At 60.1% G+C, this 115,343-nt stretch carries 95 protein-coding genes, 1 tRNA gene and 1 pseudogene (2 of these 97 cut by a window edge); 42 read left to right on the top strand and 55 right to left on the bottom strand.

The features are described from left to right. From yccS to betI, 9 genes are all read right to left on the bottom strand, one after another. Positions 1-676, bottom strand: the 5' end (the start) of a protein-coding gene (gene yccS, locus AACY18_RS05580; protein WP_339464482.1) for a YccS family putative transporter. 1,517 nt of this gene lie to the left of the window's left edge; 676 of the gene's 2,193 nt are visible here — the first part of the coding sequence; its start codon is at positions 674-676; its stop codon lies beyond the left edge, outside the window. 160 nt (positions 677-836) lie between these two features. After that, positions 837-2,015, bottom strand: coding sequence for an NAD(P)/FAD-dependent oxidoreductase (locus AACY18_RS05575; RefSeq protein ID WP_339430290.1), 1,179 nt, complete (start codon positions 2,013-2,015; stop codon positions 837-839). Between the two features lie 60 nt (positions 2,016-2,075). Further along, entirely contained in the window at positions 2,076-3,413 is a 1,338-nt protein-coding gene (gene dbpA / locus AACY18_RS05570) for an ATP-dependent RNA helicase DbpA (protein ID WP_339430497.1), read from the bottom strand. 128 nt (positions 3,414-3,541) lie between these two features. Beyond that, entirely contained in the window at positions 3,542-4,969 is a 1,428-nt protein-coding gene (gene mdtD / locus AACY18_RS05565; protein WP_339464481.1) for a multidrug transporter subunit MdtD, read from the bottom strand. A gap of 160 nt (positions 4,970-5,129) precedes the next feature. Further along, positions 5,130-6,467: a TldD/PmbA family protein gene (locus AACY18_RS05560; protein ID WP_339430288.1), complete on the bottom strand. Its 1,338-nt coding sequence runs from the start codon at positions 6,465-6,467 to the stop codon at positions 5,130-5,132. Next, complete coding sequence (locus tag AACY18_RS05555) at positions 6,467-7,909, bottom strand: TldD/PmbA family protein (protein ID WP_339430287.1); 1,443 nt, start codon at positions 7,907-7,909, stop codon at positions 6,467-6,469. The genes AACY18_RS05560 and AACY18_RS05555 overlap by 1 nt, the downstream gene beginning before the upstream one ends. Positions 7,910-8,204: 295 nt before the next feature. Then, positions 8,205-9,908, bottom strand: coding sequence for a choline dehydrogenase (betA, locus tag AACY18_RS05550; protein ID WP_339430286.1), 1,704 nt, complete (start codon positions 9,906-9,908; stop codon positions 8,205-8,207). Between the two features lie 152 nt (positions 9,909-10,060). Next, positions 10,061-11,533: a betaine-aldehyde dehydrogenase gene (gene betB, locus AACY18_RS05545; protein ID WP_339430285.1), complete on the bottom strand. Its 1,473-nt coding sequence runs from the start codon at positions 11,531-11,533 to the stop codon at positions 10,061-10,063. 108 nt (positions 11,534-11,641) lie between these two features. Continuing rightward, positions 11,642-12,235, bottom strand: coding sequence for a transcriptional regulator BetI (gene betI / locus AACY18_RS05540; protein ID WP_339430284.1), 594 nt, complete (start codon positions 12,233-12,235; stop codon positions 11,642-11,644). A gap of 484 nt (positions 12,236-12,719) precedes the next feature. Here betI and AACY18_RS05535 point away from each other — a divergent pair, with 484 nt between their 5' ends. Further along, positions 12,720-14,660 (top strand): BCCT family transporter, encoded by a 1,941-nt coding sequence (locus AACY18_RS05535; protein ID WP_339430496.1) that lies wholly within the window; start codon positions 12,720-12,722, stop codon positions 14,658-14,660. Between the two features lie 201 nt (positions 14,661-14,861). Here the strand turns inward: AACY18_RS05535 and choV are convergent, their stop codons facing one another. From choV to AACY18_RS05520, 3 genes are all read right to left on the bottom strand, one after another. Next, complete coding sequence (choV, locus tag AACY18_RS05530; protein WP_339464479.1) at positions 14,862-16,040, bottom strand: choline ABC transporter ATP-binding protein; 1,179 nt, start codon at positions 16,038-16,040, stop codon at positions 14,862-14,864. After that, on the bottom strand, positions 16,037-16,882 hold the full coding sequence (gene choW, locus AACY18_RS05525; RefSeq protein ID WP_221731183.1) for a choline ABC transporter permease subunit: 846 nt from the start codon (positions 16,880-16,882) through the stop codon (positions 16,037-16,039). The genes choV and choW overlap by 4 nt, the downstream gene beginning before the upstream one ends. 66 nt (positions 16,883-16,948) lie before the next feature. Beyond that, the gene (locus AACY18_RS05520) at positions 16,949-17,896 is read right to left on the bottom strand and encodes a choline ABC transporter substrate-binding protein (RefSeq protein WP_339430282.1); all 948 of its coding nucleotides are present in this window, start codon (positions 17,894-17,896) and stop codon (positions 16,949-16,951) included. 425 nt (positions 17,897-18,321) lie between these two features. Here AACY18_RS05520 and AACY18_RS05515 point away from each other — a divergent pair, with 425 nt between their 5' ends. Both AACY18_RS05515 and AACY18_RS05510 read left to right on the top strand, forming a co-directional pair. Next, the gene (locus AACY18_RS05515) at positions 18,322-19,698 is read left to right on the top strand and encodes an L-serine ammonia-lyase (RefSeq protein WP_221731181.1); all 1,377 of its coding nucleotides are present in this window, start codon (positions 18,322-18,324) and stop codon (positions 19,696-19,698) included. A 523-nt stretch (positions 19,699-20,221) separates the two neighbouring features. Continuing rightward, complete coding sequence (locus AACY18_RS05510) at positions 20,222-21,325, top strand: GlxA family transcriptional regulator (protein ID WP_221731180.1); 1,104 nt, start codon at positions 20,222-20,224, stop codon at positions 21,323-21,325. 112 nt (positions 21,326-21,437) lie between these two features. Here the strand turns inward: AACY18_RS05510 and AACY18_RS05505 are convergent, their stop codons facing one another. The 5 genes from AACY18_RS05505 to choX form a co-directional block, all read right to left on the bottom strand. After that, on the bottom strand, positions 21,438-21,701 hold the full coding sequence (locus AACY18_RS05505) for a hypothetical protein (RefSeq protein WP_339430280.1): 264 nt from the start codon (positions 21,699-21,701) through the stop codon (positions 21,438-21,440). 309 nt (positions 21,702-22,010) lie between these two features. Beyond that, positions 22,011-22,487: a thioesterase family protein gene (locus AACY18_RS05500; RefSeq protein ID WP_339430279.1), complete on the bottom strand. Its 477-nt coding sequence runs from the start codon at positions 22,485-22,487 to the stop codon at positions 22,011-22,013. 127 nt (positions 22,488-22,614) lie between these two features. Next, complete coding sequence (locus AACY18_RS05495) at positions 22,615-23,580, bottom strand: L-carnitine dehydrogenase (RefSeq protein ID WP_339430278.1); 966 nt, start codon at positions 23,578-23,580, stop codon at positions 22,615-22,617. 56 nt (positions 23,581-23,636) lie between these two features. Beyond that, positions 23,637-24,524 (bottom strand): 3-keto-5-aminohexanoate cleavage protein, encoded by an 888-nt coding sequence (locus AACY18_RS05490; RefSeq protein ID WP_339430277.1) that lies wholly within the window; start codon positions 24,522-24,524, stop codon positions 23,637-23,639. Positions 24,525-24,599: 75 nt separating this feature from the next. Further along, positions 24,600-25,544, bottom strand: a complete 945-nt coding sequence (gene choX, locus AACY18_RS05485; RefSeq protein ID WP_339430276.1) for a choline ABC transporter substrate-binding protein — start codon at positions 25,542-25,544, stop codon at positions 24,600-24,602. Positions 25,545-25,751: 207 nt separating this feature from the next. On the opposite strand from choX, the gene AACY18_RS05480 reads away from it, so the two are divergent. After that, on the top strand, positions 25,752-26,696 hold the full coding sequence (locus AACY18_RS05480) for a GlxA family transcriptional regulator (RefSeq protein WP_339464477.1): 945 nt from the start codon (positions 25,752-25,754) through the stop codon (positions 26,694-26,696). Between the two features lie 140 nt (positions 26,697-26,836). Here the strand turns inward: AACY18_RS05480 and AACY18_RS05475 are convergent, their stop codons facing one another. Next, entirely contained in the window at positions 26,837-27,253 is a 417-nt protein-coding gene (locus tag AACY18_RS05475; RefSeq protein WP_339464476.1) for a DUF3010 family protein, read from the bottom strand. A gap of 231 nt (positions 27,254-27,484) precedes the next feature. Here AACY18_RS05475 and AACY18_RS05470 point away from each other — a divergent pair, with 231 nt between their 5' ends. Further along, on the top strand, positions 27,485-28,456 hold the full coding sequence (locus tag AACY18_RS05470; RefSeq protein WP_339464475.1) for a tyrosinase family protein: 972 nt from the start codon (positions 27,485-27,487) through the stop codon (positions 28,454-28,456). Between the two features lie 100 nt (positions 28,457-28,556). Here the strand turns inward: AACY18_RS05470 and AACY18_RS05465 are convergent. Beyond that, a pseudogene (locus AACY18_RS05465) lies at positions 28,557-28,646 on the bottom strand (helix-turn-helix domain-containing protein); the annotation flags it as partial. 102 nt (positions 28,647-28,748) lie between these two features. Then, positions 28,749-29,150 carry a lysozyme inhibitor LprI family protein gene (locus tag AACY18_RS05460; protein WP_339464473.1) on the bottom strand — a complete coding sequence of 134 codons (402 nt, stop codon included), beginning with the start codon at positions 29,148-29,150 and terminating at the stop codon, positions 28,749-28,751. A 234-nt stretch (positions 29,151-29,384) separates the two neighbouring features. On the opposite strand from AACY18_RS05460, the gene AACY18_RS05455 reads away from it, so the two are divergent. The 6 genes from AACY18_RS05455 (at position 29,385) to etfB (ending at position 37,151) form a co-directional block, all read left to right on the top strand. Next, positions 29,385-30,362 (top strand): dipeptidase, encoded by a 978-nt coding sequence (locus AACY18_RS05455; protein ID WP_194935229.1) that lies wholly within the window; start codon positions 29,385-29,387, stop codon positions 30,360-30,362. 78 nt (positions 30,363-30,440) lie between these two features. Continuing rightward, positions 30,441-30,971, top strand: a complete 531-nt coding sequence (locus tag AACY18_RS05450) for a DUF5943 domain-containing protein (RefSeq protein WP_339464472.1) — start codon at positions 30,441-30,443, stop codon at positions 30,969-30,971. Between the two features lie 15 nt (positions 30,972-30,986). After that, positions 30,987-33,047 (top strand): dimethylglycine demethylation protein DgcA, encoded by a 2,061-nt coding sequence (gene dgcA / locus AACY18_RS05445; RefSeq protein WP_339464471.1) that lies wholly within the window; start codon positions 30,987-30,989, stop codon positions 33,045-33,047. Positions 33,048-33,201: 154 nt separating this feature from the next. Further along, a complete protein-coding gene (gene dgcB, locus AACY18_RS05440; RefSeq protein ID WP_339464470.1) occupies positions 33,202-35,151 on the top strand; it encodes a dimethylglycine demethylation protein DgcB in 1,950 nt (649 codons plus the stop codon). After that, positions 35,151-36,371 carry an electron transfer flavoprotein subunit alpha gene (etfA, locus tag AACY18_RS05435; RefSeq protein ID WP_339430270.1) on the top strand — a complete coding sequence of 407 codons (1,221 nt, stop codon included), beginning with the start codon at positions 35,151-35,153 and terminating at the stop codon, positions 36,369-36,371. Before dgcB ends, etfA begins: the two co-directional genes overlap by 1 nt. Positions 36,372-36,380: 9 nt before the next feature. Next, positions 36,381-37,151, top strand: coding sequence for an electron transfer flavoprotein subunit beta (gene etfB, locus AACY18_RS05430; protein ID WP_339430269.1), 771 nt, complete (start codon positions 36,381-36,383; stop codon positions 37,149-37,151). Positions 37,152-37,220: 69 nt separating this feature from the next. Here the strand turns inward: etfB and AACY18_RS05425 are convergent, their stop codons facing one another. Then, on the bottom strand, positions 37,221-37,493 hold the full coding sequence (locus AACY18_RS05425) for a hypothetical protein (protein ID WP_339464469.1): 273 nt from the start codon (positions 37,491-37,493) through the stop codon (positions 37,221-37,223). Positions 37,494-38,201: 708 nt separating this feature from the next. On the opposite strand from AACY18_RS05425, the gene AACY18_RS05420 reads away from it, so the two are divergent. From AACY18_RS05420 to AACY18_RS05410, 3 genes are all read left to right on the top strand, one after another. Continuing rightward, a complete protein-coding gene (locus AACY18_RS05420; RefSeq protein ID WP_339430267.1) occupies positions 38,202-41,654 on the top strand; it encodes a GMC family oxidoreductase N-terminal domain-containing protein in 3,453 nt (1,150 codons plus the stop codon). A gap of 164 nt (positions 41,655-41,818) precedes the next feature. After that, on the top strand, positions 41,819-43,687 hold the full coding sequence (locus AACY18_RS05415; protein WP_339464468.1) for a c-type cytochrome: 1,869 nt from the start codon (positions 41,819-41,821) through the stop codon (positions 43,685-43,687). 25 nt (positions 43,688-43,712) lie between these two features. Next, positions 43,713-44,957, top strand: a complete 1,245-nt coding sequence (locus tag AACY18_RS05410; RefSeq protein ID WP_339430265.1) for a metallophosphoesterase family protein — start codon at positions 43,713-43,715, stop codon at positions 44,955-44,957. Between the two features lie 103 nt (positions 44,958-45,060). Here the strand turns inward: AACY18_RS05410 and gbcA are convergent, their stop codons facing one another. Next, positions 45,061-46,356 carry a glycine-betaine demethylase subunit GbcA gene (gene gbcA, locus AACY18_RS05405; RefSeq protein ID WP_339430264.1) on the bottom strand — a complete coding sequence of 432 codons (1,296 nt, stop codon included), beginning with the start codon at positions 46,354-46,356 and terminating at the stop codon, positions 45,061-45,063. Positions 46,357-46,639: 283 nt separating this feature from the next. Between gbcA and gbcB the strand changes: the two genes are divergently transcribed. Then, positions 46,640-47,740: a glycine-betaine demethylase subunit GbcB gene (gene gbcB, locus AACY18_RS05400; protein ID WP_221731160.1), complete on the top strand. Its 1,101-nt coding sequence runs from the start codon at positions 46,640-46,642 to the stop codon at positions 47,738-47,740. A gap of 120 nt (positions 47,741-47,860) precedes the next feature. Here gbcB and AACY18_RS05390 read toward each other — a convergent pair whose 3' ends face one another. Both AACY18_RS05390 and AACY18_RS05385 read right to left on the bottom strand, forming a co-directional pair. Then, positions 47,861-48,685, bottom strand: coding sequence for an SDR family oxidoreductase (locus AACY18_RS05390; RefSeq protein WP_339464467.1), 825 nt, complete (start codon positions 48,683-48,685; stop codon positions 47,861-47,863). Between the two features lie 123 nt (positions 48,686-48,808). Then, entirely contained in the window at positions 48,809-49,849 is a 1,041-nt protein-coding gene (locus AACY18_RS05385; protein WP_339464465.1) for a threonine aldolase family protein, read from the bottom strand. 128 nt (positions 49,850-49,977) lie between these two features. On the opposite strand from AACY18_RS05385, the gene AACY18_RS05380 reads away from it, so the two are divergent. The 8 genes from AACY18_RS05380 (at position 49,978) to fdhA (ending at position 59,785) form a co-directional block, all read left to right on the top strand. After that, positions 49,978-50,688 carry a TraX family protein gene (locus AACY18_RS05380; RefSeq protein WP_339430261.1) on the top strand — a complete coding sequence of 237 codons (711 nt, stop codon included), beginning with the start codon at positions 49,978-49,980 and terminating at the stop codon, positions 50,686-50,688. A 187-nt stretch (positions 50,689-50,875) separates the two neighbouring features. Then, positions 50,876-52,129, top strand: a complete 1,254-nt coding sequence (locus AACY18_RS05375) for a serine hydroxymethyltransferase (protein ID WP_339430260.1) — start codon at positions 50,876-50,878, stop codon at positions 52,127-52,129. Between the two features lie 20 nt (positions 52,130-52,149). Next, positions 52,150-53,400 (top strand): sarcosine oxidase subunit beta, encoded by a 1,251-nt coding sequence (locus AACY18_RS05370; RefSeq protein ID WP_221731155.1) that lies wholly within the window; start codon positions 52,150-52,152, stop codon positions 53,398-53,400. A 14-nt stretch (positions 53,401-53,414) separates the two neighbouring features. After that, on the top strand, positions 53,415-53,744 hold the full coding sequence (locus tag AACY18_RS05365; RefSeq protein WP_339430259.1) for a sarcosine oxidase subunit delta: 330 nt from the start codon (positions 53,415-53,417) through the stop codon (positions 53,742-53,744). Then, positions 53,741-56,758, top strand: a complete 3,018-nt coding sequence (locus tag AACY18_RS05360) for a sarcosine oxidase subunit alpha (RefSeq protein WP_339464464.1) — start codon at positions 53,741-53,743, stop codon at positions 56,756-56,758. The genes AACY18_RS05365 and AACY18_RS05360 overlap by 4 nt, the downstream gene beginning before the upstream one ends. Positions 56,759-56,881: 123 nt before the next feature. Continuing rightward, on the top strand, positions 56,882-57,514 hold the full coding sequence (locus AACY18_RS05355) for a sarcosine oxidase subunit gamma (protein ID WP_339430257.1): 633 nt from the start codon (positions 56,882-56,884) through the stop codon (positions 57,512-57,514). Between the two features lie 11 nt (positions 57,515-57,525). Further along, entirely contained in the window at positions 57,526-58,383 is an 858-nt protein-coding gene (purU, locus tag AACY18_RS05350; RefSeq protein ID WP_339430256.1) for a formyltetrahydrofolate deformylase, read from the top strand. A gap of 202 nt (positions 58,384-58,585) precedes the next feature. Beyond that, positions 58,586-59,785 (top strand): formaldehyde dehydrogenase, glutathione-independent, encoded by a 1,200-nt coding sequence (fdhA, locus tag AACY18_RS05345; protein ID WP_093429915.1) that lies wholly within the window; start codon positions 58,586-58,588, stop codon positions 59,783-59,785. A gap of 51 nt (positions 59,786-59,836) precedes the next feature. Here fdhA and AACY18_RS05340 read toward each other — a convergent pair whose 3' ends face one another. The 4 genes from AACY18_RS05340 to AACY18_RS05325 all read right to left on the bottom strand — a co-directional run bounded on the left by AACY18_RS05340 (position 59,837) and on the right by AACY18_RS05325 (position 61,786). Beyond that, positions 59,837-60,052 carry a cold-shock protein gene (locus AACY18_RS05340; protein WP_339464463.1) on the bottom strand — a complete coding sequence of 72 codons (216 nt, stop codon included), beginning with the start codon at positions 60,050-60,052 and terminating at the stop codon, positions 59,837-59,839. 35 nt (positions 60,053-60,087) lie between these two features. After that, positions 60,088-60,309 (bottom strand): hypothetical protein, encoded by a 222-nt coding sequence (locus AACY18_RS05335; protein WP_339464462.1) that lies wholly within the window; start codon positions 60,307-60,309, stop codon positions 60,088-60,090. A gap of 170 nt (positions 60,310-60,479) precedes the next feature. Beyond that, complete coding sequence (locus AACY18_RS05330; protein WP_339464461.1) at positions 60,480-61,154, bottom strand: anti-sigma factor; 675 nt, start codon at positions 61,152-61,154, stop codon at positions 60,480-60,482. Then, positions 61,151-61,786, bottom strand: coding sequence for a sigma-70 family RNA polymerase sigma factor (locus AACY18_RS05325; RefSeq protein ID WP_339430253.1), 636 nt, complete (start codon positions 61,784-61,786; stop codon positions 61,151-61,153). Before AACY18_RS05325 ends, AACY18_RS05330 begins: the two co-directional genes overlap by 4 nt. A 148-nt stretch (positions 61,787-61,934) precedes the next feature. On the opposite strand from AACY18_RS05325, the gene AACY18_RS05320 reads away from it, so the two are divergent. Next, positions 61,935-62,492 (top strand): DUF2780 domain-containing protein, encoded by a 558-nt coding sequence (locus tag AACY18_RS05320; RefSeq protein ID WP_221731148.1) that lies wholly within the window; start codon positions 61,935-61,937, stop codon positions 62,490-62,492. Between the two features lies 1 nt (position 62,493). Here the strand turns inward: AACY18_RS05320 and AACY18_RS05315 are convergent, their stop codons facing one another. Next, the gene (locus AACY18_RS05315; RefSeq protein ID WP_339464460.1) at positions 62,494-63,381 is read right to left on the bottom strand and encodes an acyltransferase; all 888 of its coding nucleotides are present in this window, start codon (positions 63,379-63,381) and stop codon (positions 62,494-62,496) included. Between the two features lie 282 nt (positions 63,382-63,663). Between AACY18_RS05315 and rloA2 the strand changes: the two genes are divergently transcribed. The 4 genes from rloA2 (at position 63,664) to creD (ending at position 67,819) form a co-directional block, all read left to right on the top strand. Then, complete coding sequence (rloA2, locus tag AACY18_RS05310; RefSeq protein WP_221731146.1) at positions 63,664-64,167, top strand: retropepsin-like aspartic peptidase RloA2; 504 nt, start codon at positions 63,664-63,666, stop codon at positions 64,165-64,167. A 73-nt stretch (positions 64,168-64,240) separates the two neighbouring features. Then, positions 64,241-64,921, top strand: a complete 681-nt coding sequence (gene creB, locus AACY18_RS05305) for a two-component system response regulator CreB (RefSeq protein WP_339430251.1) — start codon at positions 64,241-64,243, stop codon at positions 64,919-64,921. Next, the gene (creC, locus tag AACY18_RS05300) at positions 64,921-66,339 is read left to right on the top strand and encodes a two-component system sensor histidine kinase CreC (protein WP_339430250.1); all 1,419 of its coding nucleotides are present in this window, start codon (positions 64,921-64,923) and stop codon (positions 66,337-66,339) included. The genes creB and creC overlap by 1 nt, the downstream gene beginning before the upstream one ends. 109 nt (positions 66,340-66,448) lie before the next feature. Beyond that, complete coding sequence (gene creD / locus AACY18_RS05295; RefSeq protein WP_339430249.1) at positions 66,449-67,819, top strand: cell envelope integrity protein CreD; 1,371 nt, start codon at positions 66,449-66,451, stop codon at positions 67,817-67,819. A 175-nt stretch (positions 67,820-67,994) separates the two neighbouring features. On the opposite strand, the gene AACY18_RS05290 is transcribed toward creD, so the two are convergent. The 3 genes from AACY18_RS05290 to AACY18_RS05280 form a co-directional block, all read right to left on the bottom strand. Further along, the gene (locus tag AACY18_RS05290) at positions 67,995-68,624 is read right to left on the bottom strand and encodes a glutathione S-transferase (protein ID WP_339464459.1); all 630 of its coding nucleotides are present in this window, start codon (positions 68,622-68,624) and stop codon (positions 67,995-67,997) included. Positions 68,625-68,709: 85 nt separating this feature from the next. Beyond that, complete coding sequence (locus tag AACY18_RS05285) at positions 68,710-69,417, bottom strand: 3'-5' exonuclease (RefSeq protein WP_339464458.1); 708 nt, start codon at positions 69,415-69,417, stop codon at positions 68,710-68,712. Continuing rightward, complete coding sequence (locus tag AACY18_RS05280; RefSeq protein ID WP_339464455.1) at positions 69,414-71,354, bottom strand: putative nucleotidyltransferase substrate binding domain-containing protein; 1,941 nt, start codon at positions 71,352-71,354, stop codon at positions 69,414-69,416. Before AACY18_RS05280 ends, AACY18_RS05285 begins: the two co-directional genes overlap by 4 nt. Positions 71,355-71,607: 253 nt before the next feature. Between AACY18_RS05280 and AACY18_RS05275 the strand changes: the two genes are divergently transcribed. Beyond that, positions 71,608-72,054: a response regulator gene (locus AACY18_RS05275; protein ID WP_339430245.1), complete on the top strand. Its 447-nt coding sequence runs from the start codon at positions 71,608-71,610 to the stop codon at positions 72,052-72,054. 117 nt (positions 72,055-72,171) lie between these two features. Here the strand turns inward: AACY18_RS05275 and AACY18_RS05270 are convergent, their stop codons facing one another. Beyond that, positions 72,172-74,349 (bottom strand): malate synthase G, encoded by a 2,178-nt coding sequence (locus AACY18_RS05270; protein ID WP_339430244.1) that lies wholly within the window; start codon positions 74,347-74,349, stop codon positions 72,172-72,174. Between the two features lie 453 nt (positions 74,350-74,802). Here AACY18_RS05270 and AACY18_RS05265 point away from each other — a divergent pair, with 453 nt between their 5' ends. Then, positions 74,803-75,321 (top strand): glycine cleavage system protein R, encoded by a 519-nt coding sequence (locus AACY18_RS05265; RefSeq protein WP_339430243.1) that lies wholly within the window; start codon positions 74,803-74,805, stop codon positions 75,319-75,321. Positions 75,322-75,544: 223 nt separating this feature from the next. On the opposite strand, the gene rarD is transcribed toward AACY18_RS05265, so the two are convergent. The 5 genes from rarD to AACY18_RS05240 all read right to left on the bottom strand — a co-directional run bounded on the left by rarD (position 75,545) and on the right by AACY18_RS05240 (position 81,383). After that, entirely contained in the window at positions 75,545-76,432 is an 888-nt protein-coding gene (gene rarD / locus AACY18_RS05260) for an EamA family transporter RarD (protein WP_339430242.1), read from the bottom strand. A 205-nt stretch (positions 76,433-76,637) separates the two neighbouring features. Continuing rightward, the gene (locus AACY18_RS05255) at positions 76,638-77,612 is read right to left on the bottom strand and encodes a serine/threonine protein kinase (RefSeq protein WP_339430241.1); all 975 of its coding nucleotides are present in this window, start codon (positions 77,610-77,612) and stop codon (positions 76,638-76,640) included. A 208-nt stretch (positions 77,613-77,820) separates the two neighbouring features. Continuing rightward, positions 77,821-79,722: a PhoX family protein gene (locus tag AACY18_RS05250; protein WP_339464453.1), complete on the bottom strand. Its 1,902-nt coding sequence runs from the start codon at positions 79,720-79,722 to the stop codon at positions 77,821-77,823. 70 nt (positions 79,723-79,792) lie between these two features. Then, the gene (locus AACY18_RS05245; RefSeq protein ID WP_339430239.1) at positions 79,793-80,557 is read right to left on the bottom strand and encodes a TOBE domain-containing protein; all 765 of its coding nucleotides are present in this window, start codon (positions 80,555-80,557) and stop codon (positions 79,793-79,795) included. A gap of 91 nt (positions 80,558-80,648) precedes the next feature. Continuing rightward, a complete protein-coding gene (locus AACY18_RS05240) occupies positions 80,649-81,383 on the bottom strand; it encodes a ComF family protein (protein ID WP_339464452.1) in 735 nt (244 codons plus the stop codon). 90 nt (positions 81,384-81,473) lie between these two features. Between AACY18_RS05240 and bioB the strand changes: the two genes are divergently transcribed. From bioB to AACY18_RS05190, 10 genes are all read left to right on the top strand, one after another. Further along, on the top strand, positions 81,474-82,529 hold the full coding sequence (bioB, locus tag AACY18_RS05235) for a biotin synthase BioB (protein ID WP_339430237.1): 1,056 nt from the start codon (positions 81,474-81,476) through the stop codon (positions 82,527-82,529). A 158-nt stretch (positions 82,530-82,687) separates the two neighbouring features. Continuing rightward, complete coding sequence (gene bioF, locus AACY18_RS05230) at positions 82,688-83,866, top strand: 8-amino-7-oxononanoate synthase (protein ID WP_339430236.1); 1,179 nt, start codon at positions 82,688-82,690, stop codon at positions 83,864-83,866. After that, positions 83,859-84,590, top strand: coding sequence for an alpha/beta fold hydrolase (locus AACY18_RS05225; protein WP_339464451.1), 732 nt, complete (start codon positions 83,859-83,861; stop codon positions 84,588-84,590). The genes bioF and AACY18_RS05225 overlap by 8 nt, the downstream gene beginning before the upstream one ends. Beyond that, a complete protein-coding gene (gene bioC, locus AACY18_RS05220; RefSeq protein ID WP_339464450.1) occupies positions 84,583-85,395 on the top strand; it encodes a malonyl-ACP O-methyltransferase BioC in 813 nt (270 codons plus the stop codon). The genes AACY18_RS05225 and bioC overlap by 8 nt, the downstream gene beginning before the upstream one ends. Next, on the top strand, positions 85,392-86,072 hold the full coding sequence (bioD, locus tag AACY18_RS05215) for a dethiobiotin synthase (protein WP_339464449.1): 681 nt from the start codon (positions 85,392-85,394) through the stop codon (positions 86,070-86,072). The genes bioC and bioD overlap by 4 nt, the downstream gene beginning before the upstream one ends. A gap of 108 nt (positions 86,073-86,180) precedes the next feature. Continuing rightward, positions 86,181-86,477 (top strand): pyrroloquinoline quinone biosynthesis protein PqqE, encoded by a 297-nt coding sequence (locus AACY18_RS05210; RefSeq protein WP_221731127.1) that lies wholly within the window; start codon positions 86,181-86,183, stop codon positions 86,475-86,477. Between the two features lie 276 nt (positions 86,478-86,753). Continuing rightward, on the top strand, positions 86,754-88,559 hold the full coding sequence (locus AACY18_RS05205; protein WP_339430232.1) for a phenylacyl-CoA dehydrogenase: 1,806 nt from the start codon (positions 86,754-86,756) through the stop codon (positions 88,557-88,559). 222 nt (positions 88,560-88,781) lie between these two features. Then, positions 88,782-90,071 (top strand): GGDEF domain-containing protein, encoded by a 1,290-nt coding sequence (locus tag AACY18_RS05200; RefSeq protein ID WP_339430231.1) that lies wholly within the window; start codon positions 88,782-88,784, stop codon positions 90,069-90,071. Positions 90,072-90,161: 90 nt separating this feature from the next. Continuing rightward, on the top strand, positions 90,162-91,958 hold the full coding sequence (locus AACY18_RS05195) for an acyl-CoA dehydrogenase C-terminal domain-containing protein (protein WP_339464448.1): 1,797 nt from the start codon (positions 90,162-90,164) through the stop codon (positions 91,956-91,958). 213 nt (positions 91,959-92,171) lie between these two features. After that, the gene (locus tag AACY18_RS05190) at positions 92,172-93,950 is read left to right on the top strand and encodes an acyl-CoA dehydrogenase C-terminal domain-containing protein (protein WP_339430229.1); all 1,779 of its coding nucleotides are present in this window, start codon (positions 92,172-92,174) and stop codon (positions 93,948-93,950) included. Positions 93,951-94,176: 226 nt separating this feature from the next. On the opposite strand, the gene AACY18_RS05185 is transcribed toward AACY18_RS05190, so the two are convergent. After that, a complete protein-coding gene (locus tag AACY18_RS05185) occupies positions 94,177-95,106 on the bottom strand; it encodes a LysR family transcriptional regulator (RefSeq protein WP_339464447.1) in 930 nt (309 codons plus the stop codon). 169 nt (positions 95,107-95,275) lie between these two features. Here AACY18_RS05185 and AACY18_RS05180 point away from each other — a divergent pair, with 169 nt between their 5' ends. Beyond that, the gene (locus AACY18_RS05180; RefSeq protein WP_339464446.1) at positions 95,276-96,544 is read left to right on the top strand and encodes an aspartate aminotransferase family protein; all 1,269 of its coding nucleotides are present in this window, start codon (positions 95,276-95,278) and stop codon (positions 96,542-96,544) included. A gap of 196 nt (positions 96,545-96,740) precedes the next feature. After that, on the top strand, positions 96,741-96,899 hold the full coding sequence (locus tag AACY18_RS05175; RefSeq protein WP_003228885.1) for a YqaE/Pmp3 family membrane protein: 159 nt from the start codon (positions 96,741-96,743) through the stop codon (positions 96,897-96,899). Between the two features lie 135 nt (positions 96,900-97,034). Here AACY18_RS05175 and AACY18_RS05170 read toward each other — a convergent pair whose 3' ends face one another. From AACY18_RS05170 to rpoD, 16 genes are all read right to left on the bottom strand, one after another. Then, positions 97,035-98,843, bottom strand: a complete 1,809-nt coding sequence (locus tag AACY18_RS05170; RefSeq protein ID WP_339464445.1) for an alpha/beta hydrolase family protein — start codon at positions 98,841-98,843, stop codon at positions 97,035-97,037. Continuing rightward, positions 98,809-99,945 carry a pyrroloquinoline quinone biosynthesis protein PqqE gene (pqqE, locus tag AACY18_RS05165; protein WP_445261949.1) on the bottom strand — a complete coding sequence of 379 codons (1,137 nt, stop codon included), beginning with the start codon at positions 99,943-99,945 and terminating at the stop codon, positions 98,809-98,811. The genes AACY18_RS05170 and pqqE overlap by 35 nt, the downstream gene beginning before the upstream one ends. Before the next feature lie 7 nt (positions 99,946-99,952). After that, positions 99,953-100,228, bottom strand: coding sequence for a pyrroloquinoline quinone biosynthesis peptide chaperone PqqD (gene pqqD / locus AACY18_RS05160; RefSeq protein WP_339464443.1), 276 nt, complete (start codon positions 100,226-100,228; stop codon positions 99,953-99,955). Further along, on the bottom strand, positions 100,225-100,977 hold the full coding sequence (gene pqqC, locus AACY18_RS05155; protein WP_100846463.1) for a pyrroloquinoline-quinone synthase PqqC: 753 nt from the start codon (positions 100,975-100,977) through the stop codon (positions 100,225-100,227). Before pqqC ends, pqqD begins: the two co-directional genes overlap by 4 nt. A gap of 128 nt (positions 100,978-101,105) precedes the next feature. Next, on the bottom strand, positions 101,106-102,017 hold the full coding sequence (gene pqqB, locus AACY18_RS05150; protein WP_339430224.1) for a pyrroloquinoline quinone biosynthesis protein PqqB: 912 nt from the start codon (positions 102,015-102,017) through the stop codon (positions 101,106-101,108). A gap of 81 nt (positions 102,018-102,098) precedes the next feature. Next, a complete protein-coding gene (gene pqqA / locus AACY18_RS05145; RefSeq protein WP_003422658.1) occupies positions 102,099-102,173 on the bottom strand; it encodes a pyrroloquinoline quinone precursor peptide PqqA in 75 nt (24 codons plus the stop codon). A gap of 163 nt (positions 102,174-102,336) precedes the next feature. Next, the gene (gene pqqF / locus AACY18_RS05140) at positions 102,337-104,751 is read right to left on the bottom strand and encodes a pyrroloquinoline quinone biosynthesis protein PqqF (RefSeq protein ID WP_339464442.1); all 2,415 of its coding nucleotides are present in this window, start codon (positions 104,749-104,751) and stop codon (positions 102,337-102,339) included. 38 nt (positions 104,752-104,789) lie between these two features. Next, positions 104,790-105,584, bottom strand: a complete 795-nt coding sequence (locus AACY18_RS05135; RefSeq protein WP_339430222.1) for a carbon-nitrogen hydrolase family protein — start codon at positions 105,582-105,584, stop codon at positions 104,790-104,792. A gap of 12 nt (positions 105,585-105,596) precedes the next feature. Further along, complete coding sequence (locus AACY18_RS05130) at positions 105,597-107,279, bottom strand: flavin monoamine oxidase family protein (RefSeq protein WP_339464440.1); 1,683 nt, start codon at positions 107,277-107,279, stop codon at positions 105,597-105,599. A gap of 204 nt (positions 107,280-107,483) precedes the next feature. After that, positions 107,484-107,945, bottom strand: coding sequence for an Lrp/AsnC family transcriptional regulator (locus tag AACY18_RS05125; RefSeq protein ID WP_007966501.1), 462 nt, complete (start codon positions 107,943-107,945; stop codon positions 107,484-107,486). 121 nt (positions 107,946-108,066) lie between these two features. Continuing rightward, complete coding sequence (locus AACY18_RS05120) at positions 108,067-108,876, bottom strand: DUF3037 domain-containing protein (RefSeq protein ID WP_339430220.1); 810 nt, start codon at positions 108,874-108,876, stop codon at positions 108,067-108,069. Beyond that, positions 108,873-109,616, bottom strand: coding sequence for a HipA family kinase (locus AACY18_RS05115; protein WP_339430219.1), 744 nt, complete (start codon positions 109,614-109,616; stop codon positions 108,873-108,875). The genes AACY18_RS05120 and AACY18_RS05115 overlap by 4 nt, the downstream gene beginning before the upstream one ends. A 156-nt stretch (positions 109,617-109,772) precedes the next feature. Beyond that, complete coding sequence (locus tag AACY18_RS05110; RefSeq protein ID WP_339464502.1) at positions 109,773-110,081, bottom strand: DUF3077 domain-containing protein; 309 nt, start codon at positions 110,079-110,081, stop codon at positions 109,773-109,775. 397 nt (positions 110,082-110,478) lie between these two features. Next, a tRNA-Ile gene (locus AACY18_RS05105) sits at positions 110,479-110,555 on the bottom strand. Positions 110,556-110,570: 15 nt separating this feature from the next. Further along, positions 110,571-114,317 (bottom strand): bifunctional diguanylate cyclase/phosphodiesterase, encoded by a 3,747-nt coding sequence (locus AACY18_RS05100; protein WP_339433293.1) that lies wholly within the window; start codon positions 114,315-114,317, stop codon positions 110,571-110,573. A 126-nt stretch (positions 114,318-114,443) separates the two neighbouring features. Then, a protein-coding gene (gene rpoD, locus AACY18_RS05095) for an RNA polymerase sigma factor RpoD (RefSeq protein ID WP_339433294.1) crosses the window boundary here: on the bottom strand, positions 114,444-115,343 show its end. 948 nt of this gene lie beyond the right edge of the window; 900 of the gene's 1,848 nt are visible here — the last part of the coding sequence; its start codon lies beyond the right edge, outside the window; its stop codon occupies positions 114,444-114,446.

Below are 115,343 nucleotides of genomic sequence, written 5' to 3'. Positions count from 1 at the left end.
TGGCGCTGTTCAGCGCAGCGACCACGCGACCATTTTGCCGTGCCAGTTCTAGCCGTCGTACTTCGACGTCCATCTGCCGGATCGGCTCGAACAGCGAGGATTTGAGTTTCAGGTAAAAGCCCAGTTCACGGAACAGTCGCGCCAGGCTTTGCTGCACGGGCTGATTGGAGAACAGCGCCTGCCACAACACCGACAGCAGGCCGTACCACGCGGCACCGGCCACCAGCAGCATGGGCTCGTGCCAGAAATCGATGACGGCGCCGCCGCGCTGGTCAACGCCGATCATCGTGTACACGGAAAGAATCAAGGTCGCCGAGGCAATCGCGCCATAACGCTCGCCGAGCGCACCGAGCATGGTCAGGCCGAAACTGGCCAGTGCCAGGGCAACGGCAAAGACGATGGGGTAGGGGAAGAGCAATTCAACCGACAGCGCGGCGACACTGAAACACACCAGCGTCACGGCGAGTGCGTTGAGACGGCCCTGCCAACTGTCGTCGGTTTCGGCCAGGGCGCTGGCGATGATCCCCAGGAACAACGGGATCAGCAGCCCCATTTCATCCTGATACCAACACAGCGCCATGCTGCCGGTCAGGGCGATGAACACCCGCACGCTATAGCTGAATTTATCCAGCGCCCACAGGCGCCGCAAAGACTGACGAAACGAGGTCGAGGACATGAAGTGCGAAGGCCTTCCGAGGCGATGCCGCTAAATTGAGCCAGTAATGACGTCGACGCAATGGCGCCGATCACATCTGACAGCAAAAAGTGTTCCTTTGAGCTCTACACATAACAACTGTGGGAGGGGGCTTGCTCCCACCGTTTTGATTTTTGCTGGATCAGACGTACTGCGCCGCCGCGTAACCCGAGGCCCAGGCCCACTGAAAATTGAAACCTCCCAAATGGCCGGTGACGTCGAGCACTTCACCGACGAAATACAGGCCGGGGCTTTTCAGCGATTCCATGGTTTTGGAGGAGACCTCACGGGTGTCGACACCCCCCAGCGTGACCTCGGCGGTGCGATATCCTTCAGTCCCCGCGGGCACGACTTTCCAGCTCCCCAGCTTGTCGGCGATTTCCGCCAGTTCGGCGTGGGTGTACTGCTTCATCGGTTTGGAGACGAACCAGTTGTCCGCCAGCAAATTGGCCATCTTCTTGGTGAAGATTTCACCCAGCAAGGTTTTCAACTCACTGTTCGGGCGCTCGGCCACTTGCTGTTGCAGCCAGGCAGCGGCGTCGTGATCGGGCAGCAGGTTGATCTCGACCACGTCGCCGGATTCCCAGAACGACGAGATCTGCAAGATCGCCGGGCCGCTGAGCCCTCGGTGAGTGAACAGGATGTTCTCGCGAAAGCTCTGATCGTTGCAGCTCACCAGACAATCCACCGACGTGCCGGACAGCTCGGTGCACAGTTCCTTGAGCTGATCGGTGATGGTGAACGGCACCAGGCCGGCGCGGGTCGGCAGCAGTTCATGGCCGAACTGTCTGGCCACCTGATAACCGAAACCGGTGGCGCCCAGTGTCGGGATCGACAGGCCGCCAGTGGCGATCACCAGCGATTGGCACTGGACTTGGCCCAGGGTGGTGTCGAGCAGGTAACCGCTCTCGACTTTCTCGATGGTCTGGATCGAGGTGTCGAGGTGCAACTCGACGCCCACCTGATCGCACTCGTCCAGCAGCATGCCGAGGATGTCACTGGACTTGTTATCGCAGAACAACTGGCCGAGTTTTTTCTCGTGGTACGGCACGGCGTGTTTGCCGACCATACCGATGAAATCCCACTGGGTATAACGCGCCAGTGCGGATTTGCAGAAGTGCGGGTTCTGCGAGAGGAAATTGCCTGGTTCGGTGTACATGTTGGTGAAATTGCAGCGGCCACCGCCCGACATCAGGATTTTCTTGCCGGGCTTGTTCGCGTGGTCGAGCAGCAATACCTGACGCCCACGCCCGGCGGCGGTCAGTGCACACATCAACCCAGCGGCGCCAGCGCCAATGATCACGACTTCGGTAGAGCGCAAAACGGTGTCCTCACAAAGAATTCAAAACTCACCGAAGACCAATATCGGGCAGCAGATCGGTTACAAAATGCGCACGCGCAACGAACGGCCCTTGATCTTGCCGTCGTTCAGACGCTGCAAGGCCTGCATGGCCACGGTACGTTCAACGGCCACATACGCCTGGAAGTCGAAGATCGCGATCTTGCCGACCTGAGCGCCCGGGATACCGGCGTCGCCGGTCAGTGCGCCAAGGATGTCGCCCGGGCGAACCTTGTCTTTACGGCCAGCGCCGATGCACAGGGTGGTCATCGGCGGCTGCAGCGGGGCGAGGCCCTGGGACTTGAGGTTGTCGACCTGATCCCAGTTCAGAGGGGATTTCTGCAATTGTTCGATGGCTTGGGCGCGATGCGCTTCGCCCGGTGCGACCAGGCTGATCGCAATGCCTTTCTCGCCCGCACGACCGGTACGGCCGACGCGGTGAATGTGGATTTCCGAATCACGGGCCAGTTCGACGTTGATCACCATGTCCAGCGCATCGATGTCCAGACCACGGGCGGCAACGTCGGTGGCGACCAGTACAGAAGTGCTGCGGTTGGCGAACATCGCCAGCACCTGATCACGATCACGCTGTTCCAGGTCACCGTGCAGGCCGACGGCGGAGATGCCTTTGGCGGTCAGGTGATCGACGGTTTCCTGCACCTGCTGCTTGGTGAAACAGAACGCCACGCAGGAGGCCGGACGGAAGTGGTGCAGGACTTTGGTCACCGCACTCATGCGATCTTCCGGGGAAATCTCGTAGAAACGTTGCTCGATCTGTGTGTCGTCGTGGAACGCTTGGGCTTTGACCGTTTGCGGGTCACGCATGAATTTCGAGGCCAGTTGCTTGATGCCCACCGGGTAAGTGGCGGAGAACAGCAGGGTCTGACGGCGCTCCGGGGTCTTGACGATGATGTCTTCGATGGCGTCGTAGAAGCCCATGTCGAGCATGCGGTCGGCTTCGTCGAGGATCAGCGTGTTCAGACCGTCAAGCACCAGCGAGCCTTTGCGCAGGTGCTGCTGGATGCGCCCCGGGGTGCCGACGATGATGTGCGCGCCGTGCTCCAGCGAAGCGATCTGCGGGCCGAACGACACGCCGCCGCACAGGGTCAGGACCTTGATGTTGTCTTCGGCACGGGCCAGACGACGGATTTCCTTGGCAACCTGATCGGCCAACTCGCGCGTCGGGCAAATCACCAGGGCCTGGCAACCGAAATAGCGCGGGTTGATCGGGTTGAGCAGGCCGATGCCGAACGCCGCGGTCTTGCCGCTGCCGGTCTTGGCCTGGGCGATCAGGTCCATCCCTTTGAGGATCACCGGCAAGCTCTGCGCCTGAATCGGCGTCATCTGGGCATAACCGAGTGATTCGAGGTTAGCCAGCATGGCGGCGGACAGCGGCAGAGTATTAAAAGCGGTGGCGATGGTGGTCACGGGACTGGCCTGCAAAACAAAATGTCGCGCAGTGTAGCAGCCCCATGCCACTTTCCTCGAAAGTTCTGGACGAACAGTGATTAATGTTCGATGTGTTCTTCCGGGTGTTTGGCGCGCCGGCCGGTTTCCTTCGAGAGTTGCGAGAAGATCGTAGCGGCAAGCATCGCCATGACGCCAACCGTCACGAAGGTCAACTGGAACGCCCCCAGAACGGTGTCCACGCCGTCATTTCCGGCCTCGGCGGTAAACCCGCCCAGCAAGGCCCCGGCACACGCCACCCCCAGGCTCAACGACAATTGCGCGACCACCGACAGCAAGCTGTTGCCACTGCTGGCGCTGGCGTCGTCGAGGTCGATCAGGGTCACGGTGTTCATCGCGGTGAATTGCAGCGAGTTGATCGCCCCGAGAATCGACAACTGACACAGCAGCAGCCAGTAAGGGGTCTGCTCGCTGACCAGGCCCATGCTTGCCAGCATGATCCCCAATGCCAGCGTGTTGCCAGTGAGCACGATGCGATAACCGAGGCGTTCGATCAGCGGTCGCGCCAGCCACTTGGCGAGCATTGCTGCGGCGGCCAGCGGCAGCATGCTCATCCCCGCTTGCGAGGGCGAATACCCCAGCGCCACTTGCAGCAGCAACGGCACCAGAAACGGCAGCGCGCCGCTGCCCAATCGCGCGAACAGATTGCCGAGAATGCCCACGGCAAAGGTGCGGGTCTTGAACAGTGATGGCGAGAACAAGGGGTTTTCGATGTGGCCTGCGCGTAACCAATAAGCAGCGAGACAAGCCATGCCGCCGAACAGCAGCAACATCACCCGCAGGTGCGGCAAGTGCAGTTCGCCCAGGCCTTCCATGGCGATGGTGATCAGGATCATCGCCGCGCCGAACAAGAGGAAACCCAGGCCATCGAAACGTGTTCGCTCAGTACCGCGCAAGTCGGGAATGAACTTCCATACGGCGTAACAGCCAATGGCACCGACCGGCAGGTTGATCAGGAAGATCCAGTGCCACGTCAGGTATTGCACCATCCAGCCGCCCATGGTCGGGCCGATCAGCGGGCCGAGCAGGCCGGGAATGGTGATAAACCCCATGATCCGCACCAGCTCCGAACGCGGGTAGGCACGCAGCACCACCAAGCGCCCGACCGGCAGCATCAGCGCACCGCCCAGGCCTTGAATCACCCGCGCCCCGACCAGCATGGTCAGGCTGCTCGATACCGCGCAGAGCAGCGAGCCGAAGCTGAACAGCAAGATCGCACCGAAGAAGATTTTCTTGGTGCCGAAACGGTCGGCGATCCAGCCTGAAGCCGGGATCAACAGCGCCACGGTGAGCATGTAGGCGATGATCACGCCTTGCATGCGTAACGGGTCCTCGGCCAGGTCGCGAGCCATGGCCGGCAACGCGGTGTTGAGGATGGTTCCGTCCAGGGACTGCATGAAGAAAGCGATAGCGACGACCCACGGCAACCAGCGTGTGGTGATGGCGTCGAGAGGCGGGCGGCTGGGCATGGAACCTCTTTGGAATTGGATTAATGCGAAACCAGCTTTTGTGTGAGCGGGCTTGCTCGCGAATGCGGTGTATCAGTCACCCTCAATATCGACTGACACATCGCCTTCGCGAGCAAGCCCGCTCCCACCGTAGATCTCCAGTGTTCTGGGGATCTTTGTCTTACAGGGTCAAAGTCAAACGGCTCACCAACGCCCCCGGCAACAACGCCGACGAGGTATTGCGCTGGCTGTACGTACTCGACGAGAGCAGCAACTCACGCTCGGCGGTCAATGCTTCGAGTTGCGAACCCAGCAGGTTGTAGGCGCTGTCGTCGAAACGCATGGTGCTGACCGGCGCCTGGATCTCGCCGTTCTCGACCCAGAAGGTCGCGAAGCGTGTCATGCCCGTCATGCGCGCCGCCGGTTGGTCCGAGAAGTTCAGGTACCACAGGTTGCTGATGTACAGCCCTGTGCCCAACTGCTTGAGGATTTGCGCTTGTGGCAGATCACCCGCCGCCATGTTCAGTGCACTCGGCGATTCGCCGCCACTGGCCCCGTTGGCGGTCAAACCGTATTCGGCCGCACTGCGCGAACCGACCAACTGATCACCCGCCTTGCCCTCGACAATCAGGCGCAGATCACTGCGCGGATAACCTTCGCCGGAAAACGCCGGGCTCAGCGAGTCGCTGACTTTTTCATCCAGTGACACCAGCGCACTGAACGCCTGATCGCCGACATACAGCTTTTGCAGCGGACTGCTCTTGCTGGCGATCGACTGCGCGGAGAACCCGCCCCAACTGAGCATGCCCATGATTTCTTCCAGCGCGGCCGGTGCCAGGTAGGCGCGGTACTGTCCCGGCGCCAAGGTGCGTATCGGACGGCCGAGAAACGCCAGTTGCTCGCGTGCCTGCTCAAAGCGTTTGGCGAAACCCTCACGGCTCCAGTCATGCCCGGCGTAGCTGGCCTTCACCGCTTCGCCATTCTCGTGGAACAGGCTGAAGTCGAAGTTGAAACTGTTCGCCTGGTGCCAGCCGAACGCGCCCGATGAGCTGGCGAAACCACGGCTGATGGGGCCGGCGGCATAGAAACCGACCAGGTCCAGGCCTTCGGCCGCGGCACAGATTTGTTCGACCACATGCTCGGTGTCCGGCAGCGGATGCTCCTGCACATGCGTGCTCTGCCAGCCGTTGTGGTTGAGCAGCAAGTACGGATCCTGCGGCAGCAGCGGCAGGGTGTCGCGCAGTTGTTGCAAGCCTTCGGCGAGGCGTTGCAGGTCGGCTTCCTGATCACCGGACAGGGTGATTTGCAGGTCGGCGTGACGGCCGTCATTGACCAGCTTCAGCCCGATGCTGGCCTGTTGCACTTGCCCGGCCTGACGCACCTTGGCGTGGTTGAAGCGGACAAACGCCGAGGATTCGGCGGCATAGCTGAGGGTGAACTGTTCCGGTTCGCGCACGCTGTCACGCAGCCAATTGACCATCACCTTGAAGGCGTCGGACTGATTCTTCGAAATGCTCATCAGGCGTCTCCCCCAAATACATCAATGTTGCTGAAAACGCAGGCCGGCGAGGCATGGCCGACGCGGATGACCTGGTTTGGTTCGCCCTTGCCGCAGTTCGGTGTGCCCAGCACCTTGACGGTGTTGGCGTCGCCGACGGCGCGCAGGCTCTTCCAGAAGTGCGCGGAAATCGCCCGGTAGTTGGGGTTTTTCACCACGCCTTTGAGTTCACCGTTTTCGATCAGTTGACCCCACTCACAGCCGAACTGGAATTTGTTGCGCGCATCGTCAATCGACCACGAACGGTTGGTGCTCATCAGAATGCCATGCTCGATGCCCGTGATCATTTGCTCAAGTGGCTGGTCGCCCGGCTCGATGTTGAGGTTGGCCATACGGTCGATCGGCGCGCGGTTCCAGCCGCAGGCGCGGCTGTTGGCGACACCGTCCAGGCCCGCGCGGTATTGCGACAGCGCACCGCCCAATGGGCGCAGCAACAGACCATCGCGAATCAGAAATTGCTTGCTCGCCTGGGTGCCGTCGTCGTCATGGCCGTAGCTGGCGAGCTCTTCGGGAATGCCCGGATCGAACGTCACGTTGAGCAGTTTTGAACCGTATTGCAGGCTGCCGAAGTCGCTCGCTTTGACGAAACTGGTGCCGGCGTAATTGCGCTCATCACCGAGGATGCGATCCAGTTCCAGCGGGTGGCCGATGGATTCGTGGATCTGCAACATCATCTGGTCGGGCATCAGCAGCAGGTCACGCGGGCCTTGCGGGGTGTTCGGTGCGAGCAGCAGTTGCAGCGCCTGATCGGCCACCTGTGGGCCGGCGCCGACCAGCCCGCAACGGCTGATCACGTCGGCGCCGCCCTGTTGGCCGAAGTTCTCGCGACCGAGGCTGCGAGTCTGGCTGTCGTTACCGTCGTAGGCGGTGACGTCCAGGCTTGGGTAGACGAAACGCTGGGCCTGGCGCAGTTCGGCGCCGGCGCTGCTCAGGTAGATCTGCTCGACGTGGGTGATGCCGATGCTCACTTCCCAATTCACCAGGCGCTCATCCTTTGGCACCGAGGCGGACTCCGCGCCGAGCAGCTCAAAGCAGTCGCTCAGGGACGGGAAGGGTTGTTCGAGATTGGGTGAAAAATAATCAGCGCGGTCGCTGGACACCGGTTGATCGCGCAGGTCGAGCAAGGCGTGGGGCTTGAGCCGCCGGGCTTGCTGTTCGGCGCGTTCAAGGGCGGCTTGCAGGCCTTGTTGCGACAGGTCGTTGGTCGCCGCATACGCTTCGACGCCATTGACGCGCACAGTGAGCATCGCCCCTTCGTCGCGGCTCAGGCTCGGCGGTTCGGCAACGTTCTTGCGCACCGACAGGTGCTGACCGGATTCGCGAACATACCGCAGGGAAAAAAAATCAGCGCCCGTGCGCAAGGCAGCGAAGCGCTGCTTGAGCTGGGGGTGGAAATCGAACATTCGGGAACCTCCTTGTTATGGAGTTGCGGTGCAGCGACGGTGGGGCAGGGGGTGAAACGGTTGCGCGAGGTCTAGAGTAGGCCGGCGTGGGGGTAGGATCAAGTGACGAGGGGGTGTAGGAGGAATTACTTGAAGTCGAGGGGTTTGCGTGGAATGTGAGGGCCCCTTCGCGAGCAAGCCCGATCCCACAGTAGGTCTCCAGTGAACACAAAATCTGTGAGCACTCAGGTCCGATGTGGGAGCGGGCTTGTCTCCGGGCGGCGTTCCGATGAAGGCCGCGCCTCGATATTACGTCTTACTGAGCAACAGGCGTGATATCACGCATCGGCTTGCCCTTAACCGGCGCATCGCCCGCTACATAGTAGGCGGCGGTGCTACGCGGCAATGGCTTGCGACCACGGATCTTGTCGGCGATTTTCTCGGCCATCATGATCGTCGGCGCGTTCAGGTTGCCAGTGGTGATGATCGGCATGATCGAGGCATCGACCACACGCAGGCTCTGCATGCCGTGCACGCGACCTTCGCCATCCACGACCGCCATGTCGTCGGTGCCCATCTTGCACGAGCAGGACGGGTGGAACGCGGTTTCGGCGTGTTCGCGGATGAACTTGTCCAGTTGCTCATCGGTTTGCACGTCGATGCCGGGGCTGATTTCGCGGCCACGGAAAGCGTCCAGTGCCGGCTGTTGCATGATTTCGCGGGTCAGGCGGATGCCGTCACGGAATTCCTGCCAGTCCTGCTCGGTGGCCATGTAGTTGAACAGGATGCTCGGGTGCTGGCGCGGGTCTTTCGACTTGGCCTGAACGCGACCACGGCTTGGCGAACGCATGGAACCCATGTGCGCCTGGAAACCGTGCTCTTTCACACCGTTGCTGCCGTTGTAGTTAATGGCGACCGGCAGGAAGTGGTACTGGATGTTTGGCCATTCGAATTCGGGACGCGAACGGATGAAACCGCCGGCCTCGAACTGGTTGCTGGCGCCGATGCCGGTGCCGTTGAACAGCCATTCGGCGCCGATGGCTGGCTGGTTGTACCAGAGCAGCGACGGGTACAGCGAAACCGGTTGGGTGCAAGCGTATTGCAGGTACAGCTCCAGGTGATCTTGCAGGTTCTCGCCCACGCCCGGCAAATCGTGTACGACCGGGATGTCGAGGCTTTCCAGCAGTTTCGCCGGGCCGACGCCGGAACGTTGCAGAATCTGCGGCGATGCGATGGCGCCGGAGCACAGCAGCACTTCTTTGCGCGCTTTGGCTTCAACGCGCTCTTCAGCGTCGCCCACCAGGTAACGCACACCAACGGCACGCTTGCCTTCGAACAGGATCTTGTCGGTCAGGGCGTGGGTGACGATGGTCAGGGTCGAACGCTTTTTCGCGGTGTCGAGGTAGCCTCGGGCGGTGGAAGCACGACGGCCGTTCGGCGTCACGGTGCGGTCCATCGGGCCGAAACCTTCCTGCTGGTAACCGTTCAAGTCTTCGGTGCGCGGGTAACCGGCCTGCACGCCTGCTTCAACCATGGCGTGGAACAGCGGGTTGTTGCCCGCCTTCGGCGTGGTCACGCTGACCGGGCCTTCGCCACCGTGGTAATCGTTCGGGCCGATGTCGCGGGTTTCGGCTTTGCGGAAGTACGGCAGGCAGTCGAGGTAGGTCCAGTCTTCCAGGCCCGGCAGTTTCGACCAGCCATCGTAGTCCATCGCGTTGCCACGGATGTAGCACATGCCGTTGATCAGCGAAGAACCGCCGAGGCCTTTGCCGCGACCGCATTCCATCCGGCGACCGTCCATGTGTGGCTCTGGATCGGTTTCGTACGCCCAGTTGTAGCGACGGCCTTGCAGCGGGAATGCCAGAGCGGCGGGCATTTGTGTACGGAAGTCGAAACGGTAGTCCGGGCCGCCCGCTTCGAGCAGCAGAACGGTGACGCCTTCGTCTTCAGTCAGACGGGTCGCCAGGGTGTTACCGGCCGAACCGGCACCGATGATGATGTAATCGAATTCTTGGGACATTGAATGCACCCTCTTTAGATGTGGTCAGGTCAGGCCTGACGAGTGCTTCGCACTCGACTCGCGGGCAAGCCCGCTCCCACCTTGGAATGGGGGCTCCTGTGGGAGCGGGTTTGCTCGCGAAGGCGGCCTCGCGAGCAATACAAGGCTCGGTCTTAGAACACCGAGACGTAATCGCCCAGCTCGACCTGTACCGATTTGATGCGAGTGAAGTTGTTCAGCGAGCTGATGCCATTCTCACGGCCCACGCCCGACTGCTTGTAACCGCCCACCGGCATTTTTGCGTCGGACTCGCCCCAGGCGTTGATCCAGCAGATACCGGCTTCCAGTTGATGAATCACGCGGTGAGCGCGGTTCAGGTCTTTGGTGACGATACCGGCGGCCAGGCCGAAGTCGGTGTCGTTGGCGCGGCGGATCACTTCTTCTTCGGTTTCGTAGGAGAGGATCGCCATGACCGGGCCAAAGATTTCTTCACGAACGATGGTCATGTCGTCGGTGCAGTCGGTGAACACGGTTGGGGCAACAAACGCGCCTTTGGCGAATTCGCCGTCGGTCAGACGCTCGCCGCCACACAGGACGCGGGCACCTTCTTCTTTGCCTTTGGCGATGTAGCTGAGCACGCTTTCCATGTGCGGGAAGCTGACCAGCGGGCCGAAGTTGGTGTTTTCGTCTTCCGGGTTGCCGATGCGGATGCGCGCCACGCGCTCAAGGATCTTGGCTTCGAAAGCGGCTTTGAGGTGGCTCGGTACGAACACACGAGTGCCGTTGGTGCAGACCTGACCGGAGCTGTAGAAGTTGGCCATCATCGCGGTGTCGGCAGCGCGATCGAGGTCGGCGTCGTCGCAGATGATCAGCGGCGACTTGCCGCCCAGTTCCATGGTCACGTCTTTGAGCGAGGATGCCGAAGCGCTGGCCATGACTTTTTTGCCAGTGTCAGTGCCGCCAGTGAACGAGATTTTCTCGATGCGCGGGTGCTCGGTCAGCCAGGTGCCGACTTCGCGGCCGCTGCCGGTCAGAACGTTGAACACACCGTTTGGCACGCCGGCTTCGGTGTAGATCTCGGCCAGTTTCAGGGTCGTCAGCGAGGTGACTTCGCTTGGCTTGAAGATCATCGCGTTACCGGCGGCCAGCGCTGGAGCGGATTTCCACAGCGCGATCTGGATCGGGTAGTTCCACGCACCGATACCGGCCACAACGCCCAGCGGCTCGCGACGGGTGTAGACGAAAGAAGTGTCACGCAGCGGGATCTGCTCGCCTTCGATGGCGGGTACCAAGCCTGCGTAGTATTCCAGCACGTCGGCGCCGGTGACGATGTCGACGTACTTGGTTTCGGAGAAGGCTTTACCAGTGTCCAGGGTTTCCAGTGCGGCCAGTTCATCGTTGCGCTCGCGCAGGATGTCGACGGCACGACGCAGGATGCGCGAACGCTCCATGGCGGTCATCGCGGCCCAGATTTTCTGGCCCTTTTCGGCGCTGACCACAGCGCGCTCGACGTCTTCCTTGGTCGCACGTTGCACTTGTGCGAGAACTTCGCCGTTAGCCGGGTTGATGGCTTCGAAGGTGGCATCGCTGCCGGCGTCGGAATACGCGCCATCGATGTAGAGTTTTTGCAGTTCGAAACGGGCCATAGTGTCCTCGCAAGTGCATTGGTGGTTGGCGTTGGTCACCGGGTGAGCCATGTAACTGAGGCATCGCTGGTCGGTGACAGTTCAGGGGCCGAGCGTTTTCTGTGTGCTCTAACTCACCTGCTTGGCCAATTGGATATCCATGTATTCGTAAGCGATCTGTTGCGCCTGCGCCGTGTCGAAAGCGTCTCCTGACAGCGCGCCGCGCAACCACAAACCGTCAATCAACGCTGCCAGTCCTCGCGCGGCACTGCGCGCTTCTTCGAGCGGCAACACACGGCGAAACTCGCAGCACAGGTTGGAATACAGACGGTGATCGTTGATCCGCTGCAACCTGTGCAAAGACGGCTGATGCATGCTGGTGGCCCAGAAGGCCAGCCAGGTTTTCATTGCCGGGCCATTGATCTGGCTGGCGTCGAAGTTGCCTTCGATGATCACCTGCAGATGCGCCCGAGGGCTGCTGTCTGTCAACGCCTGACGGCGTGCGGTGACGTTCTCGCTGAGGACGTTCATCAGATACCGCATCGTGGCGGCAATCAGGCCGTTCTTGTCCTGAAAGTAATGACTGATGATGCCATTCGAGACACCGGCCAAACGGGCGATCAGCGCAATGCTGGCGTCCCCCATTCCGACCTGATCGACCGCCTGCAATGTGGCTTCGATCAGTTGTTGGCGGCGGATGGGTTGCATACCGACCTTGGGCATCTTGCACATCTCCTTAGGCCTTCCGACGGGCGAATAACGCCTATCGGATTGAGGGCCAGTCTATTTTGTTTTGATTGAACGTTCAATCAACAAAGAATAAGATCTGCGACAATTCGTCGCTGCCTACAGATTTTTCCTACATGTAAGTGGCGATAAAACTGACATCCAAAAAAGCTCGAAACCTGCGCGGGGCATGGCGCGGTTCGCGGTTCGATGGACGTGTTGAAAGGGCAAGACGCTCAGGGCCAGGTTTCGGATGAACGTCCGGACTTTCGGCCACGAAAGCGATTCGCAACACCATTTCGGCAGGTTCGAGCTTTTTTCGGGGTGTCTTTATATCACCCGCCGGTCGGCTGCCAACTAACCGATTGGTCGGGTGCCGTGTTGCCTTGTGTTCTTCTCTCGCACTGCCTGGAGCATTTGTGCCATGAGTTCTGCCTCGCTTATAAAGACCCCGCCCGAGAAGGTGACGGTCAACGGTTGGGTGTTCTACACCTCTACCGCGTTGATTCTGTTGTTGACCGCCATTCTGATTATCGCCCCGCAAGAGGCCGGCAGACTGTTGGGTGTGGCTCAGGAGTGGTTGTCGCGCAGCTTCGGCTGGTACTACATGGTGGTGATCGCCGCTTACCTGGTGTTTGTGGTGGGCCTGGCGTTCTCCTCCTACGGAAAACTCAAACTGGGCAGCAAGGACGACACCCCGGATTTCAGTTACGGCGCCTGGGCGGGGATGCTGTTCTCGTCGGGTATCGGGATTTCGCTGCTGTATTTCGGCGCGTCCGAGCCGCTGGATCACTACTTCAATCCGCCGGAAGGCGTGGCCGCCACCAACATGGCGGCGCGTCAGGCGGTGCAACTGACGTTCCTGCACTGGGGCCTGCACGGCTGGGCGATCTATGCATTGGTCGGCTTGGCCGTGGCTTACTTTGCCTACCGTCATAACCAACCGCTGGCCCTGCGTTCGGCGCTGTATCCGCTGGTCGGCGAGCGTTGGGTCAAAGGCGCGGCCGGTCACGCGGTGGACGGCTTCGGCATGTTCGTGACCCTGCTGGGTCTGGTGACGAACCTGGGGATTGGTTCGCTGCAAGTGTCTTCGGGCCTTGAAAACCTGTTCGGCATGGAACACAGCAACACTAACCTGCTGATCGTGATCATCGTGATGAGCACGGTGGCGACGATCGCTGCCGTGTCCGGTGTGGAAAACGGTATCCGTCGTCTGTCCAACCTGAACATCGTGCTGTTCAGCGGTCTGCTGATTTTCGTCCTGCTGTTCGGCCCGACGTTGCACTTGCTCAACGGCTTTGTGCAGAACATCGGCGACTACCTCAACGGCGCGGTGCTGAAGACGTTCGACCTGTACGTCTATGAAGGCGACAGCGCCAAATCCGACCGCTGGTTGGGCCTGTGGACGCTGTTCTACTGGGCCTGGTGGATTTCCTGGGCGCCATTTGTAGGCATGTTCATCGCGCGTATCTCCCGTGGGCGTACCGTGCGTGAACTGGTAGCCGGCGTGCTTCTGATTCCGCTGGGCTTCACGCTGGCCTGGCTGTCGATCTTCGGCAACTCGGCGCTGGATCTGGTGATGAACCATGGGGCGGTTGAGCTTGGGAAGACGGCGCTGGAACAGCCGTCGATGGCGATCTATCAGTTGCTTGAGCACTATCCGGCGTCGAAAGTTGTCATCGGTGTGTCGATCTTCGTCGGCTTCGTGCTGTTCCTGACCCCGGCCGACTCTGGCGCGGTGATGATGGCCAACCTGTCCTGCAAGGGCGGCAACGTCGACGAAGATGCGCCCCACTGGCTGCGGATCTTCTGGTCGGTGGTGATCACCCTGGTGACCATCGGTTTGCTGTTCGCCGGTAACTTTGAAGCGATGCAAACGATGGTGGTGCTGGCCGGTCTGCCGTTCTCGGTGGTGCTGGTGTTCTTCATGTTCGGCCTGCACAAGGCAATGCGTCAGGACGTGCTGATCGAAGAGGAGCAAGCGCAACTGGCCGAACGTGGTCGTCGGGGTTTCAGTGAGCGTTTGACTCAGCTGGACCTGCAACCGAGCCAGTCGGTGGTGCAGCGTTTCATGGACAAGCAAGTCAGCCCGGCGCTGGAAAGCGCGGCTGCGCAAATGCGTGCTCAGGGGCTGGAAGTGCAAACGCTGCTGGGTAAATCCAAGCGCTGCATGGGCGTGCGCATCGAAATGGAAGAGAGCAACCCTTTCGTTTACGAAGTGAGTCTGGACGGTTACCTCGCAACCCCTGCCGAATCGGTGGCGTCTGAAGAGGCGCGTCAGCGTTTCTATCGCGCCGAGGTGTATCTGCAAAGCGGCAGCCAGGATTACGACCTGATGGGCTTCACGCAGGATCAGATCACGCGGGATGTGCTCGATCAGTTTGAAAGCCATCGGCAGCTCCTTGGCCGGGTGTACAGCTAAACGGCAAGTGGCGCGGTGTTTCTGTCTAAAGCACCGCGCCGCATCCTTCGCGAGCAAGCCGGCTCCCACATTGGCCTGCATTTTAACTGTGGAAGCGGGCTTGCTCGCGAAAAGGGCCATCAGCCACAACACGGTTTGACCTGACGCCCTGATAAACAAAAACGCCGCGATCCTCTCGCGGCGTTTTTGTGTCCGGGATTACTACCCCAGGTTCTTGCCCAGCAACGCGTGATACAACTCGCTGTCACCGAGAATCCCTACGACCTGATTGTTATCGTGCAGCACCAGTTTGTTGCCGGTCTGATAACGAATCTGCAAGGCGTCACGCATGCCGATGTTGGAGTCCACCAGCGTCGGTTTGCGCTCCAGCCCTTCAACCGCTTGTCCCGGTGCCCAGTTCTGCAGGTTGAGTGTCGAGCCGTTCTGCCGTGCGCCTTTGATGGTGTTGCCCTCGGCCAGGTCCAGCCAGGAGTCGTCGCCCGGGTCCAGGCACACCGAACCGTTGATGCGTTTGCAGTTATCCAGGGTGCGCATCAGGCTGCGCCCGCACAGCACGTTGAGCGGATTGGTGTGCGCCACGAAGGTACGCACATAGTCATCCGCCGGGTTCAGCACGATCTCTTCCGGCACGCTGTACTGGACGATGCGACCGTCCTTCATGATCGCGATGCGGCTGCCCAGTTTCAGCGCCTCGTCGAGGTCGTGGCTGACGAAGACGATGGTCTTGTTCAACTTGCGTTGCAGTTCCAGCAGTTCATCCTGCAGGCCTTGGCGGATCAGCGGGTCGAGTGCCGAAAACGGTTCGTCCATCAGCAGAATGTCGGCGTCCATCGCCAGTGCACGAGCAAGGCCGACGCGCTGCTGCATGCCGCCGGAGAGTTCGTCAGGCCTCTTGTTGCGCCATTGGGCCAGACCTACCAGTTCGAGCTTCTCGTCAACCAGCTTCCTGCGTTCCTTTTCCGGTCGGCCCTGCATTTCCAGACCAAAGCTGATGTTCTCGCGAACCGTCAGCCACGGCATCAGTGCGAACTTCTGGAACACCATGGCGATGCGTTTGGTACGCATCATTTTCAGTTCGGCGGGGGTGCAGGATGCGATATCGATCTGACGGTTTTCGTGCTCGACGAACAGCTTGCCGCGGCTCACGGTGTTGAGGCCGTTGATGCAACGCAGCAGGCTCGACTTGCCAGAGCCGGACAGGCCCATCAGCACGCAGATTTCGCCTTTGTTGATGTCGAGGCTGGCCTTTTCCACGCCGACGATCTGCCCGGTCTTTTTCAGGATCTCGTTGCGGGTCATGCCCTCATCCAGCAGCTTGAGTGCCTCGCGCGGGTCCTTGGAGAAAATTACGTCGACGTCTTCGAAGCGAATGATGCTCATGCGTCACCCCCTGCTTTGGCTTCGGGCTGTTTGCAGATACGGTCGAGCATGATCGCCAGCAGTACGATCGCCAGGCCTGCTTCGAAGCCCAGGGCGATATCAGCAGTGTTCAGTGCGTTGACCACCGGTTTGCCGAGTCCGTCGGCGCCTACCAGTGCAGCGATCACCACCATCGACAGCGACAGCATGATGCACTGGGTGATGCCGGCCGCGATGCTCGGCATGGCGTGAGGCAGTTCAATCCGTGAAAGCAGTTGGCGACGCGAGCAGCCGAAGGCTTTGCCGGCGTCCATCAGTTCTTGCGGGACATCGCGGATGCCCAGGTAAGTCAGGCGGATCGGCGCTGCGATGGCGAACACCACCGTGGAGATCAGGCCCGGCACCACGCCCAGCCCGAAGAGGGTCAGGGTAGGAATGAGGTAAACGAAGGTGGGTACGGTCTGCATCAGATCGAGAACCGGACGCATCAATGTGTAGAACATCGGTTTGTGCGCGGCGACGATGCCCAACGGCACGCCGATGACCACGCAAACCAGGGTCGCGAACATGACCTGGGCGAGGGTTTCCATGGTTTCCTGCCAGTACCCCAGATTGAGGATCAGCAGGAAGGATGCAATCACAAAAGCAGTCAGTCCCCATTTGCGCTGGATGAAATGGGCGAGTACGGCGATGAGGCCGATCAAGACAAAAGGGTTGAACCAGGTGAGCGCAAACGTCACGCCGTGGATCATCGTTTCCAGTGTCACGGCGATTGCGTCGAATGTATTGGCGCCGTGGTCGGTCAACCATTCAACGAAACCCGCGATGTACTGGCCTAAAGGTATTTTCTGATCAATCAGCATGGTAGTGAACGTCCGCATGCAAGGAATAAACAGTCCGGGCGAGCGCACTCGCCCGGCATAAGGCGATTACTGCGCGAGCTTGGCTTTCACGGCCGCAAGGCCTGGTTTACCGTCAATGGTGGTCACGCCAGCGAGCCAGGTATCGAGTATCTGTGGATTTTTCTTCAGCCAGGCTTTGGCTGCTGCTTCGGGCTTCATCTTGTCATCGAGAACATTGCCCATCAGCTCACTTTCCATGTCGACGGTGAACTCCAGGTTCTTCAGCAACTGGCCGACATTGCTGCACTCTTCGACATAGCCCTTGCGGGTGTTGGTGGCCACGGTGGCGGCGCCGAAATCCGGGCCGAAGAAGTCATCGCCCCCGGTCAGGTATTGAATATGGAAGCGTTTGTTCATCGGGTGGGGTGCCCAGCCCAGGAATACGACCGCGGTGTCACGTCTCTGGGCGCGATCGACCTGCGACAGCATCCCCGCTTCGCTGGATTCCACGATTTTGAAGCCGGCGTCTTTCAGGCCGAAAGCGTTTTTGTCGATCATGCTCTGGATCAGACGGTTACCGTCGTTGCCTGGCTCGATGCCGTAGATCTTGCCGTCGAGTTCTTTCTTGAATTTGGCGATGTCGGCAAAGTCATGCAGACCTTTGTCGTACAGGGCTTGCGGCACGGCGAGGGTGTATTTGGCGCCCTTGAGGTTGGTGCGCACGACGTCCACGGTACCGGCATCGCGGTAGGCCTTGATGTCGTTTTCCATGGTCGGCATCCAGTTGCCGAGGAAAATGTCCATGTTCTTGCCGTCGGCCAGGGACTTGTAGGTCACCGGTACGGAAATCATGGTGGTCTTGGTTTTGTACCCCAGTGCGTCGAGTACGACGCTGGTGGTGGCGGTTGTCACGGTGATATCGGTCCAGCCGACATCGGAGAAGTTGACGGTGCTGCATTGTTCCGGTTCTGAAGCCTGGGCCAGAAGAGGAAGACTGAGCATGGCGGCCAACAACAACGAGGGGGAACCTTTCATGGGGGGACTCCTGAGTGTTTTTTGGGCGGTGTTCCGACGGGATACCCGCACTTATGAATGTTGCGGTCGGTAGGTGCGTGAAACGTGTTCTGACACGCAGCCTTGCAATCAAGTCGTAAATGATCATGTACCAGTGCATATCGGACGCCTACAGGTAGGGTCGCATCCAGTACAGGCGTGGTCGCATCTAGTGTCGGTAACGTCGCTTACAGCTTTTTTCCACCCATTGACGGCTCCCTGGGCCACCAAAAAGCGAGTGGATAGAGCCTCACCGACACACGGCGTTAGTGGACAAGACTACGTCGGTGTCAGACGTCAACCTTACGGCAAAAACCGGAAGATGTGCGAATTCCGGCGTCAAGCGTAGTTGCTGCGCCGCCCGGCGCAGCCGTGTCGGGACGTGTTTGAACTTGAGATATTCGCCCATGGCAATCAGCGTTTTCGACCTGTTTAAAATCGGCATTGGCCCTTCCAGTTCCCATACTGTGGGCCCGATGCGCGCCGCTGCTCTGTTCGTGCAAAGCCTGCGAGAAAAGGCCCTGCTCGATGACGTTCGGCGTGTCGAAGTTCAGCTTTATGGATCGCTGTCGGCCACGGGTATCGGCCATGGCAGCGACAACGCGGTGATCATGGGATTGATGGGCGAATGGCCTGATGCAATCGATCCCGCACAGATTGGCCCGCGCATCCAGGCGCTACGCGAAACCGATACGCTCTTGCTGGACGGTCGCCTGACGGTACCCTTTGTCTGGGCCCGGGACATGCGTCTGATCGAGGAGAACCTGCCTTTCCACCCCAACGCCATGACGCTGATCGCCGAAGGTGATGGCGCTACCCTGCATCGCGACACCTATTACTCGGTCGGTGGCGGCTTTGTCGTGGATGAGGCGCAAGCCTGCAGCGGTGTGGTGGATCTGGATCGCACCGAACTGCCCTATGACTTCTCCAGTGCCGTGGAGTTGTTGGCGCTGTGCAAGCAACACAACTTGCGCGTCGCCGACTTGATGATGGCCAACGAAAAGGTCTGGCGCAGCGAAGAGGAAATCCGCGCCGGGCTGATGAAACTCTGGCGAGCGATGCAAGATTGCGTCGAGCAAGGCCTCAAGCACGAAGGCATCCTGCCTGGTGGGTTGAATGTGCGTCGGCGTGCGGCGAAGTTGCATCGCAGCCTGCAGGAATTGAACAAGCCCAACGTGATCGGCTCGACGCTGAGCGCGATGGAGTGGGTCAACCTGTTCGCCCTTGCCGTGAATGAAGAGAACGCGGCGGGCGGGCGGATGGTCACGGCGCCGACCAACGGTGCGGCGGGGATCATTCCGGCGGTGCTGCACTACTTTATGAAGTTCAGCGAAGCGGTCACCGACGCCAACGTGGTCGACTACTTCCTGGCGGCGGCGGCGGTGGGGATTCTGTGCAAAAAGAACGCGTCGATTTCCGGTGCCGAAGTCGGTTGTCAGGGCGAGGTCGGGTCGGCCTGTGCGATGGCGGCGGCAGGGCTGGCGGAGATTCTTGGCGCTTCGCCTGAGCAGTTGTGCAACGCGGCGGAAATCGGCCTGGAACATAACCTCGGTTTGACCTGCGATCCGGTTGGCGGCCTCGTCCAGGTGCCGTGCATCGAGCGCAATGCGATTGCGGCGGTGAAGGCGATCAACGCCGCGCAAATGGCGTTGCGTGGCGATGGTCAGCACTTCATCTCGCTGGACCGGGTGATTCGCACCATGCGTGATACCGGTGCCGACATGCATGACAAATATAAAGAAACATCGCGCGGTGGGTTGGCGGTCAGCGCGGTTGAGTGCTGAAACCGAGTGGCTTCAATCGTTAGCAGGCTAGCGACCACAGTCGATTCGTATCGATCAGAAAACCTGTGTAAACCAACCTGCCGGCGATTGGGCCAGACCAGTCAAAACTGCGCGCTAAATGAACACGGTTAAGCAAACACGCCACCTTTTGGCGCGTCGCAATCAGATAAGAGTCTTTCCCACCTGTAACAGGCAATCAGCACACCCTACCGTCCGTCACCTGTGCCTGTGGTGACACTCCTGTGGAACGGCGCGCAGCCCCGTTCCCACAAGTGATACCGATCTGCTCACAGGCAACGGAGCAGAGCTTTGCCCCTCGCTGATGGCACTTCCAAACACCCTTCGCCGGAGGTCTCATATAGACGCGTCGTGATGTCGTTTTCAGGAGTTATTGAATGGCCATTCAATTTTAGGCATGGCAATTGCTCTGTCATAACAAAGCCCGTCTCCCACTCGAGAACGCTGGCAAAAACAAGAGCCTCCGCCTGAGGCCTTCACCCGCTTTGTGTGAGGAGATACCGCGATGACGTCGTTCAACTCAGGGGCTCAACCCCAGAACCGTGCGCCTCAATCCATCGGCTTTCTGCTGCTGGACAATTTCACGCTGATTTCCCTGGCCTCTGCGGTTGAGCCGCTGCGCATGGCCAATCAGTTGTCCGGTCGTGAACTGTTTCGCTGGAGCACCCTCACCGTCGATGGCGGCCAGGTGTGGGCCAGTGACGGCCTGCAAATCACGCCCGACGCCTCGATGCACAAAGCGCCCCCGCTGGACACCGTGATTGTCTGTGGCGGTGTCGGTATCCAGCGCACCGTGACCCGTGAGCACGTCTCCTGGCTGCAAAGCCAGGCGCGTCAGTCGCGTCGTCTGGGTGCCGTGTGCACCGGCAGTTGGGCCTTGGCCTGCGCCGGGCTGCTCGACGGTTTCGATTGCAGCGTGCACTGGGAATGCCTGGCGGCAATGCAGGAAGCTTTCCCGCGCGTGGCCATGAGTACTCGCTTGTTCACCCTCGACCGCAACCGCTTCACCAGCTCCGGCGGCACCGCGCCGCTGGACATGATGCTGCACCTGATCAGCCGCGATCACGGCCGTGAACTGTCCGCCGCGATCTCGGAAATGTTCGTCTATGAGCGCATCCGCAACGAACAGGATCACCAGCGCGTGCCGCTCAAGCACATGCTCGGCACCAACCAGCCGAAGCTGCAGGAAATCGTCGCGCTGATGGAGGCCAACCTTGAGGAACCGATCGACCTCGACGAACTGGCGGTGTATGTCGCCGTGTCCCGTCGTCAGCTCGAGCGGTTGTTCCAGAAATACCTGCACTGCTCGCCGTCGCGTTACTACCTCAAGTTGCGTTTGATTCGTGCCCGGCAACTACTCAAGCAGACGCCGATGTCGATCATCGAAGTGGCTTCGGTGTGTGGTTTCGTCTCAACGCCGCACTTCTCCAAGTGCTACCGCGAATACTTCGGCATTCCGCCGCGTGACGAGCGCGTTGGCTCCAACACCACCCAGCAGGTGGCGATGATGCAGTTGCCGCAGGCGATGGTGCTGTCGCCGCTGTCGGGGCCGATGTCGGCGTTGAGTCAGGCGCGTAATGAATCGACGTTTGCCAGCGTAAGGCTGTAAACCGAGTCATCGTTCATCGCCAGCAGGCGGGCTCCCACAGGATGGATGTCGATCACAAAAATGTGGTCAGACACAAAAACTGTGGGAACCCGCCTGTGGGCGATTGGCTTGCTCAGGCGCTGTGGGTCTGTTGGTAGTGTGCCAATGCCGGCAACAACTGTTTGTCGATGGCTTGGCGCACAGCCGGCTGGATGCTCGCGCCGCTGGTGTACATGTCCTTGACCATTTTGCGCAATTCGAACGCCCGAGCATTGTCCAGACCCATTACGGCGAATTCACATGCCTGCTCGGCCGTCGAGCCGACCGGCACCTGTAATCCCAATGCCTTGAGCTGTCCCAACAGGTCTTCCTGATCGATCAAATCGGCAAACATCATGAGGCGAATCCTTCTTCAGCAACGGAGGTCGTGACTCGATTCTGGTAGGCAAGGGGAGGGACGGCAAGGGCGATTTGTCGCAGTGGCTGCTACGACTATGAACGGGTCGTTTTCGGCTAACTCGTTGTCAAAGGGAGTGGGCAAACTGGCTTCAGCTTGCAACACGACGGTTTGGTCACCCTCGCACGGCAGCTCCTCAACAGTACCCTCAGCCCCGATCCTGTCACGGCTTGTATCGGGGCTTTTTTTGCCTGTCCGTCAGTGAAACCGATCTGCGCAGCAAGCGCTCATCTCGCTCGATCGTGGGTTTTAACGGGCCGGTGGCAGGGCTATGATGCGGCCGATGTAAGTCGGGGCGGGCAGGTCGGCCTGCTCGGCGACGATGGCTTGCAGACGGCTCAAGGTGTCCGCGCTGAACGGCGCCGAGCGCGGGCCGGCGAGGTCGACGTGCAGCAACATCTGCTCATTGCCGGCCAGCTCCTGGTCTTCCCCGACTTTGTGCAGGCTGTGATAGAGATGCAGGCGTTTGCTGTCGTGACCGATGATTTGCGTGCGTACTTCGACGTCGGTGTCGAGCTTCACTTCGTGCAGGTAGTTGAGGTGCAGTTCCAGGGTGAACAGCGAGTGGCCGCTGGCTTCGCGGTGGTTGCTGTCCATGCCGAGGCGATCCATCAGGGCGTCGGTGGAGTAGCTGAAAATCAGCAGGTAGAAGGCGTCGCGCAGGTGGCCGTTGTAGTCGACCCAGTCGGGGATGATGCGGGTTTGGTAGGTGGTGAGGCTGGGCATGGTGTCAGATCCAACATTGATAGTGGCTGGGCTGCCGTCTTCGCGAGCAAGCCCGCTCCCACATGGGAATGCGGTCATCTGTGGGAGCGGGCTTGCTCGCGAAGGGGCCGGAACTGTTGAGCAAGGATTATTCGCTGAAACTCATTCCATGCTTCTCCTTGGTAGTCCTCACCGCCTCCAGCACCGCCAGCAGGCAATCATCACGATAGCGCTCCAGCGCCGAAATGCTGTGGCTGCCCAACTGATCGCTGGTGCCATCGACCACATCGTCAATCAACTTGTCGGTCAACTCCGGTGCCGGCAGATACGTCCATGGCAACTGCAACGCCGGGCCGAATTGCGACATGAAGTGACGCATTCCGGCATCGCCACCGGCGAGGGTGTAGGTCAGGAAGGTGCCCATGAACGACCAGCGCAAACCGGCGCCAAAACGGATCGCGTCGTCGATCTCGCCAGTCGTCGCCACCCCGTCGTTGACCAAGTGCAGCGCCTCACGCCACAGCGCTTCGAGCAGACGGTCAGCGATGAATCCCGGTACTTCCTTGCGCACATGCAGCGGACGCATGCCGAGTGATTCGTAGACTTTCATTGCCGCTTGTATAGCTTCCGGTGCGGTGTTCTTGCCACCGACCACTTCCACCAGCGGCAACAGGTAAACCGGATTGAACGGATGGCCGACCACGCAGCGTTCCGGGTGGATCGAACTCTCGTAGAACTCGCTCGGCAACAGGCCCGAGGTGCTGGAGCCGATCAGCGCATTGGGCTTGGCGGCCGAGCTGATTTTGCTGTGCAGTTGCAGTTTCAGTTCAAGGCGTTCCGGAGCGCTTTCCTGAATGAAATCCGCGTCGCGCACGCACTCCTCGATGGTCGCGACAAAGCGCAAGCGATCCTGCGACGCGCCCGGCGCCAGGCCGTTTTTCTCCAGCGCCCCCCAGGCATTGGCCACGCGTTTGCGCAGCGCCGCTTCAGCGCCGGGCGCCGGATCCCAGGCCACGACATCGAGGCCGTGGGCGAGGGCGCGGGCGACCCAGCCACTGCCGATGACACCGCTGCCCAGCGCGGCGAAGGTTTTGATTTCGGTGATAAAGCTCATGGTCACATCCTGAATAATTCGTAGAAACCTGTGGAAGCGGGCAAATGAGTGATGATTTATCCGCGCGGGGTCAGGCCCATTTTTTTCCGGCCCTCGGCCGGGGTCAGGACGCTGGCGCCCAAGCGGCTGAGTATCTCGGTGGCACGCTCAACGAGTTGACCGTTGGTCGCCAGCACGCCTTTGTCCAGCCACAGGTTGTCTTCCAGCCCGACCCGCACGTTGCCACCCAGCAGCACCGCTTGCGCGGCCATCGGCATCTGCATCCGGCCGATACCAAACCCGGCCCACACCGCGTCCGCCGGCAGGTTGTCGACCATGGCTTTCATGGTGGTGGTGTCGGCCGGCGCGCCCCACGGAATGCCCAGGCACAGCTGGAACAGCGGGTTATCGAGCAAACCTTCCTTGATCATCTGTTTGGCGAACCACAGGTGACCGGTGTCGAAAATTTCCAGCTCGGCTTTCACGCCCAACTCGGTGATGCGTTTGGCGCCGGCGCGCAGTTGTGCCGGGGTGGAGACATAAATGGTGTCGCCGTCGCCGAAGTTCAGGGTGCCGCAATCGAGGGTGCAGATTTCCGGCAGCAGTTCTTCGACGTGGGCCAGACGAGTCAGCGGGCCGACCAGATCGGTGTTCGGGCCGAACTCCATCGGCTTCTCGCCAGCGCCGATTTCCAGATCGCCACCCATGCCGGCCGTGAGGTTGACGATGATGTCGACGTCAGCCTCGCGGATGCGCTCCATCACTTCGCGGTACAGCGCCACATCGCGACTGAACTTGCCGGTCTGCGGATCGCGGACGTGACAGTGCACAACGGTGGCGCCAGCCTTGGCCGCTTCCACGGCGGCGGCGGCAATCTGTTTTGGGGTGACCGGTACGTGGGGGCTCCTGGCGGTCGTGTCGCCAGCACCGGTGAGTGCGCAGGTGATGATGACGTCGTGGTTCATGTGTCGGTTTCCTTCAGGCGTGATGGGGCTGTTCGCAGCCCTTTGCGGGCTGCGAAACGGTGATTCAGGAGGACGTTATTTGCGGGTCAGTTGCAGGTTTTCAGCGGCCGGTTTGCCGTCGAAAGTGGTCACACCTTCGAGCCAGCGCTGTTTGTCTGCCGGGTGATCCTTGAGCCACTGCTTGGCCGACTCGAAGGCGTCCTTGTGATCGAGCAGCGGTTGCATCATCCGGCTCTCGTCTTCAGCGGTGAACGTCAGATTGCTCAGCAGGCGACCGATGTTCGGGCACTGTTCGGCGTATTTCGGCGCGGTGACGGTCCACACGGTGGCCATGCCCTCGTTCGGGCCGAGGGCGTCATTGCTGCCGGTGAGGTAGGTCATCTTGACGTTGACGTTCATCGGGTGCGGCGCCCAGCCGAAGAACACCACGGCTTCCTTGCGACGCACGGCGCGATCGACGGCGGCGAGCATCCCCGCTTCACTGGACTCGACCAACTGGAACTTGCCGAGGCCAAACTGGTTTTTGGCGATCATCGCCTTGATCTGCGTGTTGGCGCCCGAACCCGGTTCGATGCCGTAGATCTTGCCGCCCAGTTCCTTCTCGAACTTGGCGATGTCGGCGAAAGTCTTCAGGCCCTTGTCAGCCAGGTACGTCGGCACGGCGAGGGTGGCGCGGGCGTCTTTGAGGCTTGGAGCGTCAAGGACTTTGACCTGGTTAGCCTCGACGAACGGGGTGATGGTCTGGGTCATCAGCGGGTTCCAGTAGCCGAGAAACAGGTCCAGACGCTGGTCGCGGATCCCGGCGAAGATGATTTGCTGGGACGCGCTGGTTTGTTTGGTGTTGTAGCCGAGGCCGTCGAGCAGGACCTGGGTCATGGCACTGGTGGCGATCACGTCGGTCCAGTTGACCACGCCCATGCGCACGTTCTGGCAAGACGCGGGTTCGGCGGCCATGACGCTGGCGCTCAAGAAAGCGGTACCGCTGAGTGCAAGAACGCAGCTGCTGATCAGTCGTTTCATGTCGGGTTCCTCGGCAGGTTGTTTATTGTGAGTTCCGGCGTCTGTTGCGCCGGTGATGCAAAGTTACGCAGCAACGCCCACGTGAAAGCGCACTGCGGCGACTGGCACTTGCACTGTAGCGACCTGCGCGCTTGAACGCTGACGACAATCGGCGTATCAACGAGCCACGCTACCCTCCCTCTCGTTACCCGCGAATCGAGTGCGCACATGTCTCAGGATTTCTACTTCCTGCTGATGCCGGGGTTCTCCGCCATCGGCTTTATCTCGGCAATCGAACCGCTGCGGGTCGCCAACCGCTTTCGCGGCGAGTTGTACCGCTGGCATGTGCTGAGCGCTGACGGCGGGGCGGTACTGGCGAGCAACGGCATGTCGGTCAACGCCGACGCGGCGCTGGAACCGCTGAAGAAAGGCGCGACGTTATGGGTGGTGGCCGGGTTCGAACCACTGAAGTTCGCCACGCCGACGCTTGAACATTGGCTGCGACGGCTGGACAACGAAGGCGTGACCCTCGGCGCCATCGACACCGGCAGCTTCGTTCTGGCTGAGGCGGGCCTGCTCGATGGCCATCGCCTGACCCTGCACTGGGAGGCCATTGACGCCTTCAAGGAATCTTATCCACAGCTCAGCGTGACCCAGGAGCTGTTCGAGATCGACCGTCGGCGCATCACCTCGGCCGGCGGTACGGCGTCCATCGACCTGATGCTCGACCTGATCGCCCAGGCCCATGGCCCGCAACTGGCAATTCAGGTCAGCGAACAATTCGTGCTGGGGCGCATTCGTCCGCGCAAAGATCACCAACGCATGGAAGTCGCCACGCGTTACGGGATCAACAACAAGAAACTGGTTCAGGTGATTGGCGAGATGGAACAACACAGCGAACCGCCGCTGACCACGTTGGCGTTGGCGGAATCGATCAAGGTGACGCGCCGGCAATTGGAGCGCTTGTTTCGGCTGCATCTGAACGACACGCCGAGCAATTTCTATCTGCGGTTAAGGCTGGAAAAGGCCCAGCAGTTGTTGCGCCAGACCGACATGAGCGTGCTGGAAGTGAGCATCGCCTGCGGGTTTGAATCGCCGTCGTATTTTACCCGCAGCTACCGGGCAAAATTCGCCCGCTGCCCCCGCGAAGACCGGCATACCGCCCAAACCTGAACGGGTGCACACGACACCCATGTGGGAGCGGGCTTGCTCGCGAATGCGGTGTGTCATTCAACAATGCAGTCGACTGACACGCCCTCTTCGCGAGCAAGCCCGCTCCCACATTTTTGATCTTCTTTGTCTGGAAGATCAGGTTACTTCTTCACCAACGCCGAACACGCAGCCTTATAAGCCTCATGCTGATACTTGTTCAGCGTCCCCGGCAGCTCGACGTTGTGCTTCTTGGCCTGCGCGTTGATCGTCTGTGGCGACAACAACGTCACTTCACAACCATCCAACAACTGAAACACACCCTCGATCTTGAACGTCGTTGGCCCACCGGCAAATTCGCCCTTCTTGCTGCGCTTCTTGATCGCAATCCGGTCAATCGAATTCTCCCGCACAAACGACGCTACCTGCGCGGCGAACAGCTTCACGTTGGCCGCTTCGTCATCGTCGTCGAGGGCGATCTTCTTGGTGGCAAGAGCAACGTGGCTCAGGACCGAACCGTCGAGAGCGGCCACGGCGATGATCGCTTCGCTGCCTTTGATTTCGATGCCGCAGATGTTCATGGGCGAGTGACCTTATGAGCGAATTGGATGGCGGTCATGTTGACGCAGTCGGGCGGTCAAGTCACCTCGCGTCGGTGCCCGAACGGAGCAATACCGCTGGTCGGAAATCGTTGCTGACCTGTAATTTCTGACAGTAGACACCCTTCTGACTGGCGCCTAGCTTGGTTGCCGAGGGATTGGGGCGATGGTCGTCCTCTCCCATTTCGTAACTTCGCTCAAGGGACTGAAGACATGAAGCTGCGCAAGAACATTCGCTCATTGACCCAAAACGAAAAAAACAACTTCGTCGCCGCCTGCCTCCAGCTCAAACAGTCAGGCCAATACGACGAGTATGTGCACCTGCATCATCAGGTCATGAAGCCCACAGTGTTGCCACATGAACCAAACGACCCAAACTACCGCAATGGTGCTCACCGTGGGCCTTCATTCCTGCCATGGCACCGGGCATTTTTGCTGAAGTTCGAAAATGACCTTCAGGTGATTAACCCTTCCATCACGGTTCCGTACTGGAACTGGACCGAAGATGCCGCCGATCCGCTCAACTCTCCGGTGTGGGCTGAGGATTTTATGGGCGGTAATGGTGTTGAAGGCGATGACTGGCGTGTCGCAACCGGTCGGTTTGCCTTTAAGCACGGACAATGGCCCGTTCCCTCCTATCCGGATGACGATTTGCCAGGTCCTGGTTTGAAGCGCCAGTTCGGGCTGGTCGTGAACTCATTGCCGACACCGCAAGATCTGCAAATGGCGTTGCGTGAAAGTCTTTACGACACACCGCCCTATGATTCCGGACCAACTGTGCGCGGTTTCCGAAATCGTCTGGAAGGCTGGATCACACAGCGCGGCGATCCGCAGGTAACCACGGCGGGTTCACAACTGCATAATCGCGTCCACCTCTGGGTGGGCGGCAATATGCTGCCGATGACGTCTCCGGATGATCCAGTGTTCTTCTTGCATCACTGCTTTGTCGACAAAGTGTGGGCAGACTGGCAGTCGCTGATGCTACAGAGCAACGAACGTTGGGCGCCGCATTACGCGCCGCTGGTCAATGGTCCGAAAGGACATAACTACGATGATGTGCTTGAGCCGTTTGTGCAGTCTGCTCGGAGTGTGAGCGATATCACTGACTTGGGGTATGAGTATGAGTATGAGACGCCACGTCTGATCCTCGATCATGTGAAGCATCGGTCTCCTTTTCACGACTGATGCTGGCACCGGGTGGCGGAGTGAATGCCTGGCTTATGCGGCAGGTATTCACACCGTAACCGGCTATAGCTCAAGCTGCCCGGAGGAGATTCCGAAGGCCTTGCGTAACGTACTGCGCATAGGGAATGACCACGAAGACCGGTTTGCCCTCGGCATCATTGATGATTTGGATGTCAGTAGGTGCGTTCATGGTTCTGGAAATATAAGTCTTATATTAGATTTTTAGATCTTTGCTTCTATTCCCCGTCCGGCCAATCCTCGATGTTGGTCGGCATGTTTCTTGGTTTCAAAGTTACTCCTGCCCAATCGACTCCAGAAACTCCGACCGTTCATCACTCATCCGCGCCACGCAGTCATTTTGCGCAATCTTGAACGCCTTGCTGCCCGCCGTCGCCGGGAAAGCCTCCACCGCGCAATCCGCATCCCGCGTCTTCAGCCACTGCTGCTGGGCGGTTTTGAGTTTGGCGGTGATGTCGGCCAGTTGCGCCGGATTCTTGCCGTACGCCGTTTGCATGCGTTCGGTAAGGCTGGCGTAGTTGTCCTTGAGCAGGTCTTCGGCGGTGGTGCGGCTGTAGGTCGAGCATTCCAGGGTCTGGATGTCGTTTTCGACGGCGTCGCACGGGTTGTTGTCGGACTCTTCGGCGGCGTGTACGCCGGTCGCAATCAGGGCCAAAGCCAGGAAGATCGATTTCATTGATGTCGCCGCTCTTATCCAGTGGTGTTTGCAAGATGCGCCAGATTCTGGCTTAAGCGAGCAGGCTTGAACAGGTGGCCGTTCGGGGCGGTTAGTGACCCTTTGTCGCGGATTGACGCTTTCGGCAATTCCCCTGTCGTTTTTGCACCCGGTCGCCCCCGCACCGAGGCATATGCTGGCCCCAAAGCGCCGGCAGACGATTCGGCGCATGAATCGCCAATAAGGGGACGCCTGATGAGCCCAGCCGAATTACACGCCGACAGCATCGTTATCGACGGTCTGATCATTGCCAAATGGAACCGCGAGCTGTTCGAAGACATGCGCAAGGGCGGTCTGACGGCGGCCAACTGCACTGTGTCGGTGTGGGAAGGCTTTCAGGCGACCGTGAACAACATCGCTGCCAGCCAGAAGCTGATCCGCGAAAACAGTGACCTGGTGATGCCGGTGCGCACCACCGCCGACATCCGTCGCGCCAAAGAGCAGGGCAAGACCGGCATCCTGTTCGGCTTCCAGAATGCCCACGCCTTTGAAGACCAGATCGGCTATGTAGAGGTGTTCAAGCAGCTCGGCGTCGGCATCGTGCAGATGTGCTACAACACCCAGAACCTGGTCGGCACCGGTTGCTACGAGCGTGACGGCGGCCTGTCGGGTTTTGGTCGCGAGATCGTCGCCGAGATGAACCGCGTTGGCGTGATGTGCGACCTGTCCCACGTCGGTTCCAAGACCTCCGAGGAAGTCATCCTCGAATCGAAAAAACCGGTCTGCTATTCCCACTGCCTGCCGTCGGGGCTCAAAGAGCACCCGCGCAACAAGTCCGATGAAGAACTCAAGTTCATTGCCGACCACGGTGGTTTCGTCGGCGTGACCATGTTCGCGCCGTTCCTCGCCAAGGGCATCGATTCGACCATCGACGACTACGCCGAAGCCATCGAATACGTGATGAACATTGTCGGCGAAGATTCCATCGGTATCGGCACCGACTTCACTCAGGGCCATGGCCAGGACTTCTTCGAATACCTGACCCACGACAAGGGCTACGCCCGTCGTCTGACCAGCTTCGGCAAGATCATCAACCCGCTGGGCATCCGCACCGTCGGCGAGTTCCCGAACCTGACCGAAACCCTGCTCAAACGCGGCCACTCCGAGCGCGTGGTGCGCAAGATCATGGGCGAGAACTGGGTGAACGTCCTGAAGGACGTCTGGGGCGAATAAGCCACCGCACTTCTGAATCCTTTCCCTCGGCCGTCCGCGCCGAGGGCAACACACCAATTTTTCTGGAGTTAAGTTTCCATGGCCAAGATCGCCCCGCAATTGCCAATCGAAGTCGACAGCGAGACCGGTGTCTGGACCTCAGACGCCCTGCCAATGCTGTACGTGCCGCGCCACTTTTTCGTCAACAACCACATGGGCATCGAGGAAGTGCTGGGCGCCGACGCCTACGCCGAAATTCTCTACAAGGCCGGCTACAAATCCGCCTGGCACTGGTGTGAAAAAGAAGCTGAATGCCACGGCCTGGAAGGCGGCGCGGTGTTCGAACACTACATGAAACGCCTGTCGCAGCGCGGCTGGGGCCTGTTCAAGATCCAGGACATCGACCTCGACAAAGGCACCGCCAGCGTCAAGCTCGAACACTCGGCGTTCGTCTACGTCTACGGCAAGGTCGGGCGCAAGGTCGACTACATGTTCACCGGCTGGTTTGCCGGCGCCATGGATCAGATTCTGCAAGCCCGTGGCAGCAACATCCGCACCGTGGCCGAACAAGTCTACGGTGGCTCCGAAGAAGGCCACGATGACGGCCTGTTCACCGTCAAGCCGTTGTAAGTCGAGGAACCCGCCATGGCTTTCGAAGCAATGTTCCAGCCGATCCAGATCGGCAAACTGACCATCCGCAACCGCGTGCTCAGCACTGCGCACGCCGAGGTCTACGCGACTGACGGTGGCATGACCACCGACCGGTACGTCAAGTATTACGAAGAGAAAGCCAAGGGCGGCATCGGCCTGGCGATCTGTGGCGGTTCGTCCGTGGTCGCCATCGACAGCCCGCAGGAATGGTGGAGTTCGGTGAACCTGTCCACCGATCGCATCATTCCGCACTTCCAGAATCTGGCCGACGCCATGCACAAGCACGGCGCCAAGATCATGATCCAGATTACTCACATGGGTCGTCGCTCGCGTTGGGACGGCTTCAACTGGCCGACCCTGATGTCGCCATCGGGCATCCGTGAACCGGTGCACCGCGCGACCTGCAAAACCATCGAGCCGGAAGAAATCTGGCGGGTGATCGGCAACTACGCTCAGGCCGCGCGTCGGGCCAAGGCCGGTGGGCTTGACGGCGTTGAGCTGTCCGCCGTGCACCAGCACATGATTGACCAGTTCTGGAGCCCGCGCGTCAACAAGCGCACCGACGAATGGGGTGGCACCTTCGAAGGCCGGATGAAGTTCGGTCTGGAAGTCTTGAAAGCCGTGCGCGCCGAGGTCGGTGACGACTTCTGCGTGGGCATGCGTATCTGCGGTGACGAGTTCCACCCGGACGGCTTGTCCCACGAAGACATGAAGCAGATCGCCAAGTATTACGACGACAGCGGCATGCTCGACTTTATCGGTGTGGTGGGCTCGGGTTGTGACACTCACAACACCCTGGCCAACGTGATCCCCAACATGAGTTATCCACCGGAGCCTTTCCTGCATCTGGCGGCCGGGATCAAGGAAGTGGTCAAGGTGCCAGTGCTCCACGCACAGAACATCAAGGACCCCAACCAGGCCACGCGGATTCTTGAGGGGGGTTACGTCGACATGGTCGGCATGACCCGTGCGCACATCGCTGACCCGCACCTGATCGCCAAGATCAAGATGGGCCAGATCGACCAGATCAAACAGTGCGTCGGCGCCAACTATTGCATCGATCGCCAGTATCAAGGTCTGGACGTGTTGTGTATCCAGAATGCTGCAACGTCCCGTGAATACATGGGCGTGCCGCACATCATCGAGAAATCCACCGGACCGAAACGCAAGGTTGTGGTGGTCGGTGCCGGCCCTGCCGGGATGGAAGCGGCGCGCGTGGCGGCCGAACGTGGCCACGACGTGACCCTGTTCGAGAAGAAGGAATTCATCGGCGGGCAGATCACCACGGCGTCGAAAGCGCCGCAACGTGACCAGATCGCCGGCATTACCCGCTGGTTCCAACTGGAACTGGCACGACTGAAAGTCGACCTGCGTCTGGGCACCGCTGCCGATGCAGCGGCCATCATGGACCTGCGTCCGGACGTGGTCGTACTGGCAGTGGGCGGGCATCCGTTCCTGGAGCAGAACGAACACTGGGGCGCCGCCGAAGGGCTGGTGGTCAGCAGTTGGGACGTGCTCGACGGCAAGGTTGCGCCGGGCAAGAACGTGCTGGTCTACGACACCATTTGCGAGTTCACCGGGATGTCGGTCGCCGACTTCCTCGCCGACAAGGGCAGCCAGGTCGAAATCGTCACCGACGACATCAAACCGGGCGTGGCCATCGGCGGTACGTCGTTCCCGACCTACTACCGCAGCATGTACCCGAAAGAAGTGATCATGACCGGCGACATGATGCTGGAGAAGGTCTACCGCGAAGGCGACAAACTCGTCGCGGTGCTGGAGAACGAATACACCGGTGCCAAAGAGGAGCGGGTGGTCGATCAGGTGGTGGTGGAAAACGGCGTACGTCCGGACGAGGAAATCTACTACGCGCTCAAAGAGGGCTCGCGCAACAAGGGGCAGATCGACGTCGAAGCGTTGTTCGCGATCCAGCCGCAGCCATCGCTGAGCACCACCGGTGACGGCTACTTGCTGTTCCGCATCGGCGATTGCGTGGCGCAGCGTAATACCCACGCCGCCATTTATGACGCCCTGCGGCTCTGCAAGGATTTCTGACGGCGAGCACAAAACCCTGTGGGAACGGGCTTGCTCGCGAATGCATTCTGTCAGTTCGACATGAGCTGACTGATCCAGCGCTTTCGCGAGCAAGCCCGCTCCCACATTAATGCAGACCGTGTTTCTCCAGGCTGTACTGGTGGGAGCTTCACCTATGTTGAACACCCTTCTTCCAATCCTGTTGTTCGCAGCCCTGGGCCTCGGTGTCCTCGGCGCGTTGCGGCGGGTAGCGATGTGGCGTCGTGGCCGGGCCTCTAAGGTCGACCTGATCGGCGGCCTGTTTGCCATGCCCAAGCGCTATATGGTCGATCTGCACCATGTGGTGGCGCGGGACAAATACATCGCCAACACCCACGTCGCCACGGCGGGTGGCGCGGTGGCGTCGATCGTGCTGGCGATTCTGGTACACGGTTTCGGCCTGCATAACCGCATTCTCGGGTATGCCTTGCTGCTGATGACGGCCGTGATGTTCGTCGGTGCGATCTTCGTTTACCTGCGTCGGCGCAATCCGCCGGCACGGTTGTCGAAAGGCCCGTGGATGCGCCTGCCGAAAAGCCTGCTGGCGTTCTCGGCGTCGTTCTTCCTGGTGACCTTGCCGGTGGCCGGGATTCTCCCGGAGAACTTCGGCGGCTGGATTTTGGCGGTGATTCTCGGCGTCGGTGTGCTGTGGGGCGTGTCGGAATTGTTCTTCGGCATGACCTGGGGCGGGCCGATGAAGCACGCTTTCGCCGGTGCCCTGCACCTGGCCTGGCACCGCCGCGCCGAGCGCTTTGGTGGTGGCCGTTCCACCGGTTTGAAACCTCTGGATCTGAATGATCCAACTGCGCCACTGGGCGTGGAAAAACCCAAGGATTTCACCTGGAACCAGTTGCTCGGTTTCGACGCCTGCGTGCAGTGCGGCAAGTGCGAAGCAGCCTGTCCGGCCTTCGCCGCCGGCCAACCGCTGAACCCGAAAAAACTGATTCAGGACATGGTCGTCGGCCTTGCCGGCGGCACTGACGCCAAATTCGCTGGCAGCCCTTATCCGGGTAAACCGGTCGGCGAACACAGCGGCAATGCGCATCAACCGATCGTCAACGGTCTGGTCGATGCCGAAACCCTGTGGTCGTGCACCACCTGCCGCGCCTGCGTCGAGGAGTGCCCGATGATGATCGAGCACGTCGACGCCATCGTCGACATGCGCCGTCACCTTACGCTGGAAAAAGGCGCCACCCCGAACAAGGGCGCCGAAGTCCTGGAAAACCTGATCGCTACCGATAACCCCGGCGGTTTCGCTCCGGGCGGGCGGATGAACTGGGCGGCGGATCTGAACCTCAATCTGTTGAGCGACAAGACATCCACCGACGTGTTGTTCTGGGTCGGCGACGGTGCTTTCGACATGCGCAACCAGCGCACCTTGCGTGCGTTCGTCAAAGTGCTGAAAGCGGCCAGGGTCGACTTCGCGGTGTTGGGCCTGGAAGAGCGCGACAGCGGCGACGTGGCTCGGCGTTTAGGCGATGAAGCGACCTTCCAGTTGCTCGCCAAACGCAACATCCAGACCCTGGCCAAATACCGCTTCAACCGCATCGTCACCTGCGATCCGCACAGTTTCCATGTGCTGAAAAACGAATACGGCGCCTTCGATGGCAACTACCTCGTGCAGCATCACAGCACTTACATGGCCGAAATCATCCAGGCCGGCGCGCTCAACCTCGGTCAGCACAAAGGCAACAGCGTGACTTATCACGATCCGTGCTACCTGGGCCGCTACAACGGCGAGTACGAGGCGCCGCGTGAAGTGCTGCGTGCCCTCGGTATCGAAGTCAAAGAGATGCAACGTTCCGGCTTCCGTTCGCGTTGCTGCGGCGGCGGTGGCGGCGCGCCGATCACTGATATTCCGGGCAAACAGCGGATTCCCGACATGCGCATGGAAGACATCCGCGAAACCGGCGCCGAACTGGTGGCCGTGGGTTGTCCACAGTGCACGGCGATGCTCGAAGGCGTGGTCGAACCGCGTCCGTTGATCAAGGACATCGCCGAACTGGTGGCCGACGCGCTGCTCGAAGATGCCGCGCCAGGCAAGCCGACTACGCCGGCCAAACGTGAACCAGCGGAGGCCCACTGATGAGCGACATTATCCGCCGCGACCCACGCGCCGAATGGATTGCCCGTAACCGTCTGCACCCGCTGCACGCGGCCATGCAACCGGCGCAACATAGCTGGATGGGCCCAAACGGCGTCATCCGCAAGAACCTGCATGGCATCGGTTTTATCGGGCCGAACGGCCTCAAACGCATCGACCGCAGCGGCGCGCAGCAGGGCGGGGCGGTCAAACGTTCGGCCACGGTTGAAGTGCAATTGCCGCTGCACCAGGTACCGGCCCCGGCGTTCTACATCAGCGTGGTGCCGGACATGGTCGGCGGCCGTTTAAGCAGTCACGACCGCGACCTGCTTGGCCTCGCTCATCAATTGGCCGGCAACGACGGCGCGGTGCTGGCCGTGGTGTTTGGCGAACACAAGGAAAACACCTTCGCCACCGCGGGCGTCGATCGCTTGCTGGTGCTGGAAGGCGACCAGTTCAGCGGTTATGCACCGGAGCAACGGGTGCAGGGCTTGCGCGCTGTGGATAACCAGTTCAGTCCACGTCATTGGTTGTTGCCGGACAGCCGCACGGGTGGCGGCGAGCTCGGTCGGCGTTTTGCCGCCGCCTTGGGTGAGCGCCCGGCGACACGGGTGTGGCAGGTCAAGGATCAGGCGTGTATCGGCCGTGCCGGCGCAGGCCTGCAAGACCTGGCACGCCCGGTCGCACGCTTGATTCTGGCCTCGGCCGAATGTGCCGAACCGGTCAGCGAAACCCGTCATGAGGCCTTGCCGGTGGAGTTATCCACAACCGTTGCGCGCAGCCTGTCGCGCATCGAGGATCTGGGCGCGGTGGCGGTCGATCCGGCGGCGATTCCGATGGCCGAAGCGGAGTTCATCTTCTCTGGCGGCAACGGCGTCAAAGACTGGCAACTGTTCCACCAGACGGCCGCCGCCCTCGGCGCCACCGAAGGTGCATCACGGGTCGCGGTGGACGACGGCTTCATGGCGCGCGACCGCCAGGTCGGTGCGTCCGGCACCTGGGTTACGGCACGGGTTTACGTGGCCGTGGGGATTTCCGGGGCGATCCAGCACCTGCAGGGCATCGGCGCCTGCGACAAAGTGGTGGCGATCAACCTTGATCCCGGTTGCGACATGATCAAACGTGCCGACCTGTCGGTGATCGGCGAAAGCGCGCAGATTCTTCAGGCCTTGATCGCGGCGGTTGAGGCTTACCGCAACGACGCCAAGCGCGATGCGGCTTAAGGAACGGCTATGAACACAAAAATCATCAGTTTGGTTTCAATCGGCGCCCACCCGACCTCCGGCCGGCCACGCCGCGCCGAACAGGACGCACGCGCCGTGGAGCTGGGCCTGCAACTGGCTGGGGATAACCTGCAAGTGCTGCATGCCGGCGATGTTGCGGAACCGGCGTTGCGCGCCTATCTGGGCATGGGGCTTACACAGATGCATGTGCTGGAACAACCCGAGGGCGCCGATGCACTGCCCGCCCTGACCGCGTACCTGCGCGATGCCGGCGCGCAGGTGGTACTGACCGGCAGTCAGGCGGAAACCGGCGAAGGTTCGGGGATGTTGCCGTTTCTGCTGGCCGAGGGTTTGGGCTGGCCATTGGTGGTCGGGCTGGCGCAGGTCGAGTCGATCAATGACGGCTCGGCGCTGGTGCTGCAAGCCTTGCCCCGTGGGCAGCGGCGGCGGTTGAAGGTGAAGCTGCCGTTTCTGGCGACTGTGGATAACGCTGCACCGAAACCTCGGCAAAGCGCTTATGGTCCGGCGCGCCGTGGCGTGTTGAACGCCGAAGACGTGGAAGTGCTGGACGACGAACTGCTGGCCGTCGCCACGCTGCAACCGGCCAAGCCACGGCCCAAACGCTTGAAAGTGATCAAGGCCAAAAGCGGTGCGGACCGGATGAAAGCGGCCACGGCCAAGGCCAGTGGCGGTGGTGGGCAAGTATTGAAAGGTGTCACGGCGCAAGCCGGCGCCGAAGCCATTCTCAAACTCCTGATTGAAGAAGGCGTTGTCCGCTAGCCCCAATCTTCCAGACGCTGGCCCCCTGTGGGAGCGAGCAAGCCCGCTCCCACAGGGGGCCAGCGTTCGTCAAAAAATATTGTCTGCCTGGTGTTTACCCACAATCCCTGTTGGCGGATCTGTGGATAAGGTGTTCGCCCATCCCCACACCGCACGCCAATCAAGCCCTGCAGCCATTCGTTCAAAAAACAACCAGTCTAAGTTGCGGTTTTTTCTGGGTTTTTCCCCTGAATAACTCAGCGAGTTGCCCCCAATCTCTGTTGGCGCTTCTGTGGATAAGATGTTCGCTGTCCGCTGAAGCCTAAACAAACCGTGGCTTGCGAAGATTTGATCAAAAAACAATCAATTCATCCGATTCCACGTAGAACTGCCACGAAAGCCTCGAAATGACACAGCCTCCAGCGCTTTTCCACAGATCGGGCAAAGTTACCCCCGAACTCTGTTGGCGCTTCTGTGGATAACGTGTTCGCCATCCTCTGCAGGCCATGTGAAACGTGGTCTACAAGGATGTGATCAAAAAACGATCAATCTGACGCACAAACCGTGGTTCTGGATAAGTCACGATTTTTCTTCACAAATCAGACAGTTATTTTTCCAGTCATCCACAGTTGTCCCCATTTGCTGTGGGTGGCTGTGTGGATAACTTGTTCGCCAAACCCTGCAAGCCCCGCTGGCTATAGTCCAAATAGCAATTGATCAGATTTCATACAGGTCTAAGCCGTTGCCTTGACTTCGATCCGGCCCCTGTCTTCACTTTGATGGCACAAGGACAGCGACTACTTATCCACATCTGGTTCAGGGAGAACGCCTGATGGATAGCCATCCCCATCGATCAGCCCCCACCCCCCGCAAGTTCTGCGCGCCAGCGCCGCCTTCGTCGCGAAAGCGCTCGGCGCGTCTTGCTGCCCATCAACGCGCTCAGTTGTAGCCGTTAAATCCGCCCAAACCGATGTGCTGTCGCCGGGCTAGCCCGCAGGCCAGGTGCCCGTTCGCCCATTGATTGCAGGCAACCGCAGAGTTGCCCCATCTGCCTGAGAGAGGAACCACCACATGACACGGATCGCAACGCCCATCAGCGAGATCAAGGAACACTACGACGTCATTGTCATTGGCTCCGGTTATGGCGGCGGCATTGCTGCGTCACGCCTGTCCCGTGCCGGTAAGCGCGTGTGTTTGCTGGAGCGAGGCCGGGAAATCCAGCCCGGCGAATACCCCAACACCATGATTGCCGCGACCGAAGAGTTGCAGGTGCACGACCCCGACGGGCATATCGGTTCGCGCACCGGGCTGTTCGACCTGCACGTCAACGCCCAGCAGAACGTGGTGGTCGGTTGTGGATTGGGCGGCACGTCGCTGATCAACGCCAATGTCTCGCTGGAGCCGGAGCCCGGCGTGTTCGATGATCCGCGCTGGCCACAGGCAGTGCGTGAACACCGCGACACGCTGCTCAAGGACGGCTACGCCCGTGCCCGGGAAATGCTCAAACCCAATCCTTATCCGGACACTGCACCCAATCTGCCCAAACTCGACGCCAACAAAAAGTCCGCGGAGTACCTCAAGCAAGGCGCGCATTTCTACAAGCCGCCGATCAACGTGACCTTCGACAAACTGCCGAACAACCTCAACCACGTCGGCGTCGAACAACTGCCGTGCAACCACTGTGGCGATTGCGTCTCGGGCTGTAACAACAAGGCCAAGAACACCACGCTGATGAACTATCTGCCGGACGCCTGGAACCACGGCGCGGAGATTTTCTGTCAGGCCCAAGTGCGACACCTGGAGCGTGACGGCGATGGCTGGATCGTGCACTTCCAGTATCTGGACAGCGGCCGCGAGAAGTTCTCGGCGCCGACGCTGTTCGTGAAGGCCGACATTGTGGTGGTCTCCGCCGGCACGCTGGGCTCCACCGAGATTCTTTTGCGCTCCCGGGACAAAGGCCTGGTGATGTCCGGCCAGCTCGGCGAGAACATGAGCGGCAATGGCGACATCCTGGGCTTCGGCCACAACTGCGAGCAGACCATCAACGGCATCGGTTTCGGCGCGCATCCGGCCAAGGAGTTGCACCCGGTCGGCCCGTGCATCACCTCGATCATCGACATGCGCACCGAGGGCGACTGGCGCAGCCGCATGGTCATTGAGGAAGGCTCGATCCCCGGCGCTCTTGGTCGGCCAATGGTGCCAAGCATGGCCGGGTTCGCCGAGATGATCGGCAAGGCCACCGACGACCGCTTCAGCGCCAAGTTGAAATACAAGGAGCGCGAGGCCGAAAGCTTCCTGCGCGGCCCGTATTACGGCGCGCTGCACAACATGCAGACCTACCTGATCATGAGCCACGACAGTGGCCAGGGGCGGATGGTGCTGGATAACAAGGATCAGTTGCGCATCGACTGGCCAGGCGTCGGCGAACAGGAAAACTTCAAACTCGGCAATGATCGGCTGTATCAGAGCACCAAGGCGCTGGGCGGCGTCTGGGTGGAGAATCCGATCTGGACCAAGCTGCTCAAGCACAGCATCGTCTCGGTGCATCCACTGGGCGGTTGCGTGATGGGCGAGGACGCCGGGCAAGGCGTGGTCAACCACAAGGGCCAGGTGTTCAGCGGTGCTAGTGGCACCGACGTGTACGCCAATCTGTACGTGACTGACGGTGCGGTGATTCCGACCTCGCTGGCGGTCAATCCGCTGCTGACCATCTCCGCCGTCAGTGAACGCAATATGGGCTTGCTCGCCGCTGACCGTGGCTGGCAGATCGATTACACGCTGCCATCCGCACCGAGCAAACAGGTGGCGCCGCCGACCCTTGGCGTGCAGTTTACCGAAACCATGAAGGGCTATTTCTCCCGGGCGTTCACTGCTGCGCAAAGCACCGATCTGAAAGTCTATGAAGCGGCGGCCAAACGCGGCGAGGCAGACAATTCGCCGATCGACTTCACCCTGACCATCACCGCCAACGACCTCAACCGGATGATCAAGGAGCCGGAACACGCCGCGACCATTGTCGGCACGGTCAATGCCTCGGCGCTGTCGCCACAGCCGCTGACCGCTAGCAACGGCGTGTTCAACCTGTTCGAACAATTCGAGGAGCAGGTCGATACGCGCCACATGAAGTACGACATGAAACTGACCGCCGAGGACGGCAGTGACTATTTCTTCAGCGCGTTCAAAACCGTGCCGGAAGACAACGGCGTGCTGAACATCTGGCACGACACCAGCACCCTCTATGTGACGTTGTATCGCGGGCCTGACAAGTCGGGCGAGGTGATCGGCTGCGGGGTGATGCACATTCATCCGACCGATTTCGCCAAGCAGATGACCACCATGAAAGTGCTCAACGCGCGCAACGAGCGCGAGCGCATTGAAGGGCTGGCGCGCTTTGGCAAGTTCTTCGCAGGCATTCTCTGGGAGAGTTATGGCGGGGTGTTTGCCGGTGATATCTACTTCAACCCCGACGCGCCACCACGGCTGAAACGGCCGCTGGATGCGCCATCCCCGGCGGTGCATTTCTTCCCCACCGAGGATGGCGTCGAACTGCGCCTGACTCGCTATCAGGCCGGCAGTAAAGGCCCGGTAATGCTGGTGCATGGTTTGGGTGTGGGTTCGAACATCTTTTCCACCGACACCATTCAGACCAACCTGCTCGAATACCTGTGCAAGCACGATTACGACGTCTGGCTGCTGGATTTTCGCGTGAGCATTCTGCTGCCGGCGAGCAAGAAGGAATGGAACGGCGACCAGATCGCCCAGTACGACTTCAAGGCTGCGATTGCGCAGATTCAACAGCAAACCGCTGCCAAAGACGTGCAATGCGTGGTGCATTGCTATGGCGCGACGACGTTTTTCATGTCGCTGCTGGCCGGGTTGCAGGGTGTGCGCTCGGTGGTCTGTTCGCAGATTGCCGCCGACACGGTGGTTGCCACCGCAACGGGGTTGAAGGCCGGGCTGCACCTGCCGGGAATGCTTGACGCCGTCGGCATCAAATCGATGACGGCTTACGCCGACAGCAAGGAGAACTGGTTCAACAGGCTCTACGACAAGGCCCTCAACGGCTACGCACGGATCGAAGCCCAGGGCTATTGCACCAACCCGGTGTGCCACCGCATCACCTTTATGTACGCGTCGCTGTACCGCCACGACACCCTCAACGAAACCCTGCACGACAACCTGCACGAACTGTTCGGCGAATCGAATATCGAGACTTTCGAGCATCTGGCGCTGATCGTGCGCAAAGGGCATCTGGTGGATTTCAAAGGCAACGATGTGTATATGCCGCACTTTGATCGGTTGACCATGCCGATCTGCTTTATCAGCGGTGCCGACAACCAGTGTTATCTACCGCAAAGCACGCTCAAGACCTATCAGCGCTTGTGTGACCTGCACGGGCCGGATCGCTATAGCCGGCAGGTCGTGCCGGGCTACGGCCACATCGACTGCATGTTCGGCAAGAACGCGGTGGTTGATGTGTATCCGATCATCCTTGAACACCTGGAGAAGACCGCACTCGGTTGACTTGACACCGAGTCGCCCCGTTCGCGAGCAAGCCCGCTCCCACAGGGTTTTGTGTCAGGCACAAGACCAGTGGGTATCCCCCATCCATTGTGGGAGCGGGCTCGCTCGCGAAAGGGGTAGGTCAGGCACTACATCTCTTGGGTCTGTACAAGGAAATGGATGACATGGACACCTACATCCGCTGGTTTCAACGCTTCATCTGGCTAGGCATTGCGATGAACATGGTGTTCGCGATCCCCGCGCTGTTCGCGCCGGGATTGCTGACATCGGTGGTCGGCTTGCCGCCGCAACTCTCCGATCCGTGGCTGGAAAACGCCGGGATGCTGTTGGTGGGCATCAGCGTGTTTTACATGCCGTCGGGGTTCAACGCGTCGCGTTACGTGGTGCATTCCTGGCTGTGCGTGCTGACACGGCTGATCGCCGTGGTGTTCTGGATTTACCTGATCAACACCAGCACTCAGGGCTCGGTGTTTGTGCCGATGCTGATGGGCGATCTGAGTTTTTTCCTGATCCTCGGCATTTTGCTGTACCTGGGTACCGCGCCTGAGAATCGACCGCTGGCACTGCTCTGCGAGGGCTGGCGCCAATGGCGCGCCGCGTGGTCGCGACATTGGCAAAGCCACAGCTTCAAGGTCGGCACCTTGGTGGTCGTGGTTTTACTGGGTTTCATCGGTTACGAAACCTGGTACCAGATGCTGCGTGTGGTGCCGGAGCAGGAATACGCCTCCGACGAGGACCATTACAAATACGCCGCCATCGGCCTCGGCATCGAAGCGCGAATCCCCTATTACCTGTTCGCCGTGCTGCCGCAGATGTGCCCTGAGAAAATGCCCAAGCCCGGTGGCTGGGAAGTCTTCGGTTTTCTCTTCGAGAACGGCAAGGACCTGCCCATCGGCATGGCAAAAAGGCAAATCGGCTACCCGACCGTCGAGCCCAATTGCGCGCTGTGCCACACCGGCTCTTACCGCGCCAATGCCAGCGACGTCGCCGTCAATGTGCCCAGTGCGCCGGCCAATACCTTGCAACTGCAAGCGTTCCAGTGGTTTGCCTACGATTGCGCCAGCGATCCGACATTCACTACCGACGCGGTGATGGCGGCGATCAACAGCAAATTCCAGCTGGGCTTTTTCGAGAAGCTCTACAACCGTTACCTGATCATGCCGATGGCGAAAAGCGCCTTGCTCAAGCAGAAGCAGGCCTACGCCTGGCAGAAGCTGCGCCCGCAGCAAGGGCCGGGGCGCACCGATACGTTCAACCCGACGAAAATGGTGGTGTTCGGCTTCCCGGATGACTCGACCATCGGCACTGTCGACCTGCCGCAAGTGTGGAACCAGAAACCACGCGAATCGATGTACCTGCATTGGGACGGCAATAACAACAAGATCCACGAACGCAACTACGCTGCCGCGATGGCCGTGGGTGCGACGCCGGAATCGGTACTGCCACCCAGTTTCAACCGCGTGACCAACTGGCTGCTCGGGCACAAAGCCCCGGCGTGGCCGTGGGCGCTGGATCAGGCCAAGGTCGCGCAGGGCAAACCGGTCTGGGAGGCGAACTGTGCCGGTTGCCATGACTTCGGCCGTGCCGACACGGGTCAGGTCACCACCAACATCGATCAGCTCGGCACTGATCCGCATCGGCTGGACTCGTTCACCACCGGTCTGGTGGCGGCGTTCCACACCTTCAAGAAACCGCCGTTCGACTTCGGCGCCTATCGCAAAACCCAGAGTTACAGCAACACGCCCACCGACGGTATCTGGCTGCGCGCGCCGTACCTGCACAACGGCTCGGTGCCGACCCTGTGGGACTTGCTGCAACCGCCGGAAAAACGTCCGCAGGTGTTCATCACCGGTTCCGACATTTACGACCCGGTCAACGTCGGTTTCGTCACCAGCGGCGCGCAGGCCAAGGCCTCGGCGGACTTCAAGTACGACACGCGGCTGGAGGGCAACCACAACAGCGGTCACCTGTATGGCACGACGCTGTCGGACGACGACAAGCGTGCGTTGATCGAATTCATGAAAACCCTGTAAGCCCTTACGGAGAGAGGATTACGCCATGTCACTGGTCAGTCATTGGGAACACGAGTACGACAAGGTCAAAGTACGCATTCACGGCTTGGTCACCCGCATGGAAATGGCCTGGATGAAGCTCGTCAGCGAGCTTGAGCCGCATGAGTTCGAGGCCATCATCAAGCTGCTCCAGCGGGGGCACGATCAGGCGCAGTACGTGCTGAAAAACGGCGAGTTGCCGGACGACGAACCGGGCGTGCCCTGGGAGCTGTCTCACGGCTTGTCGATCTTGCGCATCGGCAACGCCGCGCCGTTGCCGCAGTCGAGCGACCAACTGCAAACCCGAGTGCTCAAGGACGGCAGCCTGCTCGGTTGTCGCAAGTGGGAACTGCTCGATCTGCTGTGGAGCGAGGCGCTGCTCAAGTGGATCGAAAACCTGCGTCATCACGCGACATTCGGCACCGATCCGGCGTTAGTGCAGATGGAGCGCGACGTGACCCTGGCGATTGCCGGCGACTGGGGCACCGGCCCCTTTGACAGCCACGCGCCGGCAGTGTCGGTGGCCAACCAGATGCAACTGGCCCAGGCCGATTTCACCATCCATCTGGGCGATGTGTATTACGCCGGCAGCCACTCGCAGGAAGACGTCGACATGGCCGGATGGCCGATGGGCACTCATGGCTCATTCACCCTCAATTCCAACCACGAGATGTACAGCGGCGCCCACGGCTACTTCAAGGAACTCGCCAAGCGTTTTGCGGGGCAGCAGGGCACCAGTTATTTTGCCTTGATCAACGATGACTGGCTGGTGGTCGGGCTCGACTCGGCGTACGCGTCTGAGGCATTGAACCTTTATATGGACGGCACCTTGAACGAGCCGCAAATCCAGTGGATGAAAGGCTTGCCGAAACGCAAAAAAATCATGGTGCTCAGCCATCATCAGGGTTTCGATATTACCGGGCACAACAAGACCGCGCTGTATCAACCGGTGTGCGATGCGCTGGGGCGTGAACCGGATTATTGGTATTGGGGGCATTTGCACAACGGCATCGTCTACGCGCAGCAGGGCGGTTTGAAGGCGCGATGTGCCGGGCACGGAGCGATTCCTTATGGCAACGCCAGTGAACTGGACGGGCATTCTCGGGTGTTGTGGTCGGAGACTCAGGATGCGAACGATCCGGCGTATCCGCTGCGGGTGTTGAATGGGTACGCGAAGATCAGGCTGGTGGGGGAGGATATTTTTGAGGAGTTTATTGGTGAGGATGGCAGTGTGAGGTGGTCATCGAAGTGATGAGGTGGCTGGGCCGGCCTCTTCGCGAGCAAGCCCGCTCCCACAGGTGGAATGCATTCCAATTGTGGAAGCGGGTTTGCTCGCGAAGCTTTTGCCTCTGATCTTAGCCCTGAACCGGCACGCCCTTGAGGTACGGCGCAGGCTCGGCGCCGAGGTTGCTCAGCATGCGCTCGCTGTACCAATCGACGAAGTTGACCACACCAAACTCATACGTCTTGGAGTACGGCCCAGGCTGATACGCGGTGGAGTTGATCCCGCGCTGGTTCTCTTCGGCCAGACGGCGGTCCTGATCGTTGGTCGCGTCCCACACCTGACGCATGCGCTCGACGTCGTAATCGACGCCTTCGACCGCGTCCTTGTGCACCAGCCACTTGGTGGTGACCATGGTTTCCTGGGCGCTGATCGGCCACACGGTAAAGACGATGATGTGATCGCCCATGCAGTGGTTCCACGAGTGTGGCAGGTGCAGGATGCGCATCGAACCCAGATCCGGGTTCTTGATCCGGCCCATCAGTTTGGCGCAGCCCTGTTTGCCGTCGAGGGTCATCGACACGGTGCCCTTGAGCAGCGGCATGCGCACGATGCGGTTACGCAGACCGAAACTGGCGTGGGCGTAAGGGATCTTCTCGGCTTCCCAGGCAGCGGCGGAGGCTGCGACGTGATCCTTGAACGCCTGATCGGCGCGTGGGTCGGTGACGTCGTCCCATTCGAGCAGTGTTTTCAGCAGTTCGGGGTGCGAGGCGTTGCAGTGGTAGCACTCGCGGTTGTTTTCCAGCACCAGTTTCCAGTTGGCTTTCTCCATCAAGGTGGTGGTGATCGCCACCTTGGTGTTCTCCATGTCGTACGGTTCCATGTAATGGTTCAGCGTCGACAGGAAGTCATCGATGGCCGGCGGGTTTTCCGCCAGGCTGATAAAGATGTAACCGCCGGCCGTCTTCACGTTCACCGGTTTGAGGCCGTACTGCTTCATGTCGAAGTCGGCGCCCATTTCGGTGCCGGCGAACAGCAGGCGACCGTCCAGCTCATAGGTCCACTGGTGGTAGTGGCAGACCAGTTTGGCCACCTTGCCCTTTTCGCTGGTGCACAGGCGCGAGCCACGGTGGCGGCAGACGTTGTGGAAGGCATGCACCACGCCTTCGGCGCCACGAATGACGATGATCGGGTTCTTGCCGACCTGCAGGGTCAGGTAGTTGCCCTTGGCCGGGATTTCGCAGGTCATGCCAGCGATCAACCACTCTTTCTGGAAGATTTCCTGCATGTCGATATCGAACAGCCGTTCGTCGCTGTAGAACGGTTGTGGCAGCGAAAAGGTGCGCTCGCGCTCCTGCAACATCTGTGCGGTGGCCTTGCGTGCGGGTTCCAGTGGATCGCCCAAGCTCAGGGTAGTGGTGACGTCCATCGATATGTTCCTCATGGCCATCAGGGTGGCCGGCGAATAGTGGCTGATACGGTTACATCGCAAGGCGCAGAAAATCTGTGTTGATGTGGCGCTGAGTGTGGGCCCGGCGCAGGGCGCAACCTTATCCATGGGCGACATGGCGCAATCTGTTCCCGACGTGTATCCCCCAGTGATAGGGGGCTGGTTGCCATAAGTATGTCAATGTCGCGGATAGGTAAACGGGACCTCTGCGCTATACGCAGAATCGCCACATGAAGGCCGACAGTCGGCCGTGGAGAACAGCATGTCCAACAGCTTCCTGAATCCGGTCACCACCCAGACCTGGGCCAATGGCCGACACATCGTCCGTTGCGTCAAAGTCATCCAGGAAACCTGGGACGTGCGCACCTTTTGCTTCATGGCCGATCAGCCGATCCTGTTCTTCTTCAAGCCCGGGCAGTTCGTGACCCTGGAGCTGGAAATCGAAGGCCAGCCGATCATGCGCTCGTACACCATTTCCAGTTCGCCGTCGGTGCCTTACAGCTTCTCGGTGACCATCAAACGGGTGCCGGGCGGCAAAGTCTCGAACTGGCTGCACGACAACCTGCATGAAGGCCAGGAACTGGCGGTGCACGGGCCGGTCGGTCTGTTCAACGCCATCGACTTTCCGGGCCCCAAAGTGCTTTACCTCAGCGGCGGCGTCGGTATCACCCCGGTGATGTCGATGGCGCGCTGGTTCTATGACACCAACGCCAACGTCGACATGACGTTTATCCACAGCGCCCGTTCGCCCAAAGACATCATTTACCACCGCGAGCTGGAGCACATGGCGTCGCGGATCGACAACTTCAGTTTGCACCTGATCTGCGAGAAGCATGGTCTGGGCGAACCGTGGGCCGGGTATCGCGGTTATCTGAACCACAAGATGCTCGAACTGATGGTCCCGGACTTCCTTGAGCGTGAGGTGTTCTGCTGCGGCCCGACGCCGTACATGAGCGCGGTCAAGCGCTTGCTGGAAGCGGCCGGTTACGACATGGCGCGTTATCACGAGGAATCCTTCGGCGCCACGCCACCCGAGGCCCGCGCCGACGCAGTGGAGCAGGCCGAACAAGCCGCGGATGCACCGGAAATCGATGTGGCAGACCTGCATCAGGTGGAATTCACCGCGTCGGGCAAGAGCATTCGCGTGGCACCGGGCGAAACCGTGCACGCAGCGGCGGCCAAGCTTGGGCTGATGATTCCGAAAGCCTGCGGCATGGGGATTTGCGGGACGTGCAAGGTCATGAAGCTGGGCGGCGAAGTCGAGATGGACCACAACGGCGGGATTACCGAGGAAGACGAGGCCGAGGGGTTTATCTTGTCGTGCTGCAGCGTGCCCAAAGGCGACGTGCGGATCGAATTCTAGATTTCACCGCAGTACAAATGTGGAAGCGGGCTTGCTCGCGAATGCGGTATGTCATTCAACACTGATGTTGACTGATTTGACGCCTTCGCGAGCAAGCCCGCTCCCACAGCGGAGGGTGTTTCAATCCACGAACAGGTCGGGCATCAAATCGGCGTCGCTGTCCGGCTCGAAACGGTAGTGGTCGAATTCAGTCGCGCCGTGCTCGCGCAAAATCTCTTCATCAATCAGCAAACGCCCGCTGATCTGGCGTCCGCGGCTACTCAAAATCACATGCGCTGCATCCGCCATGATCGCCGGCGTGCGCGCATGCTTGAACGACTCGCGACTGCCCAGCTGAAATTCGATGGCCGCCGTGGCGATCATGGTCTGCGGCCACAGCGAATTGACGCTGATGCCGTCATTGGCGAATTCCTCACTCATGCCCAGCGTCAGCATGCTCATGCCGTATTTGGTCACGGTGTAGGGGCTGTATTGGGCGAACCACTTGCTCGCCAGATTCAGCGGCGGTGACAGATTGAGAATGTGTCCGGCGGATTTTTTCAGATAGGGCAGGGCGGCCTGGCTGCACAACAGCACCGCGCGGGTGTTGATCTGGTGCATCAGGTCGAACCGCTTGAGCTCGATGTGTCGCACGCCGGTCAACTTGATCGCCCCGGCGTTGTTCACCAGTGCATCGATCCCACCGAAATGCTCATTCGCCTGAGCCAGCGCCTGTCGCACTGCGGTTTCGTCGCGGACATCGACTTGCAGTGCCAATGCCTTGCCGCCAGCAGCCTCGACTTGCGCGGCGACGCTATGAATGGTGCCGGGCAACTTGGCGTGGGGTTCGGCGCTCTTGGCGGCGATGACGATGTTGGCCCCGTCCCTGGCTGCCCGCAGCGCAATCTCACGGCCAATGCCACGGCTGGCGCCGGTGATGAACAGGGTTTTGCCTTGTAGCGACATGCCGATGCTCCTGCTTATTGTTGTGTGAGCGGAGGCTCGACAGACAATGTAGACCAAGCAGCAAGCGCGAGAGCGTTGCTCGTTCCATGCTTTGCGTGGGAACGAGCAGTGCGGGGAGAGGCGTTAGTGGGACATGACTTCGCGGATGTCGCGGGCCAGCTCACGCACGCGCTCTTCTTCGGTGTCCCACGAGCACATGAAGCGTGCCCCGCCCTTGCCGATGAAGGTGTAGAAACGCCAGTTTTTTGCGGTCAACGCCGCAATCGCCGGTTCCGACAGTTGCAGGAACACGCCGTTGGCCTGCACCGGGAACATCAATTCCACGCTGGGAATATCGCTGACCAGTTCGGCCAGCAACTGCGCGCAGTGGTTGGCGTGGCGGGCGTATTTGAGCCAGGCGTCGTTTTCGAGGATGCCGACCCACGGCGCCGACAAAAAGCGCATTTTCGAGGCCAGTTGTCCGGCCTGTTTGCAGCGGTAGTCGAAGTCTTCAGCGAGTTTGTGGTTGAAGAACAGAATCGCCTCACCCACGGCCATGCCGTTTTTCGTGCCGCCGAAGCACAGCACATCCACACCGGCCTTCCAGGTCAGATCCGCCGGCGAGCAGCCGAGGAAGGCGCAGGCGTTGGAGAAGCGTGCGCCGTCCATGTGCAGGTGCAGGCCCAGTTCTTTGCAAGTCGCGCTGATGGCGCGGACTTCTTGCGGGGTGTAGACGCTGCCGACTTCGGTGGCTTGGGTCAGTGTGACCACGCGCGGTTTGGGGTAGTGAATGTCCTGGCGCTTGAGCGCAACTTCGCGGATCGATTCCGGCGTGATCTTGCCGTTTTCGGTACGGGCGATCAGCAGTTTCGAGCCGTTGGAGAAGAATTCCGGGGCGCCGCATTCGTCGGTTTCGACGTGGGCGGTTTCCGAGCAGATCACGCTGTGGTAACTCTGGCACAGCGACGACAGCGCCAGCGAGTTGGCGGCGGTACCGTTGAAGGCGAAGAACACTTCGCAGTCGGTTTCGAACAGATTGCGGAAATGGTCGGCGGCTCGCGCTGTCCATTCATCGTCGCCGTAAGCGCGTTGGTGGCCGTGGTTGGCCTGTTCCATGGCAGCCCAGGCTTCAGGGCAGATACCGGAATAGTTGTCGCTGGCGAATTGTTGGCTCTTGTCGGTCATGGCCGGCTTCCGTGATCGAAGCGCTTTTGACGCTTCGTTGGTCAATGAGGGTTGCGCACTTTACCGAAGATCATCCGGGGAGCACACGGGATGTCGCTGTCAGAACTTTACAAGGACACGGGCCGATTATGCACCTGAGTCAACGTGACGGCGCGCTGGATCTGCTCAAGTGGTTAGCGCTTGCAAGCATGCTGCTCGATCATCTGCGATATGTCGGGATCAGCGTCGATTGGCTTTACGTGCCGGGGCGGCTGGCGTTTGCGTGGTTCTGTCTGGCGATGGCGGCGAATCTTTCCCGTGATGGCATGCGCAAGATCGAGTGGCGTTATCTGGGGTGGTTGGTGTTGTTCAGTGCCGTCAGTGAAATTCCGTATCGCTTGTACATGCCTGACCCCGACACGTTGAACGTTATGCCTACGTTGGCATTAGGGCTGCTGGTGGCGCGGGGCTGGCAGGATGGAACACGGGTTTGGCGACTGGTCGGTGTCGCGGCTGTGCTGCTGGCCGCGGTGTTTTGCGAGCGACTGATGTTTGGCATTTTTGGGGTGTTGCTGCCATTGGCGACACTGCTGGTGATCCGCCGTGAGTGGTATTTCAGCCTGTTGCCGGGGCTGGTGTGTCTGGCGGCGAATCAGTGGCGGGTGCTTTTCGAGTCGGCGCAATTGGGCAATGAAGTAGCGATCTTCGGCCTTATCACTTGTCTGATTGCGCCACTGCTTGGCCTGTTCCTGTTGCGACAGACCCGGTCGCTTCATCCGCCACCCATGCGCCGCTGGGCTTACGCCCTCTATCCTGCGCATTTTCTTCTGTTGCTCGCCATTCGTGCGGCCTACACATAACCGCTGTGGGGGCTGTGCAGGTTTGAGGATAGTGTTTTCAACGACATTTCCCGCCATGTCGTAAACGCACCTTTGCGTGGCGTCCGTAGGCATTTGAGCTGTCTGCGCCGGTCATACCATCGCATCAAAGGGCACGCCGGTGCCTGACCGAGACGAATGGCGCACCGCCGCCGCTGGGAGAGACGCGATGTTCAGCAAGCAAGACCAGATCCAGGGTTACGACGATGCACTGCTGGCGGCGATGAATGCCGAGGAGCAACGTCAGGAAGATCACATCGAGCTGATCGCGTCCGAGAACTACACCAGCAAACGCGTCATGCAAGCGCAGGGCAGCGGCCTGACCAACAAGTACGCCGAAGGTTATCCGGGCAAGCGCTATTACGGTGGTTGTGAGCATGTGGATAAAGTCGAAGCGCTGGCCATCGAACGCGCCAAGCAATTGTTCGGTGCCGATTACGCCAACGTCCAGCCGCACTCCGGCTCCTCGGCCAACAGCGCCGTGTATCTGGCGTTGATCAAACCAGGTGACACCATCCTCGGCATGAGCCTGGCCCACGGCGGTCACCTGACCCACGGCGCCAAAGTGTCGTCCTCGGGCAAGCTGTACAACGCTGTGCAGTACGGCATCGACACCAAGACCGGTTTGATCGATTACGACGAAGTCGAGCGTCTGGCCGTTGAGTGCCAGCCGAAGATGATCGTGGCCGGTTTCTCGGCTTACTCCAAGACCCTGGATTTCCCGCGTTTCCGTCAGATCGCCGACAAGGTCGGGGCGCTGTTGTTCGTCGACATGGCCCACGTTGCGGGTCTGGTCGCTGCCGGCCTGTACCCGAATCCGCTGCCTTACGCTGACGTGGTCACCACCACCACCCACAAGACCCTGCGCGGTCCGCGTGGCGGGTTGATCCTGGCCAAGTCCAACGAAGAGATCGAGAAGAAGCTCAACGCTGCTGTCTTCCCCGGCGCCCAGGGCGGCCCGCTGATGCACGTCATCGCCGGTAAAGCCGTGTGCTTCAAGGAAGCGCTGGAGCCAGGCTTCAAGGCTTATCAGCAGCAAGTGATTGACAACGCTCAGGCGATGGCGAGCGTATTTATCAAACGTGGCTACGATGTAGTGTCCGGTGGTACCGACAATCATCTGTTCCTGGTCAGCCTGATCCGTCAGGGCCTGACCGGCAAAGATGCTGACGCCGCCCTCGGCCGTGCCCACATCACCGTCAACAAGAACGCCGTGCCGAACGACCCGCAGTCGCCGTTCGTCACCTCGGGCCTGCGCATCGGCACCCCGGCAGTGACCACGCGCGGCTTCAAGGTGACTCAGTGCGAAACGCTGGCCGGCTGGATCTGCGACATCCTCGACAACCTCGGCGATGCCGATGTCGAGGCCAATGTCGCCCAGCAGGTTGCGGCCCTGTGCGCAGACTTCCCGGTTTATCGCTGAGCGTTCTGGAGTAAATGACTATGCAACGCTATTCGGGCTTCGGCCTCTTCAAACACTCCCTCAGCCACCACGAAAACTGGCAGCGCATGTGGCGCACGCCCACGCCGAAAAAGGTTTACGACGTGGTCATCGTCGGCGGCGGCGGGCATGGTCTGGCGACGGCCTACTATCTGGCCAAAGAACACGGCATCACCAACGTGGCCGTGGTCGAGAAAGGCTGGCTGGGCGGCGGTAACACCGCGCGCAACACCACCATCGTGCGCTCCAACTACCTGTGGGACGAGTCGGCGCACCTGTATGAACACGCGATGAAATTGTGGGAAGGTCTGTCGCAAGACCTGAACTACAACGTGATGTTCTCCCAGCGTGGCGTCTACAACCTGTGCCACACCCTGCAGGACATCCGCGATTCCGAGCGTCGGGTCAGCGCCAACCGCCTCAACGGCGTCGATGGCGAACTGCTCAACGCCAAGCAAGTGGCTGACGAGATTCCGTACCTCGACTGCACGAAAAACACGCGCTACCCGGTGCTGGGTGCGACCGTCCAGCGTCGCGGCGGCGTCGCCCGTCACGATGCCGTGGCCTGGGGCTTTGCCCGTGCCGCCGACGCCCTCGGTGTGGACTTGATCCAGCAGACCGAAGTGATCGGTTTTCGCAAGGAAAACGGCGTGTGCATCGGCGTCGAAACCAACAAAGGCTTCATCGGCGCCAAGCGTGTCGGCGTGGTGACGGCCGGTAATTCCGGACACATGGCGAAACTGGCCGGTTTCCGTCTGCCGATCGAATCCCACCCGCTGCAAGCGCTGGTGTCCGAGCCGATCAAACCGATTATCGACAGCGTGATCATGTCCAACGCCGTGCACGGTTACATCAGCCAGTCCGACAAGGGCGATCTGGTGATCGGCGCCGGTATCGACGGCTACAACGGCTACGGCCAGCGCGGTTCGTACCCGGTGATCGAGCACACCATCCAGGCCATCGTCGAGATGTTCCCGGTGCTGTCGCGGGTGCGCATGAACCGTCAGTGGGGCGGCATCGTCGACACCACGCCGGACGCCTGCCCGATCATTTCGAAAACCCCGGTACCGAACATGTTCTTCAACTGCGGTTGGGGCACCGGTGGCTTCAAGGCCACACCTGGCTCGGGCAACGTGTTTGCCGCCAGCCTGGCCAAGGGTGAAATGCACCCGTTGGCCGCACCGTTTTCCATCGACCGTTTCCACAACGGCGCCCTCATCGACGAACACGGCGCTGCTGCCGTCGCCCACTAACAGGAGAAATCCCCATGTTGCATATCTTCTGTCCTCACTGCGGCGAACTGCGCTCCGAAGAGGAATTTCATGCATCCGGTCAGGCGCACATCCCGCGCCCGCTGGACCCTGCCGCCTGCACCGACGAGGAGTGGGGCGACTACATGTTCTTCCGCGACAACCCGCGCGGTCTGCACCACGAGCTGTGGGATCACGTCGCCGGTTGCCGCCAGTACTTCAACGCCACTCGCGACACCGTGACCTACGAGATTCTCGAAACCTACAAGATCGGCGAAAAGCCGCAATTCACCGACAAGGCTGACCCTGCAAAAACAGCCACGACGGCGCTGGGAGAGAAGGTATGAGCCAGACCAATCGCCTGTCCAACGGTGGACGGATCGACCGCAACAAAGTGCTGAGCTTCACCTTCAACGGTCAGACCTACAAAGGCTTCGAGGGTGACTCGCTGGCCGCCGCGCTGATCGCCAACGGTGTCGACATCATCGGTCGCAGCTTCAAGTATTCGCGTCCACGGGGCATTTTCGCTGCCGGTGCCGAAGAGCCGAACGCCGTGCTGCAGATCGGTGCGACCGAAGCCACGCAGATCCCCAACGTGCGCGCCACGCAACAGGCGTTGTACCAAGGCCTGGTCGCGACCAGCACCAACGGTTGGCCCAACGTCAACAACGACATGATGGGCATTCTCGGCAAGGTCGGCGGCAAGCTGATGCCACCGGGTTTCTACTACAAAACCTTCATGTACCCGCAATCGTTCTGGATGACGTACGAGAAGTACATCCGTAAGGCTGCAGGTTTGGGCCGTTCGCCGACCGAAGTCGATCCGGACACCTACGACTACATGAACCAGCACTGCGACGTGCTGATCGTCGGCGCTGGCCCTGCGGGTCTGGCCGCTGCACTGGCGGCTGCGCGCAGCGGTGCCCGGGTGATTCTGGCTGACGAGCAGGAAGAGTTCGGCGGCAGCCTGCTCGATTCGCGCGAAAGCCTGGACGGCAAACCGGCGATGGACTGGGTTGCCAGCGTCATCGCCGAATTGAAAGACACCCCGGACGTGCTGCTGTTGCCGCGCGCCACGGTCAACGGCTACCACGACCACAACTTCCTGACCATTCACGAACGCCTGACCGATCACCTCGGCGACCGCGCGCCAATCGGTCAAGTGCGTCAGCGCATCCATCGCGTTCGTGCCAAGCGTGTGGTGCTGGCGACCGGCGCTTGCGAGCGTCCGCTGGTTTACGGCAACAACGACGTGCCGGGCAACATGCTGGCCGGTGCTGTGTCGACTTACGTGCGCCGTTACGGCGTGGCGCCGGGCAAGAAACTGGTGCTGTCGACCAACAACGATCACGCCTATCGCGTGGCGCTGGACTGGCTCGACGCCAGTCTGCAAGTGGTGGCCATCGCCGACGCCCGCAGCAATCCGCGCGGTGCGCTGGTGGAAGAAGCGCGCGCCAAAGGCATCCGTATCCTCACCGGCAGCGCCGTGATCGAGGCCCGTGGCAGCAAGCGCGTGACCGCTGCCCGCGTCGCCGCGATTGATGTCAAGGCGCACGCCGTGACCAGCCCGGGCGAATGGCTCGACTGCGATGTGGTCGCCAGTTCCGGCGGTTACAGCCCGGTGGTTCACTTGGCCTCGCACCTGGGCGGCAAGCCGACCTGGCGCGAAGACATCCTCGGTTTCATACCGGGCGAAGCACCGCAGAAACGCGTGTGCGTCGGTGGCATCAACGGCGTTTACGGTCTCGGCGATTCGCTGGCCGATGGTTTTGAAGGTGGCGTGCGCGCTGCCAGTGAAGCCGGTTTCGCGGCGGTCGAAGGCATGCTGCCCAAAGCCCTGAGCCGTCTCGAAGAGCCGACGCTGGCGCTGTTCCAGGTGCCGCATGAGAAGGGCACGGCCCGTGCGCCGAAGCAATTCGTCGACCTGCAAAACGACGTCACCGCCGCCGCCATCGAACTGGCGACCCGCGAAGGTTTCGAGTCGGTCGAGCACGTCAAACGCTACACCGCGCTGGGCTTCGGCACCGATCAGGGCAAGCTCGGCAACGTCAACGGTCTGGCCATTGCCGCCCGTTCGCTGAACGTGACCATCCCGCAGATGGGCACCACGATGTTCCGCCCGAACTACACGCCGGTCACTTTCGGCGCCGTGGCCGGCCGTCACTGTGGGCACATCTTTGAACCGGTGCGCTACACCGCACTGCATCAATGGCACCTGAAAAATGGCGCCGAGTTTGAAGATGTGGGCCAGTGGAAACGTCCGTGGTACTTCCCGAAAAACGGTGAAGACCTGCACGCGGCCGTAAAGCGCGAATGCAAAGCCGTGCGCGACAGCGTCGGCCTGCTCGATGCCTCGACCCTGGGCAAGATCGACATTCAAGGCCCGGATGCCCGCGAGTTTCTCAACCGCGTGTACACCAACGCCTGGACCAAGCTCGACGTGGGCAAGGCCCGTTATGGCCTGATGTGCAAAGAAGACGGCATGGTCTTCGACGACGGGGTGACGGCTTGCCTGGCCGACAACCATTTCGTCATGACCACCACCACCGGCGGTGCGGCGCGCGTGCTGCAATGGCTGGAGCTGTACCACCAGACCGAATGGCCAGACATGAAGGTCTACTTCACGTCTGTCACCGACCACTGGGCGACCATGACCCTGTCCGGGCCGAACAGCCGCAAGCTGCTCAGCGCCGTGACCGACATCGATCTGGGCAACGAAGCGTTCCCGTTCATGACCTGGAAGGAAGGTCTGGTTGGCGGTGTGCCGGCGCGGGTGTTCCGCATCTCGTTCACCGGTGAGCTGTCGTACGAAGTCAACGTGCAGGCCGATTATGCGATGGGCGTGCTGGAGAAAATCGTCGAGGCCGGCAAGCCGTACAACCTGACCCCGTACGGCACTGAAACCATGCACGTTCTGCGCGCCGAGAAAGGTTTCATCATCGTCGGTCAGGACACTGACGGCTCGATGACCCCCGACGACCTGAACATGGGCTGGTGCGTCGGTCGCACCAAACCGTTCTCGTGGATCGGTCAGCGCGGCATGAACCGTGAAGACTGCGTGCGTGATCAGCGCAAACAGTTGGTGGGCCTGAAACCGATCGACCCGAATGTGTGGCTGCCCGAAGGTGCGCAGTTGGTGTTCAACACCAAGCAAGCGATCCCGATGACCATGGTCGGTCACGTGACCTCCAGTTACGCGCACAACTCCCTCGGTTATTCGTTTGCCATGGGCGTGGTCAAGGGCGGTCTCAAGCGTATGGGTGAGCGGGTGTTTGCGCCGCTGGCCGATGGCAGCGTGATCGAGGCGGAGATTGTGTCTTCGGTGTTCTTCGATCCGAAGGGCGACCGTCAAAATATCTGACAGACCGAGTCGCGGCCTTCGCGAGCAAGCCCGCTCCCACAGGGGAATGCATTCCAGATGTGGGAGCGGGCTTGCTCGCGAAGGCGCCAGTAGATTCACCACAGAATTCAGCAAAGGTGCTTTATGACCACAGCCAACGTGTACCAACAACGCCCGACCACCGGTGCCCGTGCCGAGTCGTCGCTGCACCATGCCGACCTCGCCAGCCTGGTCGGCAAGGGCCGCAAGAGCGCCGGCGTGATCGTGCGTGAGAAAAAACTCCTCGGCCACCTGACTCTTCGTGGCGATGGCCACGATGCCGCTTTCGCCGCCGGTGTGCACAAAGCATTGGGCATCGAACTGCCCGGCGCTCTGAGCGTCATCGTCAAAGGCGAAACCAGCCTGCAATGGATGGGCCCGGATGAATGGCTGCTGATCGTGCCCAGCGGTGAAGAGTTCGCCGCCGAGCAAAAGCTGCGCGAAGCCTTGGGCGATCTGCACATCGCCATCGTCAACGTCAGCGGCGGCCAGCAAGTGCTCGAACTGAGCGGGCCGAATGTGCGTCAGGTGCTGATGAAATCCACCAGCTACGACGTGCACCCGAACAACTTCCCGGTCGGTAAGGCGGTCGGCACGGTGTTCGCCAAATCGCAGTTGATGATTCGCCATACCGCTGAAGACACCTGGGAGCTGCTGATCCGTCGCAGCTTCTCGGATTACTGGTGGTTGTGGTTGCAGGATGCATCGGCCGAGTACGGCCTCAGCGTCCAGGCCTAGGAGACATAACCATGAGCCGCGCCCCAGACACATGGATTCTGACCGCCGACTGCCCCAGCGTTCTCGGCACTGTGGACGCGGTGACGCGATTTCTGTTCGAGCAGGGTTGCTACGTCACCGAGCACCACTCCTTCGATGACCGGCTCTCGGGCCGCTTCTTCATTCGCGTGGAGTTTCGCCAGCCTGACGGTTTCGACGAACAAACCTTTCGCGCCAGCCTCGGCGAGCGTGGTCAGGCCTTCGGCATGGTCTTCGAGCTGACCGCGCCGAACTACCGGCCAAAAGTGGTGATCATGGTCTCCAAGGCCGATCACTGCCTCAACGACTTGCTCTACCGCCAGCGCATCGGCCAATTGTCGATGGACGTGGCGGCGGTGGTGTCCAATCACCCGGACCTCAAGCCGTTGGCCGACTGGCACCAGATTCCCTACTACCATTTCCCCCTCGACCCCAACGACAAGCCGTCGCAGGAGCGTCAGGTATGGCAGGTGATCGAAGAGTCCGGCGCTGAGCTGGTGATCCTCGCCCGCTACATGCAGGTGTTGTCGCCGGAGCTGTGCCGCAAGCTTGATGGCAAGGCAATCAACATCCATCACTCGCTGCTGCCGGGCTTCAAAGGCGCCAAGCCGTATCACCAGGCCTATAACAAAGGCGTGAAACTGGTGGGGGCGACGGCGCATTACATCAACAACGATCTGGATGAAGGGCCGATCATCGCCCAGGGCGTCGAGGCGGTGGATCACAGCCATTACCCGGAAGATCTGATTGCCAAGGGACGGGATATCGAAGGTCTGACCTTGGCCCGGGCCGTTGGCTATCACATCGAAAGAAGGGTGTTTTTGAACGCCAATAGAACAGTCGTTCTCTAGATCGCTTTCGCGAGCAAGCCCGCTCCCACAGGGATTGGTGTCGTTCGCAAAATTTGAATTCACCACCGAACCCAGTGGGAGCCGGCTTGCTCGCGAAGGAGCCATTACTGACAACGCAGCACCCACAAGCAATAACCCGAGCACTTAACGCGCTGCCTGCCTGGGCAACGCGGTTCCATAAAAACAACAGCGAGGTGAAAGCATGTCTGGCAATCGTGGTGTGGTGTATCTCGGCGCTGGCAAGGTCGAAGTACAGAAAATCGACTATCCGAAAATGCAGGACCCGCGCGGTCGCAAGATCGAGCACGGGGTCATTCTCAAGGTGGTTTCCACCAACATCTGCGGCTCCGACCAGCACATGGTGCGCGGCCGTACCACGGCGCAGACCGGTCTGGTGCTGGGTCATGAGATCACCGGCGAAGTGATCGAAAAAGGCTCCGACGTCGAAAACCTGAAAATCGGTGATCTGGTTTCCGTTCCGTTCAACGTGGCTTGCGGGCGCTGCCGTTCCTGCAAAGAGCAACACACCGGCGTCTGCCTGACCGTCAACCCGGCCCGTGCCGGCGGCGCCTATGGCTATGTCGACATGGGCGACTGGACCGGTGGCCAGGCCGAATATGTGCTGGTGCCGTACGCCGACTTCAACCTGCTGAAACTGCCGGATCGCGACAAGGCCATGGAGAAAATCCGTGACCTGACCTGCCTCTCCGACATTCTGCCGACCGGTTATCACGGCGCGGTTACTGCCGGCGTTGGCCCGGGCAGCACCGTTTACATTGCCGGCGCCGGCCCGGTCGGTCTGGCCGCTGCGGCTTCGGCACGTTTGCTGGGCGCTGCTGTGGTGATCGTCGGTGACGTCAACACCATCCGCCTGGCCCACGCCAAGGCGCAGGGTTTTGAAATCGTCGACCTGTCCAAAGACACGCCGCTGCACGAACAGATCGCCGCACTGCTGGGCGAACCGGAAGTCGATTGCGCGGTGGACTGCGTCGGCTTCGAGGCACGCGGCCACGGCCACGACGGCGTCAAAGCCGAGGCGCCGGCCACCGTGCTCAACTCGCTGATGGGCGTGGTGCGCGTAGCGGGCAAGATCGGTATTCCCGGTCTGTACGTCACCGAAGATCCGGGCGCCGTGGACGCTGCCGCGAAAATGGGCAGCCTGAGCATTCGCTTCGGTCTGGGCTGGGCCAAATCCCACAGCTTCCACACCGGCCAAACGCCTGTGATGAAGTACAACCGCCAACTGATGCAGGCGATCATGTGGGATCGCATCAACATCGCCGAAGTGGTGGGCGTGCAAGTCATCAGCCTCGATCAGGCGCCGGAAGGTTACGGCGAGTTCGATGCCGGCGTGCCGAAGAAGTTTGTGATTGATCCGCACAAGTTGTTTAGTGCGGCGTAAGTTTTGTTAAGAAAGCAAAAGCGGCGACTTCAGAGTCGCCGCTTTCTTGGGTTATTTTTTCTGAACTTCCTCTGCTTGCATCCCTTTTTGCCCCCTCGTTGATACAAAACTGACCTTCTCGCCCTCTTTCAAAGATTTATATCCATCGGTTTGGATTGCCATTGCGTGGACGAAGAGGTCATCGCCTCCCTTATCTGGCGTAATAAAGCCATAACCTTTTTCATCGTTGAACCATTTGACCGTGCCATCTTCTCTATTATTTGACATTTCAGAGCTTCCCACATTGATTGGTTAAAATATTACTAAACAACTAAGAGTTGAGGGCAATCAAGAATGTCCTCGTCCTGAGCCAGCTTAATATCGACTGCGTAATATTGACCGTTATCACCGCGCACAAGGTCATAGGTAACTTTCTGCCCCGCTTTGATGTGTTTGATGATCGGATCGTCCGGGTTGATGCAAAAGATGATCGGCGGGACATCTGATTCGAGCAGTTGATCGCGCGGAGTACATTGCTTTTCCATCACCGTATCTCCCGTTGAATGACCGTGACTTGCACCTCGCTTTCTTCGAACAATTGACACACCAACAGCGTATTTCAGCCCAGATTGCTACACACCTGTCAGATCTGACAGGTGTGTAGTTCCTTTTGAAATATTGATTCGAACGGCAAGAGACTAATGCTCTAAAAAGATCAGAGGGCTGCCAAAGCACCCTGGTAAAGAACCGGCCCCGTCGGCTGCCCGGTCGGCGAACCACCCTTGGGCTCCAGACTCACCGCCAGCGCTATCGGCTTGCCGATCAACACCTTCTGCGCCTCGCTCAACTCAACCTTGCCTTTGCCTCCCGCCGGGATCACCCCCAGCGAGATCGGTTTGCCATCGGCCGTAATTGCCCACAGTTCCAGGCTGCGATCCGCATCAATTGCCGCCAATGTCAGCGGTTCGACTTGCAGGTAATCGGCATGCGCCTGGACCTTCAGCGCTGGTTGCGCGTCGGCGCTCAGCAGGGTTGCGCTGTAGCGGGCGTCATCGCGGTTGTACAGCGAGCCGAGGAATACCAAAACCACGATCGAACACAGCGCCGCCGTGACGCGCAGCCAGTTCCAGAACGGACGTTTTTCCGGCACGTGCAGCACTTGCGGCTCAATCCGCGCGGTAATGCCATGCCACACGCGGTCGGGCACCGGATGTTCCGGCAGCGCTTCGGTCAAAGAAACCAGGCTTTCCTGCCATTGCGCCAGTTCAGCCCGCAGCGCCGCGTCGTCGAGCAGCAACTGTTCAAAACGTCGCCGTGCTGCCGAGCCCATCAAACCAATGGCGTAATCGGCGGCGAGGGCGCGGCGCAGGGCTGGGGTCTGGTAGTTCATGATTCAAGGCACCGGCGCAGGCGTTCCATGCCACGGCGAATCCACGATTTCACCGTGCCCAGCGGCGTGGCCAGGTGTTCGGCCAGCTCCGTGCACGACAATCCCTGAAAGTAGGCGACGCTGATCGACTGACGTTGCATGCCGTCGAGGCTGTCCAGGCAGCGGTTCAAGGCGTGGGCTTCGCGGGCGCTGCTCAATTGGTCGTGTGCTGAAGGACCTTCGTCCGCCAGCGCGTCCTGTTCGACATCGCTCAGCGGCCGGTCGCGGTGTTTGCGCAACTGGTCGATGGCTTGGTTGCGAGTGATGTTGATCATCCAGGTCATTGGTGCCGACAGGTGCGCTTCGTAGCGCGAGGCGTTGTTCCAGATGCGCACGAAGCTTTCCTGCAGCACTTCTTCCGCCAGATCGCTGCGGCCCATGAACCGCAGGGCCACGCCGTGCAGGCGCGGGCCGACGCTGCGGTACAGGGTTTCGAAGGCGCGACGATCGCCCAGTGAACACTGGGCCAACAACTGTCGCAACTGATCGGTGTCGGCGAGGGAAATGACGACTCTCCAGGCAAAGGTTCGGCGACGAAGGTGAGTATCGGGCTGTTCACAGGCTAGTCCAGCGACAGCGGTTATGCCATTCATCGCGATCATTCCAGGGTTTCACGATCTGTATACGTGGCTATGCTGAAAATGGATGCGCTGGCTTGGAACATGCCGGCGGATGCCCGGTCAAACCGGCAGTTTTACCGTTCATTGACGGGCGGTTTTCACAGCGCAAGAGGATGTCTGAATGAAGATTTCACGCGGTATTGCCATGGCTTCGCTGATGACCCTTGCGGCCAGCCCGGTGTTTGCCGGGTTCAGCCTGGACGATGTGACCAAGGCTGCTTCGAGCATGCAGGGCGGCAACGCTGCCACCGCCGCTGCGCCGACCTCGGAAACGGCCGGTTTGCTGCAAGCCGTCACCGGTCTGGGGGTTACCCCTCAGCAAGCCGTCGGCGGCACGAGCGCCATGCTTGGCTTGGCCAAGAACCAATTGAGCAGCACCGATTATTCGCAGTTGGCCAAAGAAGTGCCAGGCATCGACAAGCTGTCGGGCGGTAGCGGCAACCTGGCGGCGTTGAGCGGGTTGCTGGGCTCGTCGGGCAAGTCAGCCGGACTGGAAAACGCACTGGGCAACGTCAAGAACACCAGCGATCTGAACAACGCCTTCGGCGCCTTGGGCATGGACAGCGGGATGATCGGCCAGTTTGCCCCGGTGCTCCTCAAATACCTCGGTGATCAAGGTGTCGGTGGCCCGCTCCTGCAGAGCCTGGGCAGCATCTGGGGCGCGGGCACCGGTAGCTGATTCAGCGGCGCGCGTTTTTCAGTTCGCCAATGCGCTGATCCTTCTCGTTCCAGAGTTGGTTGACCCAGCTCTGGACCTTCTGGCGAAACACCGGATCGTTTTCGTAATCGCCCTGCCACAGCGCCGGGTCGAGTTCGCGGGTCTTGATGTCGATGATCACCTTCGGCACGTTGCCGCTGATCAAGTCCCAGAAGCCCGGAATGTTTGGCTGTGGATAAACCACCGTGACATCGAGAATCGCATCCAGTTGCTCACCCAGCGCCGCCAATACAAACGCCACGCCGCCTGCCTTGGGCTTGAGCAAATGCTTGAACGGTGATTGCTGCTGCGCACTTTTCGCGCTGGTGTAGCGGGTGCCTTCCAGATAATTCACCACGGTGACCGGTTGGCGCTTGAACAGCTCGCAGGCCTGCCTGGTGATTTCCAGATCCTTGCCCGCCAGTTGCGGGTGTTTCGCCAGAAACGCCTTGGTGTAGCGCTTCATGAACGGGTAATCCAGCGCCCACCACGCCAGCCCCAGGAACGGCACCCAGATCAGCTCTTTCTTGAGGAAAAACTTGAAGAACGGCGTGCGCCGGTTGAGCGTCTGGATCAGCGCCGGAATATCCACCCACGACTGATGGTTGCTGACCACCAGATAAGAGGTGTCACCGCGCAGATCGTCGCCGCCGCGAATGTCCCATTGAGTGGGGATGCACAGGTGGAAAATCAGCTTGTCGATCTCGGCCCAGGTCTCGGCGATCCACATCACCGCCCACGACGCATAGTCGCGCCAGCGGCCGGGCGCCACCAGTTTGAGCAGGGCAAAGACCATCAACGGCCCGATCAGGATCAGGGTGTTGAGCAACAGCAGCAGGGTGACGAAACAGCCGGTGTGCAGGCGGCGCATAAGCAACTCTATGACGTTGGATGGGCGCGCCATGATAAGCAGCTTCGGGCGGCAGACCAAATTTGCGCTGACGAATGTTTCACTTTTGTACCGGTATTGTGCGGGTTAAATGCGTATTGACTGTTCTGGCCTCTTCGCGAGCAAGCCCGCTCCCACATTTTGAAATGCGTTCCCCTTGTGGGAGCGGGCTTGCTCGCGAAGGCCGGTCAAGGCGAACGAATGCTTCAATGAGTGTCTAAAATCTCGCGTCTGCCGCCCTCATTTTTCAAGGAAGCCCTCTACGTGAAATCCCTCCTTGCACTGTTTGCCCTCGTCGCCCTGCCGGTCATGGCCGCCGAGCCGACCCTGTACGGGCGTTACGAATACATTGCGCTGCCGGAAATCGGCGGTGAAGTACTCAAGGCCAAGATGGACACCGGCGCGCTGACCGCCTCGCTGTCGGCCAAAGACATCGAGACCTTCACCCGCGACGGTGAAAACTGGGTGCGCTTCCGCCTCGCCACCAAGGACGCCAGCAACAAGGTCTACGAACACAAAGTCGCGCGGATCAGCAAGATCAAGAGCCGCTCGGATGAAGAGGACGAGGGCGACACCACTGAAGTCGCCAAGCGCCCGGTGGTCGATCTGGAACTGTGCCTGGGTGACGTCAAACGCACCGTGGAGGTCAACCTGACCGACCGCAGCAATTTCAACTATCCGCTGCTGATCGGTGCCAAGGCCTTGCGTGAATTCGGCGCGGCAGTGAATCCGGCGCGGCGCTTCACCGCTGACAAACCGGACTGCTGAGCCAAGTGGTCTCATTGACGTAACGTCAGGCTTGGGGCACCGTTCGCGCACCTAACCCACAGGCTCGGACGCCATGCCTCATATTCTGATTGTCGAAGACGAAGCGGCGATTGCCGACACGCTGATTTTTGCCTTGCAGGGCGAGGGGTTCACCACCACTTGGGTGAGCCTCGGCGCGGCGGCGCTGGCACATCAACGGCAGACGCCGGCGGATCTGCTCATCCTCGATATCGGTCTGCCGGACATCAGCGGTTTCGAGACCTGCAAACAGTTGCGGCGTTTCAGCGAAGTGCCGGTGCTGTTCCTCAGCGCCCGCGATGCCGAAATCGACCGTGTGGTGGGCCTGGAGATCGGCGCCGACGACTACGTGGTCAAGCCGTTCAGCCCACGGGAAGTGGCGGCGCGAGTCCGGGCTATCCTTAAACGCATGGCGCCGCGCCCCATCATCGACGCCACGTCAGGGCTGTTTCGCATCGATCCGGAACGTGTGCAGATCAGCTATCGCGGCCAGGCGCTGAGCCTGACCCGTCACGAATTCCGTCTGTTGCAATGCCTGCTTGAACAACCGGAGCGGGTGTTCAGCCGCGAGCAATTGCTCGATGCACTGGGCGTCGCGGCCGACGCCGGTTACGAGCGCAGCATCGACAGCCACATCAAAAGCGTGCGCGCCAAGTTGCGTCTGGTGCGGGCCGAGGCCGAACCGATCCAGACGCATCGCGGCCTCGGTTACAGCTACAGCCCGGGGCATAGCTGATGTCGTTGGGCCTGCGGATATTCCTGGTGTATGTGCTGTTTGTCGGCCTGACCGGCTATTTCGTGCTCAACACGGTGATGGAGGAGATCCGTCCCGGCGTGCGTCAGTCCACCGAAGAAACCCTGGTCGACACCGCCAACCTGCTGGCGGAAATCCTGCGCGACGATTTCAAGGCCGGCACCCTCAGCGAGAACCGCTGGCCCGAGTTGCTGCGCGCCTATGGTGAGCGCCAGCCGCGAGCGACGATCTGGGGGCTGCCGAAAAACCAGGTCAACCATCGCATTTACGTCACCGACGCCAAGGGCATCGTCGTGCTCGATTCCAGTGGCGTGGCGGTGGGGCAGGATTATTCGCGCTGGAACGACGTCTATCTGACGTTGCGTGGCGAGTACGGCGCACGCTCCAGCCGCAGCGATCCGGATGACCCCGCGTCCTCGGTGATGCACGTCGGCGCGCCGATCCGCGACAAGGGTCAGATCATTGGTGTGGTGACCGTCGCCAAGCCCAACAGCTCATTGCAACCTTATGTTGATCGCACCGAACGGCGCCTGCTGTTTTATGGTGCCGGGCTCATCGGCCTCGGTCTGTTGTTCGGCGCCTTGCTGTCGTGGTGGTTGAGCCGTGCGCTGCATCGTTTGACCGGTTACGCCCAGGCCGTCAGTGAAGGGCGGCGGGTGGAAGTGCCGCACTATCGCGGTGGTGAGTTGGAGCAGCTTGCGACAGCGGTGGAGCAGATGCGCACGCAACTGGAAGGCAAGGCCTACGTCGAGCGTTACGTGCACACGCTGACCCATGAACTGAAAAGCCCCCTGGCGGCGATTCGTGGTGCGGCGGAGTTGCTGCAAGGTGAAATGCCCGCGGTTCAGCGAATGCGTTTTGTCAGCAACATCGACAGCGAAAGTGCGCGGATGCAGCAGTTGATCGAGCGGTTGCTCAATCTGGCGCAAGTTGAACAGCGTCAGGGGCTGGAAGAGCGCACTGCGGTGCCTCTGGCGGTGCTTGTGGATGAGTTGCTGCAAGGGCAGGCGGCGCGCATCGAGGGTAAACAGTTGCGCATTGAGCAGGCTGTGGCGGCGGATCTGCTGCTGATGGGTGAGCCCTTTCTGTTGCGTCAGGCGCTGGGCAATCTGCTGGAGAACGCGCTGGATTTCACGCCACTGCAGGGGTTGTTGCGCTTCAGCGCCGAGCGGGTGGGCGAGCAGGTTGAGTTTCGCTTGTTCAATGAAACGGCGCAGATTCCCGACTACGCCTTGCCGCGTTTGACCGAGCGGTTTTACTCGTTGCCGCGCCCGGACAGTGGGCGCAAGAGTACCGGGCTGGGGCTCAACTTCGTCGAAGAGGTCGTCAAATTACATGGTGGGTCGATGAGCATCCGCAATGTTGAAAATGGCGTTGAAGTGACTTTGCGCTTGCCTTGAGACCGAGTCGCGAAGGGCTCGGTGAAGTCTCCATACAATCTCCATATTTCCCCCACATTCCTCCCACACACGCCAACCAGACTCTGCCGATCAAAACAGGGAGAGTCCCATGAACAAGAATCTGACCATAAAGCTCGGGGCGATTGCCCTGTTGATCCTGCTGTTGCTCATCCCTTTGCTGATGATCGACGGGGTTATCGATGATCGCCAGCAACGGCGCGACGGGGTGCTGGAAGACATTGCCCGCAGTTCCAGTTACAGCCAGCAATTGAGCGGGCCGGTGATGGTGGTGCCGTATCGCAAAGTGATTCACAACTGGAAGATCAACGACAAGACCGAGCAGCGTTACGACGAACCAAGCGAGGAGCGTGGGCGTTTGTATTTTTTGCCCGAGCGCTTCGAACTCGATGGCCAGGTGCAAACCGAACTGCGTGCCCGGGGTATCTACGAGGCGCGGTTGTTCCATGCCGATAACCGCATCACCGGCAGTTTTTCGCTACCGGCGCAATTGGGCATCCAGGAAGATTTCAGCGATTACCAGTTCGATGCGCCGTTTCTGGCGGTCGGCATCAGCGACATTCGCGGGATCGAAAACGCTTTGAAACTGGAGCTCGACGGCCAGCGTCTGGACTTCGTTCCCGGTACTCAGGTCGGTTGGCTGGGTGAGGGGGTGCGGGTAACGCTGCCACTGCTCGATACCCGTAAAGCCAACGAACTGGCGTTCGGTTTCGATCTGCGCCTGCAAGGCACCGGTTCGTTGCAGGTGCTACCGGTGGGCAGGAGCAGCAGCGTTAGCCTCACTGCCAACTGGCCGCACCCCAGCTTCATCGGCAACTTCCTCCCGGCCAAACGTGAAATCAACGACGCCGGTTTCAGCGCCGACTGGCAGACCACGTTTTTTTCTACCAACCTGCAAGACGCCATGAGCCGTTGCGTGAGCGGCAATGATTGCGATGGGTTCAATGCCCGCAGCTTCGGGGTGAGTTTCATCGATCCGGTGGATCAGTATCTGAAGAGTGACCGGGCGATCAAATATGCGCTGCTGTTCATTGTCCTGACGTTCGCCGGTTTCTTCCTGTTCGAAGTGCTCAAGAGCCTGGCAGTGCACCCGGTGCAATACGCGTTGGTGGGTGTGGCGCTGGCGTTTTTTTATCTGTTGCTGCTGTCGTTGTCGGAGCACATCGGCTTTGCCCTGGCGTATCTGCTGTCGGCCAGTGGCTGCGTGTTATTGATCGGGTTTTACGTCTGCCACGTCTTGCACAGCGTGCGACACGGTTTGTGTTTTTCGGCGGGATTGGCAGCGTTGTATGGCCTGCTTTACGGGTTGCTCAGCGCCGAGGATTACGCGCTGCTGATGGGCTCGCTGTTGCTGTTCGGCTTGCTCGGCGTGTTCATGGTGCTGACGCGCAAACTGGATTGGTACGGGATCGGTCAGAAACCGGCCAAACCACTGGAGTTTGACGTGGGGGCGATGCAATGAGCGGGTTGCGTGAGGATCAGCGAGAGGCTGAGGTGTTGGTGACGCTGATCTTTGCGTCACTTCCGCCGGCACCGCGGTGGTGCCATCGCTGGCAAGCCACACACAGAACCTGCCTACCGAAATCCAGTGTGGGAGCGGGCTTGCTCGCGAAGAGGCCGGAACAAGCGCCGCCGATTTAAGGTTTGGGCAGGGTCGCGATCATGGACGGTCGCAAGCTCACTTCAGTGAACCAGTGGGCCAATTGCGGATTGGCCTCGCGCCAGCCCAGATCCGGGAAGCGCAGGTCGAGGTAACCCAGGGCACAGGCCACGCTGATCGCAGCAATATCGAAATGGCAGGTCAGCTCGGCAATCGCATCACTTTCCAGCAGGGCCAGGGTGCGACGGATCTTGTCGCGCTGGGCCTCGATCCACTCGTCCCAGTGTTTTTCCGGGGCACGCAGCACCTGCTCGTAACGCACCATCACCGACGCATCCATGATCCCGTCGGCCATCGAGGCCAGGGTCAGGCGGCGCCAGCGGGCCGAGCCGTCACGGGGGATCAGCGGATTGCCGACATGTTGGTGGTCGAGGTAGTCGAGGATCACGCGGCTGTCATGGATGACATTGCCGTCGGCCAGACGCAGGGCCGGGATCTTGCCCAACGGGTTGTCGGCGTTGAGCTCGGCACTCGGGCTGACCGGGCTGAGGACACAGTCTTGCAAGGCGACGCGATCCTGCTGGCCAGTTTCGTGCAGCATCACCATCACTTTGCGAACGAACGGGGAGAGCGTGTTGTGGAACAGGGTCATGCTGGGTGTGGACATGGGTGAACCTCGGTGGTCGACGAAGAGCAGGAGGTTAGCCTAGTCAGATGCGGCGGACCTGGCGAGGGATTTGATGGGTGACGATCTAGAAGGACGGCACCTGCCGCCGTCGCTTCCACTGGCTCAAGCGCTGTTGAAGATTCAATGGGCTATCAATCTGCTGCCCCCGTGCTCGGCTGAAGAGAATCAACACCAGCTCTGCCGTCGCCAGCGCATCGGCACTCGCGTTATGTCGCTCGAACACCTCAAGCTTGAACCAGTCGATCCACTCATCCAGCCCGGCCTCACGAATGTTCGCTTGCGGGCACAGCATCGGCGCAATCTCGGCGACATCCAGAAACACATGCTGCAACTTGTGCCGCAGATGTTCCTTCAGTGCCCGCCCAAGCATGTGCTGGTCGAATGGCGCATGGAACGCCAGCACGGGGCTGTCACCGGCAAACTCCATGAACGCCAGCAATGCCTCGGCCGGATCGCTGCCGGCGGCAATCGCGTTGGGCCCCAGACCGTGGATCAACACACTGGGACTGAGCTTGAGTTCACGACATTGCAGCGTGCGTTCGAACTGCTGGCTGAAATCGATCGCGCCGTCCTCGATCACCACGGCGCCAATCGACAACACCCGATCCTTGTTCAGGTTCAGCCCGGTGGTTTCCAGGTCCAGCACGACCCAGCGTTGTTCGCGCAGGCTGCATTCACTCAGCTCGCTGATCGCCGGCAGTTGCCCCAGGCGTTGCTGCAGATCCGCTGGCAGCGCCGCACTGGCCGGCCGCAGCCACGAGAACAGGCTCATAACTGATACCGCAGGGTCAGGCTGCTTTGCAGGCGTTGAGCCTGGCGCAGGGATTCGCGCAGGATGCGTCGATCCAGATGATTGAGGCTGTCGGGGTCGACACGGTTGGAGTACGGCAGGTTCTCGCGCGTCTGGATCTGATGCTGCTGCATGCGCGTTTGCTGAATGAAGTGATAAGCCTCTTCATACGCCGCGCCGTCCAGCGGTTCGATGACTTCTTTATCCACCAGTTGGCGCAAGCGCTCGAGGGTGTTGTTGGCGTCGATGCCGTTGGCCAGCGCGAGCAATCGTGCGCCGTCCACGAACGGCGTCAGGCCCTGGACCTTCAGATCGAGGGTGGCTTTCTCGCCATTCTTGCGCGCCAGCACAAACTCGCGGAAACGCCCGACCGGCGGGCGATTACGCAAGGCGTTGTCGGCCATCATGCGCTGGAACAAACGGTTGTCGCCGACCTGATCGAGAATCCCCCGGCGCAGTTGCGCGCAACCCTGTTCATCGCCCCAGACCACGCGCAGATCGAAGTAAATGCTCGACCCGAGCAGATTCTCCGGCGTCGCCTCGCGAATGAATGCCGCGAACCGCCGCGCCCATTCTGCCCGGGACAAACACAGCTCAGGGTTGCCGGCCATGATGTTGCCCTTGCACAGGGTGAAGCCGCATTGCGCCAGGCTCTGATTGATCTGCTGGGCAATTGGCAGCAACTTTGCGCGAATCTCTGCTGCATGCACGGCATCGCGGGCGTCGAACAGAATGCCGTTGTCCTGATCGGTGTGCAGCGTTTGCTCGCGCCGGCCTTCGCTGCCGAAACACAGCCAACTGAACGGTACGCCCGGGTCGCCTTTTTCGGCGAGGGTCAGTTCGATTACGCGGCACACGGTGTGATCGTTGAGCAGGGTGATGATGTGGGTGATCTGGGTTGAAGAGGCGCCGTGGGCGAGCATGCGCTCGACCAGTTGGCCGATCTCGCCGCGCAGGATCACCAGTTGCTCGATGCGTTGCGCGCTGCGGATCGTTCGGGCCAGATGCACCAGATCGACCCGCTGCAAGGAAAACAGATCGCGCTCGGACACCACGCCGCACAGGCGCTGATCCTTGACCAGGCAGACGTGGGCGATGTGCCTTTCGGTCATGGCAATGGCCGCGTCGAAGGCGCTGTGGTTGGGCGAAAGATAGAAGGGCGCCTGGGTCATGTGGCGCTCGATGGCTTCGCCGAAATCGGCCACACCGTCGGCCACCACATGACGCAGGTCGCGCAGGGTGAAAATCCCCAGCGGCGCTTTGTGCTCATCCACCACGACGATGCTGCCGACCTGTTGCTCGTGCATCAGCTTCACCGCTGCACGCAGTGGCATGGCAGGGCTGCACGTCACCGGGTGACGCATGGCCAGTTCACCGAGACGGGTGTTGAGCGAGTATTGCGTGCCGAGGGTTTCCACGGCTTTCTGCTGGACTTGCTGGTTGACTTGATCGAGCAGGCTGCTGACCCCGCGCAAGGCGAAGTCGCGGAAGGCATTGGAGAGGGCGAACAGTTTGATGAACGCCAGTTTGTTCAGTTGCAGGCAGAAGGTGTCCTCGCCGGCCAAGTGCGCGGTGCGTGTCGCTCGCTCACCCAGCAACGCGGCCAGGGGAAAGCACTCGCCGGTGGTGATTTCAAAGGTGGTCTCGGTGCCGCCCTTGGCCGTGTGCGGGCGTTCGCCGACGACGCGGCCCTGCTTGACGATATAGAAGTGTTCGACCGGGCCATCGGCGGGTTTGATGATGCTCTCGCCCTGCCCGTAGAAACGCAGCTGACATTGCTCCACCAGATAAGCCAGGTGGGCGTGTTCCATTTGATTGAAGGGCGGGAAGCGCTGGAGAAACTGCAGGGTGCCCTGAATGTTCTGCAACACGGCGGTTTTCCCAGCCTGGGTGAAGGCGTCCGCTTTACTCATAACCATTACCGCAGTCTTTTTCGAATTGTTGTTGTCGGATCGTTGCCCCCATGGTCGGCCCCCTCGTGCAGGGTGCCCATTGGACGTAAGTCTAGGTTCGTCATGCCGTTGGGCATATTTGGGAAGTGCCCTACAAAATCAGCCGGGAATTCTTCTGTCCGACCTCTTGGAAAAAAATCCGACGAAGTGCACATTGAAGCTCGGCCTGGCGTTGTCTGACGACTGTGCCAGGTGATGATTTGAAAACGTAGAGAACGCCATGCCCGACCACGATATTTTGAGCGACGCCGAGCGTGAAGCGCTCAGTGCTGTAATGCTCGAACCTGACCCTCCTGCGCAGCGTGTATTGATCGTCGATGACGACAAGGACGCTCGGGAGCTGTTGTCGGAGATTCTGGCGTTGGACGGCATTCGGTGCCTGACCGCGGCCAGTGGCGAGGCCGCGCTGAAGATGCTGGCGGAGAAACCATCGATTGGTCTGTTGATCACCGATTTGCGCATGGGCAATGTCGGTGGGTTGGACTTGATTCGCCAGGTGCGTGAGTCGGTAAGGGCAGCGATGCCGATCATCATTGTGTCTGGCGATGCCGATGTGAAGGACGCCATTGCGGCGATGCATTTGAGCGTGGTGGACTTTCTGCTCAAACCCATTGATACGGGCAAGTTGCTCGGTCTGGTCAAACACGAATTGGGGATCGACCCCTGACGTTCAAGCCACACCGAAAAACCCGCTCTCACAATGGATCTCCAGTGGTTGTGATGAACCATAAAAAAGCCCCGATCTTCCGATCAGGGCTTTTTCATGTCCGGCATCTACGCAGGGTTACAGGCCGTTGGCAGCCTTGAACTCGCGACGACGGCGGTGCAGCACCGGCTCGGTATAGCCGTTGGGCTGCTTGGTGCCTTCGATCACCAGTTCGACCGCCGCCTGGAAGGCGATGTTGCTGTCGAAGTTCGGTGCCAGCGGGCGGTACAGCGGGTCGTTGGCGTTCTGACGATCCACCACCGGCGCCATGCGCTTGAGGCTTTCCATCACTTGCGCTTCGGTGACGATACCGTGGCGCAGCCAGTTGGCGATGTGCTGGCTGGAGATACGCAGCGTGGCACGGTCTTCCATCAGGCCGACGTCATTGATGTCCGGCACTTTCGAGCAACCGACGCCCTGATCGATCCAGCGCACCACGTAACCGAGAATGCCCTGGGCGTTGTTGTCCAGTTCGTTCTTGATCTGCTCCGGCGTCCAGTTCGGGTTGACCGCCAGCGGGATGGTCAGGATGTCGTCCACCGAAGCGCGGGCACGTTTGGCCAGTTCGGCCTGACGGGCGAACACGTCGACCTTGTGGTAGTGCAGCGCGTGCAGCGCGGCGGCGGTCGGCGAGGGGACCCATGCGGTGTTGGCACCGGCCAGCGGGTGAGCGATTTTCTGCTCGAGCATCGCCGCCATCAGGTCCGGCATGGCCCACATGCCTTTACCGATTTGTGCGCGACCTTGCAGGCCGGTGCTCAGACCGATATCAACGTTCCAGTTCTCGTAGGCGCCGATCCACTTCTCAGCCTTCATGTCGGCCTTGCGCACCATCGGGCCGGCTTCCATGGAGGTATGGATTTCATCGCCGGTGCGGTCGAGAAAACCGGTGTTGATAAACACCACGCGCTCGCTGGCAGCCTTGATGCAAGCCTTGAGGTTGACCGTGGTGCGGCGCTCCTCGTCCATGATCCCGACTTTCAGCGTGTTGCGTTTGAGACCCAGCACGTCTTCGATGCGGCCGAACAGTTCGTTGGTGAACGCCGCTTCTTGCGGGCCGTGCATTTTCGGTTTGACGATGTAGACGGAACCGGTGCGGGTGTTCTTGCGCGACGTGTTGCCGTTGAGGTTGTGCATGGCCGCCAGGCACGTCAGCAGACCGTCGAGAATGCCTTCCGGCACTTCGTTGCCGTCTTTGTCGAGAATCGCGTCAATGGTCATCAGGTGGCCGACGTTGCGCACGAACAACAGCGAGCGGCCGTGCAGAGTCACTTCACCGCCAGTGGGCGTGGTGTAGCTGCGATCCGGGTTCATGGTGCGGGTGAAGCGCTGGCCGCCCTTGGCGACTTCTTCCGACAGATCGCCCTTCATCAGGCCGAGCCAGTTGCGGTAGATCACCACTTTGTCGTCGGCATCGACGGCCGCCACGGAGTCTTCGCAGTCCATGATGGTGGTCAGCGCCGCTTCCATCAGGACGTCTTTGACGCCGGCGGCATCGGTCTGGCCGACCGGGGTGCTGGCGTCGATCTGGATTTCGAAATGCAGACCGTTGTGTTTCAGCAGGATCGCGATTGGCGCGTTGGCGTCGCCCTGGAAACCGATCAGTTGAGCATCGTCACGCAGACCGCTGTTGCTGCCGCCCTTGAGGGTGACCAGCAGTTTGCCGTCAGCGATTTTGTAACCGGTCGAATCGACGTGGGAGCCCGCGGCCAGTGGCGCGGCTTCGTCGAGGAATGCACGGGCGAAGGCGATGACTTTGTCGCCGCGCACCTTGTTGTAGCCTTGGCCTTTTTGCGCGCCACCGTCTTCGCTGATCGCGTCGGTGCCGTAAAGGGCGTCATACAGCGAACCCCAGCGGGCGTTCGAAGCATTGAGCGCAAAGCGGGCGTTCATCACCGGAACCACGAGTTGCGGGCCGGCGGTACGGGCGATTTCGTCATCGACGTTTTGCGTCGTTGCCTGGAAATCAGCCGCTTCTGGCAGCAGATAACCGATTTCCTGCAAGAAGGCTTTGTAGGCCACGGCATCGTGCGCCTGGCCTGCGCGTTCCTGATGCCAGGCATCAATGCGAGCCTGGAAGTCATCGCGTTTGGCGAGTAGGGCTTTGTTCTTCGGTGCCAGGTCGTGAATGACCTTGTCGGCACCTTCCCAGAATGCGTCGGCGGTGAGGCCGGTACCGGGAATGGCTTCGTTGTTCACGAAGTCGAACAGGACTTTGGCGACCTGCAGGCCACCGACTTGAACGTGTTCAGTCATTGCTTGCCTCACTCTGCTCAGCTATTTCGCTTTTCAGCTCTTCAATTTAACAATGAAGCCTCTGGCCATTTAAACCACAAACCTTCCGACCAGTACATGCCATTGCTGGCGGCTGGGCTGGGACCAATCAACGGCTTGGGGCCTTGATGACGGGGCTTTCAGGGTTGCGAACGTGCCTTGGGCAGACATCGATCCAGCGTTATGTAGTGCGCGCGGAGGCATACTACATGATGCGTTGCGCTTGTGAAAATGAGACTAATAACGTCGTTCTGCGACTCCATGACGCATTGCGGTCACAGCGCGGAACGGGATGTTCTCAAAAAACCAATGGATTGTTCCAGCTAAATATAAAAACTTGTACACGATTTGTTGTCTCGAGCGTCTGAGGCGACTGTTCATCCCTTGCCTATACTTGCCCTTCTATAACAAAAGTCATGACAAGAGGGCTGCGCCATGGACCATCTCGTACTCACTGTTTTCGCCCCGGACAAGCCCGGGCAGGTAGAGCGCATCGCCCAATGTATCGCCGAGCATGGGGGTAACTGGCTGGAAAGCCGCATGTCGCGGATGGCCGGGCAGTTTGCCGGGATTCTGCGGGTCGGCGTGCCGGCAGAGGCTTACGACGAATTAGTCGATGCCCTACAAACACTGTCGGCGCATGGCATTCGCGTGTTGATTGCCGAAAGTGGTATCGAGCAATCCTGCACCTGGAAACCGATCGCCATGGAACTGGTGGGCAATGATCGCCCGGGGATTGTGCGCGACATCACCCGCTTGCTGAGCGAGCAGGGTGTGAACCTCGAACGTCTGGTGACCGAAGTGCGGCCGGCACCGATGAGCAGCGAGCCGTTGTTCCATGCCGAAGCGATTCTCGCGGTGCCGCTGACGCTGTCGCTCGACGTGCTGCAATCGCGCCTGGAAACCCTGGCCGATGATTTGATGGTGGAACTGGTATTACGCACAGAGGTTTAGGCGCTGCACGGGTTATCCAGTTTAAACGTGCACCTGCCTGTGGATAACCTGTAGAGACTGCCCGCAACGCCACGTCCGCCGTGGTTTTGCGGATACTGATCAAAAAATCGCCAATATTCAGTGAGTTGCGCACAAACGGCGGGGATCACGCTGTGGATAACCTTGGGAAGGAACGATACAGGCCACGAGAACCGTGGCCTGCGAAGTGTTGTGCGTTTTTTGATCAGCTGCGTCGGCGCAGACTTATCCACGCATCGACGCTGTAGACGGCCAGACCGGCCCAAATGAAGATAAACGCCACCAAGGTGCTGGACGACAAGTGCTCACCGAACAGCAACACCGCTTGCAACAACACCAGGGTGGGCGCCAGGTATTGCAGGAAGCCGATGGTGGTGTAGGGCAAGTGCCGGGTGGCGGCGTTGAAGCACACCAACGGAATCAACGTCACCGGGCCGGCCGCCACCAGCCACCAGGCTTCGGACGTCGTCCAGAACTCGGGTTGAGCGCTGGTCGCGGTCGGGTTGAACAGCAGCCATGCGACGGCAATCGGCACCAGCATCCAGGTTTCCACCACCAGCCCCGGCAACGCCTTGACCGGTGCCTGCTTGCGGATCAGCCCGTAGAAACCGAAGGTCAGTGCCAGCACCAGCGACACCCACGGCAGACTGCCGACCTGCCACACCTGCTGCGCCACACCGACCGCCGCCAGACCCACCGCGACCCACTGCATGCGCCGCAGGCGTTCGCCGAGAATCAACATCCCCAGCAGCACGTTTACCAGCGGGTTGATGTAATAACCCAGACTCGCTTCAAGCATGCGCCCGTTGTTCACCGACCACACATAGGTCAGCCAGTTGGCGGCGATCAACGTGCCGCTCAAGGCCAGAATCGCCAAGCGCTTGGGGTTATCGAGCAATTCGCGCAACCAGCCCGGGTGTTTCCACACCATCAGCAGCAGTGCGCCGAACAGCGCCGACCACAGCACGCGATGGATGATGATCTCGACCGCCGGGACTTCGGCGATGGCTTTGAAGTAGATCGGGAACAGGCCCCAGATGATGTAGGCACTCAGGCCCAGAATGTACCCGCGACGCGGGTTGGCGGCTTGCATGCAGAATCCTTGCTTAGGCAGCTAACAAAGCAGGGATTGTAAGGAGGTTTGTCGGTGAATGCCTTAGCGAGAAGGTCGGAAAATTGTGAACACTGGATAAATGTGGGAGGGGGCTTGCTCCCGAAGGCGCTGTGTCAGCCAACATCAATGTTGAATGTCAGACCGTCTTCGGGAGCAAGCCCTCTTCTACAGGGGGTGTGGTGAATCAGAACAGTTTCAGCGGTTCTTCATTGAGTGCCGACAACTGCTCACGCAACGCCAGCACCTGATCGCCCCAATAGCGCTCGGTGCCGAACCACGGAAAGCTGCGTGGAAACGCCGGGTCGTCCCAGCGGCGCGCCAGCCAGGCGCTGTAATGCATAAGGCGCAGGGCGCGCAGCGGCTCGATCAGCGCCAGTTCGCGTGGGTCGAAGTCGTGGAATTCGTTGTAGCCGTCCATCAGCTCCGACAACTGCCCCAGACACTCCTGGCGATCACCGGCGAGCATCATCCAGATGTCCTGCACCGCCGGACCCATGCGGCAATCGTCGAGGTCGACGATGTGGAACATCTCGTCGCGGCACATCATGTTGCCGGGGTGACAGTCGCCGTGCATGCGGATGTTCTGGTGCGGCGTGGCGGCGTAGACGTCTTCAACACGTTTAAGCAGGTCCCGGGCGACCGATTCGTAGGCCGGCAACAGGCTCTTGGGAATGAAGTTGCCTTCGAGCAACGTGGTCAGCGAGGCATGGCCGAAGTTCTGTACGCCGAGGGCTTCGCGGTGTTCGAACGGTTTGGTCGCACCGACGGCATGAATGCGCCCGAGCAACTGGCCGAGGCGATACAACTGATCGAGATTGCCCGGCTCCGGCGCCCGGCCACCGCGACGCGGGAACAGGGTGAAGCGGAAACCGGCGTGTTCGTGCAGGGTTTCGCCGTTGTGGATCAGCGGCGCCACCACCGGGATCTCGACGTCGGCCAGTTCGAAGGTGAACTTGTGTTCTTCGAGGATGGCTTCGTTGGTCCAGCGCTGCGGCCGGTAGAACTTGGCGATCAGCGGTTCGCCGTCTTCGATGCCGACCTGATAGACGCGGTTCTCGTAGCTGTTGAGCGCCAGAATGCGTGCATCGCTCAAAAAACCGATGCTTTCAACGGCATCGAGGACGAGGTCGGGTGTGAGGGTTTCAAACGGATGGGCCATGCTGACTCCTGCGCGCAGCAGGCTGCCGCGTCCGGCCCGGCATGGTAACGCAGACTGTAAGGGTTGAGGGTTTTGCCTTGAATGGTAGGCTGCCTGTAAGGGCCCCTTCGGGAGCAAGCCCCCACCCACAGTGGATTTTCTGTGTACCTGCAATCTTCAATGCGGCACAGATCCAATGTGTGTGGGGCTTGCTCGCGAAAGCCGTTTGTCAGGCGCCGACTATTGCGCCGTCTTCACGGGTAATCGCAATCACCGAAGAGCGCGGTTTGCCGTTCGGCAGATGCTCGGGGAAAGTCGAACCGCCGTTTTCGCCGGGATGCTGAATCCCGACAAACAGGGTTTTCTGATCCGGCGAGAAGCTGATCCCGGTCACTTCACAACCAATCGGCCCGACCATGAACCGGCGAATTTCACCGGTCGCAGGGTCAGCGCAAAGCATCTGGTTGTTACCCATCCCGGCAAAGTCCCCGGCGTTGCTGGCGTCACCGTCGGTCAGAATCCACAACCGCCCGGCCTTGTCGAAACCCAGGCCATCCGGGCTGTTGAACATGTTCTGCGGAGTGATATTCGACGAGCCAGCCTTCGGCGTGCCGGCGTGCACGCCCGGGTTGCCGGCGACCACGAACAGATCCCAGGCGAATGTCTTCGACGCATGATCGTCGCGGTCGGTGCGCCAGCGCAGGATCTGCCCGTAGACGTTTTTCTCACGCGGGTTCGGCCCGCCCACCGGTTGCCCGTCCTCGCCGCGCTTGGCGTTGTTGGTCAGGGTGCAATAAACCTGGCCGTCCTTCGGGCTGACCACGATCCATTCCGGACGGTCCATGCGTGTTGCGCCGACCACACTGGCCGCGAGGCGCGCATGGATCAGCACTTCGGCCTGATCGGCAAAACCGCTGCTGGCGTCGATGCCGTTCTTGCCGTGGGTCAACTCGATCCACTGGCCCTGGCCTTTCGGATGGTCCGGGTTGCCGTCACCGGCATCGAACTTCGCCACGTACAGGGTGCCGTGATCGAGGATATTGCGGTTGGCCTTGGCGTTGCGGTGGTTGATGCGGTCGCGGCTGACGAATTTGTAGATGAACTCGCCACGCTCGTCATCGCCCATGTACACCACGGCGCGGCCGTCGTCGGTTTCGGCCAGGGCCGCGTTTTCATGTTTGAAGCGGCCCAGGGCCGTGCGTTTGACCGGGGTCGACTGCGGATCGAACGGGTCGATCTCGACCACCCAGCCATGGCGGTTGAGTTCGTTGGGGTTCTTGGCCATGTCGAAACGCGGGTCAAACGGGTGCCAGTTGATCTCGCGGCTGGCCGCCGAGACACCGTAGCGCTTCTGCGCCGGGTCGAACTGCTGCTGGGCGTTGCTGCTGCCGAAGCAGTCGGTGAAGTTTTCTTCGCACGTCAGATACGTGCCCCACGGCGTTTTACCGTTGGCGCAGTTCTGGAAGGTGCCGAGGACTTTTTTACCGTGTTTGTCGGCACGGGTTTTCAGCAGGTCGTGACCCGCGGCCGGGCCGCTGATACGCAGTGGCGAGTTGCCGTGGATGCGGCGGTTGTAGCGCGAGCCTTGAACGAATTGCCACTGGCCGTTCTTGCGTTGCACTTCAATCACCGACACGCCTTCGCAGGCCAGGGCTTTGCGCACGTCTTCGGCCGATTGCGGCATGCCGCCGTGCGGGTAGAGGTAGCGATAGTTGGTGTATTCGTTGTTGATCGCCATCAACGCGCGGTTTCTGTCATCCGGGAATTCGAACAGGCTCATGCCGTCGTTGTTGTCACCGAACTGCACTTCCTGCGCGGCGGCGGTGCCGTTGCCACTCGGATCGAAAGCCGGGCCGTTCTTGTGCAGCGGTTGGCCCCAACTGATCAGTACCGAGGACTTATAGCCTTTGGGCAGGGTAATGACGTCGGTGGTCGCGGCGCTAATGCTTTCAAAGCCAAGCAAGCGGCTGTTGCCTGCGCTGACGCCTGTGGCCAGCGCGCTGCGGCTCAACAGGCTGCCACCGAGAAACATGGCCGCGCCGCACAGCGCGCCGGCGCCGATGAAGCCGCGACGGCTGAGGCCGACCATTTTTTCCAGGTCAGTGGATTGGTTTTCTTCTAATAGGCTCACATCAGGCTCCCTGCTTGGTTTTGGCAGCCACCTTAATGGGGAGCGATGAAGTTTTTGTTGCAGGCCGACCCTACAGCGGCGTGCCGATCAGCACGTTGGACGGCGAGAACTGTACGTGCACCGGTTGCTCAACGTTCAGTCCGCGTGTGCGAAGTTGCAGCGGCTCAGCCAGGGCGCAGAGCGTGTGGCCGTTGGGCAGGGCGATGCGCACTTCGCTGGGGCCGTCTTCAGCGTCGAGAATGGCTTCAATCGTGCCGCGCAGAAGATTGTGACCAGATGTTGCAGGTTGCTCGATGCTCAGCAATTCGAGCCAGCCTGCCTTGATCAGCGCCACCACTTCAGTGCCCGGTTGCAGCTCCAGGTGCACGGTGCTGTCGTGGGTGATCTGCGCGTTGAGGCAAAGACCTTCGGCCAACTCCAGGCGGATCAGGTCATTGCGACCCTGGCCGGCGATCGCCACGACTTTGCCGTGCAACTGGTTGCGCGCGCTGGTGCGCAGCATCAGTCGACCGAGCAGGTCGAGGTCGCTGGCATCTTCCGCCGCTTCCAGCACCTGCGCCTGTAAGGCCTGCAGCTTTTGATAAAGGCGCAGCACCCGCTCACCTTCGCTGGACAGTTTGGCCCCGCCGCCGCCCTTACCGCCCACCGCACGCTCGACCAAGGGTTTTTGCGCCAGGTTGTTCAGCTCATCGATGGCGTCCCACGCGGCTTTGTAGCTCAAGCCTGCGCTTTTCGCGGCACGGGTGATCGAGCCCTGTTCAGCGATGTGTTGCAGCAGGGCAATGCGCTGCGGCCGTCGGACGATGTGCTGGGACAACAGGGAAGGCATGGACATGGGGGGACGCTTTTGACTTTGGCGATGGGAGGTGAAATTGGCCGCTGGCAACGCGTGAGTCAAGCCCCTGCCCGCAGGGCCGGTTGCCTGATCAGGATCCGGATTTCGGGGTGCGCGCCAGGCAATACACATCAACCCTTGCCGCGCCGGCGTTCATTAACAATCGAGCGAGCGCCTGAGCCGTGGCGCCGGTGGTCAGCACGTCATCGATCAATGCCAGATGCCGGCCGCGTACATCCGCCTGGGGCGTCAAAGCGAAAGCATTGCGCAAATTGCGTTTTCGCGCCTTGGCATCCAGATCCTGTTGCGCGCGGGTGTCTTGAATCCTGCACAGCACCTGCTCATCGCAAGGCAGGTCCAGTTTTAGGCTCAACCACCGCGCCAGCATCGCCGCTTGATTGAAGCCGCGTTGACGCAGACGTTTGCTGGCGAGTGGCACCGGTAACAACACGTCGGGGCGAGGCAGATCTTCATCAAAGCGATATTGCAGGTATTGTCCGAGAACGTCGGCGAGCAGGTGGCCAAACGGCCATTTTGCGTTGTGTTTAAAACGCGTAATCAGACTGTCCACGGGAAAGCCATAAAGCCACGGCACAGCGACCTGTTCGAACGCCGGCGGCTCTAGCAGGCAGTCTGCGCAAGTCAGGCCGGATTCAGGCAGCGGCAAAGCGCAGGTCCGGCATTGGCCCATGAGCCAAGGCAATTCGGCTTCGCAGGCCATGCACATTGGCGTTTCTGCCTCTGCCGGCTCATCGCACAGCAAACAGGTCTGTACGTTTTTTAAACAGATGTAAACTTGTCCTTCGTATCGTGGTTGACAGCGCATGGCTCTTCCTTAAATATGCCGAACATCCGTGTAGCGACTGTGGGTATTCCGTTTCCCAGTCGCCAGCCAAGCATAACCAAGGAAATACCCATGAGCGCGAGCACCACTGCCACCCTGCGTCACGACTGGTCACTGGCCGAAGTCAAAGCACTCTTCGTACAGCCATTCAACGACCTGCTGTTTCAGGCACAGACGGTGCACCGCGCCCATTTCAACGCCAACCGTGTGCAGGTCTCGACGTTGTTGTCGATCAAGACGGGTGCCTGCCCGGAAGACTGCAAGTACTGCCCGCAGTCTGGTCACTACAACACCGGCCTTGAAAAAGAAAAACTGATGGAAGTGCAGAAAGTCCTCGAAGAGGCGGCACGCGCCAAAGCCATCGGGTCGACCCGCTTCTGTATGGGCGCGGCGTGGAAACACCCATCGGCCAAAGACATGCCGTATGTGCTGCAGATGGTCGAAGGTGTGAAAGCCATGGGCCTGGAAACCTGCATGACCCTCGGTCGTCTCGATCAGGATCAAACCCAAGCGCTGGCCAAGGCCGGGCTCGACTACTACAACCACAACCTCGACACCTCGCCTGAGTTCTACGGCAGCATCATCACCACCCGTACTTACGGCGAGCGCCTGCAAACCCTGGCTTACGTGCGTGAGTCGGGGATGAAGATCTGTTCCGGCGGCATCCTCGGCATGGGCGAGTCGCTCGACGACCGCGCCAATCTGCTGATCCAGTTGGCCAACCTGCCGGAGCATCCGGAGTCGGTGCCGATCAATATGCTGGTCAAAGTCGCTGGCACGCCGCTGGAAAATGCCGACGACGTCGATCCATTCGACTTCATCCGCATGCTCGCGGTGGCGCGCATTCTCATGCCGCAATCCCACGTGCGCCTGTCCGCTGGTCGTGAAGCGATGAACGAGCAGATGCAGGCCCTGGCATTCCTCGCGGGCGCCAACTCGATTTTCTACGGTGACAAATTGCTGACCACCGCCAACCCGCAGGCTGACAAGGACATGCAGTTGTTCGCACGTCTGGGCATTGAGCCGGAAGCCCGCGAAGAGCATTCGGATGAAGTGCATCAGGCGGCCATCGAGCAGGCGTTGGTTGAGCACAAGAGCAGCGAGCAGTTTTATAACGCGGCGGTTTGAAGCCTGCCCCGTTTCCTTTGAAGGAATGCAAAACCCCTGTGAGAGCGGGCTTGCTCGCGAAATCGGTGTGTCAGTAAAGGCGTTGTTGGCTGATACGAGGCTTTCGCGAGCAAGCCCGCTCTCACATTAGAAAACTTGTGCTGACACTCGAGGCCTGCATGTCTTTCGATCTCGCCGCACGCCTTGCTGCCCGCCGTGCCGAAAATCTCTATCGCCAGCGCCCGCTGCTCGAATCCCCGCAAGGGCCCGAGGTGGTGGTCGACGGCCAGCCATTGCTGGCGTTCTGCAACAACGACTACCTGGGCCTGGCCAATCACCCGCAAGTGATCGAAGCCTGGCGCGCCGGTGCCCAGCGCTGGGGCGTTGGCGGGGGCGCCTCGCATCTGGTGATCGGCCATAGCGGCCCACATCATGCACTCGAAGAGGCCTTGGCCGATCTCACCGGGCGCCCACGTGCGCTGCTGTTTACCACGGGCTACATGGCCAACCTTGGCGCGGTCACGGCGCTGGTCGGGCAGGGTGATACGGTGCTGGAAGACCGACTCAACCACGCCTCATTGCTGGACGCCGGGCTGTTGTCCGGTGCGCGGTTCAATCGTTATTTGCACAACGACGCCGGCAGTCTGGCCAAGCGTCTGGAGAAAGCCACCGGCAATACATTGGTGGTCACCGACGGCGTGTTCAGCATGGATGGCGATCTTGCCGACTTGCCAGCGCTGGCCCGTGAGGCCAAGGCCAAGGGCGCGTGGCTGATGGTCGACGATGCCCATGGCTTCGGCCCGTTGGGCGCCAACGGCGGCGGGATTGTCGAGCATTTCGGTTTGGGCCTGGACGATGTGCCGGTATTGGTCGGCACCCTGGGCAAGGCCTTCGGCACGGCTGGCGCATTTGTCGCCGGCAGTGAAGCGTTGATCGAGAGCCTGATCCAGTTCGCCCGTCCGTACATCTACACCACCAGTCAACCGCCGGCGCTGGCCTGCGCAACCTTGAAAAGTCTGGAGTTGCTGCGTAGCGAACACTGGCGTCGCGAGCATTTGCAGGCGCTGATCCGCCAGTTCCGCCACGGCGCTGAACAGATCGGTCTGGAGTTGATGGACAGCTTTACGCCGATCCAGCCGATCATGGTTGGCGACGCCGGCCGTGCTGTGCGTCTGTCGCAGATGCTGCGTGAGCGCGGGCTGATGGTCACCGCGATTCGTCCTCCGACCGTGCCCGCCGGTAGCGCACGACTGCGTGTGACCCTGACCGCCGCCCACAGCGAGGCGCAGGTGCAGCTATTGTTAGAGGGACTGGCCGATTGCTTTGCCCAACTGTCGTCGGAGCCAAGCCATGCGTGATCGCCTGATTCTAATGCCCGGCTGGGGCCTCGGTGTTTCGCCGATGGAGCCTTTGGCTGCTGCATTGCAAGGACTCGATGAACACTTGCATGTCGAGATCGAACCGTTGCCGGAACTCGACTCCAGTGATCTGCAAGACTGGCTCGACGAACTCGATGAACGCATTCCTCAAGATGTCTGGCTCGGTGGCTGGTCGCTGGGCGGCATGCTCGCGTCCGAACTGGCAGCGCACCGCGGCGAACACTGCTGCGGTTTGCTGACGCTGGCGAGCAACCCTGCTTTTGTCGCCCACGAACAATGGCCGAGCGCGATGCCCGGCGAAACCTTCGATGCATTTCTCGCCGGTTGCCATGCCGACCCACGGCTGACCCTCAAGCGTTTCTCGCTGCTGTGTGCCCAGGGCGCGCAAGACCCGCGCGGCTTGTCGCGGCTGATGCTCGGCGCTGCGCCGAACACGGCGCCTGCAACATTGATGGCCGGGCTGGAGTTACTCGCACAACTGGACACCCGTGAAGCCTTGCAGGCGTTTCGTGGGCCGCAGTTGCATTTGTTCGCCGGTCAGGACGGGTTGGTGCCAGCCGAGGCGGCGGGCGAGTTGTTCACCCTGTTGCCGGATATCGAAATTGGTCTGATCGAACAGGCCAGCCATGCGTTTCTTCTGGAAGACCCACACGGAGTAGCGGGCGCGATCCAGGCTTTTTTACATGAGTGCGGTGATGACTGATTTGTCTCTTGTCGCGCTGCCCGGCGGCTTGCCTGACAAGCGCCAGGTCGCGGCCTCTTTCTCCCGCGCGGCGGCCAGCTACGACAGTGTCGCCGAGTTGCAACGTGATGTCGGTACACAGTTGCTGCGGCGTCTACCTGTGGATTTCCGGCCGACGCGCTGGTTGGATATGGGGTGTGGCACCGGCTACTTCACTCGCGCCTTGGCCGAGCGTTTTTTCGCAAGTCATGGGCTGGCACTGGACATCGCCGAGGGCATGCTCGATCACGCGCGTCCATTGGGCGGCGCCGAGCATTTCATCGCTGGCGATGCGGAGCGGCTACCGTTGCAGGATTCGACCTGTGACCTGATCTTCTCCAGCCTCGCGGTGCAGTGGTGTGCGAATTTTGATGCGGTGCTCAGTGAAGCCTTTCGCGTGCTGAAACCGGGTGGTGTTTTCGCGTTTGCTAGTCTTTGTGTCGGGACGTTGTTCGAATTGCGCGATAGCTGGCGCCAGGTTGATGGCCTGGTGCACGTCAACCGCTTCCGCGAGTTCGCTCGATATGAACAGTTGTGTGCGGCCAGTGGTTTGCGCGTCGTAAGTCTGGAGCAGCAGGCGCATGTACTGCACTACCCGGATGTGCGCAGCCTGACCCATGAACTGAAGGCGTTGGGTGCGCACAATCTCAATCCTGGCCGGCCGGACGGGTTGACCGGGCGGGCGCGGATTCTTGGTTTGGTCGAGGCTTATGAGCAATTCCGTCAGGCACAGGGACTGCCGGCGACCTATCAAGTGGTTTACGCCGTGTTGGAGAAACCCTTATGAGCGCAGCCTATTTCATCACCGGGACGGACACCGACGTCGGCAAAACCACCGTCGCCGCTGGGTTGCTGTGTGCGGCGCGTTCGGCAGGGTTGAGCACGGCGGCGGGCAAACCGGTCGCCTCCGGTTGCGAGGTGACGCCAAAGGGGCTGCGTAACGCCGATGCGCTCGCGCTGTTGGCCGAGTGTTCATTGCCGCTGAGTTATCAACAGGTCAATCCGGTGGCGTTCGAACCGGCGATTGCCCCACATTTGGCAGCGCGCGAAGCGGGTGTCGCACTGACGGTGCAATCGCTGCTTACGCCGATGCGCGAGATTCTGGCGATGAATGCCGATTTCACCCTGATCGAAGGCGCGGGTGGCTGGCGGGTGCCGTTGGCGGATCAGGACAATCTGTCGGACCTGGCCATTGCACTGAAACTGCCGGTGATTCTGGTGGTGGGCGTGCGGTTGGGGTGCATCAGTCATGCGCTGCTGACGGCTGAGGCGATTGCTCGGGATGGCCTGCAACTGGCGGGGTGGGTGGCGAATATCATCGATCCCAAGACTTCGCGGCTGGAGGAGAACCTGGCGACGCTGGCTGAGCGGATTCCGGCGCCGTGCCTGGGGCGCGTGCCGAAGTTGAAGGCTTTAAGTGCTGAGGCCGTAGCTGAGCATTTGCAATTGGATCTGCTTGACTAAGTTTTTAGCTATGAACAGGCACTGTGCCATTAGTGTTTTTGACGGGTGTTTTTCTGACGTCTCTGTTTCAATGGCGCCTATTGATCCTTCCCAAGGATGAGAACTTCCATGGAAATCTCTGGTAACACAGCTTTTTATGCGGGTCTGAGTACGATTCAGACCGGGCAAAACCGCGTCGATCAGGCCGCTAGCCAGATCGCCAACAACACCATTGAGCGCTCGGTTACCAGCCAGTCTTCCGAGGCACAGGTCGATCGTCTGCGTGGCGTGGATCGCAGCCAGCAAATGGATCTGGGCAGCGACATGGTCGAGATGGCCCAAGGCAAGTTTCAAGTGGAGCTGGGGGCAAAAGTCGCCAAGGCCTCCGATGAAATGCTCGGTACGATCATCGACACCTTTGCCTGATTTTTCGCCATTCATGCATTGCCGACGCCGCGCCTGTTCGCGGCGTTTTTCGTTGTAAGTCCTTCTCCCTCAACTAATCTTTTTTTATCGCCCGTGGCTCTTTCGAGCGCATGGCGGTTTGCTGTGTCCGGCGTTCGAAAGACGCGATGACGAACGGCAAAAGATCGATGCTTGACAAGATTTCGGCGTAAACGTATGTTTCAAACAACTGTTTGACCGTCACAACAAATCTACGCGGTCGTTCATTCCCGGTTACATCAGCAGAGGTTTATCGCTATGCCTGACTACAAGGCCCCCTTGCGTGATATTCGCTTCGTTCGTGACGAACTGCTCGGCTACGAAGCGCACTATCAGAGCCTTCCGGCTTGCGCAGACGCAACTCCAGACATGGTTGACGCCATTCTCGAAGAAGGCGCCAAGTTTTGTGAGCAGGTACTGGCGCCGCTGAACCGCGTTGGCGACACCGAAGGTTGCACCTGGAGCGAGTCCGGTGTGAAAACCCCGACGGGCTTCAAAGAAGCTTACAAACAATTCGTCGAAGGCGGCTGGCCTAGCCTGGCGCACGACGTTGAGCATGGTGGTCAAGGCCTGCCTGAGTCGCTGGGTCTGGCCGTCAGCGAAATGGTAGGCGAAGCCAACTGGTCGTGGGGCATGTACCCAGGCCTGTCGCACGGCGCGATGAACACCATCTCCGAGCATGGCACTCCTGAGCAGCAAGAGGCGTACCTGACCAAACTGGTTTCCGGCGAGTGGACCGGCACCATGTGCCTGACCGAACCGCACTGCGGCACCGACCTGGGCATGTTGCGCACCAAGGCTGAACCTCAGGCCGACGGTTCCTACAAAGTTTCCGGCACCAAGATCTTCATCTCGGCCGGTGAACACGACATGGCCGACAACATCGTCCACATCGTACTGGCCCGCCTGCCGGATGCACCGGCCGGCACCAAAGGCATTTCCCTGTTCATCGTTCCTAAGTTCATGCCGAACGCTGACGGCACTCTTGGTGCGCGCAACGCAGTGAACTGCGGTTCGCTGGAACACAAGATGGGCATCCACGGTAACGCCACCTGCGTGATGAACTTCGACGGCGCCACCGGTTTCCTGATCGGCCCGGCAAACAAAGGCCTGAACTGCATGTTCACCTTTATGAACACCGCTCGCCTGGGTACCGCGCTGCAAGGTCTGGCCCACGCCGAAATCGGTTTCCAGGGTGGCCTGAAATACGCTCGCGATCGTCTGCAAATGCGCTCCCTGACCGGCCCGAAAGCGCCGGATAAAGCGGCTGACCCGATCATCGTGCACCCTGACGTTCGCCGCATGCTGTTGACCATGAAGGCCTTCGCTGAAGGCAACCGCGCGATGGTGTACTTCACCGCCAAACAGGTCGACATCGTCAAATACGGCGTGGACGAAGAAGAGAAGAAGAAAGCCGACGCACTGCTGGCGTTCATGACGCCCATCGCCAAAGCGTTCATGACCGAAGTCGGTTTTGAATCGGCCAACCACGGTGTGCAGATCTACGGTGGCCACGGCTTCATCGCCGAGTGGGGCATGGAGCAGAACGTTCGCGACAGCCGCATTTCGATGCTGTACGAAGGCACCACCGGTATCCAGGCACTCGACCTGCTGGGCCGCAAAGTGCTGATGACTCAAGGCGAAGCCCTGAAAAGCTTCACCAAGATCGTCCACAAGTTCTGCCAGACCAACGAAGGCAACGAAGCCGTTAAGGAATTCGTCGAACCGCTGGCTGCACTGAACAAAGAGTGGGGCGAACTGACCATGAAGGTCGGTATGGCCGCCATGAAAGATCGCGAAGAAGTGGGCGCGGCTTCCGTGGACTACCTGATGTACTCCGGTTATGCCTGCCTGGCCTACTTCTGGGCTGACATGGCACGTCTGGCAGCCCAGAAGCTGGCAGAAGGCACTGGCGACGCAGCGTTCTACACCGCCAAGCTGCAAACCGCGCGCTTCTACTTCCAGCGCATCCTGCCGCGTACCCGTACCCACGTGGCTACCATGCTGTCGGGCGCCAACAACCTGATGGACATGAAAGAAGAAGATTTCGCGCTGGGCTACTAAGCCTTAACGCGGTCTGCACAGCCGCTGCTCCTTTCGGGGCAGCGGCTTTTTCTTGCCTGATGAAAAATTGTTTAAGCGATGAAAATTCCCCACTAAAACGCTAAGAAAAGACGATTTCCTGCCGTTAAAGAGGCTTCGATGTGACGCGCGTCACACCGCATGTGCTCAACTGCTCAAAATGCAGGCACAATGCCATCTTTTGCCGGGTCGGAGTTCTACCCTTTGCCGCGTTCTTCCGCTGTACGTCTCAGCCATTTCCTACCTTCACTGCTGTTGTTGCTCGCGGGGTTGGCGGCTGCGTACGTCAAAGACCTCAACGTGTTCTTCACGTCGCTGTTCAACGTTTTGCCGACTCTGGTACTGCTGCTGGGCGGTGCCTACTGCGCGGTTTACCGACGTCAGCGCGAACTGTTTCTGATGCTCACGGTGTACATCGCCTACTTTTTGCTCGACACCCAGACCGATTATTACCGCGACAACGGCAAGGTGCGCGAAGACGCTGCCGTGGTGTTCCATCTGGTCTGCCTGCTGCTGCCGTTGTTGTTCGGTGTGTTCGCTGCCTGGCAAGAGCGTACGCATTTGTTTCAGGACATGGTCGCGCGGTTTGCCGTGTTATTGGCCTTCGGCAGCGTGGCGCTGGGGCTTGAGCAAAGTTACCCACAAGCGCTGCTGATGTGGCTTTCGGAAATCCGCTGGCCGGCGCTGCACGGCGCGTGGATGAGCCTGATCCAGTTGTCGTATCCGGTGTTCATCTCGGCCTTTGTGTTGCTGGCCTGGCAGTACTGGCGCAATCCGCGTCCGCTGCACGCGGCGCAACTGGTCGGGTTGCTCGGGGTGTTCTGGATGCTGCCGAAAACCTTCATCCTGCCATTCACCCTGAACATCATGTGCAGTCAGGTGATGTTGATGATTGCGGCGGCGGTGGCGCACGAGGCTTATCAGATGGCCTTTCGCGATGAACTGACCGGGCTGCCGGGCCGGCGCGCGCTCAACGAGCGCATGCAACGCCTTGGCCGAAATTACGTGCTGGCGATGAGCGACGTCGACCACTTCAAGAAATTCAACGACACCCACGGCCACGATGTTGGTGACCAGGTTTTGCGTCTGGTCGCCAGCAAGCTGTCGAAAATCAGCGGTGGCGGTAGGGCGTATCGTTATGGCGGTGAGGAATTCGCCCTGGTGTTTGCAGGCAAAACCCTTGAGGAGTGCATGCCGCACCTTGAGGTGATCCGCGAGTCGATTGCTTCCTACAACATTCAACTGCGCAATCAGGAAAACCGCCCGCAGGATGATCAGCAAGGTCGTCAGCGCCGCGCCGGCTCTGGTGCTTCCAGTGTCTCGGTCACGGTCAGTATTGGCGTCGCTGAACGCGTCGAGCAACGCAACCCCGAACAAGTGCTCAAGTCCGCGGACGAGGCGCTCTACAGCGCCAAGGGCGCGGGGCGTAACTGCGTGGTGGCGTTCGGACAGAACCGCCGTGGCGCGGTGCGCATGGACACTGCCGCCGGTTGAGTGATGACGGCGCATTCAGCGTCTGGACAATGATTGTGGGGCAGGGGAGCCGGCAGTAGGTTGAAGAAATCTGCTGACGGAGAAGCCACCATGCCCGAGTACAAAGCTCCCCTGCGCGACATGCGCTTTCTGATCGACCACGTCTTCGACTTCCACGCCAACTACGCCGCCCTCGGCGCGCATGACGCCAGCCCGGACATGATCAACGCGATCCTTGAAGAGGGCGCGAAGTTCTGTGAGAACGTTCTGGCACCGCTCAATCGCAGCGGTGACGAAGAGGGCTGCCATTTCGACAACGGTGTGGTGACAACGCCTACGGGCTTCAAGCAGGCCTTCGCACAATATGTCGAGGGCGGCTGGCACGGTCTGGCGGCGGATCCGACTTATGGCGGCCAGGGCCTGCCGAGCTCGTTGGGGCTGGTGATCAGTGAAATGGTCGGCTCCAGCAACACGTCCTGGGGCATGTACCCGGGGCTGACCCACGGCGCAATGTCAGCGATCCACGCCCACGGCACCGCCGAGCAGAAAGACACTTACCTGAGCAAACTCACCGCCGGCCAATGGACCGGCACCATGTGCCTGACCGAGGCCCATTGCGGCACTGATCTGGGCATCATCAAGACCCGTGCCGTGCCCCAGGCTGACGGCAGTTACGCGGTCACCGGCAGCAAGATTTTCATCTCTGCCGGCGAGCACGACATGAGCGACAACATCATCCATCTGGTATTGGCCAAACTGCCGGACGCGCCGGCGGGCACCAAGGGCATTTCGCTGTTCATCGTGCCGAAGTTCTTGCCGGATGCTGCGGGTGAGGCCGGTGAGCGCAATGGCGTGTCCTGCGGTTCGATCGAACACAAAATGGGCATCAAGGCTTCAGCCACCTGCGTGCTGAACTTCGACGGCGCCAAGGGCTTCCTGATCGGCGAGCCGAACAAGGGCCTGAACTGCATGTTCACCATGATGAACCACGCACGGCTTGGTACCGGCATGCAGGGGCTGTGTCTGGGCGAGGCGAGTTTCCAGGGTGCGATCAAATACGCCAATGACCGCTTGCAGATGCGCTCACTGACCGGCGCCAAAGCCCCGGACAAAGCGGCCGACCCGATCATCGTCCACCCGGATGTGCGGCGCATGCTGTTGACCATGAAAGCCTTCAACGAAGGCAATCGTGCACTGACCTACTTCACCGCGCAGATGCTCGATGTCGCGCACCTGAGCGGCGATGCCCAAGCGCGTCAGGACGCCGAAGACCTGTTGGCGTTCCTCACGCCGATCTGCAAAGCGTTCATGACTGACACCGGGCTGGAAGTGACCAACCACGGCATGCAGGTGTTCGGCGGGCATGGGTTCATTCGTGAATGGGGCATGGAGCAGTTGGTTCGCGACTGCCGGATTGCGCCGATCTACGAGGGCACCAACGGCATTCAGGCGCTCGATCTGCTCGGGCGCAAGGTGCTTGGCAGTCAGGGCAAGCTGCTGCGGGGCTTCACTAAAATCGTCCACAGGTTCTGCGCGGCGAATGCTGAGCATGCGCAACTGGGCAGTTTTGTCGCTCAGCTCAACGAGCTGAACCAGCAGTGGGGCGACCTGACCATGAAGGTCGGCATGGCGGCGATGAAGAACCCGGACGAAGTCGGTGCCGCCTCGGTGGACTATCTGATGTACAGCGGCTACATCATTCTCGGCTATCTATGGCTGCGCATGGCGCAGGTGGCGCAGGCGCAACTGGACGCGGGCGAGGGTGAGGCGGATTACCTTCGGGGGAAACTGGCAACGTGCGAGTTCTATTTCAAACGGCTATTGCCGCGCACGGCGGCGCATCGTGCGGCGGTCGAGGCGGGTAGCGATTGTCTGATGAAACTGCCGGCAGAGCTATTTGCGCTCTAAGCGCAAAAAAAAGATCGCCGCCTTCGTCGGCTTCTCCAGGTAATCGCGTTTTACCTGGGTCGCTGGCGAAGGCTGCGGTCTTTTTTGTGGTGACTAAAAATAACAAATCAGTCACCGGTTGACCCTATGTGTCGCAAAAGTTGTTGAGGTACACTCAGCCTCAACGAAAGCACCATTCCACGAATCACCTGTTTAGATCTTGCGAGGTTTGCCATGGCTGACTACAAAGCGCCGCTGCGCGATATGCGCTTCGTCCTCAATGAAGTATTCGAAGTCGCCAAACTCTGGGCTGAGTTGCCGGCACTGGCAGAGACCGTTGATGCTGAAACGGTTGAAGCGATTCTCGAAGAGGCTGGCAAGGTCACCAGCAAAAGCATTGCGCCGCTGAGCCGCGCCGCTGACGAAGAAGGTTGTCACTGGGCCGACGGTGCCGTCACCACGCCCGCCGGTTTCCCACAGGCCTATCAGACTTACGCTGAAGGCGGCTGGGTCGGTGTTGGCGGTGATCCGCAATACGGTGGCATGGGCATGCCCAAAGCCGTGTCGGCCCAGGTCGAAGAAATGGTCAACTCCGCCAGCCTGTCCTTCGGTCTGTACCCGATGCTGACCGCCGGTGCTTGCCTGTCGATCAACGCCCATGCCAGCGAAGAGTTGAAAGCCGCGTACCTGCCAAACATGTACGCCGGCGTCTGGGCCGGTTCCATGTGCCTGACCGAGCCGCATGCCGGCACTGACCTGGGCATCATCCGCACCAAGGCCGAGCCGCAGGCCGACGGTTCCTACAAGGTCAGCGGCACCAAGATCTTCATCACCGGTGGCGAACACGACCTCACTGAAAACATCATCCACCTGGTGTTGGCCAAACTGCCGGACGCGCCGGCCGGTCCGAAAGGCATTTCGCTGTTCCTGGTGCCGAAGTTCATGGTCAATGCCGATGGCAGCCTGGGCGCGCGTAACCCGGCCAATTGCGGTTCGATCGAACACAAGATGGGCATTCAGGCGTCCGCGACCTGTGTGATGAACTTCGACGAAGCCGTCGGGTATCTGGTCGGCGAGCCGAACAAGGGCCTGGCCGCGATGTTCACCATGATGAACTACGAACGTCTGGGCGTCGGTATTCAAGGTCTGGCGACTGGCGAGCGCTCGTATCAGAACGCCGTTGAATACGCCCGTGACCGGCTGCAGAGCCGTTCGCCGACCGGCGCGCAGAACAAAGACAAGGTCGCTGACCCTATCATCGTCCACCCGGACGTGCGTCGCATGCTGCTGACCATGAAAGCCTCGAACGAAGGTGGGCGTGCGTTCTCCACCTACGTCGCGATGCAACTCGACACCGCCAAGTTCAGCGAAGACGCGACCACGCGCAAGCGTGCGGAAGATCTGGTCGCGTTGCTGACGCCGGTGGCCAAGGCATTCCTCACCGACCTAGGCCTGGAAACCACCGTACACGGCCAGCAGATTTTCGGCGGTCATGGCTACATTCGTGAATGGGGCCAGGAGCAACTGGTGCGTGACGTACGCATTACCCAAATCTACGAAGGCACCAACGGCATTCAGGCGCTGGACCTGGTCGGACGCAAGATCGTCGGTAGCGGCGGTGCGTTCTACAAACTGTTCGCTGACGAGATCCGCCATTTCACCGCAACCGCCAGTGCTGATCTGGGCGAATTCACCAAGCCGCTGAACGAGGCTGTCGACACCCTTGACGAGTTGACCGCATGGCTGCTGGATCGGGCAAAAAACAACCCGAACGAAATCGGCGCGGCGTCAGTCGAATATTTGCAAGCGTTTGGCTACACCGCTTACGCCTACATGTGGGCATTGATGGCCAAAGCCGCATTGGGCAAAGAAGCGCAGGAAGATTTCTATGCCAGCAAGCTCGGCACTGCACGCTTCTACTTCGCCCGTCTGCTGCCGCGTATTCATTCGTTGAGCGCGTCGGTAAAGGCTGGCAGCGAGTCGCTGTTCCTGCTGGAGGCGGCGCAATTCTGATGATGTAACGTCATGTAAGCATTTGCTTACGTGACATGATGCTGTTCTCCCATAGGCGTAGATTGGATCCACAGCTAATCTACATTTCATGGACGTCGCGCAGGAAGCGCAAAGCAACAACACGGACACGTAGGATTCTGCCAGGGTGGCGGAGTGAAATGGATGTCAGGGAAACAGTCTGCAAAGCCCCGCTTCGGCGGGGTTTTCTTTTTCCCGCAGAAAAGTCTCAGGCCAAGGGGACCAGTGGCGATGCGCCTGTAAGCGGTCTCTCCTCACGCGCCATCACCTCTTCCAGCAATGTGCGCAATAGCGCCAAAGAAGCCTGCTGACGTTGCACATCGCGACACACCAGCCCGACTTTCAATGGCACCCGAGGTTCGCTCAGCGGTTTCCACAGCAGGTCCTGATCGTGGTACTCCTTCTGAGAACGTCCCGGCAGCACCGTCGCCAGTTTGGTGTGCGGCAGACTGTCGAGAATCCCCACCATATTGTTCAGCTCGGCCTGTACCTGCGGGCGCCGTCCGAGGCTGGTCAGCTGTGCCTGCCAGATCTGACGAATCTGAAATTCTTCCCCCAGCAGCAACATTGGCAATTCGGCCGCTTGGCGCATCGATACTTTCTTGAATTCACGCAATGGATGATCCGCCGGGATGACCAGCGTCAGTTCATCTTCGTACAGCATCACGCCATGGAGGCCCGGTTGGCGCGGCGGTAGATAACTGATGCCGATGTCCAGCGAACCATTGAGCAGGCGCCGTTCGATCTCCAGCCCGGTCAACTCATAGATTTGCACAACGAGATGCGGTTGGGCCTTGCGCACGCGTTCGAGCAGTTGCGGCACCAGGCCGGTGTGTACGGTTTGCAGCACACCAATCGCCAGCGTGCGCAACGCCTGACCCTTGAAGTTACCCAGCGCCTCGCGCGCCCGTTGCAAGCCATCGAGCAAGGGCTGCGCGTGGTTGTACAGCGTGTGCGCAGCCAGCGTCGGCAGCAGGCGTTTGCTGCTGCGTTCGAACAGGGTGACGTCGAGGTTCTGCTCAAGCTGGCGGATCTGCTGCGACAACGCCGGTTGCGAGATCGACAGCCGCTCAGCAGCCCGGCCGACATGGCCTTCTTCGTAGACCGCGACGAAATAACGCAGTTGTTTGAAATCCATAAGTAACACTTATCGAAAATGCTGGGAAATCGAAATGGCTCGAAGCCGTCAGTGGGCCTAGTCTACCCGCATTCACAAGGCTTACAGGGCCAGAAAGCGCGATGAAGAACGTTCGCTTCGACAGTGTTTGCATAGGCAGTTCAAAAAACCCCAAGCGAGGTTTTTTTCAATGAATCTGTTCAGTTTGCGGCGCCAGACGCCAAGCCTTGATGACCTCTCATTCGAGGCCGCCCCGCCCGATACCGGCGAGCGCCTGATGCCGAGCGTCGAGCGACCACACCAGGTGTTCGTCCGGGGCCAGGGTTCTTGGCTATGGGACAGCAACGACCGGGCTTATCTGGACTTTTCCCAGGCGGGCGGCGCCAACAGTCTCGGTCACAGTCCTTCAGCGCTGGTGAAAGCCATCACCAGTCAAGCCCAGGCGCTGATCAATTCTGGTTTCAACCTGCACAATCGCGGCATGCTCAGCCTTGTCGAACGCCTGTGCGCCAGCACCTCCAGCGATCGTGCTTATTTGCTCAACAGCGGCAGCGAAGCCTGTGAAGCGGCAATCAAACTGGCGCGCAAGTGGGGCCAACTGCATCGCGGTGGCGCCTCGCGGATCATCGTTGCGAAACAGGGCTGTCATGGCCGTAGTCTGGCGACGATTTCAGCGTCGGACAGTGGCAACCTGCACAACCGTTTCGCTCCGTTGCTGCCGGGTTTCGACCGCGTGCCGTTCAACGATTTGCCGGCCCTGCACGCGGCGGTCGATGCGCAGACCGTGGCCATCATGCTGGAGCCGATCCAGAGCGATGCCGGGGTGGTTGCGGCCACCGAGCATTACCTCAAAGGCGTTGAGCGTCTGTGCCGCGAGTTGGGCATTCTGCTGATTCTCGACGAAGTGCAGACCGGCATCGGCCGCTGCGGCACCTTGCTTGCCGAACAATCCTACGGCGTTCGTGCCGATATCGTCGTACTGGGCAAAGGTCTGGGTGGTGGCGTGCCATTGGCGGCGCTGCTGGCACGAGGCAAGGCTTGCTGTTTCGAACCCGGTGAACTGGGCGGCACCCATCACGGCAACGCGCTGATGACAGCGGCCGGTCTGGTGGTACTCGACAGCGTGCAGGACCGGGCCTTTCTTGAACAGGTCAAAGACAACGGCCAGCATCTGCGCGAAGGTCTTGCGCGTTTGGCTCATCGCTACGGCCATGGCGAGTTGCGTGGTCAAGGGTTGTTCTGGGGCCTCACCCTGTCGGACGATTCAGTCGAAGCTGTGGTCCAGGCCGCACGGCACGAAGGCCTGCTGCTCACCGCTGCGCAACCCGACTGCCTGCGCTTCACCCCGGCGCTCACTGTCAGCAAAGCCAACATCGACGAAATGCTCCTGCGCCTGGCCCGAGCCTTCTCCCGCGTGCTTGGCGCACAGATGCAATGCCGCAAAGGGATTGCCGTCTGATCCGAACTGTCTTACCCGAATTCAAGAACCGTCTCGCGGTATAACGCACGCCCTACGCCTGATTCTTTTGGCGTGGGGCGTTTTTTTGTACGCAGTAGTGGCAAACAGCAGTCAGATGCAGTGAACCCTGACGAACGGCAAAGGTCGATTAGCTTGTATGGCTCAAATGAGCCAGCCCCCACTCAGGAGCTGCCCCATGGACTTTATTCGCATCATCATCGCTATTCTGTTACCGCCGCTGGGTGTGTTTCTGCAGGTCGGGTTTGGCGGGGCGTTCTGGTTGAACATTTTGCTGACGTTGTGCGGCTACATTCCCGGGATCGTGCATGCGGTTTACATCATCGCCAAGCGTTGAGTTCTGCGGCGTCAGGTAAATAGTCTTCGCGAGCAAGCCCGCTCCCGCACTGGATGTGTGTTGTTCACAAATCTCCTGTGGGAGCGGGCTTGCTCGCGAATGGGGCGACTCGATGGATGAAAGTGGGCGTGGATCTCAGTCCGCCAACATCACCCGCCGATAAAACGTCCACTCCTGCTCCAACGCATGCGCCTGATTGACTGCGCGGCGGAAGCCATGGTGCTCATCGGCGTAGTAATGCGCCTCGACCGCAATGCCGTTGCGCTCCAGCGCCTGGGCCATGTCGCGGGTCTGTTGCGGCACTACGACAGCATCCAGTTCACCCTGGAAGAAAATCACCGGCACGCGGATGTTGCTTGCGTGCAGCAACGGCGTGCGGGCGGCGTAGCGTTCGGCGTCTTGCTCGGGATCGCCGATCAGCCAATCCAGATAATCCCCCTCGAACTTGTGCGTCGCTCTAGCCAACGCCACCGGATCGCTGACCCCATAAAGGCTGGCGCCGGCACGAAACACCTGATGAAACGCCAAGGCACAAAGCGTGGTGTAGCCGCCCGCGCTGCCGCCACGGATGAACGCACGTTCAGCGTCGATCAGCCCTTGTGCGGCGAGATACCCCACCACTGCGCAAGCATCTTCGACATCCACATCGCCCCAGCTCAGATGCAACGCCTGCCGATATTCGCGGCCATAACCGCTGCTGCCGCGATAGTTGAGGTCAGCGACGGCGAAGCCACGTTGCGTCCAGTACTGGATGCGCGGGTCAAGCATCGGGTAGCAGGCCGAGGTTGGGCCGCCATGGATGAACACCACCAGCGGCGGTTTCACTTCACCGCCCATGGCCGGATAAAAGAACCCGTGAGCCTCTCCCGAACCGCTGGGGTAACGCAGGGTTTGTGGACGGCTGATGCGTTCGGCGGGCAACGGTGCGACGCCACCGGCCAGCACTGTTACGTCGTGGGATGCGCGATCAATGGCGATCACCGCCGAAGGGCTGATCGGCGAGGCCGCGATGCAATAGATGAATTGCTGATCCAGTGCCAGATGACGCAAGCGGCTGTAGTCGCCGGTGAAGTCTTCACCGTCGAGCGTCAGACGACCGAAGCCGCCCTCACTCCAACTGCCCAGATACGAGTCGCCAACGGGTAACCAAGTACAGCCACCCAGTTGCCAAGGCGCGGGCGCATGATCGGCTTCGGCGCTTGGCAACGCTTGCAGACCATCGTCTGTTTCGCCCCACGGCTGCCAGAATCCGCCGCGATCAGTCAGACAAAACAAGCGGTTTTCGGTATTGAATCGCGGTTGCTGGATCGACTCCTCAACCCCGTCACCCGCCAGGCAACGTGGTGCTGAAAAGCCCCCGTCAGCCGAGCGCCCAGCCACCATCAACCGAGTCGAAGTCCACGGTTGATGCGGCCGGCTCCACTCGATCCACGCCAAACGCTGGCCATCCGGGCTGATGATCGGCGCGGCATAAAAGTCCGCGCCCTCGGCCAGCACATGACGCGTGCTGTCAGCCAGATCAATCGCGACCAAGCGATGTTGATCGTGGTGTTCTTCCACTGCCAAGACCCGACCCTGGGCAACATGCAGATCGCCGTAGCGACACTCACCCGACGTCAGCGCTTCAGGCTGACCATCCAGCGCCTGTCGATACAACTGCTGATCCGCCTCGCCGACGAAAACCACCCCGTCGGGTGTCAGACAAAACGCGCCACCGCCATATTCGTACACGCGGCTGCGCACGCTGAAACCTTCGGGCGTCAGACATCTCGCCAGGCCATCGCGCCAATGCCAGATCCGGCACGCCGCATCCTCCGGGCGATATTCATTCCAGAACAAACCGTTGCTACCCAGTTGCAGTTCGGCGAAATCCATCCCGGCGGCGACGGCTTGAGCGGCGCTGAAAGGCTCAGCTTTTGGCGATGAGGCGTGAGTTTCGTTCATTGCGAAAGGCCAGTTGTTCGATGGTTTGAGTGGCGTGCTCGGCTTCTTCGCGGGCCTTGAGGATCACACCGTGATGTTCGGATTTGCTGCACACAGGGTCGGCATTGCTCGCGTCACCCGTGAGCATGAACGCCTGGCAGCGACAGCCGCCGAAGTCCTTTTCCTTCTCGTCGCAGGAGCGGCACGGCTCGGGCATCCAGTCGTACCCGCGAAAGCGGTTGAAGCCGAACGAGTCGTACCAGATGTGCTGCATGCTGTGGTCGCGCACGTTGGGAAATTGTACCGGCAGTTGTCGCGCGCCATGACAGGGCAGGGCAGTGCCGTCCGGTGTGACGGTCAGAAAGATGCTGCCCCAGCCATTCATGCAGGCTTTCGGGCGTTCTTCGTAATAGTCCGGGGTGACGAAAATCAGCTTGCACGGATGCCCTTCGGCTTCCAGCTTGGCGCGGTATTCGTTGGTGATACGTTCGGCGCGCACCAGTTGTTCCTGGGTCGGCAGCAGACCGACACGATTGAGCTGTGCCCAGCCGTAGAACTGGCAGGTGGCGAGTTCGACGAAATCCGCTTCGAGCGCAATGCACAGCTCGATGATGCGGTCGATTTTGTCGATGTTGTGCCGATGAGTGACGAAGTTCAGCACCATCGGGTAGCCGTGGGCTTTCACCGCACGGGCCATTTCCAGCTTCTGCGCGAAAGCTTTTTTCGAGCCGGCGAGCAGGTTGTTCACCTGCTCGTCGCTGGCCTGAAAACTGATCTGGATGTGATCGAGGCCAGCCTTCTTGAAGTCGCTGATTTTCTGCTCTGTGAGCCCAATGCCCGAGGTGATCAGGTTGGTGTAGAACCCAAGCTTGCGTGCCTCGCCGATCAGCTCGGCGAGATCCTGGCGCACCAGCGGTTCGCCACCGGAAAAACCCAGTTGCGCCGCACCCATGTCCCGCGCCTCGCGGAACACCTTGATCCACTGCTCGGTGCTCAACTCTTTGCCCTGCTCGGCGAAATCCAGCGGATTGGAGCAGTACGGGCATTGCAGCGGGCAGCGGTAGGTCAGCTCGGCGAGCAGCCACAGCGGCAGGCCGATCTCTGGCTTGGGCGGTACTTGCACCGATGAATCAGGCAAGTTCGATCCAGTGCTGCGCACGGGCAACCTCCATGAATTGCTCGATGTCGTCACCGAGTTCGGGCACGTCGGGGAACTGCTCGTCGAGTTTGGCGATGATCGCCGCGACATCGCGCTCACCGTCGATCAGACCGCCGATTAGCGCAGCGCTGTCGTTGAGTTTGATCATGCCTTCGGGGTACAGCAGCACATGGCCTTTCTGCGCCGGCTCGTACTGGAAACGGTAGCCGGGACGCCAGGTCGGGATCTTGCTGCGATCAAAACTCATAAGGTGATTCCTTTATGCCAGACCCGTTGCTCGGTCACGCTGTGATACGGCGGGCGGTTCAGTTCGTAAGCCATGCTCATGGCATCGAGCATGCTCCAAAGAATGTCCAGTTTGAACTGGAGAATTTCCAGCATGCGCTCCTGGCCCTCGCGGGTCTTGTAGTGCTCAAGGGTGATCGCCAGGCCATGCTCGACATCCCGGCGCGCTTGGCCGAGGCGGGTGCGGAAATATTCGTAACCGGCCGGGTCGATCCACGGGTAATGTTGCGGCCAACTGTCGAGGCGCGATTGGTGGATCTGCGGTGCGAACAGTTCGGTCAGTGAACTGCTGGCGGCCTCCTGCCAACTGGCCCGGCGGGCGAAGTTGACGTAGGCGTCGACGGCGAAACGCACGCCGGGCAACACCAGTTCCTGAGATCGCAGTTGATCCGGATCGAGGCCGACGGCTTGGCCCAAGCGCAACCACGCTTCGATGCCGCCGTCTTCACCGGGGGCGCCGTCGTGGTCGAGCAGGCGCTGAATCCATTCGCGGCGGATTTCGCGATCCGGGCAGTTGGCGAGGATGGCCGCGTCTTTCAGCGGAATATTCACCTGATAGTAGAAGCGGTTGGCAACCCAGCCCTGAATCTGTTCGCGGGTGGCGCGGCCCTGGTACATCGCCACGTGATACGGGTGATGGATGTGGTAGTAGGCGCCTTTGGCGCGCAGGGCCGCTTCGAATTCGGCGGGGGACATCGGTTGGTCGGTCATTGCGGTTCTCCGGGGAACAACCGTTGGGATCCTGGGTGTCTGGTCTGATGCCTTCGCGAGCAAGCCCGCTCCCACGTTGGAATGCAGTCTGCTTGTGGGCGCGGGCGTGCTCGCGAAGAGGCCGGTCGCTACAGCACAATACTCATGCCGTCATACGCCACTTCAACATCACGCCGCGCCAGTTCCGCGCGCTGCGGCGAATCCTCGTCGAGAATCGGGTTGGTGTTGTTGATGTGGATAAGCACCTTGCGTTGCTCGGGAAGCTGTTCCAGCACTTCGAGCATGCCGCCAGGGCCGTTCTGCGCCAGATGGCCCATCTCGCGACCGGTGCGGGTGCCGACGCCACGGCGCTGCATTTCATCGTCGTCCCACATTGTGCCGTCGACCAGCAGGCAATCGCTGCCCGCCATGATCTCGAGCAACGGCGCGTCAACCTTGCCCAGACCCGGGGCATAGAACAGTTTGCCGCCAGTCTTCAGGTCTTCGACGATCAGGCCGATGTTGTCGCCCGGGTGCGGGTCGAAACGATGCGGCGAGTAGGGCGGTGCGGCGCTGCGCAATGGCAGCGGGGTGAAGCGCAGGTTCGGGCACGCGGCGACGGTGAAGCTTTGATCGAGTTCGATGCGGTTCCAGTTCAACCCGCCATTCCAGTGGGTGAGCATTTTGAACAACGGAAAACCCGTGCTCAGGTCTTCGTGAACCATGTCCGTGCACCAGACCTGATGCGGGCAGCCTTCGCGCAGGCTGAGCAGGCCAGTGGTGTGGTCGATCTGGCTGTCCATCAGGATGATCGCGCTGATCCCGGTGTCGCGCAGCGCACGGCCCGGTTGCATCGGAGCGAAGCTCTGCAACTGGGCGCGGATGTCCGGCGAGGCGTTGCACAACACCCAGTTCACGCCGTCATCGGAAATGGCGATGGACGATTGGGTGCGGGCCTTGGCATTCAGGCTGCCGTCGCGAAAGCCTGCACAGTTGACGCAGTTGCAGTTCCACTGCGGAAAACCGCCACCGGCGGCCGAACCCAGAATCTGGACGAACATGAACGCTCCATCATTTCAACGCTGAAAATAAAACGCCTCGGCGAGCCGAGGCGTTGCACTGCAATTCTGACGAGGCAGAACTCAGCGGCTTGCGAAGTACATGGTGACTTCGAAGCCGATACGCAGGTCGGTATAAGCCGGTTTTGTCCAGGACATCAGGTGACTCCTTCATTGAAAGGGCGGGTGGGATAGCGCTATCCATAGGTATAGTCCACGGCAGCGCAGGGACGTTCCAAATAGTTAGGCGGCTATGTTACTCAAAATTTCAGAGGGATTGTCCGTGAATCTTTGAGAAAGCTCCTTGCAGCCTCGGTAATGATCATTTTCCCGCTTGCCAGGGGGCGCCCGGTATTGGGCCGCTGGCGAGGCAGTGCCAGCCGCCTTCGGCAGCGGTCAACCGTTGCGCAGCGGCCAGCAATGTCGTTCGACTCAGTTGGCCGATTGCCGCGACCAGTTGCTCCAGATAATCCGACGGGTGGCCGGCGAGTTTGGCCTGCCAGAGCAGTTCGGCAGCGTCCTTGAAAGGCAGATGGGTGCTGTCGAACTGATCCGCCAGGCGCTGGCGCTGTTGGTCGAGACAGGCCTCGTCGGTGGATTCGATCAATGCGCACATGCCTTCAAGGAATTGCTGAATGTGGCCGAGCAATTCTGTAGTCGTGGCGTTTGGTGATTGCACGCCGAACAGCAACCCAACCTTTCCATGGATTTGCCGCAGTGCACTGAACACGGCGTAACCCAACTGCAACTCGCCCCGCAGGCGTTGATAGAACGGCGTCTGGCAAAGCTGTGCGAGCAAGCGCCATGCGGCTTCGTCGGCGATGTCGCGCCCGGCGGTCGGGCAGAACAGTAACAAGGCGTGTTCGCTGGACGCTGTCTCGATGGGGTGCCACAAATGTTGTGTGGTGAGCGCTGTCGGTGCCGGCAACTGATTGTCCGGTACGCCGGGAATACGGCTCAGGGCCAGGCCCATTGCCGATTGGGTCTGTGGATGAAGGCCCAACGCCAGGCCATCCCAGCGAGAAGTTGTCCACAGGTGTTTGGCGTCATCGCAGGTGTTCGCGGGTTGCAGATAATGCTCCGGGAGTGCCTTGAGCAGTTGGCGGATCGGTATCAACGCCGCTTGCGCCTCACCCGGCAGGGAATCGGTGTCAACTTGCGTCAGACATTTCAGCGCGTGCTCAAGGACGCTGGGCATGGGCTCTTGCAGCCCGGTCAGTTTCAACAGCCATTGATTGCCGCCCATGCTGAGCGATAACTCGACCCCGGCCTGACGCGCATCATCCTGAGTTGCTCGCAGACTGCGCAGCAGCCTCGATTGCAGAGCTGCAGAGGCCGCCGCCTCCAGTTGCCAGCGCAGATAAATCGCCCCGTCATCACCGTTGTCCGGCAAGGCCTGACTCAATTGCATTGGCGAACGTTCGCGACGCCCGCGTGAACGATCCTGAGCAAACGTGCGCAGGCCTCGGTGGGCGCTGGTTTGTCCGCGGATCAGTCCGGCGTTGGCCAGCGGCTCGTTGGCCCGCAGGAAAGGATTGGCGGCGGGCAGGTGCCAGTGGTGACTGAAGTTATCCACCGTGCCCATTTCACGCAGCATTCGTTTCAGCGCGCTCGCGCCCGATTCCGACAAACCGCTTTCGAGTTGCTCGCTATCGAGCCGCGCCAGTGGCAACGCAGCGCTGACTTGTTGTTGACGCGCAAGCACGGCGGCGTATTCCTTGCGCAGCGGCACCCAATCCTGTTGCGCGAAGAAACTCAGCCAGTCGCGCGCGTGTTCGCCAATGGCACCCAGCGATTCGGCGGGTGCATTGAACGCCAGATGCAGCAAGGCCTGCCCGGCAAAGTGATACAGCGGCGCTGCGTGCAGGCCGTCAGCCAGAGCCTGTGCCCGCAAGTACGCCAGCAATCCACCTGGTTTGGCGCTGTTGAGCCAATGGCAGAGAAACGCCATCGCCTCAGCCGACGACTCGGGCAACGCGTCGAACGCAAACAGCAGATTGCAGCGCTGTTCACCGACCTGTTGATAACGGCTCACCGCCAGCGGCAGGCTCACGGCTTGCGCAACGTGATCCCCGGCCGGCAACGTCGCCGCAAACTGCACGGCCAGTGCGCGCAATTGTTCAAGGCTCTGCGGCCCCACCAGGCTCAATGTCATTTGCCCGGTGCGATAAAACCGCTGGTGGAAATCCTTCAACGCCTCTTGAAACGCCGGCTGCTCCACTTGCAGGCTGGCCCGATTCCCCGCATGAAACCCGCGCAAGGGATGCTCGGCTGGCAAACCTTGGTACAACGCAAGATCCTGCTGCGCCGCAGGATCTTGCGACCAAGCGATAAATTCCGCCTGCAGCACTTCCCGTTCCCGCAACTGATCGTCCAGATTCATACGCGGATGGGCGAGCATGTCTGACAGACGCTCAAGCCCGCCGCTGAACGATTGCGTCGGCAACTCAAAGAGAAAGTCAGTCGTACGCTCGTCAGTGCTGGCATTCACCTGCCCGCCGTGACCTTGCACGTAGGCCATCAACCCTTCGCTCGCAGGAAAACGCTCAGTGCCGAGGAACAGCAAATGCTCAAGAAAATGCGCCAGCCCCGGCCACGCCAAGGGCACGTCATGGCTGCCGGCAGCCACCCGTAACGCGGCGGCACTGCGCTTCAAACCGGGCGCATGACGCAGGGTTACGCGCAAGCCGTTGGCCAGGGTTTCGGTGTGGGGGCGGGGGGGAGTCGGCGCAGGCATGGGCACTTCCAGAACAGTGAAGTGCCAATGCTAGCGGATTAGCGCTGGTTCAGCGCGCCGTAAAGCTCGGGGCGGCGATCGCTGAGGTAGTGATTGGCGGCGCGGGAGTCGATCATCAACTGCCGATCCAGTTCGCCGACGATCAAGGCCTCATCCAGACCGGCCTGAGCCCTGCGGCTGCCGTCCGGCGCGGCGATGCTGCTTTGCCCGCAATAGTGAATGTCACCTTCATGGCCGCAGTAGTTGGCGTAAGCCACGTAGCACTGGTTCTCGAAGGCACGCGAGCGGACAGTGACGTCAGCGACGAAATCGAACGGAATCATGTTCGCCGTCGGCACCAGAATCAGTTCGGCGCCTGCCAGGGCCAGACGCCGGGCGTTTTCCGGGAATTCCAGGTCGTAACAGATCAGGAAACCGAGCTTCCAGCCATTGAGTTCAACCACGGGAAACGCGTCTTCGCCCGGACTGAACATCGAGCGATCGAGATCACCGAACAGGTGTGTCTTGCGGTAATTGCACAAGCGTTCGCCTTGGGCGTCGATCATCTGCACAGCGTTGTAGATCTGCCCGTCGGCAGTGCGCTCGGGATAACCGTACACAATCGCAAGGCCGGCAGCCTTGGCGATCCGGCCGATCTGTTGCGCCCATTCACCGTTGTAGACCTCGGCCAATGTACTGACCGCCTCGGCGCCGATGTTGTAGCCAGTCATGAACATCTCCGGCAGCACCAACAGATCGGCGCCTTTGGCCTCCATCGCCAATCGATGCAGGCGTTGCAGGTTGGCGGCGGGGTCCAGTGGCAGCGGTGGACATTGGTAAAGGGCTACACGCATCAGGGATTCCTCTTACTCAGGCAGGGCGATAGGGCCGATATCTTTGAACACATCACCCGGGCCCGGGTTCTCTTTATGTGTAGAACCGCCGAAATGGTTCATGATCCCCCACACCGCGTTGAGCGAAGTCTGCACCGCGCCTTCGACCCAGGCCGGCGTCCACGACACGTCGTCACCGGCGATGAAAATCCCGCGCTGTTCGGCTGGCATGTCGTCCTGCATGAAGTGCGCGTACATGCGCTGGTTGTAGCGATAGTGGCCGGGCAGGGCGCCTTTGAATGCACCGAGGAAATGCGGATCGGCTTCCCACGACACCGTGATCGGATCGCCGATGATCCGCGCGGCGATGTCGACTTTCGGGTAGATCTTTTTCAACGCGTTCAACGCTAGTTCCACACGCTTTTCCACAGGGTGCGGCAGCATCTTCAAGGCGTCGCTCATCCACGAGTACGACAGGCAGATCACGCCCGGTTTGTCGTCGCCGTTATCGAACAGATAGGTACCACGGGTCAGGCGATCGGTGAGGGTCATGCTCATCAGGTCGCGCCCGGTTTGCGGGTCCTTGTCCTTCCAGAACGGCCGATCGACCATCACGAACGTTTTCGACGATTGCATGTAGCGGGTGCGGTCGAGCGCCATCCACATCTTTTGCGAGAACAGGGTTTCGTCGCATTCGATCTGCGTGGTCAGCAGCCAGCTCTGGCAAGTGGTCAGCACGGCGGCGTATTCGCGGGTGTCACCGTTGTTGTCGGTGACGGCGAAACGGCCATCGGGCGCATGGGCAATTTTCTTCACGCCTGAACGTGGCGCGCCACGGTGCAGGGACTTCAGGCTGGTGCCTTCAGGCCAGTGCACGCAGCGCTGTGGCACATGGCGCCAGATACCCTGCGGCACTTGTTCAACGCCGCCGACCACCAAATGTTGGTGATCGTCGCAGTTGGTCATCACCACCCGGAAGATTTCCAGCATCGAATTGGGAAAGTCAGAATCCCAGCCGCCGGTGCCGAAACCAACCTGACCGAACACTTCGCGGTGATGGAACGATAACTTGGCGAACGCCTCGGACGTGGCGACGAAATCGTAGAAGGTGCGGTCATCCCACAGCGGCACCAGAGTGTTCCACAGCTCTTTAAGGCGCGGCACATCACGGTCGCGAATGGCTTGCTGGATATCGGCGAACTGTGATCCCGCCTCCAATGCATCGGCCCAAGCGTCAGCCACTTCCTGAAACAGGGCAGGAAGATCCTTCAGGCTTTGTGCGTAATGGGTTTTGCCTTCCAGGTCGATCACGGTGCTGCCGGAGGCGGGCGTCAACGGGTTGGGGAAGGGCTTGGTTTCGAGGCCGAGTTTGTCGACGTAGTGATAGAACGCAGTGGAGGACACCGGGAAACGCATGCCACCGAGTTCGGCGACGATACCGTCAGTGCCGTTGAACGCTTGCGAGCGCAGGCGGCCGCCCAGCTTCGAGGCCTCGTAAACCACCGGTTTGAGGCCAAGCTTCATCAGCTCATAAGCCGCCACCAGACCTGCGATGCCGGCGCCGACGATCGCCACTTCAGCGCCGTGGTGATGCTCGGGAATGCTGCCCAGGCCGGCCGGGTGTTCGATCCAGTCATCGAAGGCGAACGGAAAGTCCGGACCGAAAATGGTGATTGGCTTTTTACCGTCTGCAGGATGGCGATTGTTCTTGTTCATGGCTGACCTTGCTGGCGACCCGACGCTGGATGCGCGTCTGAGTATAGGAAAAGATGCCAGCCATTCTAGGGAGCCTGGGACACGTTAATAAGACGCAAAGTGTCGTCGTTTTGCCAGTTTATCGATCAAAGTGACGAGCCAGTGCTACACACCGCACTGTGGGAACCAGCCTGCTGGCGATGAGGCTCTCTCAGCCACCCGCGATTAAACCGGCTGTCCCCGATCAATCTTGCTACTCAAGATGATCGACGTGGTGGTCTTCTCAACCCCATCCACACTGCCAATCTGATCCAGCAGTTGATCCAGTTGCTCCGGCGAATCCGTGCGCAACCACGCCACATAATCAAATTCGCCGCTTACCGCACACAACTGCTGCACCTGCGCCATCGCACTCAACCGGCGCAACACCTCTTTACCGGAGCGCGGCTGCACCTTGATCCCGACATACGCCTGCAACCCGCCATCGACCACGCGTTGTCCCAAACGCACACCATAACCGGTGATCACTTTGGCCTTTTCCAGGCGTGCCAGCCTTGAAGTCACGGTGGTGCGCGCAATGCCCAACTGCCGGGCGAGCATGGCGACGCTTTCGCGGGCGTTGATTTGCAGAGCGGCGATCAACTGGCGGTCGATTTCATCAAGCGCGGGTGGGCGGGTGTCGGGCAAGGGGGGCTCCATGGTCGCGGGTCTATGGGTTGCGCATGTTACAGGCTCAACGGGTGAGATATAGACATCACACAAAAACGGAAAAGCCGCGCAGTTGCGGTGCCTATCGAGCGAATATCGACTATTGAGCGTAGCGCTGTGCGAAGTCGGCGATTTTCTGTGTTGCCTGAAAATCAACCAGCTGTAGACCATGTGCCTCAATACTTTGCTTGGCAACTTGCACCGCTCTGCGGTGGCGAGGTGATTCAGTCTCTGCAGGAGTGCTAACGGGTATGAGCACGTTTTGCAGCTGAATTATGCCTTCCTGTTCCGCTCTCACGAATTTCATCAGCCACTGATCGCAGTGATCGAGTATTGCGCTGGGCTCTGACTGATCAAAAGCCAAGGGTTTGATAGCTGCCACGACCTTGTTGCGATGCACCAAGGGGAGATGCAGTTTAGTCAGGTCGCCAGTCAGGGTGTCATCGCGAAAACTACGAATAGATGCTTGCGAAAACAATTCTCGAATCTCTCGAACCATGACCTCTTCGCGCCGCTCGCGGCCTATGCCTTGGCGATCTATGTAGCGGTTGAACAGCGTAGCGAGGGTCGCGTCGAGGTTTTCTACAAGTATTGATCGCATGGGGCTGAAGCGAATCATCGACTCCTTCGGCTCCGTCATGAATCGAAAGTGGTTAACGATCTGCGACTCTTGAGCGCCTGCTGACATGAGGCGAATGCTGTCCAGTTCGTTTTGGGCTATTTCCATCGCCTTGCCGAAAAGGTTGCTGCACTCAAAGAAATGATTGACCCGTTTTAGATTTTTACGAGCGAGTTTGTACTCCATACGGCCAATAGCAGGCGCCGAGAGAACGATGCCCACATTGGCAAACTCTTCGGTTTCCGCAAAAGGCGCGAAGCGCACAATGCTGTAAAGGCAGGTGTATTTCATTTCAGGACGCTCCAGAATTCGTCCGATTGGCAAAGCATCAGGTTGCGTTCGATTTCCTCAAGCAGTGTTTCCAGTCCGAGTGCTCCGATGGACTCACACCACTCCTCGGGAATATCTGAGCATATGTCACGAAACCGTCCAGCAGTGTCATGCATCCGCTGAGCGTATTCAACTTTGTCGACCAGATCCAAACGCCATGCCCGATTTTCGGGGCCAAACACATGGCTTTCAGCAAACCCTGAAGCATCCAGTGGCCATTGGAATGCCTGGTTGTGATCGATCAGCTGTAGCTGATTGTTGGTAGTGCACATCAGCAGATTCGGGCGCCCACCAAATGGTCCCAACTGACGATCACTGTTACCGACCCAGTAATCAAAAACGAAGACGGCTTTTTGAAGGCTGCTCGGAACCAGTAGTGCTTGTGAATACAGCAGGTCAGCCGCATCGGCGATGTAGGCAAGGGCATAACTGTCCCCGGGACCGAGATCACTGCGAGCTTGCGGGTTATAACGCAACAAGGCTGGATCGACATAGATGCAGCCGTGCTCGGGGATCGGCAGGCCGAACTGGGCAGCCAAACGAGCGCAGAGTAGTTCGGCAATGCGTTCGGCGGGCGGCAGTTCCAAGCCTTTGACCACATAGTGCTGGTCATTGTTTGCACGACACAGGAATGGGCGTGTTATCCCTCCTTCCAGTCGACGAATGATCTCCACCGCTTCTACGTAGTTACCGACGGCCATTCATGGCTCCCTCATAAATCTGCTTGGCAGACAATACTGGTCTGCTTCTCGATGCACCATGCCTCCTAATCATTTCCAGGCTACATATCATTGGATATCAGGCTGTAGTGGCATCGACGCCTCGATTCACCGGGGCGCAAATCGAGGAAGGTCGTGCTAAACCTGCGTTTGGTTGCGTGTCGTGAAGCGTTGATGGTTGATGACCTTCACCACATCATCAATCACCGCTTTGCTCATCGCCGCCAGAAAATGAGCGCCCCAGGCATAGCGGTCAGTTTTTTTGTCGTAAGCGGCGTCTTCAGCGAAGGCTTTGACGAGAAACAGCAGGTCGGAGGCTTGAGACAGAGCAACGCCGGTCGGGAGGCCGGCGCTGACGTGGAAAAGGGGTTGATTGGAGCCGTAGATGAAGGGGGTAAGGCCGATGGTTTTCAGGTCAGAAGGCGTGGACGAGTCTTTTTCAGTCAGGGTGATACTCCTAATTTGAAGAGGCACCGCATTCGTTTCCATGCGAATGGGTGACAGCTGCGCGCAGGTTGGAAACCGGAAAATCAGGAAACCGGCACGTCCGAAGACGTCCCGCGCGCAGCCGTCATAAATCTGGATCGCAGACTAAAAATCTTTGCGATCACGAAGGCAGAGCGTTGTTGTCATTAATTTAATCGGGTTTCCAAGCCCGGCCGCTGATGAGCAGCGACGCCTTGAGAGTATCCCGTCAAAGAAAAGCCCAACAGGCGCCAAACCGCCTCAAACCACCGCTTCGGAACTTGCCTACAGCCCTCGGGGAAGTCTTCCGAGCATTGCACTCGTATAGACCAAACCATCGCCCAATAAAAAGCCGCGCATTTAGCGCGGCTTTCAAATGTGGTGGGCCCACACGGACTTGAACCGTGGACCAAAGGATTATGAGTCCTCTGCTCTAACCAACTGAGCTATAGGCCCTCAGTAGGCCGCGGATTATAGCGATGGTTTCTCGGCTGTGCTATCCGAAAAATCCGATACGGCAATACGAAGAAACGTTGCGGCGAATTCTTCGGGCGGCAGGGGAAGGCTGACGATGTAGCCCTGGATCTGTTCGCACCCTTCGGCGGCGAGGAATTTCTGTTGGGCCTGGGTTTCCACGCCTTCGGCGATTACGGTGAATTGCATGCTCCGTCCCAGCGCGATGATGGCGCGCACAATCGCCGCGTCGTGGGGGTCGTCGGGCAGTCCGCGAACGAAAGACTGGTCGATTTTGAGGATGTCCAGCGGCAGGCGTTTGAGGTAACTGAGTGAGGAGTAGCCGGTGCCGAAGTCGTCGATCGCCAGTTGTACACCGAGGTGTTTGAGCTGGTGCAAGACGGCCAGCGCCTCTTCGGCCTGACTCATGATGAAGTTTTCGGTAATTTCCAGTTGCAGTAAGCCTGGCTGCAGGCGGTTGTCCTTGAGCAGTTGTTCAATGCGTCCGAGCAGGTTCGGCTGGCGCAATTGCGCGCCGGCGAGGTTGACCGACAGCGGGCCGAGGCTTTCGTAGAGCTGATTCCACTCAAACATTTGCCGGCAGGCGGTTTCCAGCACCCAGTCGCCGATCTGCAGAATCATTCCGTTCTCTTCGGCCAATGGGATGAAGTGCTCGGGCGGTACGTCGCCGAAGGTCGGATGACGCCAGCGAATCAGTGCTTCGGCGCCCACCAGGCTGTGGTCGTCGAGACTGATTTTCGGTTGGTAATACAGATGCAACTCATCGCGTTCGATGGCCCGGCGCAGTTCGTGTTCCAGCGCCACGCGTTCGCTGGCCTGGGCGGTGAGGTCGCGGGTGTAGCTTTCGACGCGGTTGCGGCCCTTGGCTTTGGAGCGATACATCGCGGCGTCGGCGTTTTTCACCAGGGTGGCCACGTCGCAACCGTCGCGCGGATACATACTGGTGCCGATGCTGGCGCTGATGAAGAACTCGTGTTCGCCGGCCTGGAACGGTGCACCGAAGCAATTGAGCAGTTTGGTGGCGATATTGTCGGCGTCGCTCGCCTGTTGCAGGCCCGGGAGCAGGATGATGAATTCGTCGCCGCCTAGCCGCGCGACGGTGTCGATGTCGCGCACTTGTTCTTTCAACCGAACCGCGATACCCCTGAGCAGCAGGTCACCGACGGGGTGGCCGAGGCTGTCGTTGATGTGTTTGAAGCGGTCGAGGTCCAGGAACAGCACCGCCCCTTGGCTGCCGTTTTCCTGCTGGTTGTTCAGCGCCATCAGCAAGCGGCTTTCGAACAGCGTACGGTTCGGCAGGCCGGTGAGCGGGTCGTGGTGGGCCTGGTAGTCGAGTTTGGCCTGGGCATGCTTGAGGCTGGAGATGTCGGCAAACACCGCAACGAAGTGAGTGATGAATTTGTCGCGGTTACGCACGGCGCTGATGGTCAGCCAGCTCGGATACAGTTCGCCGTTCTTGCGCCGGTTGGAAATCTCGCCCTGCCAGTGACCCTCGTGGGTCAGTTGATGCCACATGGCGGCATAAAACGCGCTGTCGTGCAGGCCCGAGGCGAGCAGGCGAGGGGTGTGGCCGAGCGCCTCGCTTTCGCTATAGCCGGTGATCTCGGTGAAGGCTCGGTTGACCGCGCTGATGTGTTGCTGGGTATCGGTGATCAATACGCCTTCGGCAGTGCTCTCGAACACGGTCGCAGCCTGTTGCAGTTTTTCCTGCATCAGGTGGCGTTCAGTGATGTCGCGGGCGATGGTCAACATGCAGTCTTCTTCGCCGATCGGCAGCGGACGGCTGGACACTTCGCACAGACGGATCTGCCCGTCGCTGCGGCGGATATGGCAGGTGAAGTCGCGGACGAAGCCGTCGCGATGCAGCAGGTCGAGCATCTGCTTGCGTTCGTTGAGGTTGACCCAGATCCCCAGGTCCAGCGCCGAGCGGTCTACCGACATCGCGCTGTTGAAGCCGGTGATGCGGCTGAAACCTTCGTTGACTTCCAGCAGCAAACCGTCGCTCTGGCGTGACAGCAGCAAACCGTCCGGTGAAGCGTGAAAGGCCTTGGCGAATTTCTCCTCCGAGGTTTGCAGTTGCTGTTGGGTTTCCTTGAGCTGAGTGATGTCGCGCACCACCACCACCAGTGCAGGCGTCGTGTCGAGGTCGAACGGCTCGGCGGAGATCAGGCCGGTGAACACCTGGCCGTTGTTGCGCCGGAAGGGCATCTCCAGGTTGCGGATGCTGCCGGCCTGCAAGCGCTGCAACAACCCCGGACCCACGCCGGGAATGCCCCAGATATTCAGGTCGGTGGCCGTCTGGCCGATGACTTCTTCGGCTTTCAGGCCTATCTGCTCCTCGAAGGCTTCGTTGACCTCCAGCAGGCAACCGTCGGATAGCCGCGCAATCACCAGAATGTCCGGACATTGCTGGAAGACCGAGGCGAATTTCTGCTCCGAGAGCCGCAAGGCTTCTTCGGTGCGCTTGGTCTCGCTGATGTCGATCATCAGTCCACGCATCACCGGTTCGTGGCCGTGTTCGATCAGGCTGACGATGTCGCGCACCCACAGACAGCGACCGTCGGCGGTGATAACCCGGTAATCGAGGCTGTGATCGCGTCCTGCCAGCACTTCGTGATCGCAGAAGCTCTGGGCGCGAGTCAGATCCGCCGGATGGATGATGTTGCGCCAGAAGCCGGGGACCAGCCAATGCGCCAGCGGATAACCGAGCAGGTCTTCAGCGTGGGGCGATACATAGCTGTAAGTGAAGTCGCTTATACGCGCCTCCCACGCAATGGCCGAAAGGCTCTCCACCAGGCCGCGATAGTGGTACTCGCTGCTGCGCAGTTCCTGTTCCAGGTCGATACGTCGCGCGATTTCCGAGCTCAGGCGCCGATTGATGCGGATGACGGCGGCCAGAATGATGACCAGCAACAACAGACCGGGAAGGCCGTAAACCAGCAAGTCAGACCAGAACGTTCGGTGATCGAGGACGTTACCGACCCAATGCTCTTGAATGCTGCTGATTTCAGCCGGGGTCATGTCTGCCAGGACTTTGTCCAGAATGCCCACCAGCATTTTGTTCTCGCGCGGCACAGCCATCGCCAGTTGATAGCGATACGGGGTTTCGCCGCTGACATACAAACCGTCGAGCTTGAGTTGACGCAGGCTCCAGACGCTTGAAGCGAGGTCGCCGACCACCGCGTCCACCTCATCGGTCGCCAGTGCCTGCAATGCCGAGCTGACATTGGGCATGGCGACAAGATTCAGGTCCGGGTGGTTGAGGCGAAGCAATTCGTGGGGCGCATAGTTTTTCACTACGGCAATTTTCAGGCCGTAGAGGTCTTCTATCTTGCGCGGTTGCGCGCCGCCGACATGGGACAGAATGACAATCGGGAAGTCGAGGTAAGGGCGGGTGAACGACAGGTAGTTCTGGCGCTCCGGGGTGGACATGATCCCCGGCAGCAGGTCGATCTTGCCGCTTTTGACCTGTTCCAGGACTTGCGTCCAGCTCGAAGGCTCGATAGGTGTGAGCTTGATCGCCAGACGCTGGCGTATGACGTCGATGTAGTCAGCCGCCAAGCCCTGATAGCGTGCCTGGTCATCGCGAAACTCAAAGGGCGGCCACGATGCATCCACACCCAAGTGCAAGTCGGGGTGAGCCGCCAGCCAGCTACGTTCTTCATCGGTCAGAGTCAGCGCGGCAGCCGTTGCGGTCCAGATCATCAGTGACAGCAAAAAAAGCACGGACGCCAGTCTGGGCATAACGCTCTCGTTATGGCTCAAGGGTGATTGTTTCGAGTGTAGACGGGGTATGCGGGGGGAGGGGGGAGCGAGGACTTTAATCTTCTACATAAACAAAACCCCCGGCCTGGGCCGGGGGTTCTGGTATCACTCGTCGAGGAAGGAGCGCAGATGCTCGCTTCGCGTCGGGTGGCGCAACTTGCGTAGCGCCTTGGCTTCGATCTGACGGATCCGCTCACGGGTCACGTCAAACTGTTTGCCGACTTCTTCAAGCGTATGGTCGGTGTTCATGTCGATACCGAAACGCATGCGCAGTACCTTGGCTTCACGAGCAGTGAGGCCGGACAGTACGTCACGGGTCGCTTCTTTAAGGCTCTCAACAGTGGCGACATCGATTGGCGACTGCATGGTCGAGTCTTCGATGAAGTCACCCAGATGGGAGTCTTCGTCATCACCGATCGGGGTTTCCATGGAGATCGGCTCTTTAGCGATCTTCAATACCTTGCGGATCTTGTCCTCAGGCATTTCCATGCGCTCGCCCAGCTCTTCCGGGGTCGGTTCGCGACCCATTTCCTGCAACATCTGGCGGGAAATACGGTTGAGCTTGTTGATCGTCTCGATCATGTGCACCGGAATACGGATGGTGCGGGCTTGGTCGGCAATCGAGCGAGTGATCGCTTGACGGATCCACCAGGTGGCATAAGTCGAGAACTTGTAACCGCGGCGGTATTCGAACTTGTCCACCGCTTTCATCAAACCGATGTTGCCTTCCTGGATCAGATCGAGGAATTGCAGGCCGCGGTTGGTGTACTTCTTGGCGATCGAGATCACCAGACGCAAGTTCGCTTCAACCATCTCTTTCTTCGCGCGGCGGGCCTTGGCCTCACCGATCGACATGCGACGGTTGATGTCCTTGATTTCTGCGATGGTCAGACCGGTTTCGGTTTCCAGCGCGATCAGTTTCTGCTGGCAACGAATGATGTCCGGCTGAACACGGCCGATGGCTTCGGCGTACTTGCTCTTGCCTTTGGCCAGGGCGTCGGACCA

Source organism: Pseudomonas sp. EA_65y_Pfl2_P74 (assembly GCF_963970575.1).
In the GTDB taxonomy this organism is placed as follows: Bacteria; Pseudomonadota; Gammaproteobacteria; order Pseudomonadales; family Pseudomonadaceae; genus Aquipseudomonas; species Aquipseudomonas baetica_A.
This window is presented reverse-complemented; position numbering and strand designations above follow the sequence as displayed.

Bases quoted from the DNA above. Each gene is read 5' to 3' on its own strand.
- AACY18_RS05385 (WP_339464465.1), bottom strand. From the start codon at position 49,849: ATGACCGACAAGAGCCAACAATTCGCCAGCGACAACTATTCCGGTATC.
- AACY18_RS05560 (WP_339430288.1), bottom strand. From the start codon at position 6,467: ATGAGCATTTCGAAGAATCAGTCCGACGCCTTCAAGGTGATGGTCAAT.
- AACY18_RS05100 (WP_339433293.1), bottom strand. From the start codon at position 114,317: ATGCCCAGACTGGCGTCCGTGCTTTTTTTGCTGTCACTGATGATCTGG.
- creC (WP_339430250.1), top strand. From the start codon at position 64,921: ATGTCGTTGGGCCTGCGGATATTCCTGGTGTATGTGCTGTTTGTCGGC.
- AACY18_RS05410 (WP_339430265.1), top strand. From the start codon at position 43,713: ATGTCACTGGTCAGTCATTGGGAACACGAGTACGACAAGGTCAAAGTA.
- AACY18_RS05240 (WP_339464452.1), bottom strand. From the start codon at position 81,383: ATGCGCTGTCAACCACGATACGAAGGACAAGTTTACATCTGTTTAAAA.
- AACY18_RS05225 (WP_339464451.1), top strand. From the start codon at position 83,859: ATGCGTGATCGCCTGATTCTAATGCCCGGCTGGGGCCTCGGTGTTTCG.
- AACY18_RS05170 (WP_339464445.1), bottom strand. From the start codon at position 98,843: ATGAACGAAACTCACGCCTCATCGCCAAAAGCTGAGCCTTTCAGCGCC.
- AACY18_RS05245 (WP_339430239.1), bottom strand. From the start codon at position 80,557: ATGTCCATGCCTTCCCTGTTGTCCCAGCACATCGTCCGACGGCCGCAG.
- AACY18_RS05455 (WP_194935229.1), top strand. From the start codon at position 29,385: ATGAGCCCAGCCGAATTACACGCCGACAGCATCGTTATCGACGGTCTG.
- AACY18_RS05380 (WP_339430261.1), top strand. From the start codon at position 49,978: ATGCACCTGAGTCAACGTGACGGCGCGCTGGATCTGCTCAAGTGGTTA.
- AACY18_RS05340 (WP_339464463.1), bottom strand. From the start codon at position 60,052: ATGTCAAATAATAGAGAAGATGGCACGGTCAAATGGTTCAACGATGAA.
- AACY18_RS05120 (WP_339430220.1), bottom strand. From the start codon at position 108,876: ATGAAATACACCTGCCTTTACAGCATTGTGCGCTTCGCGCCTTTTGCG.
- AACY18_RS05375 (WP_339430260.1), top strand. From the start codon at position 50,876: ATGTTCAGCAAGCAAGACCAGATCCAGGGTTACGACGATGCACTGCTG.
- AACY18_RS05470 (WP_339464475.1), top strand. From the start codon at position 27,485: ATGAAGCTGCGCAAGAACATTCGCTCATTGACCCAAAACGAAAAAAAC.
- betA (WP_339430286.1), bottom strand. From the start codon at position 9,908: ATGTCCCAAGAATTCGATTACATCATCATCGGTGCCGGTTCGGCCGGT.
- bioB (WP_339430237.1), top strand. From the start codon at position 81,474: ATGAGCGCGAGCACCACTGCCACCCTGCGTCACGACTGGTCACTGGCC.
- AACY18_RS05290 (WP_339464459.1), bottom strand. From the start codon at position 68,624: ATGTCCACACCCAGCATGACCCTGTTCCACAACACGCTCTCCCCGTTC.
- AACY18_RS05460 (WP_339464473.1), bottom strand. From the start codon at position 29,150: ATGAAATCGATCTTCCTGGCTTTGGCCCTGATTGCGACCGGCGTACAC.
- AACY18_RS05480 (WP_339464477.1), top strand. From the start codon at position 25,752: ATGTCTCAGGATTTCTACTTCCTGCTGATGCCGGGGTTCTCCGCCATC.
- gbcB (WP_221731160.1), top strand. From the start codon at position 46,640: ATGTCCAACAGCTTCCTGAATCCGGTCACCACCCAGACCTGGGCCAAT.
- AACY18_RS05270 (WP_339430244.1), bottom strand. From the start codon at position 74,349: ATGACTGAACACGTTCAAGTCGGTGGCCTGCAGGTCGCCAAAGTCCTG.
- choV (WP_339464479.1), bottom strand. From the start codon at position 16,040: ATGAGCATCATTCGCTTCGAAGACGTCGACGTAATTTTCTCCAAGGAC.
- creD (WP_339430249.1), top strand. From the start codon at position 66,449: ATGAACAAGAATCTGACCATAAAGCTCGGGGCGATTGCCCTGTTGATC.
- dgcA (WP_339464471.1), top strand. From the start codon at position 30,987: ATGGCTTTCGAAGCAATGTTCCAGCCGATCCAGATCGGCAAACTGACC.
- AACY18_RS05195 (WP_339464448.1), top strand. From the start codon at position 90,162: ATGCCCGAGTACAAAGCTCCCCTGCGCGACATGCGCTTTCTGATCGAC.
- pqqB (WP_339430224.1), bottom strand. From the start codon at position 102,017: ATGTTCGTCCAGATTCTGGGTTCGGCCGCCGGTGGCGGTTTTCCGCAG.
- AACY18_RS05115 (WP_339430219.1), bottom strand. From the start codon at position 109,616: ATGGCCGTCGGTAACTACGTAGAAGCGGTGGAGATCATTCGTCGACTG.
- AACY18_RS05360 (WP_339464464.1), top strand. From the start codon at position 53,741: ATGAGCCAGACCAATCGCCTGTCCAACGGTGGACGGATCGACCGCAAC.
- betI (WP_339430284.1), bottom strand. From the start codon at position 12,235: ATGCCCAAGGTCGGTATGCAACCCATCCGCCGCCAACAACTGATCGAA.
- choW (WP_221731183.1), bottom strand. From the start codon at position 16,882: ATGCTGATTGATCAGAAAATACCTTTAGGCCAGTACATCGCGGGTTTC.
- creB (WP_339430251.1), top strand. From the start codon at position 64,241: ATGCCTCATATTCTGATTGTCGAAGACGAAGCGGCGATTGCCGACACG.
- AACY18_RS05135 (WP_339430222.1), bottom strand. From the start codon at position 105,584: ATGCGTGTAGCCCTTTACCAATGTCCACCGCTGCCACTGGACCCCGCC.
- AACY18_RS05210 (WP_221731127.1), top strand. From the start codon at position 86,181: ATGGAAATCTCTGGTAACACAGCTTTTTATGCGGGTCTGAGTACGATT.
- AACY18_RS05265 (WP_339430243.1), top strand. From the start codon at position 74,803: ATGGACCATCTCGTACTCACTGTTTTCGCCCCGGACAAGCCCGGGCAG.
- AACY18_RS05285 (WP_339464458.1), bottom strand. From the start codon at position 69,417: ATGAGCCTGTTCTCGTGGCTGCGGCCGGCCAGTGCGGCGCTGCCAGCG.
- AACY18_RS05130 (WP_339464440.1), bottom strand. From the start codon at position 107,279: ATGAACAAGAACAATCGCCATCCTGCAGACGGTAAAAAGCCAATCACC.
- etfA (WP_339430270.1), top strand. From the start codon at position 35,151: ATGAGCGACATTATCCGCCGCGACCCACGCGCCGAATGGATTGCCCGT.
- AACY18_RS05355 (WP_339430257.1), top strand. From the start codon at position 56,882: ATGACCACAGCCAACGTGTACCAACAACGCCCGACCACCGGTGCCCGT.
- AACY18_RS05325 (WP_339430253.1), bottom strand. From the start codon at position 61,786: ATGAATGGCATAACCGCTGTCGCTGGACTAGCCTGTGAACAGCCCGAT.
- betB (WP_339430285.1), bottom strand. From the start codon at position 11,533: ATGGCCCGTTTCGAACTGCAAAAACTCTACATCGATGGCGCGTATTCC.
- AACY18_RS05490 (WP_339430277.1), bottom strand. From the start codon at position 24,524: ATGAACCACGACGTCATCATCACCTGCGCACTCACCGGTGCTGGCGAC.
- choX (WP_339430276.1), bottom strand. From the start codon at position 25,544: ATGAAACGACTGATCAGCAGCTGCGTTCTTGCACTCAGCGGTACCGCT.
- AACY18_RS05185 (WP_339464447.1), bottom strand. From the start codon at position 95,106: ATGGATTTCAAACAACTGCGTTATTTCGTCGCGGTCTACGAAGAAGGC.
- AACY18_RS05475 (WP_339464476.1), bottom strand. From the start codon at position 27,253: ATGAACATCTGCGGCATCGAAATCAAAGGCAGCGAAGCGATCATCGCC.
- AACY18_RS05175 (WP_003228885.1), top strand. From the start codon at position 96,741: ATGGACTTTATTCGCATCATCATCGCTATTCTGTTACCGCCGCTGGGT.
- AACY18_RS05335 (WP_339464462.1), bottom strand. From the start codon at position 60,309: ATGGAAAAGCAATGTACTCCGCGCGATCAACTGCTCGAATCAGATGTC.
- AACY18_RS05180 (WP_339464446.1), top strand. From the start codon at position 95,276: ATGAATCTGTTCAGTTTGCGGCGCCAGACGCCAAGCCTTGATGACCTC.
- pqqF (WP_339464442.1), bottom strand. From the start codon at position 104,751: ATGCCTGCGCCGACTCCCCCCCGCCCCCACACCGAAACCCTGGCCAAC.
- pqqD (WP_339464443.1), bottom strand. From the start codon at position 100,228: ATGAGTTTTGATCGCAGCAAGATCCCGACCTGGCGTCCCGGCTACCGT.
- gbcA (WP_339430264.1), bottom strand. From the start codon at position 46,356: ATGGACGTCACCACTACCCTGAGCTTGGGCGATCCACTGGAACCCGCA.
- AACY18_RS05205 (WP_339430232.1), top strand. From the start codon at position 86,754: ATGCCTGACTACAAGGCCCCCTTGCGTGATATTCGCTTCGTTCGTGAC.
- bioD (WP_339464449.1), top strand. From the start codon at position 85,392: ATGAGCGCAGCCTATTTCATCACCGGGACGGACACCGACGTCGGCAAA.
- rarD (WP_339430242.1), bottom strand. From the start codon at position 76,432: ATGCAAGCCGCCAACCCGCGTCGCGGGTACATTCTGGGCCTGAGTGCC.
- dbpA (WP_339430497.1), bottom strand. From the start codon at position 3,413: ATGCTGGCTAACCTCGAATCACTCGGTTATGCCCAGATGACGCCGATT.
- AACY18_RS05505 (WP_339430280.1), bottom strand. From the start codon at position 21,701: ATGATGTTTGCCGATTTGATCGATCAGGAAGACCTGTTGGGACAGCTC.
- AACY18_RS05390 (WP_339464467.1), bottom strand. From the start codon at position 48,685: ATGTCGCTACAAGGCAAAACCCTGTTCATCACCGGCGCCAGCCGTGGC.
- AACY18_RS05495 (WP_339430278.1), bottom strand. From the start codon at position 23,580: ATGAGCTTTATCACCGAAATCAAAACCTTCGCCGCGCTGGGCAGCGGT.
- mdtD (WP_339464481.1), bottom strand. From the start codon at position 4,969: ATGCCCAGCCGCCCGCCTCTCGACGCCATCACCACACGCTGGTTGCCG.
- AACY18_RS05365 (WP_339430259.1), top strand. From the start codon at position 53,415: ATGTTGCATATCTTCTGTCCTCACTGCGGCGAACTGCGCTCCGAAGAG.
- pqqC (WP_100846463.1), bottom strand. From the start codon at position 100,977: ATGACCGACCAACCGATGTCCCCCGCCGAATTCGAAGCGGCCCTGCGC.
- AACY18_RS05500 (WP_339430279.1), bottom strand. From the start codon at position 22,487: ATGCCCAGCCTCACCACCTACCAAACCCGCATCATCCCCGACTGGGTC.
- AACY18_RS05420 (WP_339430267.1), top strand. From the start codon at position 38,202: ATGACACGGATCGCAACGCCCATCAGCGAGATCAAGGAACACTACGAC.
- AACY18_RS05330 (WP_339464461.1), bottom strand. From the start codon at position 61,154: ATGAACTACCAGACCCCAGCCCTGCGCCGCGCCCTCGCCGCCGATTAC.
- AACY18_RS05520 (WP_339430282.1), bottom strand. From the start codon at position 17,896: ATGAAAGGTTCCCCCTCGTTGTTGTTGGCCGCCATGCTCAGTCTTCCT.
- bioC (WP_339464450.1), top strand. From the start codon at position 84,583: ATGACTGATTTGTCTCTTGTCGCGCTGCCCGGCGGCTTGCCTGACAAG.
- AACY18_RS05370 (WP_221731155.1), top strand. From the start codon at position 52,150: ATGCAACGCTATTCGGGCTTCGGCCTCTTCAAACACTCCCTCAGCCAC.
- AACY18_RS05255 (WP_339430241.1), bottom strand. From the start codon at position 77,612: ATGGCCCATCCGTTTGAAACCCTCACACCCGACCTCGTCCTCGATGCC.
- dgcB (WP_339464470.1), top strand. From the start codon at position 33,202: ATGTTGAACACCCTTCTTCCAATCCTGTTGTTCGCAGCCCTGGGCCTC.
- AACY18_RS05415 (WP_339464468.1), top strand. From the start codon at position 41,819: ATGGACACCTACATCCGCTGGTTTCAACGCTTCATCTGGCTAGGCATT.
- AACY18_RS05450 (WP_339464472.1), top strand. From the start codon at position 30,441: ATGGCCAAGATCGCCCCGCAATTGCCAATCGAAGTCGACAGCGAGACC.
- etfB (WP_339430269.1), top strand. From the start codon at position 36,381: ATGAACACAAAAATCATCAGTTTGGTTTCAATCGGCGCCCACCCGACC.
- AACY18_RS05275 (WP_339430245.1), top strand. From the start codon at position 71,608: ATGCCCGACCACGATATTTTGAGCGACGCCGAGCGTGAAGCGCTCAGT.
- AACY18_RS05190 (WP_339430229.1), top strand. From the start codon at position 92,172: ATGGCTGACTACAAAGCGCCGCTGCGCGATATGCGCTTCGTCCTCAAT.
- purU (WP_339430256.1), top strand. From the start codon at position 57,526: ATGAGCCGCGCCCCAGACACATGGATTCTGACCGCCGACTGCCCCAGC.
- fdhA (WP_093429915.1), top strand. From the start codon at position 58,586: ATGTCTGGCAATCGTGGTGTGGTGTATCTCGGCGCTGGCAAGGTCGAA.
- AACY18_RS05555 (WP_339430287.1), bottom strand. From the start codon at position 7,909: ATGTTCGATTTCCACCCCCAGCTCAAGCAGCGCTTCGCTGCCTTGCGC.
- AACY18_RS05510 (WP_221731180.1), top strand. From the start codon at position 20,222: ATGACGTCGTTCAACTCAGGGGCTCAACCCCAGAACCGTGCGCCTCAA.
- AACY18_RS05320 (WP_221731148.1), top strand. From the start codon at position 61,935: ATGAAGATTTCACGCGGTATTGCCATGGCTTCGCTGATGACCCTTGCG.
- AACY18_RS05315 (WP_339464460.1), bottom strand. From the start codon at position 63,381: ATGCGCCGCCTGCACACCGGCTGTTTCGTCACCCTGCTGCTGTTGCTC.
- AACY18_RS05515 (WP_221731181.1), top strand. From the start codon at position 18,322: ATGGCAATCAGCGTTTTCGACCTGTTTAAAATCGGCATTGGCCCTTCC.
- AACY18_RS05280 (WP_339464455.1), bottom strand. From the start codon at position 71,354: ATGGTTATGAGTAAAGCGGACGCCTTCACCCAGGCTGGGAAAACCGCC.
- bioF (WP_339430236.1), top strand. From the start codon at position 82,688: ATGTCTTTCGATCTCGCCGCACGCCTTGCTGCCCGCCGTGCCGAAAAT.